110 protein-coding genes, 1 tRNA gene and 6 pseudogenes (1 of these 117 only partly in view) are annotated in these 113,514 nt (G+C 66.7%); 62 read left to right on the top strand and 55 right to left on the bottom strand.

The annotated features are described in order from the left end of the window. From G6N13_RS03515 to G6N13_RS03500, 5 genes are all read left to right on the top strand, one after another. Positions 1 to 988, top strand: partial view of an NAD(P)/FAD-dependent oxidoreductase gene (locus G6N13_RS03515; protein WP_163694828.1) — the 3' portion only. It extends 29 nt beyond the left edge of the window; only the last 988 of its 1,017 coding nucleotides appear in the window; the start codon falls outside the window, past its left edge; it ends in the stop codon at positions 986 to 988. A 20-nt stretch (positions 989 to 1,008) separates the two neighbouring features. Next, positions 1,009 to 1,218 (top strand): hypothetical protein, encoded by a 210-nt coding sequence (locus G6N13_RS24810; protein ID WP_235678138.1) that lies wholly within the window; start codon positions 1,009 to 1,011, stop codon positions 1,216 to 1,218. After that, positions 1,158 to 1,640: an SDR family NAD(P)-dependent oxidoreductase gene (locus G6N13_RS03510; RefSeq protein ID WP_235678031.1), complete on the top strand. Its 483-nt coding sequence runs from the start codon at positions 1,158 to 1,160 to the stop codon at positions 1,638 to 1,640. The genes G6N13_RS24810 and G6N13_RS03510 overlap by 61 nt, the downstream gene beginning before the upstream one ends. Before the next feature lie 98 nt (positions 1,641 to 1,738). Next, entirely contained in the window at positions 1,739 to 2,782 is a 1,044-nt protein-coding gene (locus G6N13_RS03505; RefSeq protein WP_163694827.1) for an acetyltransferase Pat, read from the top strand. 1 nt (position 2,783) lies between these two features. Then, complete coding sequence (locus G6N13_RS03500) at positions 2,784 to 3,605, top strand: shikimate 5-dehydrogenase (protein ID WP_163694826.1); 822 nt, start codon at positions 2,784 to 2,786, stop codon at positions 3,603 to 3,605. Here the strand turns inward: G6N13_RS03500 and G6N13_RS03495 are convergent. The 3 genes from G6N13_RS03495 to lpqN all read right to left on the bottom strand — a co-directional run bounded on the left by G6N13_RS03495 (position 3,602) and on the right by lpqN (position 6,296). Next, positions 3,602 to 4,918: an HNH endonuclease signature motif containing protein gene (locus G6N13_RS03495; RefSeq protein ID WP_163694825.1), complete on the bottom strand. Its 1,317-nt coding sequence runs from the start codon at positions 4,916 to 4,918 to the stop codon at positions 3,602 to 3,604. The genes G6N13_RS03500 and G6N13_RS03495 overlap by 4 nt on opposite strands. Before the next feature lie 107 nt (positions 4,919 to 5,025). Beyond that, a complete protein-coding gene (locus tag G6N13_RS03490) occupies positions 5,026 to 5,280 on the bottom strand; it encodes a hypothetical protein (protein WP_163694824.1) in 255 nt (84 codons plus the stop codon). Positions 5,281 to 5,417: 137 nt separating this feature from the next. After that, positions 5,418 to 6,296, bottom strand: a complete 879-nt coding sequence (gene lpqN, locus G6N13_RS03485; RefSeq protein ID WP_407663864.1) for an envelope biogenesis lipoprotein LpqN — start codon at positions 6,294 to 6,296, stop codon at positions 5,418 to 5,420. Positions 6,297 to 6,742: 446 nt separating this feature from the next. On the opposite strand from lpqN, the gene G6N13_RS03480 reads away from it, so the two are divergent. Then, positions 6,743 to 6,919, top strand: coding sequence for a PE-PPE domain-containing protein (locus G6N13_RS03480; protein WP_322789297.1), 177 nt, complete (start codon positions 6,743 to 6,745; stop codon positions 6,917 to 6,919). Positions 6,920 to 6,990: 71 nt separating this feature from the next. After that, the gene (locus tag G6N13_RS03475) at positions 6,991 to 7,467 is read left to right on the top strand and encodes a TspO/MBR family protein (RefSeq protein ID WP_163694822.1); all 477 of its coding nucleotides are present in this window, start codon (positions 6,991 to 6,993) and stop codon (positions 7,465 to 7,467) included. Positions 7,468 to 7,478: 11 nt separating this feature from the next. Here the strand turns inward: G6N13_RS03475 and G6N13_RS03470 are convergent, their stop codons facing one another. Together G6N13_RS03470 and G6N13_RS24805 are read right to left on the bottom strand one after the other, a co-directional pair. Continuing rightward, the gene (locus G6N13_RS03470) at positions 7,479 to 7,763 is read right to left on the bottom strand and encodes a hypothetical protein (protein ID WP_235678137.1); all 285 of its coding nucleotides are present in this window, start codon (positions 7,761 to 7,763) and stop codon (positions 7,479 to 7,481) included. Further along, positions 7,669 to 7,866, bottom strand: a complete 198-nt coding sequence (locus G6N13_RS24805; RefSeq protein ID WP_235677913.1) for a hypothetical protein — start codon at positions 7,864 to 7,866, stop codon at positions 7,669 to 7,671. Before G6N13_RS24805 ends, G6N13_RS03470 begins: the two co-directional genes overlap by 95 nt. Positions 7,867 to 7,940: 74 nt before the next feature. Here G6N13_RS24805 and G6N13_RS03465 point away from each other — a divergent pair, with 74 nt between their 5' ends. Together G6N13_RS03465 and G6N13_RS03460 are read left to right on the top strand one after the other, a co-directional pair. Further along, complete coding sequence (locus G6N13_RS03465; RefSeq protein ID WP_170310430.1) at positions 7,941 to 8,606, top strand: DUF5642 family protein; 666 nt, start codon at positions 7,941 to 7,943, stop codon at positions 8,604 to 8,606. Positions 8,607 to 8,634: 28 nt separating this feature from the next. After that, positions 8,635 to 9,288, top strand: a complete 654-nt coding sequence (locus G6N13_RS03460) for a DUF5642 family protein (protein ID WP_163694821.1) — start codon at positions 8,635 to 8,637, stop codon at positions 9,286 to 9,288. A gap of 2 nt (positions 9,289 to 9,290) precedes the next feature. Here G6N13_RS03460 and G6N13_RS03455 read toward each other — a convergent pair whose 3' ends face one another. Beyond that, positions 9,291 to 9,887 (bottom strand): alpha-ketoglutarate-dependent dioxygenase AlkB, encoded by a 597-nt coding sequence (locus tag G6N13_RS03455; protein ID WP_179965070.1) that lies wholly within the window; start codon positions 9,885 to 9,887, stop codon positions 9,291 to 9,293. 30 nt (positions 9,888 to 9,917) lie between these two features. Next, positions 9,918 to 10,082, bottom strand: a pseudogene (locus tag G6N13_RS24800) (redox-sensitive transcriptional activator SoxR); the annotation flags it as partial. 85 nt (positions 10,083 to 10,167) lie between these two features. On the opposite strand from G6N13_RS24800, the gene arcA reads away from it, so the two are divergent. Further along, the gene (gene arcA / locus G6N13_RS03445) at positions 10,168 to 11,376 is read left to right on the top strand and encodes an arginine deiminase (RefSeq protein ID WP_163694819.1); all 1,209 of its coding nucleotides are present in this window, start codon (positions 10,168 to 10,170) and stop codon (positions 11,374 to 11,376) included. Positions 11,377 to 11,391: 15 nt separating this feature from the next. Then, positions 11,392 to 11,697 carry a hypothetical protein gene (locus G6N13_RS03440; protein ID WP_163694818.1) on the top strand — a complete coding sequence of 102 codons (306 nt, stop codon included), beginning with the start codon at positions 11,392 to 11,394 and terminating at the stop codon, positions 11,695 to 11,697. Positions 11,698 to 11,794: 97 nt separating this feature from the next. On the opposite strand, the gene G6N13_RS03435 is transcribed toward G6N13_RS03440, so the two are convergent. Both G6N13_RS03435 and G6N13_RS03430 read right to left on the bottom strand, forming a co-directional pair. Then, on the bottom strand, positions 11,795 to 14,083 hold the full coding sequence (locus G6N13_RS03435) for a CaiB/BaiF CoA-transferase family protein (RefSeq protein WP_163694817.1): 2,289 nt from the start codon (positions 14,081 to 14,083) through the stop codon (positions 11,795 to 11,797). A gap of 5 nt (positions 14,084 to 14,088) precedes the next feature. Next, positions 14,089 to 14,637: pseudogene (locus tag G6N13_RS03430) on the bottom strand (hypothetical protein). 91 nt (positions 14,638 to 14,728) lie between these two features. Here G6N13_RS03430 and G6N13_RS03425 point away from each other — a divergent pair. Then, the gene (locus tag G6N13_RS03425; RefSeq protein ID WP_163694816.1) at positions 14,729 to 15,655 is read left to right on the top strand and encodes an LLM class F420-dependent oxidoreductase; all 927 of its coding nucleotides are present in this window, start codon (positions 14,729 to 14,731) and stop codon (positions 15,653 to 15,655) included. Here the strand turns inward: G6N13_RS03425 and G6N13_RS03420 are convergent. After that, positions 15,652 to 17,202 (bottom strand): dolichyl-phosphate-mannose--protein mannosyltransferase, encoded by a 1,551-nt coding sequence (locus G6N13_RS03420; RefSeq protein ID WP_163694815.1) that lies wholly within the window; start codon positions 17,200 to 17,202, stop codon positions 15,652 to 15,654. The genes G6N13_RS03425 and G6N13_RS03420 overlap by 4 nt on opposite strands. A gap of 25 nt (positions 17,203 to 17,227) precedes the next feature. On the opposite strand from G6N13_RS03420, the gene rsmI reads away from it, so the two are divergent. Beyond that, complete coding sequence (rsmI, locus tag G6N13_RS03415; protein WP_163694814.1) at positions 17,228 to 18,067, top strand: 16S rRNA (cytidine(1402)-2'-O)-methyltransferase; 840 nt, start codon at positions 17,228 to 17,230, stop codon at positions 18,065 to 18,067. On the opposite strand, the gene G6N13_RS03410 is transcribed toward rsmI, so the two are convergent. The 4 genes from G6N13_RS03410 to metG all read right to left on the bottom strand — a co-directional run bounded on the left by G6N13_RS03410 (position 18,034) and on the right by metG (position 23,008). Beyond that, entirely contained in the window at positions 18,034 to 19,269 is a 1,236-nt protein-coding gene (locus G6N13_RS03410) for an aminodeoxychorismate synthase component I (protein ID WP_163694813.1), read from the bottom strand. The genes rsmI and G6N13_RS03410 overlap by 34 nt on opposite strands. 40 nt (positions 19,270 to 19,309) lie before the next feature. Next, positions 19,310 to 20,203: an RNA polymerase sigma-70 factor gene (locus G6N13_RS03405; protein WP_163694812.1), complete on the bottom strand. Its 894-nt coding sequence runs from the start codon at positions 20,201 to 20,203 to the stop codon at positions 19,310 to 19,312. Then, positions 20,200 to 21,372, bottom strand: coding sequence for an NAD(P)/FAD-dependent oxidoreductase (locus G6N13_RS03400; protein ID WP_163694811.1), 1,173 nt, complete (start codon positions 21,370 to 21,372; stop codon positions 20,200 to 20,202). Before G6N13_RS03400 ends, G6N13_RS03405 begins: the two co-directional genes overlap by 4 nt. Positions 21,373 to 21,454: 82 nt before the next feature. After that, positions 21,455 to 23,008, bottom strand: coding sequence for a methionine--tRNA ligase (gene metG / locus G6N13_RS03395; RefSeq protein ID WP_163694810.1), 1,554 nt, complete (start codon positions 23,006 to 23,008; stop codon positions 21,455 to 21,457). A 27-nt stretch (positions 23,009 to 23,035) separates the two neighbouring features. Here metG and G6N13_RS03390 point away from each other — a divergent pair, with 27 nt between their 5' ends. The 3 genes from G6N13_RS03390 (at position 23,036) to rsmA (ending at position 26,029) form a co-directional block, all read left to right on the top strand. Continuing rightward, positions 23,036 to 23,872 (top strand): TatD family hydrolase, encoded by an 837-nt coding sequence (locus G6N13_RS03390; protein WP_163694809.1) that lies wholly within the window; start codon positions 23,036 to 23,038, stop codon positions 23,870 to 23,872. Positions 23,873 to 23,996: 124 nt separating this feature from the next. Next, positions 23,997 to 25,118, top strand: coding sequence for a resuscitation-promoting factor (locus tag G6N13_RS03385; protein WP_163694808.1), 1,122 nt, complete (start codon positions 23,997 to 23,999; stop codon positions 25,116 to 25,118). Then, positions 25,115 to 26,029: a 16S rRNA (adenine(1518)-N(6)/adenine(1519)-N(6))-dimethyltransferase RsmA gene (rsmA, locus tag G6N13_RS03380; protein WP_163694807.1), complete on the top strand. Its 915-nt coding sequence runs from the start codon at positions 25,115 to 25,117 to the stop codon at positions 26,027 to 26,029. The genes G6N13_RS03385 and rsmA overlap by 4 nt, the downstream gene beginning before the upstream one ends. On the opposite strand, the gene G6N13_RS03375 is transcribed toward rsmA, so the two are convergent. After that, positions 26,017 to 26,301 (bottom strand): hypothetical protein, encoded by a 285-nt coding sequence (locus G6N13_RS03375; RefSeq protein WP_163694806.1) that lies wholly within the window; start codon positions 26,299 to 26,301, stop codon positions 26,017 to 26,019. The genes rsmA and G6N13_RS03375 overlap by 13 nt on opposite strands. A 3-nt stretch (positions 26,302 to 26,304) precedes the next feature. Between G6N13_RS03375 and G6N13_RS03370 the strand changes: the two genes are divergently transcribed. From G6N13_RS03370 to G6N13_RS03360, 3 genes are all read left to right on the top strand, one after another. Next, positions 26,305 to 26,511 carry a hypothetical protein gene (locus G6N13_RS03370; protein WP_163694805.1) on the top strand — a complete coding sequence of 69 codons (207 nt, stop codon included), beginning with the start codon at positions 26,305 to 26,307 and terminating at the stop codon, positions 26,509 to 26,511. A gap of 9 nt (positions 26,512 to 26,520) precedes the next feature. Continuing rightward, positions 26,521 to 27,465: a 4-(cytidine 5'-diphospho)-2-C-methyl-D-erythritol kinase gene (locus G6N13_RS03365; RefSeq protein WP_163694804.1), complete on the top strand. Its 945-nt coding sequence runs from the start codon at positions 26,521 to 26,523 to the stop codon at positions 27,463 to 27,465. A 302-nt stretch (positions 27,466 to 27,767) separates the two neighbouring features. Continuing rightward, positions 27,768 to 29,402, top strand: a complete 1,635-nt coding sequence (locus G6N13_RS03360; RefSeq protein ID WP_163694803.1) for a fatty acyl-AMP ligase — start codon at positions 27,768 to 27,770, stop codon at positions 29,400 to 29,402. On the opposite strand, the gene G6N13_RS03355 is transcribed toward G6N13_RS03360, so the two are convergent. Further along, positions 29,399 to 31,381 (bottom strand): universal stress protein, encoded by a 1,983-nt coding sequence (locus tag G6N13_RS03355; RefSeq protein WP_163694802.1) that lies wholly within the window; start codon positions 31,379 to 31,381, stop codon positions 29,399 to 29,401. The genes G6N13_RS03360 and G6N13_RS03355 overlap by 4 nt on opposite strands. 111 nt (positions 31,382 to 31,492) lie before the next feature. Between G6N13_RS03355 and G6N13_RS03350 the strand changes: the two genes are divergently transcribed. Further along, a complete protein-coding gene (locus G6N13_RS03350; protein ID WP_163694801.1) occupies positions 31,493 to 32,524 on the top strand; it encodes an epoxyqueuosine reductase in 1,032 nt (343 codons plus the stop codon). On the opposite strand, the gene G6N13_RS03345 is transcribed toward G6N13_RS03350, so the two are convergent. From G6N13_RS03345 to G6N13_RS03305, 9 genes are all read right to left on the bottom strand, one after another. Beyond that, the gene (locus tag G6N13_RS03345; RefSeq protein ID WP_163694800.1) at positions 32,521 to 33,219 is read right to left on the bottom strand and encodes a DUF6611 family protein; all 699 of its coding nucleotides are present in this window, start codon (positions 33,217 to 33,219) and stop codon (positions 32,521 to 32,523) included. The two genes, G6N13_RS03350 and G6N13_RS03345, sit on opposite strands and share 4 nt — an antisense overlap. Before the next feature lie 86 nt (positions 33,220 to 33,305). After that, on the bottom strand, positions 33,306 to 33,881 hold the full coding sequence (gene pth, locus G6N13_RS03340) for an aminoacyl-tRNA hydrolase (RefSeq protein ID WP_163694799.1): 576 nt from the start codon (positions 33,879 to 33,881) through the stop codon (positions 33,306 to 33,308). Between the two features lie 6 nt (positions 33,882 to 33,887). Continuing rightward, positions 33,888 to 34,541: a 50S ribosomal protein L25/general stress protein Ctc gene (locus G6N13_RS03335; RefSeq protein ID WP_163694798.1), complete on the bottom strand. Its 654-nt coding sequence runs from the start codon at positions 34,539 to 34,541 to the stop codon at positions 33,888 to 33,890. A gap of 135 nt (positions 34,542 to 34,676) precedes the next feature. Beyond that, complete coding sequence (locus G6N13_RS03330) at positions 34,677 to 35,543, bottom strand: oxidoreductase (protein WP_163694797.1); 867 nt, start codon at positions 35,541 to 35,543, stop codon at positions 34,677 to 34,679. A 17-nt stretch (positions 35,544 to 35,560) separates the two neighbouring features. Beyond that, complete coding sequence (locus tag G6N13_RS03325; RefSeq protein ID WP_163694796.1) at positions 35,561 to 36,172, bottom strand: LpqN/LpqT family lipoprotein; 612 nt, start codon at positions 36,170 to 36,172, stop codon at positions 35,561 to 35,563. A gap of 35 nt (positions 36,173 to 36,207) precedes the next feature. Further along, positions 36,208 to 36,549: an arsenate reductase (glutaredoxin) gene (gene arsC / locus G6N13_RS03320; protein WP_163694795.1), complete on the bottom strand. Its 342-nt coding sequence runs from the start codon at positions 36,547 to 36,549 to the stop codon at positions 36,208 to 36,210. Next, positions 36,550 to 37,530: a ribose-phosphate diphosphokinase gene (locus G6N13_RS03315; protein WP_133690815.1), complete on the bottom strand. Its 981-nt coding sequence runs from the start codon at positions 37,528 to 37,530 to the stop codon at positions 36,550 to 36,552. A gap of 94 nt (positions 37,531 to 37,624) precedes the next feature. Beyond that, positions 37,625 to 39,025: a bifunctional UDP-N-acetylglucosamine diphosphorylase/glucosamine-1-phosphate N-acetyltransferase GlmU gene (gene glmU, locus G6N13_RS03310; protein WP_235678029.1), complete on the bottom strand. Its 1,401-nt coding sequence runs from the start codon at positions 39,023 to 39,025 to the stop codon at positions 37,625 to 37,627. Positions 39,026 to 39,098: 73 nt separating this feature from the next. Next, positions 39,099 to 39,170: transfer RNA gene (locus G6N13_RS03305), tRNA-Gln, on the bottom strand. 131 nt (positions 39,171 to 39,301) lie between these two features. Between G6N13_RS03305 and G6N13_RS03300 the strand changes: the two genes are divergently transcribed. From G6N13_RS03300 to G6N13_RS03290, 3 genes are all read left to right on the top strand, one after another. Next, entirely contained in the window at positions 39,302 to 39,895 is a 594-nt protein-coding gene (locus G6N13_RS03300) for a TetR/AcrR family transcriptional regulator (RefSeq protein ID WP_235678028.1), read from the top strand. Positions 39,896 to 40,133: 238 nt separating this feature from the next. After that, positions 40,134 to 43,796 carry a transcription-repair coupling factor gene (mfd, locus tag G6N13_RS03295; RefSeq protein WP_163694792.1) on the top strand — a complete coding sequence of 1,221 codons (3,663 nt, stop codon included), beginning with the start codon at positions 40,134 to 40,136 and terminating at the stop codon, positions 43,794 to 43,796. Then, complete coding sequence (locus G6N13_RS03290) at positions 43,793 to 44,920, top strand: nucleoside triphosphate pyrophosphohydrolase (protein ID WP_163694791.1); 1,128 nt, start codon at positions 43,793 to 43,795, stop codon at positions 44,918 to 44,920. Before mfd ends, G6N13_RS03290 begins: the two co-directional genes overlap by 4 nt. Here the strand turns inward: G6N13_RS03290 and efeB are convergent. The 3 genes from efeB to efeU form a co-directional block, all read right to left on the bottom strand. Beyond that, positions 44,893 to 46,206, bottom strand: coding sequence for an iron uptake transporter deferrochelatase/peroxidase subunit (gene efeB / locus G6N13_RS03285; protein WP_163694790.1), 1,314 nt, complete (start codon positions 46,204 to 46,206; stop codon positions 44,893 to 44,895). The two genes, G6N13_RS03290 and efeB, sit on opposite strands and share 28 nt — an antisense overlap. Next, the gene (gene efeO, locus G6N13_RS03280; RefSeq protein WP_407663903.1) at positions 46,187 to 47,287 is read right to left on the bottom strand and encodes an iron uptake system protein EfeO; all 1,101 of its coding nucleotides are present in this window, start codon (positions 47,285 to 47,287) and stop codon (positions 46,187 to 46,189) included. The genes efeB and efeO overlap by 20 nt, the downstream gene beginning before the upstream one ends. A gap of 62 nt (positions 47,288 to 47,349) precedes the next feature. Next, on the bottom strand, positions 47,350 to 48,318 hold the full coding sequence (efeU, locus tag G6N13_RS03275) for an iron uptake transporter permease EfeU (RefSeq protein WP_163694788.1): 969 nt from the start codon (positions 48,316 to 48,318) through the stop codon (positions 47,350 to 47,352). A 178-nt stretch (positions 48,319 to 48,496) separates the two neighbouring features. On the opposite strand from efeU, the gene G6N13_RS03270 reads away from it, so the two are divergent. The 5 genes from G6N13_RS03270 to G6N13_RS03250 all read left to right on the top strand — a co-directional run bounded on the left by G6N13_RS03270 (position 48,497) and on the right by G6N13_RS03250 (position 52,724). Further along, positions 48,497 to 49,228, top strand: coding sequence for a lytic transglycosylase domain-containing protein (locus G6N13_RS03270; protein ID WP_163694787.1), 732 nt, complete (start codon positions 48,497 to 48,499; stop codon positions 49,226 to 49,228). Between the two features lie 102 nt (positions 49,229 to 49,330). Beyond that, entirely contained in the window at positions 49,331 to 50,617 is a 1,287-nt protein-coding gene (gene eno / locus G6N13_RS03265) for a phosphopyruvate hydratase (protein ID WP_163694786.1), read from the top strand. 13 nt (positions 50,618 to 50,630) lie between these two features. Continuing rightward, complete coding sequence (locus G6N13_RS03260) at positions 50,631 to 51,290, top strand: septum formation initiator family protein (protein WP_163694785.1); 660 nt, start codon at positions 50,631 to 50,633, stop codon at positions 51,288 to 51,290. Then, the gene (locus G6N13_RS03255) at positions 51,283 to 51,780 is read left to right on the top strand and encodes a DUF501 domain-containing protein (protein ID WP_163694784.1); all 498 of its coding nucleotides are present in this window, start codon (positions 51,283 to 51,285) and stop codon (positions 51,778 to 51,780) included. Before G6N13_RS03260 ends, G6N13_RS03255 begins: the two co-directional genes overlap by 8 nt. A gap of 62 nt (positions 51,781 to 51,842) precedes the next feature. Next, the gene (locus tag G6N13_RS03250; RefSeq protein WP_163701639.1) at positions 51,843 to 52,724 is read left to right on the top strand and encodes a Ppx/GppA phosphatase family protein; all 882 of its coding nucleotides are present in this window, start codon (positions 51,843 to 51,845) and stop codon (positions 52,722 to 52,724) included. A gap of 256 nt (positions 52,725 to 52,980) precedes the next feature. On the opposite strand, the gene G6N13_RS03245 is transcribed toward G6N13_RS03250, so the two are convergent. The 6 genes from G6N13_RS03245 to G6N13_RS24795 form a co-directional block, all read right to left on the bottom strand. Next, positions 52,981 to 53,658: a response regulator gene (locus G6N13_RS03245; protein WP_170310473.1), complete on the bottom strand. Its 678-nt coding sequence runs from the start codon at positions 53,656 to 53,658 to the stop codon at positions 52,981 to 52,983. Positions 53,659 to 53,667: 9 nt separating this feature from the next. Further along, complete coding sequence (locus tag G6N13_RS03240; protein ID WP_163701636.1) at positions 53,668 to 56,157, bottom strand: DUF4118 domain-containing protein; 2,490 nt, start codon at positions 56,155 to 56,157, stop codon at positions 53,668 to 53,670. 136 nt (positions 56,158 to 56,293) lie between these two features. Next, on the bottom strand, positions 56,294 to 57,199 hold the full coding sequence (locus G6N13_RS03235) for a potassium-transporting ATPase subunit C (RefSeq protein ID WP_163694782.1): 906 nt from the start codon (positions 57,197 to 57,199) through the stop codon (positions 56,294 to 56,296). Position 57,200: 1 nt separating this feature from the next. Further along, on the bottom strand, positions 57,201 to 59,354 hold the full coding sequence (gene kdpB, locus G6N13_RS03230) for a potassium-transporting ATPase subunit KdpB (protein ID WP_163694781.1): 2,154 nt from the start codon (positions 59,352 to 59,354) through the stop codon (positions 57,201 to 57,203). 3 nt (positions 59,355 to 59,357) lie between these two features. Continuing rightward, complete coding sequence (gene kdpA, locus G6N13_RS03225) at positions 59,358 to 61,028, bottom strand: potassium-transporting ATPase subunit KdpA (RefSeq protein ID WP_163694780.1); 1,671 nt, start codon at positions 61,026 to 61,028, stop codon at positions 59,358 to 59,360. Then, a complete protein-coding gene (locus tag G6N13_RS24795; protein WP_163694779.1) occupies positions 61,028 to 61,117 on the bottom strand; it encodes a potassium-transporting ATPase subunit F in 90 nt (29 codons plus the stop codon). The genes kdpA and G6N13_RS24795 overlap by 1 nt, the downstream gene beginning before the upstream one ends. A 372-nt stretch (positions 61,118 to 61,489) precedes the next feature. Between G6N13_RS24795 and G6N13_RS03210 the strand changes: the two genes are divergently transcribed. Then, entirely contained in the window at positions 61,490 to 62,701 is a 1,212-nt protein-coding gene (locus tag G6N13_RS03210) for a potassium-transporting ATPase subunit KdpA (protein WP_163694778.1), read from the top strand. Between the two features lie 145 nt (positions 62,702 to 62,846). Beyond that, positions 62,847 to 63,635 carry a type III PLP-dependent enzyme domain-containing protein gene (locus G6N13_RS03205; protein WP_163694777.1) on the top strand — a complete coding sequence of 263 codons (789 nt, stop codon included), beginning with the start codon at positions 62,847 to 62,849 and terminating at the stop codon, positions 63,633 to 63,635. Between the two features lie 325 nt (positions 63,636 to 63,960). Here G6N13_RS03205 and G6N13_RS03200 read toward each other — a convergent pair. The 8 genes and pseudogenes from G6N13_RS03200 to G6N13_RS26060 all read right to left on the bottom strand — a co-directional run. Beyond that, positions 63,961 to 64,176 (bottom strand): annotated as a pseudogene (locus G6N13_RS03200) (NAD-dependent epimerase/dehydratase family protein); the annotation flags it as partial. 29 nt (positions 64,177 to 64,205) lie between these two features. Beyond that, positions 64,206 to 65,063, bottom strand: a complete 858-nt coding sequence (locus G6N13_RS03195; RefSeq protein ID WP_163694776.1) for an LLM class F420-dependent oxidoreductase — start codon at positions 65,061 to 65,063, stop codon at positions 64,206 to 64,208. Between the two features lie 33 nt (positions 65,064 to 65,096). After that, positions 65,097 to 65,930 carry an LLM class F420-dependent oxidoreductase gene (locus G6N13_RS03190; RefSeq protein ID WP_163694775.1) on the bottom strand — a complete coding sequence of 278 codons (834 nt, stop codon included), beginning with the start codon at positions 65,928 to 65,930 and terminating at the stop codon, positions 65,097 to 65,099. Between the two features lie 29 nt (positions 65,931 to 65,959). After that, a complete protein-coding gene (locus G6N13_RS03185) occupies positions 65,960 to 67,444 on the bottom strand; it encodes an ATP-binding protein (protein ID WP_163694774.1) in 1,485 nt (494 codons plus the stop codon). Between the two features lie 17 nt (positions 67,445 to 67,461). After that, on the bottom strand, positions 67,462 to 69,162 hold the full coding sequence (locus tag G6N13_RS03180; RefSeq protein WP_163694773.1) for an NAD(P)/FAD-dependent oxidoreductase: 1,701 nt from the start codon (positions 69,160 to 69,162) through the stop codon (positions 67,462 to 67,464). 31 nt (positions 69,163 to 69,193) lie between these two features. Next, positions 69,194 to 69,502 carry a hypothetical protein gene (locus tag G6N13_RS24790; protein WP_235678136.1) on the bottom strand — a complete coding sequence of 103 codons (309 nt, stop codon included), beginning with the start codon at positions 69,500 to 69,502 and terminating at the stop codon, positions 69,194 to 69,196. 83 nt (positions 69,503 to 69,585) lie between these two features. Then, positions 69,586 to 69,759: pseudogene (locus tag G6N13_RS24785) on the bottom strand (SAM-dependent DNA methyltransferase); the annotation flags it as partial. 275 nt (positions 69,760 to 70,034) lie between these two features. Beyond that, positions 70,035 to 70,169: pseudogene (locus G6N13_RS26060) on the bottom strand (hypothetical protein); the annotation flags it as partial. Positions 70,170 to 70,525: 356 nt separating this feature from the next. Between G6N13_RS26060 and infA the strand changes: the two are divergent. The 8 genes from infA to truA all read left to right on the top strand — a co-directional run bounded on the left by infA (position 70,526) and on the right by truA (position 75,194). After that, positions 70,526 to 70,747 carry a translation initiation factor IF-1 gene (infA, locus tag G6N13_RS03165; RefSeq protein WP_005140011.1) on the top strand — a complete coding sequence of 74 codons (222 nt, stop codon included), beginning with the start codon at positions 70,526 to 70,528 and terminating at the stop codon, positions 70,745 to 70,747. A 102-nt stretch (positions 70,748 to 70,849) separates the two neighbouring features. Further along, entirely contained in the window at positions 70,850 to 70,963 is a 114-nt protein-coding gene (rpmJ, locus tag G6N13_RS03160; protein WP_003879483.1) for a 50S ribosomal protein L36, read from the top strand. 167 nt (positions 70,964 to 71,130) lie between these two features. Continuing rightward, complete coding sequence (rpsM, locus tag G6N13_RS03155) at positions 71,131 to 71,505, top strand: 30S ribosomal protein S13 (protein ID WP_163694771.1); 375 nt, start codon at positions 71,131 to 71,133, stop codon at positions 71,503 to 71,505. A 6-nt stretch (positions 71,506 to 71,511) separates the two neighbouring features. Next, on the top strand, positions 71,512 to 71,928 hold the full coding sequence (rpsK, locus tag G6N13_RS03150) for a 30S ribosomal protein S11 (protein ID WP_005140014.1): 417 nt from the start codon (positions 71,512 to 71,514) through the stop codon (positions 71,926 to 71,928). A gap of 13 nt (positions 71,929 to 71,941) precedes the next feature. Beyond that, entirely contained in the window at positions 71,942 to 72,547 is a 606-nt protein-coding gene (gene rpsD / locus G6N13_RS03145; protein ID WP_163694770.1) for a 30S ribosomal protein S4, read from the top strand. Positions 72,548 to 72,628: 81 nt separating this feature from the next. Continuing rightward, positions 72,629 to 73,681 (top strand): DNA-directed RNA polymerase subunit alpha, encoded by a 1,053-nt coding sequence (locus tag G6N13_RS03140; RefSeq protein ID WP_163694769.1) that lies wholly within the window; start codon positions 72,629 to 72,631, stop codon positions 73,679 to 73,681. A 60-nt stretch (positions 73,682 to 73,741) separates the two neighbouring features. Beyond that, complete coding sequence (rplQ, locus tag G6N13_RS03135; RefSeq protein WP_163694768.1) at positions 73,742 to 74,308, top strand: 50S ribosomal protein L17; 567 nt, start codon at positions 73,742 to 73,744, stop codon at positions 74,306 to 74,308. After that, positions 74,289 to 75,194 (top strand): tRNA pseudouridine(38-40) synthase TruA, encoded by a 906-nt coding sequence (gene truA, locus G6N13_RS03130; protein ID WP_407663902.1) that lies wholly within the window; start codon positions 74,289 to 74,291, stop codon positions 75,192 to 75,194. Before rplQ ends, truA begins: the two co-directional genes overlap by 20 nt. Here the strand turns inward: truA and G6N13_RS03125 are convergent. The 5 genes from G6N13_RS03125 to G6N13_RS03105 form a co-directional block, all read right to left on the bottom strand. Next, positions 75,191 to 75,805, bottom strand: a complete 615-nt coding sequence (locus tag G6N13_RS03125) for a cutinase family protein (RefSeq protein ID WP_235678025.1) — start codon at positions 75,803 to 75,805, stop codon at positions 75,191 to 75,193. The genes truA and G6N13_RS03125 overlap by 4 nt on opposite strands. 56 nt (positions 75,806 to 75,861) lie before the next feature. After that, positions 75,862 to 76,518, bottom strand: coding sequence for a cutinase family protein (locus G6N13_RS03120; protein ID WP_163694766.1), 657 nt, complete (start codon positions 76,516 to 76,518; stop codon positions 75,862 to 75,864). Positions 76,519 to 76,570: 52 nt separating this feature from the next. Continuing rightward, complete coding sequence (locus G6N13_RS03115; protein WP_163701630.1) at positions 76,571 to 77,239, bottom strand: cutinase family protein; 669 nt, start codon at positions 77,237 to 77,239, stop codon at positions 76,571 to 76,573. 92 nt (positions 77,240 to 77,331) lie between these two features. Beyond that, the gene (locus G6N13_RS03110; protein ID WP_163701627.1) at positions 77,332 to 77,925 is read right to left on the bottom strand and encodes a cutinase family protein; all 594 of its coding nucleotides are present in this window, start codon (positions 77,923 to 77,925) and stop codon (positions 77,332 to 77,334) included. Between the two features lie 122 nt (positions 77,926 to 78,047). After that, positions 78,048 to 79,049, bottom strand: a complete 1,002-nt coding sequence (locus G6N13_RS03105; RefSeq protein ID WP_163694765.1) for an EamA family transporter — start codon at positions 79,047 to 79,049, stop codon at positions 78,048 to 78,050. A gap of 73 nt (positions 79,050 to 79,122) precedes the next feature. On the opposite strand from G6N13_RS03105, the gene G6N13_RS03100 reads away from it, so the two are divergent. After that, positions 79,123 to 79,677, top strand: a complete 555-nt coding sequence (locus G6N13_RS03100) for a CGNR zinc finger domain-containing protein (protein ID WP_163701624.1) — start codon at positions 79,123 to 79,125, stop codon at positions 79,675 to 79,677. 95 nt (positions 79,678 to 79,772) lie between these two features. Here the strand turns inward: G6N13_RS03100 and G6N13_RS03095 are convergent, their stop codons facing one another. Further along, on the bottom strand, positions 79,773 to 80,093 hold the full coding sequence (locus G6N13_RS03095; RefSeq protein ID WP_163694764.1) for a hypothetical protein: 321 nt from the start codon (positions 80,091 to 80,093) through the stop codon (positions 79,773 to 79,775). 369 nt (positions 80,094 to 80,462) lie between these two features. Here G6N13_RS03095 and eccB point away from each other — a divergent pair, with 369 nt between their 5' ends. Next, positions 80,463 to 81,818, top strand: a complete 1,356-nt coding sequence (eccB, locus tag G6N13_RS03090) for a type VII secretion protein EccB (protein WP_163694763.1) — start codon at positions 80,463 to 80,465, stop codon at positions 81,816 to 81,818. Here eccB and mycP read toward each other — a convergent pair. Beyond that, complete coding sequence (gene mycP / locus G6N13_RS03085; RefSeq protein ID WP_163694762.1) at positions 81,783 to 83,099, bottom strand: type VII secretion-associated serine protease mycosin; 1,317 nt, start codon at positions 83,097 to 83,099, stop codon at positions 81,783 to 81,785. The two genes, eccB and mycP, sit on opposite strands and share 36 nt — an antisense overlap. Continuing rightward, the gene (eccD, locus tag G6N13_RS03080) at positions 83,096 to 84,409 is read right to left on the bottom strand and encodes a type VII secretion integral membrane protein EccD (RefSeq protein ID WP_163694761.1); all 1,314 of its coding nucleotides are present in this window, start codon (positions 84,407 to 84,409) and stop codon (positions 83,096 to 83,098) included. Before eccD ends, mycP begins: the two co-directional genes overlap by 4 nt. 92 nt (positions 84,410 to 84,501) lie before the next feature. On the opposite strand from eccD, the pseudogene eccCb reads away from it, so the two are divergent. The 9 genes and pseudogenes from eccCb to G6N13_RS03035 all read left to right on the top strand — a co-directional run bounded on the left by eccCb (position 84,502) and on the right by G6N13_RS03035 (position 94,504). Further along, positions 84,502 to 88,050: pseudogene (gene eccCb / locus G6N13_RS26055) on the top strand (type VII secretion protein EccCb). Next, complete coding sequence (locus tag G6N13_RS03070) at positions 88,038 to 89,201, top strand: type VII secretion-associated protein (RefSeq protein ID WP_163694760.1); 1,164 nt, start codon at positions 88,038 to 88,040, stop codon at positions 89,199 to 89,201. The pseudogene eccCb and the gene G6N13_RS03070 overlap by 13 nt, the downstream one beginning before the upstream one ends. 78 nt (positions 89,202 to 89,279) lie before the next feature. Next, positions 89,280 to 89,558: a WXG100 family type VII secretion target gene (locus tag G6N13_RS03065; RefSeq protein WP_235678024.1), complete on the top strand. Its 279-nt coding sequence runs from the start codon at positions 89,280 to 89,282 to the stop codon at positions 89,556 to 89,558. Positions 89,559 to 89,573: 15 nt separating this feature from the next. Continuing rightward, complete coding sequence (locus G6N13_RS03060) at positions 89,574 to 89,867, top strand: WXG100 family type VII secretion target (protein ID WP_163694758.1); 294 nt, start codon at positions 89,574 to 89,576, stop codon at positions 89,865 to 89,867. A 471-nt stretch (positions 89,868 to 90,338) separates the two neighbouring features. Continuing rightward, a complete protein-coding gene (rplM, locus tag G6N13_RS03055; RefSeq protein ID WP_163694757.1) occupies positions 90,339 to 90,782 on the top strand; it encodes a 50S ribosomal protein L13 in 444 nt (147 codons plus the stop codon). A gap of 38 nt (positions 90,783 to 90,820) precedes the next feature. After that, positions 90,821 to 91,285: a 30S ribosomal protein S9 gene (gene rpsI / locus G6N13_RS03050; protein WP_163701622.1), complete on the top strand. Its 465-nt coding sequence runs from the start codon at positions 90,821 to 90,823 to the stop codon at positions 91,283 to 91,285. A 266-nt stretch (positions 91,286 to 91,551) separates the two neighbouring features. Next, the gene (gene glmM, locus G6N13_RS03045; protein WP_163694756.1) at positions 91,552 to 92,889 is read left to right on the top strand and encodes a phosphoglucosamine mutase; all 1,338 of its coding nucleotides are present in this window, start codon (positions 91,552 to 91,554) and stop codon (positions 92,887 to 92,889) included. Positions 92,890 to 92,939: 50 nt separating this feature from the next. After that, the gene (locus tag G6N13_RS03040; RefSeq protein WP_163694755.1) at positions 92,940 to 93,221 is read left to right on the top strand and encodes a type VII secretion target; all 282 of its coding nucleotides are present in this window, start codon (positions 92,940 to 92,942) and stop codon (positions 93,219 to 93,221) included. Further along, a complete protein-coding gene (locus G6N13_RS03035) occupies positions 93,218 to 94,504 on the top strand; it encodes a hypothetical protein (protein WP_163694754.1) in 1,287 nt (428 codons plus the stop codon). The genes G6N13_RS03040 and G6N13_RS03035 overlap by 4 nt, the downstream gene beginning before the upstream one ends. Before the next feature lie 90 nt (positions 94,505 to 94,594). Here G6N13_RS03035 and G6N13_RS03030 read toward each other — a convergent pair whose 3' ends face one another. Further along, positions 94,595 to 95,635, bottom strand: a complete 1,041-nt coding sequence (locus tag G6N13_RS03030; RefSeq protein WP_163694753.1) for an LLM class F420-dependent oxidoreductase — start codon at positions 95,633 to 95,635, stop codon at positions 94,595 to 94,597. A gap of 43 nt (positions 95,636 to 95,678) precedes the next feature. Beyond that, positions 95,679 to 96,530, bottom strand: coding sequence for a dienelactone hydrolase family protein (locus G6N13_RS03025; protein WP_163694752.1), 852 nt, complete (start codon positions 96,528 to 96,530; stop codon positions 95,679 to 95,681). Between the two features lie 54 nt (positions 96,531 to 96,584). Between G6N13_RS03025 and glmS the strand changes: the two genes are divergently transcribed. Genes glmS through G6N13_RS03010 form a run of 3 tightly spaced genes read left to right on the top strand, consistent with a single transcriptional unit; the run spans position 96,585 to position 101,289 of the window. Next, positions 96,585 to 98,453 (top strand): glutamine--fructose-6-phosphate transaminase (isomerizing), encoded by a 1,869-nt coding sequence (gene glmS / locus G6N13_RS03020; protein ID WP_163694751.1) that lies wholly within the window; start codon positions 96,585 to 96,587, stop codon positions 98,451 to 98,453. Between the two features lie 23 nt (positions 98,454 to 98,476). Next, positions 98,477 to 99,898: an NAD(P)H-hydrate dehydratase gene (locus tag G6N13_RS03015; protein ID WP_163694750.1), complete on the top strand. Its 1,422-nt coding sequence runs from the start codon at positions 98,477 to 98,479 to the stop codon at positions 99,896 to 99,898. An 11-nt stretch (positions 99,899 to 99,909) separates the two neighbouring features. Next, positions 99,910 to 101,289: a glutamate decarboxylase gene (locus tag G6N13_RS03010; protein ID WP_163694749.1), complete on the top strand. Its 1,380-nt coding sequence runs from the start codon at positions 99,910 to 99,912 to the stop codon at positions 101,287 to 101,289. Between the two features lie 191 nt (positions 101,290 to 101,480). Here the strand turns inward: G6N13_RS03010 and G6N13_RS03005 are convergent, their stop codons facing one another. Both G6N13_RS03005 and G6N13_RS03000 read right to left on the bottom strand, forming a co-directional pair. Next, positions 101,481 to 103,937 (bottom strand): GcvT family protein, encoded by a 2,457-nt coding sequence (locus G6N13_RS03005; protein ID WP_163694748.1) that lies wholly within the window; start codon positions 103,935 to 103,937, stop codon positions 101,481 to 101,483. A gap of 16 nt (positions 103,938 to 103,953) precedes the next feature. Continuing rightward, a complete protein-coding gene (locus G6N13_RS03000; protein WP_163694747.1) occupies positions 103,954 to 104,874 on the bottom strand; it encodes a phosphotransferase in 921 nt (306 codons plus the stop codon). Positions 104,875 to 104,935: 61 nt separating this feature from the next. Between G6N13_RS03000 and G6N13_RS02995 the strand changes: the two genes are divergently transcribed. Next, the gene (locus G6N13_RS02995; protein ID WP_163701619.1) at positions 104,936 to 105,637 is read left to right on the top strand and encodes an HAD family hydrolase; all 702 of its coding nucleotides are present in this window, start codon (positions 104,936 to 104,938) and stop codon (positions 105,635 to 105,637) included. Here the strand turns inward: G6N13_RS02995 and G6N13_RS02990 are convergent. Next, the gene (locus G6N13_RS02990) at positions 105,634 to 106,479 is read right to left on the bottom strand and encodes a GntR family transcriptional regulator (protein WP_235677910.1); all 846 of its coding nucleotides are present in this window, start codon (positions 106,477 to 106,479) and stop codon (positions 105,634 to 105,636) included. The genes G6N13_RS02995 and G6N13_RS02990 overlap by 4 nt on opposite strands. 66 nt (positions 106,480 to 106,545) lie before the next feature. Here G6N13_RS02990 and alr point away from each other — a divergent pair, with 66 nt between their 5' ends. The 9 genes from alr to G6N13_RS26345 all read left to right on the top strand — a co-directional run bounded on the left by alr (position 106,546) and on the right by G6N13_RS26345 (position 113,423). Then, positions 106,546 to 107,733, top strand: a complete 1,188-nt coding sequence (gene alr, locus G6N13_RS02985; protein WP_163694746.1) for an alanine racemase — start codon at positions 106,546 to 106,548, stop codon at positions 107,731 to 107,733. Between the two features lie 133 nt (positions 107,734 to 107,866). After that, positions 107,867 to 108,919 (top strand): alpha/beta fold hydrolase, encoded by a 1,053-nt coding sequence (locus tag G6N13_RS02980; RefSeq protein WP_163701611.1) that lies wholly within the window; start codon positions 107,867 to 107,869, stop codon positions 108,917 to 108,919. Beyond that, a complete protein-coding gene (tsaE, locus tag G6N13_RS02975) occupies positions 108,912 to 109,385 on the top strand; it encodes a tRNA (adenosine(37)-N6)-threonylcarbamoyltransferase complex ATPase subunit type 1 TsaE (protein WP_163694745.1) in 474 nt (157 codons plus the stop codon). The genes G6N13_RS02980 and tsaE overlap by 8 nt, the downstream gene beginning before the upstream one ends. After that, positions 109,382 to 110,020, top strand: a complete 639-nt coding sequence (gene tsaB, locus G6N13_RS02970) for a tRNA (adenosine(37)-N6)-threonylcarbamoyltransferase complex dimerization subunit type 1 TsaB (RefSeq protein WP_163701614.1) — start codon at positions 109,382 to 109,384, stop codon at positions 110,018 to 110,020. Before tsaE ends, tsaB begins: the two co-directional genes overlap by 4 nt. Beyond that, positions 110,017 to 110,472: a ribosomal protein S18-alanine N-acetyltransferase gene (gene rimI, locus G6N13_RS02965; protein ID WP_163694744.1), complete on the top strand. Its 456-nt coding sequence runs from the start codon at positions 110,017 to 110,019 to the stop codon at positions 110,470 to 110,472. The genes tsaB and rimI overlap by 4 nt, the downstream gene beginning before the upstream one ends. Continuing rightward, the gene (gene tsaD, locus G6N13_RS02960; RefSeq protein WP_163694743.1) at positions 110,469 to 111,491 is read left to right on the top strand and encodes a tRNA (adenosine(37)-N6)-threonylcarbamoyltransferase complex transferase subunit TsaD; all 1,023 of its coding nucleotides are present in this window, start codon (positions 110,469 to 110,471) and stop codon (positions 111,489 to 111,491) included. Before rimI ends, tsaD begins: the two co-directional genes overlap by 4 nt. 336 nt (positions 111,492 to 111,827) lie before the next feature. Beyond that, positions 111,828 to 112,139 carry a hypothetical protein gene (locus tag G6N13_RS26050; protein ID WP_163694742.1) on the top strand — a complete coding sequence of 104 codons (312 nt, stop codon included), beginning with the start codon at positions 111,828 to 111,830 and terminating at the stop codon, positions 112,137 to 112,139. 283 nt (positions 112,140 to 112,422) lie between these two features. After that, positions 112,423 to 113,175, top strand: coding sequence for a hypothetical protein (locus G6N13_RS02950; RefSeq protein ID WP_163694741.1), 753 nt, complete (start codon positions 112,423 to 112,425; stop codon positions 113,173 to 113,175). A gap of 29 nt (positions 113,176 to 113,204) precedes the next feature. After that, positions 113,205 to 113,423, top strand: coding sequence for a hypothetical protein (locus G6N13_RS26345; protein WP_268949074.1), 219 nt, complete (start codon positions 113,205 to 113,207; stop codon positions 113,421 to 113,423). Positions 113,424 to 113,514: the final 91 nt, after the last annotated feature.

Here is a 113,514-nt window from a genome sequence, read left to right as displayed (position 1 = left end):
GCCGGCCGGCCTGGTCACCGCGCTGCACGCCGCGCGGGCCGGACTGTCGGTGACCGTCGTCGAGCGGCGTCGCCCGCCGGTCGACAAGGCCTGCGGCGAGGGCATGATGCCTTATACCGTGCGGCAACTGGAGGCACTCGGAATCACCCCGCCCGGCAAGCCCTTTCGTGGAATAACCTACCTCGATTCGAGGCGCCGCGTGGATGCGCCGTTCCGCGCCGACGCGGGTCTGGGCGTGCGCCGCACGGCACTGCACAGCGTGTTGACCGATGCGGCGTCGGCGGCGGGTGTCGACTTGGTCACCGCCCATGTCGGATCGATCAGTCAGGACTCGGATTCGGTTGAATGCGCCGGATTTCGGGCGCGCTACCTGGCTGCCGCCGACGGTTTGCACTCACCCATTCGCCGGTCGCTCGGCCTGGCCCTGCCCAGCCGAGGGTCGCGCCGGTGGGGGCTGCGCCGCCACATTCACACCGCACCCTGGAGTGAGCGGGTCGAGGTCTACTGGGGCGATAGTGCCGAGGCCTATGTCACACCCGTGGCCGACGATTGCGTCGGCATTGCGATCCTGACCGGACGGCAGGGTTCATTTGAGAGCCGCCTCGCCGAATTCGGTGCCCTCAGTGAACGCGTCAACGGGCATCCGCACGGACCCGAACGGGCCGCAGGCCCACTGCGGCAGCGGGTGGCGAACCGCACCGCAGGGCGGGTCATGCTGGTGGGTGATGCCGCCGGCTACGTCGACGCGCTGACGGGTGAGGGGCTGGGTATCGCCTTCGGCGGTGCCGAGCTATTGGTGAGATGTGTTCTGGCCGGTCGGCCGGGTGACTACGACAGGCAGTGGCGGCAGATGTCACGGCGCTACCGGCTGCTGACGGCCGGGCTGCTGCGGGCCGTCGAGTTCGGTCCGACACGGTCGCGGATCATGCCGGCGGCGGCGGCGCTCCCCGGTGGATTCACCAAGATTGTCAATCTGCTGGCGTACTGACCGGCGTAGGCTGCGCCGCTATGACCAACGGCCCCCTCGATGTCGATGTCGCCCGTCGGTCCGACGTGGTCATGGGCCACTACGGCCGGGTGGACGTCGTGGTCAACAATATCGGGGACTACCGCCCGATGGTGGCGTTGAGGAATCGACGCCGCAGAGTTGGCAGCGGATATGCGACATCAATCTTCGCCACGTCTTCGCGGTCACCCGGGCGTTCGTCCCGGCGATGATCAGGGCGGGCAGCGGCAACATCGTCAACGTCCACTCCGTGGAAGGCATGCGCGGCTTTCCGCGTGACCCGGTCTACGGCGCCATGAAAGCCGCGGTCGCGCATTTCACGACGTGCCTGGCCGTGGACCTGGGGCGGCACGGCATCCGGGTCAACGGCATCGAAACGGATCTCACCCAGACCCCGCAGGTGGACTACCTCACCGGTCACGAGGATGCCGAGCACCTGTGGCAGTCCTGGGTGCCAGTGGGTCGGGCCGGCTGGCCTCAGGATCAGGCGCGGGTTGCGCTGTTCCTGGCCTCCGAGTTGTCCGGATTCGTCACCGGACATAACATCGCGGTCGACGGGGGAACGAAAGCCGTTGGTGGCTGGCTGTTTTCACCGCGTGCCGGCAGGTTCGTCAACCGGTCCAAGCATCTCTAGCAGTTGTGTCGTCAACGGTTGACTGAGTTCGTCCGACGAATCGGCCCGAGGTGTTCTCACCCGTCGGTAGCCTCGAAGTTGATGACGATGGAGGTCGGATGACGGCAGACGGCGGCGACCGCGGTCTGGCGTCGGCTTTGGGCGCGACGCCGGAGTTGATCGCCGTGCGCGCCGACGGGTTGGCGCATATGGAGGTCTTCGCGGGGTTGGCACCGGAGTTGCTGCTGCCGCTGGCCGCGCATCTGAAGCCGTTGCAGGCGCCAGTCGGCCAGGTTCTCACACGTCAGGGTGAGCGAGCGGTGTCGTTCCTGCTCATCCAGTCCGGTCGGGCCGAGGTGCGCCACGTTGGTGACGATGACGAGGTCATCCTCGGCGAGGTCTGCGCCGGCATGATCGTCGGGGAGATCGCGTTGTTGCGGGACAAACCCCGCACTGCCACGGTCACGGTCACCGAACCGCTGACGGCCTACATCGGCGACCATGCGGCGTTTGAAATCCTGGCCGACCTGCCCGGGATGAGCGAGCGAATGGTGCGCACGGCCCGGCAGCGGCTGGCCGCGTTCGTCACCCCGATCCCGGTGGTGCTCAAGGACGGCACAGAGCTGATGTTGCGCCCGGCGCTGCCCGGTGACAGCGCACGCACGTCCAACGGGCCGATCGAGTTCTCCACCGAGACGCTGTACCGCCGGTTCATGTCGATGCGCGCGCCCAGCATGGCGCTGATGAACTATCTGTTCCAGGTGGACTACATCCATCATTTTGTCTGGGTACTGGTGGATGAGGCGGACCTTGTCGTCGCCGACGTGCGGTTCGTTCGCGATGAGTCGGATCCCTCGGTCGCTGAGATCGCGTTCATCGTTGGTGATGCCTATCAGGGCCGCGGTATCGGCAACTTCATGATGGACGCACTGGTCATCGCGGCGGAGGTCGGGGGAGTGAAGCGGTTCTCGGGGAGGGTATTGAGTGACAATATGCCGATGCGCAGCATTCTCGACCGCTTCGGCGCGAAATGGGAGCGTGAGGAACCAGGAGTCGTGATCACCGAATTCGACGTACCGAAAACCGATGCGCTGCAGATTGATCCGGCCTTGGCGGCCGAGATCCGCGCATCTGTGGGGCAAGTGCTCCGGGCGATCGGCTGAGATGGCCAGGCCCGCGCTCAACAAAGACACCAAGGTGTGCATATCGCTGGCCGCCAGGCCCAGCAATATCGGTACCCGTTTCCACAACTACCTCTATGAGCAGCTCGGCCTGGATTTCCTCTACAAGGCTTTCACCACAACCGATATCGCCGCCGCGATGAGCGGAGTGCGAGCGTTGGGCATTCGCGGGTGTTCGGTGTCGATGCCGTTCAAACAGGATGTCCTGACACTGGTGGACCATGTCGAGAAGTCGGCGCGCGCGATCAACGCCGTCAACACGATCGTAAACGACCACGGTGAGCTGACCGCGGCCAACACCGATTACACTGCCGTGCAACGGCTGATCGCCGAGCACGGGTTGGATCCGCAGGCGGCGGTGGTGATCCGCGGTAGCGGTGGAATGGCGAGTGCGGTGGCAACGGCGTTTCGGGACAGCGGATTCGGTAACGGCACGATCGTGGCACGCAACACCGACAGTGGGCTCGACCTCGCAGAGCGTCTGGGCTACGCATGGCGCAGTGAGGTGGGCGATCTTCGTGCGCCGGTGATCGTCAACGTGACGCCGCTCGGGATGGCCGACGGACCTGAGGAGCATGAAAAGGCTTATGGTGACGACGTGATCGCTGCTGCGCATGCGGTTTTCGACGTGGTCGCGGTGCCGTCGGAGACGCCGTTGATCGTCGCCGCCCGTGCCGCCGGTAAACGGGTGATCACCGGCGCGGAAGTAATCGCCCTGCAGGCGGCCGAACAATTCGAGCGCTACACCGGGGTGCGGCCGAGCGTGCAGCAGGTGGCCGACGCCTCGGCGTTCTCGCGGGATTAGTCGTTGAGTAGTCGTTCTGGGTGGTGGAAGTCGTTGGTGCCGGCTGTCAGTGTTAGCTGGGGTGGTGGTATCCATTCGGTGTCGCCGTTGGCGAGTTTTCGGGTTTTCCAGCCTTGTTCGAGGAGTCGGTGATCGGGTGGGCAGGCCAGGGTGAGTGTGTCGATGTTGGTCAGCCCGCCTTTGGCCCATTCGTCGACGTGGTGGACTTCGCAGCGATAGCCGGGTGCATCGCAGCCCGGGCGGGTGCAACCACGGTCCTTGGCGTAGAGCATGATTCGCTGATCCGGTGAGGCGATGCGTTTGGTGCGGCCCAGCCACAACGGTTGTCCGTTCACGCCGTTGAACAGCGCTAGGTAGTGGTAGGCGTGGGTGGCCATGCGGATGACGTCGGGGACGGGGAGCAGTGTTCCGCTGGCGGTGACGGCGTGGCCGGTCTTGGCTTGGAGATCCTGCAGGGTGGCGGTCACGATGACCGTGACGGGTAACCCGTTGTGCTGGCCTAGTTTCGGATCGCCGAGTTGCCCGCGTACCAAGGCTGTCAAGGCGTCGTGCTGGCGTTGACCGTGACTACGCCCATCTCGTTGGGCGACGTCTTCGGTCGGGGTGGTGGTGGGGGTTTGGTCGGCGGGGTTGCACATGCCGGGGGCGGCGAATTTGGCGAACCAGGCATCCAGCATGGATCGTAGTTCGGGGTCGGCGACCAGCCGGCCGACGCTCATCCCGTCGACCTGTTGACCCCCACACCAGAGGAAGCCGCGTTTGCGGGCGCGGTCCTCATCGGAAAACGTGCCATCGGGATTGAGATGCAGTGCGAGCCGGTGGGCGAGTTTCTCCAGCTGATCCGGGCGCAAATTCACCGCATGCTGGGCTAAGGACTGCTCGGCCTTCTCGACCTCGACTGGCGGGACATGGTCGGGCAGATCACGGAAGAACTTCTGAATCACCCGCAGGTGCTCGCCATCAAGTAGTCCGTCGTGCCACGCCGTCGCAGTCTTGGGCAGCACCGGCGGCAACAGTTCCCCCGTCAACGTGGTCCGCGGCGCGAGTTGTTCAGCGTTGCGGATCCGCCGGTTGGCCTCCTTGCGGCTGATCCGCAGCACGTCGGCCAGCATGATCGGTATAGGTGGGCAGCCCTCAAACCGCTCCAACCGGGCCACCCCGGCATGGGACACCGCCGTCAGCCGACGCTGAGCCGTTTCCATCCGCTCCAACACCGCGAACCGCTCCGGAGCGGCCAGCTCCTCGATGTCAGCGGCACTCACAAGTTCGACTGCGGTGTCGAGCGCATCCAGCGCCGCCAGAACCGAACTCATGTCTCGAACACTAGTGCGAGCTACCGACAAAAACCGCACCCACCAGCAAGCTGTGGATGTACCCGAATCTGGGGATAACTTCAATCCGGAGAAGCGAATTCAGCCCGTCAGATCTGTTTATTCTGGCTTGCCGCGTACTCGTCGGGCCGATTCTTCTTCATCCACAACCGCATTGGGGCTAATAGCACCCACAGCACCCACAGCACGCCGTAGACGGCGTAGTAGATCGCCAGCCCGAACAGCAGCCCGACTACCCAGGCGGGGTAGACGATGATCAAGCAGAATTGCACAAACCACTTGACCACCACCGGATACGGGTCGGCCATCGCCCACACCGAGCGGGGGCTCAGCGACTTCACCATCCGCGCGCCCGCCGAGATCTCAGGGATCTCAGGTTTTCCGGCGGCAAGGGTTGATCGGATGTCACGAAGCCTCCTCGGCAGAACGGGACGCGGCTGCCGGCGCGCATACAGACGCCGGCGGCCGCGCGATTCACCAATCAGGGGGTGATGGCCGTCTTCTCGCCGATGATGTTGGTTGCCTCCATCAACGTGCCTTCCTGGCCATCCAGTCCGTCGGCGTTCATCTGCAGGACGTACAGGCCGTCCTTGCCGGGAATCACCACCGTCTTCTGGGCGATGATTCGCTTCTTACCGTCCTTGACGTAGTTGCCGCGGAGTTGAACGGCGTCGAAACCGCTTAGCGTGCTCTGGTTGGCATCACCGAGCGGCACCCACTGTGGCAGGTTCGCCAATTCGCCCGGGGCCAACTCGAGGATCTTCTTCGGATCGACGTTGCCGGTCAGCTTAGAGACGATCGCGATGATGCTCGGCGGGTCGGCTTTGTCCTGGGGGTTGTCCAAGACGATGGCTGCGTACGCCCAATCCGGTGTCTGCCCGCCGGCATCCGACCAGCCCGGCGGCATGGCGAGGTCGATGTTGGGTGCGCCGGGAGCGCCGCGCTTGATGGGGGTCTCCTGGATGTTGTTCGTCTTCAGGTAGTCCTGAATCGTCTGGTTCGTTCCGGCCGCCGGTGACGGGCTCGCGGATGTCTCAGCGCTTTTCGACGTAGAAGTCGCGGTGGATGTCGATGTCGAAGTCGAGGTGGACGCCTTGGTGTCGGTCTTGCTGTCCGAGCCACAGCCCACCAACGCGAAACTCAATGAAACGGCGGCCAGCCCCGCCGTCGCTGCGGCCGTCATCTTGTTCATCGAACGAGTTCTCCTTCTATAGTGGCGCACCGTTTGTAGTGGCGCACCGTCCCCTGCGGCCGACCCAATTCGATTGAGCAGCTTAATGCGCTTGACAGCGAATTTGAACGTTTGTGAACGTGCGCCGCACCAGAGGTGCACCGTGGCTGCTAGGTCGCGTAAGTGCAACGGCGCAACGTGGTCGCGACGGTGGATCGGGCGAAGCCACCCATCGGCGTTGCGCTTGGCGTTCGGGGCGCCATGGCCAGCTGTCAGCGCTTGCTGTGTCTGGCGGCGCTCGCAGTCTTGTGCCCGGTCGTTTTCGGATCCGCCGGCTCGCTGACCGCCGGCATTGAGCTAATCGTCACTACGGCGTTGATCATGGGCGGGGCCGGGCATCCGCTGGTCGGGGAATCGTCGGACTTCGTCGGCGAGCTCGTCCAGGGCGCGCTCGATCTCTACATCGCACCCACCGGGCTGGCTCGGGCCGAATCGACTGATCCCGGTGCCTACCACCTGGTCGCCGTGCACACCCCCAAGCACTTCTGGCCGGCAATCTGGACAACTGCCCACAGGGGCGGACATCCTGCGAGGCAGACCATTTCGGTGACCATACGGCTGCGCCGTCCGATTGTGTGGTGTTCGGGTACTCGCAGAGCGCCAGGATTGCGACCATCGTCAAACGAGACCTCATCGCGCAATCCGACGGCGCGGAGCCAAGTGCGTCCTTCGTTCTGATCGACAATCCGAACCGGCCGAACGGCGGGATCATGGAGCGCTTCAGCGGACTTCACATTCCCGTCTGGGGGTGACCGTCGACGGCACCAATTGCTTTTCCCGGTGACCAACATCGCCCGCCCGTCGCACGGGTACGGTGGCGTTCATGGGCAAGTCGATCATCGCAACGTCGTTGACCACCGCAGCAGCGGCCGTAGTTGGTAGCGTCGCCACCCGCCAGGGTGTCGAGACGTGGTACCCGACCCTGCGCAAGCCGCGATACGTGCCGCCCAACGCGGTGTTCCCGGTGGCATGGACAGCGCTCTACGCCGATATCGCCGTCACGTCCGCCGCGGCGATCGAGAAGTTCCGCGCCGCCGGTGACGACGACAAGGCTCGCGCCTACAGCGCCGCGCTGGGTGCCAATCTGGTGCTCAACGCCAGCTGGAGTTGGCTGTTCTTCAAATCGCACCGGCTCGGCACGTCGGCGGTCGTGGCCGGCGCGCTAGCGGTCAGCAGCGCCGATCTGGCCCGCCGCGCCGCCGCCGCGGATCCGAAGTACGGCGCCGCACTGGCGCCGTACCCGTTGTGGTGCTCGTTCGCGACGCTGATGTCCACCGATATCTGGCGTCTCAACCGCTAGTACGGCAGGCGTTAGATCGGCAGATCGTGCGGTGCGAAGCGGTCGGTGATATCGCCGACGAGTGATTCGTCATAGGGTTCGACCGCGACGGGCCCGCCCTCGCGCTTCAACCGATCCATCTCGACCCAGATGACACTGGGGCTGGCGGTCAGCTCGAAGAAGTACATCCGGTTGGTCAGGTCGGTGACGGTTCGGTTGGCGTCATTCCCGCGGGCCGAGATCTTCAGCACCTGGATGTCGTCCATCAGCGGCAGCGCTTCGGCGACGGTGGCCGCCTGGTCCAGTGGGTACTGCAACCACAGCCCCCTGGGGGAAGCCGACGACCAGCGGCTGGTTCGACTCCGGCCAGTCCATCGTGCGACCGGTGAGAACGGCTACGTCGTTGCTGTTCCACAGCACTCGAGTACAGATGGCTGCCAAGTTAGCCCGCGAGGCGCGCGCATCAGGCCAATAAACAGTGGTATCAAGACCCGGTGCAGCGGCTCATCGTCTGCCTGATGGCGCTCTGGCTGGCCGCGTGCGCGGCCCAGCCCAACACGGCGCCGTCACCGTCATCGCCGAGCGCGTCGGCGAGTGCGTCCGGTCCGATCAATCCGGCCAATATCAAACGGATCCGGCCGGCATTGCCCGCGGGCTACGAGATCGCCGACGTCATCGGACCATTGAGCGCGGCGGGGCTGTGGGGCTTCGGATCCGGGTGGACGGCGACGCCTCCGCAATGCGCCGCGCTGGCCGACCCGGCCCCCGACGAACCGGGCACCCGCGGGTACTCGGCCTCCGGACCGGGCGGAACGGTCTACGTCGTCGTCGCGGTGCCAGGCCAGGGCTTGCCGGACGCCGGAGTGCGGGGCGACTGTGCGCACTGGAGAATGAGGTTCGCCCACACTTCCGGTGACATCGCACTCGCTGAGGCGCCCCGCATCGACGGTGCCGACACTATCGCGATGACGGTCGCCACCCGGATGATCGTCGAATCCGGCACCGAGACCGACAGCAACGCCGTCACCGCGCAGGCCTACGTCGATGGCCATATCGCCTACGTCACCTTGGTCACCGATCCGGGATCGCCGCATCCGCCGCTGGATTCCCACTTCGTCAGCGATCTGTTGGTCGCGACGGTGTCCGCCCTGCGCGGGTGAGTACCGGCGCGTTGGTACATTGGCCACGATGTGGAAACCCGGCGCGGCCATGGCAGTGCTGGGTGCCGGTCTGTTGGTTGCCTGCGGTTCGGGTGACGCGACGCAGGCCGATATCGCGAAGGTGACAACGCTCAAAGCCACCTTCGGCCCCGGGTTCACCGTGTCCGAGACCGCCAAAACCGGGATCGACCCCCAACTGCTGGCCGGCCAGAAGCTGCCCGACAGACTGACATTCGACCCGCCCGCCTGCGCGAAATTCGCGGCCGGACAACTCGTTCCGACGGGAACGGAGGGTAATATGGCCGCCGTTTCCGCTCAAGGCGAGGGCAACCGCTTCATCGTCATCGCGGTCGAAACCAACTCGCCGATTCCGGTCGCCGAACCCGGACCCGACTGCCAGAAGGTCACTTTCACCGGTTCCGGGCTGCGCGGCCTGGTCGAAATCGTCGACACCCCGAAGATCGACGGCACCCAGACCCTCGGCGTGCACCGAGTCCTGCAGGCTGCGGTCGATAATCAGCTGCGCACCGGGGAGACCTACAACTACTCCGCGCACTTCGGCGTCTATCAGGTGATCGTCAGCGCCAACCCGGTGGTGGCACCCGACAAACCGATCGCGCCGGTGAACACTGGCCGCGCCCGCGATCTTCTGGTCGCCGGCGTTAACGCCATTCGCCGCTGAGCTCAGCGCACATCGCGCGGGCGGAACTGGATGCTGATCCGTGGACCTCTCGGCCGCGCGGTTTTGGGCACCGCGTGTTCCCAGGTGCGTTGGCACGAACCGCCCATCACCAGAAGGTCGCCGTGATGTTGTGGCAGCCGCAGTGAGGGTCCGCCGCCGCGAGGGCGCAGCGCGAACACCCGGGTCGCGCCGAGGCTGACGATCGCGACCATGGTGTCCTCGGTGCTGCTGCGGCCGATCGTGTCGCCGTGCCAGGCGACGCTGTCGGCGCCGTCGCGGTATAGACACAGGCCCGCGGTGGTGAAGGGTTCGCCGAGTTCGCCGGCGTAGATGTCGTTGAGGCGACGCCGCACCTTGGTGATGGCGGGATGCGGCGGCTGCTCGGTATTCAGGTCGTGGAAGCAGACCAGTCGGGGGACGTCGAGGACGCGGTCGTACATCTGCCGCCGTTCGGCCCGCCACGGGGTATCGCCGAGTAAGCCCTCGAACAGCGCGTCGGCATCCTCGGCCCACGCCGAACGCAGCTCGATCCACGCACCGGCGCCGAGCTCGCGGCGCTCACTGTGCTCGAACAGCGCGCCCTGAACCGACACAGACACGCGGTCGAGGATATCGCACATCTGTTCGATCTATCGTCGAAACACTCCGGGACCTTGGCCGGCCAGCGCGTCTTCGGGATTGGACAGGGCACAGCTGCGCAGGCTCAGGCAACCGCAGCCGATGCAGTCGGCGAGATTGTCGCGCAACCGCTGTATCTGCACAATCCGCTCGCCGAGATCGCCACCCCGGCCCGCTGGGCCAGGTCGCCGGGCACCAGTTCCTGCTCGCTCACACCTCAACGATAGTTAAGGTGGCGGACCAGTTGTTACGGTGCTATCTGTGACTGCCACCGTGCTGGGCTCCAACTCCGAGGTCGGGACGCTGCGGGTCGTCATCTTGCACCGGCCCGGCGCTGAATTACAACGGCTGACGCCGCGTAACAACGACAAGCTGCTCTTCGATGGACTGCCCTGGGTGGCACGGGCACAGGAAGAACACGATGCGTTCGCCGATCTGCTGCGGTCGCGGGGCGTGGAAGTACTGCTGATGTCCGAGCTCCTGACCGAGGCGCTGAACAGCGGTGCGGCCCGGATGCAGGGGATCGCCGCGGCGGTAGATGCGCGTCGTCTGGGAATGCCACTGGCGCAGGAACTTTCGGCTCATTTGCGCGGTCTGGAGCCGGCCGCGCTGGCGCACGTCCTGACGGGGGGTATGACCTTCACCGAACTGCCCTCGGGGGCCAAGAGTGACACGTCGCTGGTGCGGCGCATGCATCACGGCGGCGATTTCGTCATCGAGCCGCTGCCCAATCTGTTGTTCACCCGCGACTCGTCGTTCTGGATAGGCCCGCGGGTGGCGATTACCTCGCTGGCGCTGCCGGCCCGGATCCGTGAAACTTCGCTGACCGATCTGATCTACGCCCACCACCCGCGTTTCCTCGGGGTGCGGCGCGCCTACGAATCGCAGATAGCGCCGGTCGAAGGCGGCGATGTTCTGCTGCTCTCGCCCGGAGTGGTGGCCGTCGGGGTAGGGGAGCGCACCACCCCGGCAGGCGCGGAAGCGCTGGCGCGCAGCCTATTCGACGACGGCCTGGCCCATACGGTGCTCGCCGTCCCGATCGCCCAGGAGCGCGCGCAGATGCACCTGGACACCGTCTGCACGATGGTCGACGTCGACGCGGTGGTGATGTATCCGGCGATCAGCGATTCGCTGTCAGCGTTCACCATCAAGCGCACCTCTGACGGGATCACGATCGCCGACGAGGCACCGTTCGTGAGGGCTGCGGCCGAGGCGATGGGAATCGAACGGCTGCGCGTCATCGACACCGGTCTGGATCCGGTGACCGCCGAACGTGAGCAATGGGATGACGGTAACAACACGCTGGCGTTGGCGCCCGGTGTCGTCGTTGCCTACGAGCGGAACTCCGAAACCAATGCCCGACTGCAGGATTCGGGTATCGAGGTGCTGCCTATCGGCGCCTCCGAGCTGGGTACCGGGCGCGGCGGCCCACGGTGCATGTCCTGTCCGGTGGCGCGGGATCCGCTGTGACCGAACTGCCCATCGATGGATGCCTGGCCGCCGGCGGCGCGGTCGGCTTTCGACGACAGTGACTGGTCGCGGGACGTGGCGCGGCGCGCGATCACGGTCGCCGAGGTGGGCGCTGCGGTCACTGGCACGCATGCCTCGCACCTGCAGGGCCCGATCAACGATCGCGCGTTGCCGGCCGACAGCGCTGAGACATATCCGTGGACAACCGATCTCGGTGAGGCGGCGCCGATGGGGATCGCCACCCGGCGGGAGCTGATACGCGAACCCTACGCCGCCCGAGGCCCCGTGGTGTGCCGCCAATATCGCTCGAATCATCGCTGAGCGCACTGACTTTCCGCCCGCTGTGATCAACAGCGTCACCTCGAGTATGAGCGGTGCACCTGGCGGGTGCGGCCCCGTGATTGGATCCACCGGTAAGTCAGAGGCCCAGCGGCCAGGTTCCGATGATGGTGCCCTCCTCAAGGCGAACCAGGTCTTGAGCCGTCAATCCCAATGACCGGCCGAGGATTTCGGTGTTGTCCTGGCCCAGCAGTGGGGCGGCGCTAGTCACGAAGTGGCCGGTGACCGGCGGCCGCGGGTAGGGCAGCGGGCCGCACAGCGGGTGGGTGACCGTCTGGAAGAAGCCCCGGGCCTGCAGCGCGGGATTGTCGATCACCTCGGGTGGTTGGACTACCGGCGCGGCGGGGATGCCCGCGGCGAGCAGCGTGGCGACGGCGGCGTCACGGGCCTGGGCCGCGAACCAGTCGGTAAGGTGACTGTCGATGGAGTCGGCGGCGTCCTCGCCGTAGACGAGGCTGTGGGCCCATACCGGTTGGCCGAGAACCTCTTTGAGGGCTTTCCAGTCGCGGTGGTGGCGAATGCTGACCGCGATCCACTGGTCGTCGCCCGCGCAGGCGTAGACGTTCTGTACGGCGAACTCGTGCCCACGATTACCCCGTCGCCTGAGTAGCACACCAGAGACATCACGCTCGATCACCTGCAGGGCGCTGGCGTTGAGCACCACGTCGATCATCGGCAGTTCGATCAGCTGGCCCTGCCCGGTCCGGCGCCGGTGTTCCAGCGCAGCGAGTGTGAGGAACGCGGCGTGCACCCCGGCCAGCGGGTCACACGCGCCGCGTGGCGCGGTGGGTAGTCCGTCGGGATACCCGGTGAGCCAGGCCAGTCCGGCGAGCTGTTCCATCGTCATCGCGAAGCCGACCCGGTCGCGCCACGGGCCGTCGAGCCCGAACCCGGGCATGCGGACCTCGATGATCTGCTCGTTGAGTTCGCGCAGCTGCTCGTAGCTCAGGCCGAAATTCTCCATCACCCGGGGGGTGAAGTTCTCGACCACCACATCGGCTCCCGCGACCATCCGGCCGAAAAGTCTTCTGCCTTCTTCGGATCCGAGATCCAGCGTGATCGAGCGCTTACCGGAGTTCACCCCGTGGAACACCCAGCTGTATTCCCACCACCGTTCGACGTCCTCGCGGAACCCGCCGGCGAAGCGCATCCCATCTGGGCGTTGCACCGATTCGATCTTCACCACCTCGGCGCCGAGCATTGCCAGCAGATGCGTCGCGGTCGGGCCCGCCCAGAACGCGGTCAGGTCCACGATACGGACGCCCGCGAGTGGCAGGCCCGTGCGCTGAGCCTTGGAATCACGCGGCTGCCAGGGGGACTCGGTGTCACCGAGAACCGGCGGCAGGGCCGGGGGCAGTGGGGGAGTGGCGCTCATCCGCCAGGGCGCGCGGGGCGCCCGGAAGCCGGCGGGATGGTCATCGAACGACTGCCTGTCGATGAAGTGATCCATGCCGTAAAGGGTTTCGCCGTTGCCGATCGCCGTCATCGGGATGCGGAACAGCGCCGCCAACTCGACGATCTCGTCGACGGTGTGTGTGGCGAAGAACTCCGCGGTGCGGGACCGGATGAGATCGCGCTGTTCCCAACGTCCGACCTGGAAGCGCAGCTCGGGGATGTCGGCCAGGTCGGCACAGCCGACCATCGCGCAGAAGTCCTGCCACTGCTGTCCGGTGGCCATCGAGATGCCGACATAACCGTCTTTGGCGCGTTCGACTGACGGCACTTCGGTGGAACGCCCGAGGACCTCCAGCAGCATCAATTCCTTGCGCAGCCAGGAGAACACCTGCATCGAGGTGGTCATGGCTTCCAGTACCGACAGGTCGAACGGCCCGCCGCCACGGTGGGCGGCGAGTGCGAAGAAGGCCCCGTAACTGCCGGCGATGAACTCGCCGAGGTCGCCGCCGACGGCGATCGGCGCACGATCCGGCTCGCCGCGCGACCCGGTGGATCCGCACCATCCCTGCAGGGTGAACTCGGTGGCGGGCATCTCGGCCCAAGGGCCGGTCCAGCCGAAGTCCGAGACCGTGATTACCTCAGTGCGCCCCGATATGTGGTCTCGATCCAGGCCAAGTGCGGCCGCTTCGTCGGGTGAGGCCCCGAGGATCACGATATCGGCCGCGTCGAGTAGGCCGCGGGGAACCGTCGCGCTGGTGATGCTGCGCTTACCGCCGGCCAGGAACGCAAAGAACGGGGCGTCACCTTCAGCGGCTGCGACACCGGCGGGGCGATAGTGCCGCAGCCGATGCCCAGCCGGCGGCTCCAGCATCACCACGTCCGCGCCGGCGTCGCGCAGGAGCTTGCCACAGTAGGCGGTGGCGATCCGGTCGCCGATTTCGAGCACCCGCATACCCGACAGCGGAGAAGCCATGGGGATCAAGCGATCTCGAAGTCGATCACGCCGCGGACCAGCTCACCACTTCGCAGGTCGTCGAACGCGGTGTTGATATCGCCGAGCCGGTGGCGGCAGGTGATCATCTCGTCCAGGTGCACTGGCAGCGCACCGGCCGGCGCCATGCCGGTCAGCACGCAGGTGCCGCCCTTACGGGTCAGATCCCGGACCAGAGCCACAGCGTCGGCGGCCCACACCGCGGTGTGCGCGGCACCGAATGCTGTCGCCGATTTGCGTTTGACCGACGAGCCGTAGCCGGTCGGGATCGCGCACGCCAGCAGCGCGGCGGGCACTAACGGGATGTCCGAATCGATCTTCACCAGCGGCAGTGCCCGCACACCGCGACGAACGACGTCACCACCTGGTCGCCGGGTCGCGCCATGACATTGTTCGGGATGTGGTCGTCGCAGTGGCAGGGCCCCGCGGCAGCCATCGGGATCAGCCACTTCGCCGGCGCGCGGCGGATCAAGCTCGAAGTCTTCACTAGACCAGGCGCCGCCCACCTCGCGGGCGAGGGCGGCGCGGCTTTTCATGGCCCTGACCTTACGGGGCGCCGGTATTCCCAGGTTCGCCGAGAGAGAAACGGGGCGCGCGCCCCGGTTAGTCGGGGTTACGTTTGCATGCGTGGCAATCAAACTTGGACTTCAGATCCCGAACTTCTCCTACGGCACCGGTGTCTCGGAGCTGTTCCCCACCGTGATCGCGCAGGCGCAGGAGGCCGAGGCGGCGGGCTTCGATTCCGTCTTCGTGATGGACCACTTCTATCAACTCCCCGGCCTGGGTGCCCCCGAGGAACCGATGCTGGAGGCCTATACGGCCCTGGGCGCGCTGGCCACGGCTACGCAGCGGGTGCAGCTGGGCACGCTGGTCACCGGTAACAGCTACCGCAACCCGACGCTGCTGGCCAAGGCGATCACCACCCTTGACGTCATCAGCCAGGGCCGCGCGATCCTGGGCATCGGCACCGGCTGGTTCCAGCTCGAGCACGACTCGCTGGGCTATGAATTCGGGACGTTCACCGACCGGTTCAAGAAGCTCGACGAGTCGCTGGAGATCATCCTGCCCATGCTCAAGGGCGAGCGCGTGACCGTGGACGGCCAGTACTACACAACCCATGAGGCATTCGCCAATCCCCGCTTCCGCGAACACATTCCACTGATGATCGGCGGCAGCGGGGAGAAAAAGACCATCCCGTTGGCCGCGAAGTACTTCGACCACCTCAACATCATCGCCGGTTTCGACGAGTTGCCCCGCAAGGTCCAGGTGGTCAAGGAGGCATGCGAGAAGATCGACCGCGACCCGGCGACCCTGGAAACCAGCGTGCTCGCGATCGCGATCATCGACGAGAACATCACGCCCGACATGATCCCGGACGAGTTCAAGCAGCAGGCCGTCTTCGGCAGCCCGGAGCAGATCGCCGACCAGATCAAGACCAAGGTGCTCGACGCCGGCGTCAGCGGTGTGATCCTCAGTGCGGCCACGATCAACGGCTACAAGCCCGGTGGTGTCACCGAGGTCGCCGAGCGGCTCAAGCCGATACTGGGCCTCTAGCGCCAGCTGGGCAGCCAGATCTCCATATTCCATGTCGACTGTGAGATCGGTAAACCGGTGAGCACCGGATACAGCCACGCGAAGTTGGTGATCACCAGCGCGACATAGGCACTCACCACGATGAGCCCGAGCGTTCGCCGTTCGGCGTTCTGGTTGGGCGCGTGCAGGATGTCGCCGAGGATCAGCGCGATCGCCATCACCAGGAACGGCGCCATCGGCACGGCATAGAAGAAGTACATCTGCCGGTCGATATCGGCGAACCAGGGCAGGAATCCCGCACCGTAGCCGGTGAGCACGACGGCGTACCGCCAGTCGCGGCGAATGAACGCCCGCCACAGCGCGTAGACCAACACCGGTACGGCCAGCCACCACATCGCCGGTGTGCCGACCAGCATCACGGCCTTCACACACGAGGCCCCGCCGCAGCCGGCCACGTTCTGGTTGTCGATGGCGTACAGCACCGGTCGCAGCGACATCGGCCACGTCCACGGCTTGGAGTCCCACGGATGGTGGTTGCCAGCAGAGTTCGTCAGCGTCGAGTGAAAGTGATACGCCTTGTAGGTGTAGTGCCACAGCGACCGGATCGCGTCCGGCGGCTGGAACCACTCCCGCTCACCGATCGACTGCCCGACCTCGTAGCGGTTGACGGCGGTCTCCGAGGAGAACCACGGCCCATACGAGGCCAGGTACACCGCGAACGGGATCAGCAGGAACACATACGCGGTCGGCCCGAGGTCGCGCCGGATCGCCCCGAACCACGGCCTGGGCACCCGGTAGGCACGCCGCGCGGCGATATCGAACGCCAGCGACATCGCACCGAAGAACACGATGTAGTACAGCCCCGACCATTTCGTCGCCAGCGCCAGGCCGAGGAGCACGCCGGCGCCGAAACGCCACCAGCGCACGCCGAGGCGCGGCCCCCACGGTGTCTCGGCGATGCGCCCGTCCAAGAGCACGTTGTGCATTCGCTCGCGCATCTGATCGCGGTCGACGATCAAGGCGCCGAACGCCGCGACCACGAACACCGTCAGGAAGCCGTCCAGTAAGGACGTGCGCGCCGCGACGAAGCTCACCCCGTCGGCGATCAGCAGCAGTCCGGCGATCGCGCCGATCAGCGTCGAGCGGGTGATCCGGCGGACGATGCGCACCACCAGCAGGACAAGCACCACACCGAACACCGCGCTGGTGAACCGCCAGCCCACGCCGCTGTAGCCGAACAGGGCCTCACCGAACGCGATGAGCTGCTTGCCCATCGGCGGGTGCACGACCAGCCCGAAGCCAGGATTGTCCTCGACGCCGTAGTTATGCAGCACCTGCCAGGCCTGCGGTGCGTAGTGCTTCTCGTCGAAGATCGGCGTGCCGGCGTCGGTCGGCGAGCCGAGGTTCATCAACCTGGTCAGCGCGGCCAGCGCGGTGATGATCGCGGTCGCCACCCAGCCCTCGATGCGGTCCAGCGGGCCGAAGTCAGCGACCGGCACCAGTGGGCCGGGGCTGATGACGGGCGAGTGACGCTGATGCGAATCCAGGTCGTCGGCGGTCGTGGTCATCGCTAGCGATCGTATTCTGTCCTGCATGGGCACCGGACGTCTGCTGCTCGGCGCCACGCCGTTGGGGCAGCCGGGCGACGCCTCGAAACGGCTGCTCGACGCCCTTGCCACCGCTGATGTGGTGGCCGCCGAGGACACCCGGCGGGTACGCACCCTGGCCCAGTCGCTGGGCGTGCGGATCGGCGGGCGGGTGGTCAGCCTGTTCGATCAGAATGAGGCGGCCCGAGTGCCCGCGCTCGTCGACGACATCAAAGCGGGCGCGACGGTCCTGATGGTCAGCGATGCGGGGATGCCGTTGATCAACGATCCCGGTTATCGGATGGTGGGAGCGTGCATCGAGGCGGACCTGCCGGTCTCCTGCCTGCCCGGGCCGTCTGCGGTGACCACCGCATTGGCGGTGTCCGGGCTGGCGTCCGACCGGTTCTGCTTCGAGGGGTTCGCGCCGCGCAAACAGTCCGCGCGGCGGGCCTGGCTGGCCGCGTTGGCCGCCGAACCCCGCACGTGGGTGTTCTTCGAATCGCCGCGGCGGCTGGCCGAGTGCCTGCACGACGCCATCGACGAGCTCGGGGGCGAGCGCCGTGCGGTGGTGTGCCGGGAGCTGACGAAGGTGCACGAGGAGATCCTGCGTGGCACGCTGGCCGAACTCGCGCAGTGGGCTGACCAGAAAGTGCTCGGCGAGATCACCGTGGTGCTCGCGGGCGCGGTGCCGACCACCGATCTGCCGACGCTGGTCGGTGAGGTCGAGGCGTTGGTGGCCGACGGGATGCGGGTCAAGGACGCCTGCGGTCAGGTGGTCGAGGCCCACCCGGGTGCGCCGTCGCGGCGGGACCTCTACGAGGCGGTGCTGCGGGCGCGCGAACTGTGAATCACGGCGGCGGCCTTGTGCAGGCACTCCTGCCATTCGGCTTGCGCGTCGGAGTCTGCGGTGATCCCGCCGCCGACACCGAGCACGGCCGCACCGTCGGCATCGAACTCCACGGTGCGGATCGCGACGTTCAGCTCGGTGCCCGCGATCGGGGACGCCATCCCGACCGTCCCGCAGTACACCCCGCGCCGCCGCGCCTCCCACTGTGAAAGCAGTTGACGGGCAGAGCCTTTCGGCGTACCGGTCACCGAAGCCGGTGGGAATGCCGCGGCCAGCACTGCCGCGTTGGGAATATCGCGGCGCACCGTGGCCGCTACCGTCGACACTAGATGCCACACGCCCGGTGCGGCGCGGACCGCCAGGAGTTCGGGGACGGTGACGGTTCCGGTGTCGGCCACCTGACCCAGATCGTTGCGCACCAGATCGACGATCATGATGTTTTCGGCGACATCCTTGGCCGAGGTCAGTAGTTCGGTAGGTGGGCGATGCAGCGGCAACGTGCCCTTGATCGGGCTGGACGTGACGTTATCGCCGACGCGGCGGATGAACAGCTCCGGTGACAGTGACGCCACCGCACCCCAGTCGCCGGCCAGATAGGCGGCCCGAGCCGGCGTGGTCCTGGCCACCGCATCGGCGAAGAACGCCAGTGTCGAACCACGCAGGATGCCGGCGAACTGGGTGCACACGCAAGCCTGGTAGACCTCACCGGCGCCGATCGCGGCCAGGCACTCCGCGACACCGGACTGGTGCCGTGCGAAATCGGGCTGTTGCCAATCGATTTCGTAGTCGTCGTAGGGCGGGGGATCTGACAGGGCGGCGCTCACCCACGCGGCTATCGGTGCGGCGGAGAGGCTTTCGTGCCACCAGCAGCCGTCGCGGTCCAGTCGGAGCACGCTGTCGGTCCACCCGCCTGCCGCCTCGGGGATTCGCGGTGGTGCACCGTCGGACGCCGCATCCGGGTAGGACAGATAACCGATCCAGCCGCCGCCGATCGCATCGCCGCGATCGCCAGGCGGTACCGCGAACGCCGCAGCGGGGGAGACCGCCGCCACCGGGACGGTGGGGGCGATCACCGCCGCTGAGCCAAACCAGTCGCCGGCCAGCGCGGCCGGAGGCGGCAGCCGGCGCGCAGCGGCGGCGCCGGCTACGGCGCGCAGCACTTCGGCGGCGGTGCCGAGGTCGCCGAGCCGGTCGATGCGCATCGCCATAGCCTGACGCCTGCGGCCAGCAGACGCAAAGGGGTCAGCGGCTGATCTCCCTGCGCACGGTGACGGCGGCGAGCTTCTCCGGATTGCGCATCGCGTAGAAGTTGGTGATCGTCCCGTCGGTGATCTCGATCGTCATCACCGATTCGGGCACCTCGCCGCGGTAGACCACCAGTGCCGGTGCGCCGTTGTAGTTCGCGGCCTCGATCCGGTATTCCGGTGTGGCCTGGCGAAACAGCCCGATGATGAACCTGGCGACCTTGTCGGGGCCAAGGACCGGGCGGCGGGCGGAGCTGGCCTTACCGTCGCTGTCGGAGGTGAACACCACGTCAGGTGCCAGCATGCCCATCAGGCCGTCCACATCACCGGTCGCGGCCGCCAGCAGGAACTGCATGGTGATCTGCTCGGACTGCTGCGGATCGAGCGGCTCGAACCGGCGCCGCCGCGCGTGCACGTGTTCGCGGGCGCGATGCGAGATCTGGCGTACCGCGGCCGTGGATTTGCCTACCGCGGCAGCGATCTCGTCGTGGCTGAAGCCGAACACCTCCCGCAGCACGAACACCGCGCGTTCGTCGGGCGTCAGCGTCTCCAGCACCACCAGCATGGCCATCGACACCGATTCGGCGAGCACCACGTCGGTGGCGGCATCGCGTTCGTCGAGCAGTAGTGGTTCGGGCAGCCACGGGCCGACGTAGTCCTCCCTGCGGCGGGCCTGCGAGCGCAGCGTGTTCAGCGCCTGACGGGTGACCAGCTGGGCCAGATAAGCCTTGGTATCCCGAACCTCATCCAAATCGACTGTCGCCCAGCGCAAATACCCGTCCTGCAAGACATCGTCGGCTTCGGTTGCCGAGCCGAGGATCTCATAGGCGATGGTGAACAGCAGTGGCCGCAGCAGGGTGAACCGTTCGGCGTGTTCATCTGCTGTGGTCACGGTGTCTGCGCCGCCGCGGGCACCGGCCGCTTGCCGCCGACCTTGATCCAGAAGTAGGACCCTGGCTTGCGCGCCTCTTTCCGCAGGAAACTGATCGTGCCTTTGCAGACCGCCTCTTTGATCGTCGCCGCGGTGCGCCCGCCGATGTACAGCGGTAGTGGGACGTCGTTGGTGCGGGCGATCTGGATGGTGGCGCTGGCGCGGCCCAGGCTGATGCACTGCCCGGTGAACGCCTGGCTGATCACGGCGGGCTGCTCGCCGGCGATACGGGCCAGCACGGTGTTGGCGGCTTGCGCACCCAGCGGCATCGCGGCCTGGCAGCTCATCCGCAGCGGCTGGTCCGAGGGTGCTGCGGCATCCCCGGCAGCCACAACTCGATCGTCGTCGGCGCTGGTCAGCGTCTCGTCGGTGAGCAGCCGGCCCACCGCATCGGTACGCAGCCCGGAGCGGGTCGCCAGATCGGGCACCCCGAATCCGGCGGTCCAGATCGTCACCGCGCTTGCCAGCCGGCGTCCATCCTCGAGCGTCACCGCGTCGGCGGCCACCGCGGTCGCCTTCGCCTGCGGCCCGTCGACGATCTCGACCCCGAGCTTGCGCAGCCGCTTGGCCACCGACCGGCGCCCCGGCGTGCTGAGGTACGGGCCGAGGACGGCGCCACACACCAGCGTGACGTTGCGGCCCAGCTCGGCCAGCTCGGCGGCGGTCTCGATACCGGTCGGGCCGGCGCCGACCACGCATACCGGCGCGTCGTTGTGCAGGTCGGCCAGTGCCGCGGTCAACCGCTGAGCCTCCTCGAGATCGGCGATGGGATAAGCGAATTCGTCGGCGCCGGGAACGGTTGGCTGAGCCGAACCGCTGCCGACGGCGTAGATGAGGTAGTCATACGGCAGCGGCTGGCCGCTGAACAGCTCCACTCGGCGCGCCTCGGCGTCGATGCGGGTGGCCGCGTCGACCACCAGCCTGATGCCGTCGCCGAGGATGTCGGCATAGGACACGGTGGCGTCGTCGGATCCGGTGATCAGCTGGTGCAACCGGATCCGTTCGACGAACTCGCGGCGGGGGTTGACCAGGGTTATGTCCACTCCCGCACGCAGCCGCAGATGGTTGGCGGCGATCACGCCGGCGTAGCCACCGCCGATCACCACAACCTGGGTTCGTTGCTCGGTCATCACATCTCTCCTTTGAGGTCGCTTGAGCGTGCTGACCTCGAGACACCAGCGCCGGTGTGGATGTGACGCCACGTGACGCAGTTCACTCGGGCGGCTGATACCTCGGGAACACCCCCGCCGGCGCCGGCAGCGCGGTGCCGGGGGCAATGCGCACCGCCACAGCGCCGAAATCGCGTGCGTCCGAGGGCTGCCCCAGCAGATTGAGCAGCGTGGCCGCGGACGTCGGCATCACCGGCTGCACAAGCAGCGCCGCGACCCGGACGACCTCCAGCGTCACGTAGAGCACCGTGCGGAAGCGCTCCTGATCGGCCGCCGCCTCGGACTTGCGCAGCACCCACGGTTCGTGCGCGGAGAAGTATCGGTTGGCCGCACCGAGCATCGCCCAGATAGCCTCGAGCCCAAGATGCATGGCGGGCACGTCGAAATACGCACGCACCCTGGGCAATAACGCGTCGGCGAGCGTCAGCAGCTCGCGATCGGCGTCGGTGAACTCACCCGGCTCGGGCACCGAAGCGTCGAGGTTCTTGTTGACCATCGACAGCGAGCGCTGTGCCAGGTTCCCGAACTCGTTGGCCAGATCGGCGTTGATCCGGCCGATGATCGCGTCCTCGCTATAGCTGCCGTCCTGCCCGAACGGCACCTCGCGCAGCAGGAAGTAGCGCACCTGGTCGAGCCCGAACGCATCGATCAGCGCGAAGGGGTCCACCACATTGCCGACCGACTTGCTCATCTTCTCGCCGCTGTTGAGCAGGAAGCCGTGCACGAAAACCCGTCGCGGTAGCTCGATGCCCGCCGACATCAGGAACGCGGGCCAGTACACGGTGTGGAACCTGATGATGTCCTTGCCGATCATGTGCAGATCGGCCGGCCAGTACTTGCGGAACGACTCGGAGTCGGTATCCGGGAAGCCGGCACCGGTGAGGTAGTTCGTCAGCGCGTCCACCCACACGTACATGACATGGTCGGGGTGCCCCGGTACGGGCACACCCCAGTCGAATGTGGTGCGCGAGATCGACAGGTCGCGAAGGCCGCCGGAGACGAAGCTGACGACCTCATTGCGGCGCACCTCGGGGGCGATGAATTCCGGGTGCGCCGAATAATGCGCGAGCAGGCGTTCGCCGTAGGCCGACAGCCGGAAGAAGTAGGTCTGCTCCTCGGTCCACGTCACGGGCGTGCCGGTTTCGATCGAGTACTTGTTGCCGTCGGTGCGCGTCTCGAGTTCGTCCTCGGTGAAGAAGCGCTCATCGCGTACCGAGTACCAGCCCGAGTAGGAGTCGAGATAGATGTCACCGGCGGCGTCCATCCGCTTCCAGATCTCGATCGACGCGTCGATGTGGTCGGCGTCGGTGGTCCGGATGAAACGGTCGAACGATGCCCCGAGCTTCTCCTGCATCGCCTGGAACGCATCGGAGTTCCGCCGCGCCAGGTCGGCGGTGGGAATGCCCTGCGCGGCGGCGGTTTGGGCCATCTTCAACCCGTGCTCGTCAGTCCCGGTCAGGTAGCGCACGTCGAAACCGTCGAGGCGTTTGAAGCGGGCGATCGCATCGGTCGCGATGTACTCGTACGCGTGCCCGATGTGCGGCGCACCGTTGGGGTACGCGATCGCGGTGGTGAGGTAGTACGGGGGCTTGGTCATATCGGTTTTCACCCTAAGGTGTAGGGCATGAGTGGCCGCGGGAAGAGGGGGGAGCCACCCCCACCACCTCCTGCGCTGACGCCGTTGATCGACGCTCACACGCACCTGGATGCCTGCGGCGCCCGCGACGCCGATGACGTGCACGCGATTCTCGACCGGGCGCAGACCGTCGGGGTGGTGGCCGCGGTGACCATCGCCGACGACCTCGACGCCGCCCGCTGGGCCGCGCAGGCCGCCACCTGGGACCCGCGGGTCTACGCCGCGGTCGCATTGCACCCGACCCGCGCCGACGCACTGACCGACGATGCTCGCGCCGAACTGGAACGGCTGGCCGGGCAGCCCCGGGTGGTGGCGATCGGGGAGACCGGAATGGACCTGTACTGGCCGGGCAAGCTCGACGGGTGCGCCGTGCCTTCGGCTCAGCGGGAATCCTTCGCCTGGCATATCGACCTGGCCAAGCGCACCGGTAAACCGCTGATGATCCACAACCGCGACGCCGACGCCGAGGTGCTCGACGTGCTGCGTGCCGAGGGCGCTCCAGAGACCGTCATCTTTCACTGTTTCTCCTCCGGCCCGGAGATGGCACGCGCCTGCGTAGACGCCGGCTGGGTGCTGAGTCTGTCCGGCACGGTCAGCTTCAAGAACGCCCGTGAGCTGCGGGAGGCGGCGACATTGATTCCGCCGGATCAGCTCCTGGTGGAGACCGACGCCCCATTTCTGACCCCGCACCCCTATCGTGGGGAGCCCAATGAGCCGTACTGCCTGCCCTACACTGTGCGGGCGCTTGCAGAGGTCGTCGATCGGCCGGCAGAGTTGCTGGCAGCGCAGTCATCGGCGACTGCGCGACGGGTCTACGGTCTCTAAGGGTCTGTTGAGAGCCTTGGGCCCGGGTTGCTCCGGCCCCGCCTGGTTCGTTACCTTCTTGTGATCAAAGGGGGCCAAAGCGGGCCCCTCGTTTCATGTAGTGCCTAGGCGGGACCGAGAACTTTTGAATGCGTTGACCAAGCTCCACCAGTCGCCATCACCGATCCTTCGTCTCCTCGTCGCTGCCGTTCTGCTCACGCTGGCCGGCGCGGGTGTGTTCGCGGTGATCTCCGAGAAGACCGTCACGCTGAACGTCGACGGCGCCCAGCTGAAGGTCAGCACGATGAAGTCGCGCGTGATCGACGTCATCGAGGAGAACGGCTACTCCGTCGGCGATCGTGACGACCTCTTCCCGGGTGCCAACCAGTCGGTGAACGACGCCGAGACGATCGTGCTGCGGCGCAGTCGCCCGCTGCAGATCTCGCTGGACGGCAAGGATTCCAAGCAGGTGTGGACCACCGCGTCGACCGTGGACGAGGCCCTGGCCCAGTTGCGGATGACCGACACCGCACCGGCCGCGGCCTCGCGCGGCAGCCGGCTGCCCCTGGAGGGCATGGCCCTTCCCGTGGTCAGCGCCAAAACGGTGCAGATCAACGACGGCGGCATGGTGAGCACGGTCCACCTGGCCGCCCCGAACGTCGCCGGTCTGCTGGCCGCCGCAGGCGTGCCGCTGGAGCAGGCCGATTCGGTGGTGCCCGCGGCGTCCTCGCCGGTGATCGCCGGGATGCAGATCCAGGTGACCCGGACTCGGGTCGAGAAGGTCACCCAACAGGTGCCTCTGATCCCGGTGGCCCAGCGGATCGAGGACCCGACCATGAATATGAGCCGTCAGGTCGTTCAAGATCCCGGTACACCCGGACTGCAAGACGTGACTTTTGCTGTTGCGACGGTCAACGGAGTGGAAACCGGACGACTACCCGTTGCTAGTACCGTCATCGTCCCGGCACGTGATTCGGTTCTGCGGGTAGGCGCCAAGCCGGGCACTGAGGTACCTCAGGTGCTGAACGGGCCCATTTGGGATGCCATTTCCAGGTGCGAAGCAGGTGGGAACTGGGCGATCAACACCGGCAACGGCTACTACGGCGGTGTGCAATTTGATCAACACACCTGGGAAAGAAACGGCGGGCTGCGCTATGCTAGCCGCGCCGATCTGGCGACAAGAGAAGAACAGATCGCAATTGCTGAAGTAACGCGTTCGCGACAAGGCTGGGGAGCGTGGCCCGTGTGCGGTAGAGGTTCATCGTGACAATTCGTCTATTGGGACGTACCGAGATCAGAAATCTTGCGAAAGAGCTCGATTTCAAGCCGCGTAAATCTCTCGGTCAGAATTTTGTGCACGACGCCAATACGGTGCGCCGTATTGTCTCGGCGTCTGGCATTAACAAGCATGACCACGTGTTGGAAGTGGGGCCGGGTCTGGGCTCGCTGACGTTGGCGTTGCTGGATCGTGGCGCCACCGTGAGCGCCATCGAGATCGATCCTGTGCTGGCCGCGCGTCTGCCTAAGACGGTTGCCGAGCACTCGCACAGCGAGATCCACCGGCTGACCGTGCTCAACCGGGACATCCTGGGCATCGAGCGCGACGATATGGCTGAGCAGCCCACCGCGGTGGTGGCCAACCTGCCGTACAACATCGCCGTGCCCGCGCTGCTGCACCTGCTGGCCGAGTTCCCGTCGATCCGGACCGTGATGGTGATGGTCCAGGCCGAGGTGGCCGAGCGGCTGACGGCTGAGCCCGGTGGCAAGGACTATGGCGTGCCCAGCGTCAAGGTGCGGTTCTTCGGCAAGGTCCGCCGCTACGGCATGGTGTCGCCGACGGTGTTCTGGCCCATTCCGCGGGTGTACTCGGGACTGGTCCGAATCGATCGGCACGAGGTATCGCCGTGGCCGGAGGACGAAGGCTTCCGCGAGAAGGTGTTCGAGCTGATCGATATCGCCTTCGCGCAGCGTCGGAAAACCGCCCGCAATGCATTCCTGGAATGGGCCGGCACAGGTAACGAGTCCGCCGAGCGCCTGCTGGCCGCCAGCATCGATCCCGCCCGTCGTGGGGAGACGCTGACGGTGGCCGATTTCGTCCGGCTGCTGCAGCGCTCGGCCGACTTCCCGAGCTCGGCCGATTCCTACGATGGCCAGTCGCGGCCCGCTCAGGTGTTCTGAGCGCTCCAGCGCACCACGTCGGTGAGTTGACGCACCCGCTCGGTGCATGACGGATACCTGCGGTCCGGGTCTTTCGCGATTGCCCTGGCTATGACCATGTCGAATAATCTTGGCAGCCAGGCGATCTGGCGTGAGACCTCCGGTGGCGGCAGGTGCAGGTGTGCATCGATAAGCGCCAGTGGATCGTCAGCGGTGAATGGCGTTGCGCCGGTGATTAATTCGAATGCCGGCAATCGGGTCGCGTTGCCGCCGTCGACATACTGCATCGTCATCCAGTGCTCACCGTGGTCCTAGATCGCGACGATATGGCGGTGCCGCGGGCGATCTGTGATCCGGAATTCCCTGGCCAGTCTCACGGTGCCTACGTGATCGCGGTGCTGGGAGTCGAGCACCTTGAGCGCGACCAGGCGATGCGGCTGATCCGCATTGACCCTAGGTTCGTGGGACTGCGACGGGCGGGGGAATCGCTGGCGGCGCGATAGTCTCGTCGGGTGCCCCCATCCAACGGCTCCGCCGCGTCCGAATGGGTGGCGACCGGGTCGGTGACCGTACGCGTACCGGGCAAGGTCAACCTGTACCTGGAGGTCGGCGATCGCCGAGCCGACGGCTATCACGAAGTGGCCACTGTCTTTCACGCCGTATCGCTGGTCGACGAGGTGACGGTGCGTAATGCCGACGTCCTGTCGCTGCGGGTGGTGGGGGAGGGCGCCGAGGATCTGCCTGTCGACGAGCGCAACATCGCCTGGCAGGCGGCCTACCTGATGGCTGAGCACGTCGGGCACGCACCCGATGTCGAGATCACCATCGAGAAGTCGATCCCGGTGGCCGGCGGAATGGCCGGCGGCAGCGCCGACGCCGCGGCCGTGCTGGTGGCCATGAACAACCTGTGGGAGCTGGGCGTGCCGCGCCGCGACCTTCACGGCCTGGCCGCGAAGCTGGGCAGCGATGTCCCGTTCGCACTGCACGGCGGCACGGCCTTGGGCACCGGACGCGGGGAAGAGCTGGCGACGGTTCTGGCCCGCAGCACGTTTCACTGGGTGCTGGCCTTCGGTCAGGGCGGATTGTCGACGGCGGCGGTCTACACAGAGATCGACCGGCTGCGTGAGACCGGGGATCCGCCCCGGCTCACCGACCCCGAGCCACTTCTGGGCGCACTGGCCGGCGGTAATCCCCGCGAGCTGGCCGCGCTGCTGGGTAACGATCTGCAGGCAGCCGCATTGAGCCTCAATCCGGGGCTGCGCCGGACCCTGCGGGCCGGCGCGGAGGCGGGGGCGCTGGCTGGCATCGTGTCCGGATCGGGCCCGACGTGCGCGTTCCTATGCGAATCGGCGGCTGCCGCGGTGGATGTCGGTACCGAACTGGCGGGTGCCGATGTATGCCGCACCGTGCGAGTGGCCAGTGGCCCGGTCCACGGCGCCCGCATCGTCTCCAGCTGATGCCGTGCTTCACACTGTGACGCGCTTCTCATTACCGCCGAGGACTTGGCAGTAACTTAAGGGGAGTTTAAGATGGTCCGCGGTGATGACTAGCGGCCTAGCACTGCATACGTGCTTCTCGCCCACCCCGGTTCGGGGCGGGCGATGGTCCGGCGGTACCGCTGTTGTTCCGTTCCATCACCATTTTGAGACCGAACCGCTCCCCAGTCGTACTGGCGCGCCGTCTATGCAGCGCGTTGCGGCAGGTGGAGCATGAATTTGACGTCGCTGATCAGCCAGCTCCGGATGCCGAGGAGGTCGTCGTGAGCCGTTTCACCGACAAGATGTTCCACAGTGCCTTGACCAGCAGCAAGGGCATGGTCACTGGGGAACCGAACGAGCCGGTGCGGCACACCTGGTGGGAAGTGCACGAACGTGCGCGTCGCATTGCGGGTGGCCTGGAAGCCGCGGGTATCGGCCTCGGTGACGCCGTCGGCGTGCTGGCCGGTGCTCCGGTGGAGATCGCGCCGACCGCTCAGGCGCTGTGGATGCGTGGCGCGAGCCTGACGATGCTGCACCAGCCCACCCCGCGCACCGATCTCGAGCAGTGGGCCAAGGACACCGCCACCGTCATCGACATGATCGAGGCCAAGGCCGTCGTCGTCTCCGACCCTTTCCTGGTCGCGGTACCGGTGCTCGAGGAGCGCGGCGTGAAGGTGCTCACGGTGGAGGCACTGCTGGCCGCCGAGCCCATCGACCCGATCGAGACCTCCGAAGACGATGTCGCGCTGATGCAGCTGACGTCGGGGTCGACCGGGTCGCCCAAGGCCGTGATCATCACCCACCGCAACATCCACTCCAACGCGGAGGCGATGTTCATCGGCGCCAAGTACGACATCGAAAACGATGTCATGGTCAGCTGGCTGCCCTGCTTCCATGACATGGGCATGGTCGGCTTCCTCACCATCCCGATGTACTTCGGTGCCGAGCTGGTCAAGGTCACCCCGATGGACTTCCTACGCGACACACTGCTGTGGGCCAAGCTCATCGACAAGTACAAGGGCACCATGACCGCGGCGCCGAACTTCGCGTATGCGTTGTTCGCCAAGCGGTTGCGCCGCCAGGCCAAGCCCGGCGAGTTCGATCTGTCCACCCTGCGGTTTGCCCTGTCCGGGGCCGAGCCGGTCGAGCCCGCCGATGTCGAGGACCTGCTCGACGCCGGTAAGCCGTTCGGGCTGCGGGATTCAGCGATCCTGCCCGCCTACGGCATGGCAGAGACCACCCTGGCGGTGTCATTCTCCGAATGCGACGCCGGCCTGGTGGTCGATGAGGTCGACGCCGATCTGCTGGCCGCCCTGCGGCGCGCGGTGCCCGCCGCCAAGGGCAACACCCGCCGCCTGGCCACGCTGGGACCGCTCCTGACCGACCTCGAGGCGCGCATCGTCGACGAGGACGGCAACGTGTTGCCGGCTCGCGGCGTGGGCATCATCGAGCTGCGCGGTGAGTCGCTGACCCCGGGCTACATCACGATGGGCGGCTTCGTGCCCGCCCAGGACGAGCACGGCTGGTACGACACCGGCGATCTCGGCTACCTGCTGGAGAACGGCCACGTCGTGGTGTGCGGCCGGGTCAAGGACGTCATCATCATGGCCGGCCGCAATATCTACCCGACCGATATCGAGCGGGCCGCCAGCCGCGTCGAAGGGGTGCGCCCCGGGTGTGCGGTCGCGGTGCGCCTCGATGCCGGCCACTCCCGCGAGACGTTCGCGGTGGCGGTCGAATCCAACGCGTGGCAGGACCCCGCCGCGGTGCGACGTATCGAGCATGAGGTGGCCCACGAGGTGGTCGCCGAGGTTGACGTTCGGCCGCGCAATGTCGTGGTTCTCGGGCCGGGCACCATCCCGAAGACCCCGTCGGGCAAGCTGCGTCGGGCCAACTCGGTCGCGCTAGTCACCTAAGCGCGGCAGCTGGTCTCCATGGCGCACGTGCCCGACGCCTCGGGGATGAGCAGAACCGGGGTGCTCGTGTGGGCCACGACGGCCGCGGCGACACTGCCCTGAAGGTGGCCGAGCACCCCGTTGCGGCGATGCGGGCCGAGCACGATCATGCTCGCCCCGTGCGCGTCGGCGGCTTCGACGATGCCCTTCCAGGTGGGCGACGCCTCGATCGCCACGCTGCACGACCGGAAGCCGGCCTCGTCGGCCAGCGCCGCCCCGTGCGCGGCCGTCCGCTCGGCGGCCAGGCGCACCTGGCTGGCCCGGTCGGCGTCGAACGGTGCGTTGTCGCGCGGGGTGAAGCCCACGTCGACGGGCTGCCATACGCAGGCGACGACGACGTCACGAGGTGAAAGTTGTTCCGCGGCTTTGGTTATCGCATGATCCGCCAGCGCCGACCCGTCATAGGCGAACAGGATGGGGCCGGTCGCGGCGAGCGGGTGGCCATGCGGTGCCGGTGCGGTGCGTGGTGTGCCGACCGGCGATGCCGACGGCAGCCCGCGCAGCCGCGCCAACAGTGGCGGCGAGTACCAGGCGGGGGAGTCACCGTCGAGGAACTCGTCGAGATCCGGAGTCTGAGGCCGCGCCCCGCTCAGCGCGTAGACCGCGACGCCGAACACCGCACCGGCAATGGCGAGTGCGAACCCGACCCAGAGTGCGACACCGGTGCCTTCCAGAAGGTCGCCGGAATAATGGGTCGCCAGATGGGCGAAGATCGGGGCCACCATGAAAGCTGCAACCGCTCGCAGCAATTCGATGATCGCGAACACCCGCTGCAGACTGTTGGACTGCAGCGAGAACCCGGCGACGAACAATGCCGGCGCGACGGTGGCGCCCAGCGCCAGACCCGTCAGGGCCGAACCGAGAAGCGCCAGCGGCACATTCGCGGGAAGCGACGCCCGGAACACCGCGATGCCGGCCGCCAGCAGGATCATGCCGACCAGCGGTAGGTAGTGCATGGCACGGCGCGAGATGACGATGCCGAACACCACCGCCATGACGAGCGCGCCGCCCAGCTCGGGCAGGTACAACAGGCCGACCTCGACGGCGCTGAAGTGCTGCATGAAGACGGCCGCGGTCAAGACGGTCGCCGCCACCGAGGCGGCCGCCGCGAACAGGGCCACCCCGACGCCGGCGACCGGGATCGCGCTCGTCATCATCGTGCGGATCGTGAGCAGCGGCCGTCGTGCCCGGAACTGGTAGACGACCAGTGCCACGATCAGGGCCAGGCCGCCGAACATCGGTCCGGTCACTGCCACATCGGAGATCTCGTGGCTGGTCAGTTGCGCGGCGCCGACGAATGCGGCCGTACAACCCACGGCGGCCAATGCGATCGCTGTCAGATCCCACGGGGCGTCGCGATCGGCAGGCGGGGCATCGTCGAACGTCAGCGCGGCGAGGATGAGCGCGAGCACGGCGATCGCCGCGACGATCCAGAACAACGGCCGCCAGGCGTGTGCTGAAGCCTGCACACCGCCGACGAACGGCCCGAGGGCCACCGCCCCGAACACGCACATGTTCATGATCACCGCGGTGTTGCGGAGCTTGTCTCGCGGGAATCCGATCGTGAGCGGCGGTGCGGCGGCGATCAACAGCATGCTCGTCGCCAAGCCTTGCAGGACGTGGCCGGCGATGAACGTCGGTGCATTGGGCGCGGCGGCTGCGGTCACCGACCCGATCACGAGCACGACCGCGTACCCGAGCAGCATGCGTCGCTGGGGCAGGTGCTGGGCGAACTGCACTGCGAGCACCGTGCCAACGGCGTAGGCCGCGTTGCCCAGCCCGGAGCTCAGGGCCATGGTCTGGGTGGTCATGTGCAGCTGCGCGGAGATGATCGGCACCAGCGGATCGATCGCGGCCGAGAGCGCAAGGTAAGGAATGAGGGCGAGAGTGACCATCGCGGCCACCGCCGGGTAGCGCCCTGCCAGTGGGCCTTGGCGCATCAGCGTTGTCCTCTAAGCATGGTCGCAAATAACGTTACATAGGTAACCAATATTCCGCGCGTCGAGGTGTTATGTGTCACGGTATCTGAGTATGGTGTACTATACTCAGATATGAACCTGCCGCCTCGCTTGACCGACCATCCGACAGTGCAGGCGGTACGTGCCCGCCGTCGCCAGGAACCGGCTGGGGTGATCGACGCAGACTGGTTGCGTGAGCTGTGCCTGACCGCCGGTGCCGATGATGTGGCTTTCGCCAGCGCGGACAATCCCGAGCTGGCAAGTGAACGTGAGCATGCCGATGCGGCACTTCCCGGGACCCGCAGCTACATCAGCCTGGTTGTGCGGATGAACCGCGACAACGTGCGGTCGGTCGCGCGCAGCGTGGCCAACCAGGAATTTCACCGAACCGGCGAGCTGATCAACGAGGCTGCCCACCGAATCGCCCGCGCCTTACAGGACGCGGGTCACCGCGTGCTCAACCCCTCGGCGACCTTTCCGATGGAGATGGACCGCTACCCGGGCCGGATCTGGGTGATCGCACACAAGCCCGTCGCGGTGGCCGCCGGGCTGGGCGTGATGGGCATCCACCGCAACGTCATCCACCCGAAGTTCGGCAATTTCATCCTGCTAGCCACCATTCTCGTCGACGCGCCGGTCAGCAGTTACGGTGCACCGCTGGACTATTCGCCGTGTCTGGAATGCAAGCTGTGCGTCGCCGCCTGCCCTGTCGGCGCCATCAAGAAGGACGGCGAGTTCGACTTCGTCGCCTGCTCCGTGCACAACTATCGCGAGTTCATGGGTGGGTTCACCGATTACGTGCAGACCATCGCCGACAGCGAAGATGCCGACGACTTCCGTTCCCGCGTCACCGATTCGGAGAATGCCTCGATGTGGCAGAGCCTCTCGTTCAAACCCAACTACAAAGCCGCCTACTGCCTGGCGGTCTGCCCGGCCGGCGAAGATGTCATCGAGCCGTACCTGCAGGACCGTAAGGGGTTCATGGACCTCGTACTGCGGCCGCTCCAGGAGAAATCTGAAACCCTTTATGTGCTGCCGAATTCAGCCGCGAAGGCGCACGCGGAGCGGCGCTACCCGCACAAGCCGGTCAAGGTTGTCGACAGTGGGGTGCGCGGCCGCGCCTAATCTGGGCCGATGGTGCGCCTGCTCGGTTGGATGGGGGTAACGGGTGCGGTCGGGGCGATGACCCTCGTCCTCACCCTTGACGCCACGATCGGCGGACAGCCGTCCCGGCGTGGGCAACTGCGCGTCTCGACCGTCTCCGAATACGTATATCCCTCCGGGAGTTGGGCTTTCGAGGTGGCCGCGCTGATCGCGCTGGGAGTGTGGCTGGTGCGAGATAGCGGTGCGGAACTCGCCATCGAGTCGAGAACGTCGTAGACCCGCCACCAGCGGGCCTCATGCTCGAGCGGGGTGATCCGCTCCTGCACCAGGTCGAGGTCAGCCTGTTCCAGGGCGCGAGCCATCACCCGCAGCATCGAATACCGGCGATCGGCGTCACCGTGGCCGGCCATCGTCATGGCGCAAAGGGTGCGCACTCGCATCCGCGTCTCGCCCGCCAGCGCGAAGGTCAACGCACCGACGGCGATGTAGACCATGGTCCCGGCGATCAGCGCGGTCTCCGGCATACCGGCCAGCTCGCCGCCGATCTGCAAGCCCACCCATAGCGCCGCGCCCCACAGCGGCCAGCCCCGCCACAACCGCAACAGTCGCCGCTCGGTGTCGGTCATACCGGGCGGGAACACCACCAGGCGGTAGCGGGCCACCCCATAGCGGGCCGGATAGCCATCATAGGAACCCCAAACACGGCAAATACTCACGCATTCAGATCTACGCCGGAGCAGGCGCCGGGGCGGCGATCTCTACGGAATCCTGATGCCCGCCTGGTGAATCCTTACGCTGTTGGTCACCACGCGTGTACCTGATTCTGGGCGGTCTCCAGGCCAGCCTCGATCAGCAACTCGGTCGCGTCGGCGGCCTGCTCGCAGATCGCCGGCACCTCCGGACGTTCGGCCGCGCTGAAGGTCTCCAGCACATACGCCGCCGGATCCTTCCGGCCCGGCGGGCGGCCGATCCCGATGCGTACCCGCTGGAAGTTCTTAGTGCCCATCGAATTGGCTATCGACCGCAATCCGTTGTGGCCGCCCTCGCCGCCACCGAGCTTCAGCCTGATCCGGCCGAAGTCGATGTCGAGCTCGTCATGGATGACGATGACGTCGGCCGGCATCACCGAATAGAACGTCGCCAACGGGCCGACCTGGCGTCCCGACTCGTTCATGAAGGTGCGCGGCTTGGCCAGCACCACGGGGCGATGGCCAAGCCGACCGGTCACGATCTCTGCGCCAGAACGCTTGTGCACCTTGAACTGTGCGCCCATGCGACCGGCCAACAGATCGGCGACCATAAAGCCGAGGTTGTGCCGGGTTTTGGCGTACTGCGGACCAGGATTGCCGAGGCCGACAACCAGCAGGGGATCGGCCATTCGGGCTTACTCAGCCTTTGCGCCCTCGGCAGCCTCGGCCGCCTCAGCAGCGTCGGCGGCCTGCTCCTCGACCGACTCGCCGCCGCCCTCGGCCTCAAGCTCCTGAGCCGACGGCGCGGTGACGATGTTGACCAGCAGCAGTTCAGGATCGCTGACCAGGGTGACACCCTTGGGCAGCTCGACCTGACCGGCGGTGATCTGGGTGCCTTCTTCGGCGCCTTCGATCGATACGGTGAGGTGCTCCGGGATCGACAGCGCCTCGGCCTCGATCTCGATGGAGGTGGCGTCCTGGGTGACCAGGGTGCCGGAGGCTGCCTCCCCCTCGAGATGGACGTTCACCTCGACGGTCACCTTCTCGCCGCGACGGACGACCACCAGGTCGGCGTGCTGGATGGTGCGGCGGATCGGGTGCACGGACAGGGCCTTGGTCAGCGCCAGCTGTTCCTTGCCGTTGATGTCCAGGGCCAGCACGGCGTTGGTGCCGGAGTGGCGCAGGACGGCGGCGAAGTCACGGGCGTTGAGCTCGAGGTGCTGGGGCTCGGCGCCGTGGCCGTACAGGACTGCGGGAACCTTGCCGTCGCGGCGGGCCTGGCGCGAGGCGCCCTTGCCGGTCTTGTCCCGCACGCCGGCGGTGAGCTTGCTGGTGTTGTCTTTAGCCATTTCGGTGCTCCTGAGTTACCTTTTCCGGGGTCTTCCGCACGGAGAAGGCAGGCACCAAACAGAGGAAGCCTCGTCGATAACGGTGGCTGGACCACCCTCGCCGTGACGCGGGCCCCAGGGTAGCCGACAAGGGCCTCAGAGCGGAAATTCGGTGGCAGTGAGCTGCTCAGATAGCCGCCACAGTGCGTTCGCGGTGCGCTGGTTACTGGCCAGCGGGCTGCGCGGTGACTGGCCCGTCGGCCCCCGCATCACGAACTTGGGGCCGATGAAGCTGTTGCCGGGCAGGTGCTGGCTGGCCGCGTACAGCGTCTGGCGGGCGCCGAAGTCGGCGCTGGTGGCCAGCAGTGCGGTGGCGGTGTCCCAGACCCTGGTGCCCAGCCGGTTGCCGGTGTGGCCCTGCAGGTTGGTCGCGGAGTAGCCGGGGTGCGCGGCGTGGGACTTCACCGTCGAGCCTGCCGCGTCCAGACGCCGCTGCAGTTCGCTGGTGAACTGCAGGTTGGCCAGCTTGGACTGACCGTAGGCCAGCCACGCCGAGTACGGCCGGGCCTTCCAGTTCAGATCCTTGAGGCTGATCTTGCCGAGCAGGTGCATGAACGACGACACCGTGACCACGCGATCGGTGACCTTGGGCAGCAGCAGGTTGGTCAGCGCGAAGTGGCCGAGGTGGTTGGTGCCGATCTGGCTCTCGAACCCGTCCTTGGTCACTGCGTAGGGGACGGCCATGATGCCGGCATTGTTGATCAGGACATCGACGCTGCCCACGCCATCGGCGAATTCCTCGATCGAGGCCAGGTCCTGCAGATCGAGGCTACGCACTTCGGCATTGCCGGAGATCTCGGCTGCCGCGGCGGCGGCCTTCTCGGCGTTGCGACACGCGAGGATGACGTGTGCGCCCACGCGGGCGAGTTCGCGAGCGGTGACCAGACCCAACCCGCTGTTGGCTCCGGTGACGATGACGGTGCGTCCGGCGAACGACGGCAAATCTTGCGCGGTCCAACTCATGGCGACCACCCTAGGTTCTACTTCAGCGCGACGGTGAAGCCCTTGATGATCGACTCGACGTCATCGGATGCGGCGGCGGCCTGGTCGGCCAGCGTGGTCACGGTCAGCTGCACCAGGTAGCGCTGGAAGGTAGGCGCCGCCGTTACGGGGATGACCACCCGGTTGTAGGAATGCAGACGCTTGCCGTTGAGGTCGTAGCTGCCCTCGATCATCGAGGACGGGAACCCACCAAAGTCGGCGTTGGATGAATTCAGCTTCGTGAAATTCTTCGACACCTCGGCATCGGCGCTGGCGTGCTGGAGCGCCTCGCCCACGTCGAAGTTGCCGCTGAGCTTGAACACGATCACCATCGCCGTCGGGTAGGTGTCGTTCTTGGCGATCACTTCGGTGCCGGGGGAGAAGTTCGAGTTGGAGTACGTGGTCCAGCCCGGCGGCCGCGGCAGCGTCACGGCGATATCGGTGAGCTTGTCCAGCGGAATCTGCTCGCCCGAAACCCCCACGCTGTACAGGTATTCGGCGATCGGCTGTGGCTTGCCCGACGTGGTCGGCGCCGGCGCTGTCGTCGTCGCCGGCGTGGTCCACACCGAGGAGTAGTCCGGCGGCTTCGACCCGCACGCTGCCACGGTCATGGCCAGCGTGAGAAGCAGGGCTGCGCTCCGCGCTCTCACAGAATTTCGTTCACCGATTCGATCGGCCGGGCCAGGCGGGTCCCCTTGGGCGTGACCACGAACGGTCGCTCGATGAGGATCGGGTTGGCCGCCATGGCGTCGAGCAGCTCGTCATCGCTGGCCTCGGCGAGATTCAGCTCGTTGTAGAGCGATTCGCGCGTGCGGACCCCCGCGCGCACATCGATACCTGCATCAGCGATCAGCGTGGCGATCTCGACCCGCGAAGGCGGTGTCTTGAGATATTCAACGACGTTGGGCTCAATGCCGTTGCTGCGCAACAGGTCCAGGGTCTTGCGGGACGTGCTGCAGCGCGGGTTGTGATAAACGGTGCTGGACAATTACGCGTCCCCGTCGAAAAGGCCTGTCACTGAACCGTTTTCGAAGACCGCGCGAATCGTGCGGGCCAGCAGGGGTGCGATGGATAGCACGGTCAGCTGTGGGAACCGCTTGGCGTCGTCGATCGGAAGCGTGTTGGTGACGATCACTTCGCGCGCACCGCTGTCGGCGAGCCGCTCGCGAGCCGGATCGGACAGCACGCCATGGGTGGCGGCGATGATGACGTCCTTGGCGCCGTCGTCGTGCAGCAGCTTGACCGCGCCGGCGATCGTGCCGCCGGTGTCGATCATGTCGTCGGTCAGCACGCAGGTCTTGCCCGCCACGTCTCCGACGACCCGGTTGGACTTCACCTGGTTGGGCACCTTCGGGTCGCGGGTCTTGTGGATGAACGCCAGCGGTGTGCCGCCCAGCGCATCGGCCCACTTCTCGGCAACGCGCACCCGGCCGGAGTCCGGCGAGACCACGACGACGTTCTCGCAGTTGTAGTTGTCCCTGATGTAGCCGGTCAGCAGGGGCTGAGCCCGCATATGGTCGACGGGGCCATCGAAGAAACCCTGGATCTGGTCGGTGTGCAGGTCGACGGTCACAATGCGGTCGGCACCCGCGGTCTTGTAGAGATCGGCGACCAGGCGGGCCGAGATGGGCTCGCGGCCGCGGTGCTTCTTGTCCTGGCGGGCATACGGGTAGAACGGCAGGATCGCGGTGATCCGCTTGGCGCTGCCCCGCTTGAGCGCGTCGATCATGATCAGCTGTTCCATCAGCCACTTGTTCAGCGGCGCGGGATGGGACTGCAGGACGAAGGCGTCGCAGCCGCGCACCGATTCGTCGAAGCGGACGAAGATCTCACCATTGGCGAAGTCTCGTGCGGTCTGCGCGGTGACCTCGATGTCGAGCTCTTTGGCGACCTGTTCGGCCAGCTCCGGGTGCGCGCGGCCCGAGAAGAGCATCAGATTTTTGCGGTTGTCGGTCCAGTCCGTGCCCACTGTGTGCTGCCCTTGCCGGTCGGAGGTCGATACGGGCCAATCGTACGGTGCTACGTCGCTGGGTTACCAAAAAGGCAACATCTGGCGACGTTGATCACTCGTCCGCGTCACCCGATGCGGACTGTTTGGCCTTCTCAGCGGCCTGCGCAGACGCACTGCCGGGACGCTTGCGCAGCACCCAGTCCTCGATGGTGCGCTGCGGTCCAGCCGACACGGCCAGCGCACCCGGGGGAACGTCGTCACGCACGACAGTCCCCGCACCCGTGTAGGCGCCGTCACCGATGGTGACCGGGGCGACGAACGTGGTGTCCGAGCCGGTTCGTACGTGTGAGCCGATGGTGGTGCGGCTCTTGTTCTCGCCGTCGTAGTTGACGAACACGCTGGACGCGCCGATATTGCTGTGCTCGCCGATATCGGCGTCGCCCACATACGTCAGGTGCGGCACCTTGGTGCCGGCCCCTATCACGGCGTTCTTGGTCTCGACGAAGGCGCCGAGCTTGCCGTCCGCCCCGAGTTGCGTGCCCGGACGCAGATAGGTGAACGGGCCGACGGTGGCCCGATCGCCGATCACCGACAGTTCTCCGTGGGTGCGGATCACCGAGGCGTCGTTGCCGATTTCCATCGAGGTGAGTGTGCTGTCCGGGCCGATGGTGCACCCCGAGCCGATCGAGGTGACACCGAGCAGCTGGGTGCCGGGGGCGATGACGGTGTCGGGTCCGATCTCGACGTCGACGTCGATCCAGGTGGTGGCTGGGTCGGTGACGGTGACGCCGGCACGCTGGTGGCGTTGGATGGTCCGCCGGTTCAGCTCGGCCCCCAGCGCAGCCAGTTGCACGCGGTCGTTGACGCCGCAGACCAGCGTGGTGTCGGCGATGTGCTGGGCCCGCACCGGCAGTCCATCAGCGCGGATCAGGGCGATCGCGTCGGTGAGATAGAGCTCGCGCTGGACGTTGTCGGTGCGCAGCCGCGATAGTGCCGAGCGCAGCGCTGCGGCATCGAATGCATACAGCCCGGAGTTGATTTCGGCGACCGTGCGCTGCTCCTCGTCGGCATCGGCATGCTCGACGATCGAGATGACCGCGCCCTCTTCGTCGCGGATGATGCGGCCGTAGCCGGTGGGATCGGGCAGGGTCGTGGTCGCGATGGTCACGCCCGCGTTCCCGGCATGGGATTTCGACAGGGCGGCCAATGTCTCGCCGTTGAGAAGCGGTACATCGGCGGTGGTAACGATGACGGTGCCGGCGAAATCGTCGGGCAGCCCGGAGAGTCCGACGCTGACAGCGTGCCCGGTGCCGAGCTGTTCTTCCTGCACGACGGTGGCGACGTGGCTGCTGTCGCCGGCGACCCGGCGCACTTCGGCACTGACCTGCTCGCGGCCGTGCCCGACCACCACCACGATGTGGCTGGGTGTCAGCGCGGCTACCGCGTGCAGGGTATGGGCGAGCATGCTGCGCCCGCCGACGGTGTGCAGAACCTTGGGGGTCTTCGAGCGCATCCGGGTCCCCGACCCGGCCGCCAGAATCAGGACGGCGGCGTCGGTATGTGTGGTCACCCGAACCTCCTATGTGCTCCGTCGCCAGGACTCGAACCTGAACTATCTGAACCAAAATCAGAGGTGCTGCCGATTACACCACGACGGACTGGCTGAAATGTCCGCCTGAGACTCTAGTGCAAACCAGCAGTCTCGCCGCCGGGCAGGAGCGCAGCGACTCGGGGATAAGCTCTTAGCGTGGCAGCACCGGAGAAGGAGCCCAAGGCGCCGCGCGCCCGGATGACCGGGACCGAGCGCCGCCGTCAGCTCATCGACGTAGCCCGCACCCTGTTCGCCGAACGCGGTTACGAAGGCACCTCCATTGAGGAGATCGCCCAGCGCGCCAACGTCTCCAAGCCCGTCGTCTACGAGCATTTCGGGGGCAAAGAAGGCCTGTACGCGGTGGTCGTCGACCGTGAGATGTCGGCCCTGCTCGACGGCATCACGTCGTCGTTGACCAACAACCGCTCCCGGGTGCGGGTCGAGCGGGTGGCGCTGGCCCTGCTGACCTACGTCGAGGAGCGCACCGACGGTTTCCGCATCCTGATCCGCGACTCGCCCGCCGCGATCAGCACCGGCACCTACTCCAGCCTGCTCAACGACGCGGTCGGCCAGGTGTCCTCGATCCTGGCCGGCGATTTCGCCCGCCGTGGCCTCGACCCGGCATTGGCCCCGCTCTACGGGCAGGCCCTGGTCGGCTCGGTGTCGATGACCGCGCAGTGGTGGCTGGACACCCGAGAACCCAAGAAAGAAGTGGTGGCCGCGCACCTGGTGAACCTGACATGGAACGGGCTGACCCATCTGGAAGCCGATCCGCAGTTAGAGGGTGCATAGCAGCCCACGCTGCGATAATTGGGTACTCACGTCGCACAAACACACTGTCGGGGGATGGCAGGAGGGGGACGGCGCTGTGGTCGGCAACGGGGAGGTTCTCGACCAGGTCACGGCTCGGCTCGGCTCAGCTCAGCTCAGCTGAGCGGCGACTAGACCCGACGCGACCTGGGTCACAGCAGACGACTGAATCGCGGCCCGCTGCAACGTCTTCGGTGGTCTTGCCTAGGATGGGGGGATCATGACCGCACCGGGGCACCCGCATGTCCAGACCCCGATCGCGGGGCTGGTTGATTTGGCGCTCACCGCGCCGGCGTTCGTCGAACTGGCGCAGCGCGCCACCGAGCGTCCCGAAGAACTCACTCTGGTCGGGCCGTCCAGCGCCCAGTTGTATGCGGCCTGCGCGCTGGCCCGTGGCGGTCCACTGCTCGTGGTGACCGCAACCGGGCGCGAAGCCGACGACCTGACCGCCGAGCTGCGCGGTGTGTTCGGCGATGCGGCCGTGATGTTCCCGTCCTGGGAGACGCTGCCGCACGAGCGGCTCTCGCCCGGTGTCGACACCGTCGGCGCGCGCCTGATGGTGTTGTACCGGCTGGGCCACCCCGACGACGCCCGGCTGGGGCCGCCGCTGCGCGTCGTGGTGACGACGGTGCGCTCACTGCTGCAGCCGATGGCCCCCGATTTGGCCGATATCGAGCCGGTGACGCTGCGTGTCGGCGCGGAATTCGACTTCGATCAGCTGGTCACCCGGCTCGTTGAGCTGGCCTACAACCGCGTCGACATGGTCGGCAAGCGCGGTGAGTTCGCTGTTCGTGGCGGCATCCTCGACGTCTTCCCGCCGACAGCGGAACACCCGGTCCGGGTCGAATTCTGGGGTGACGAGGTCAGCGAGATCCGGATGTTCGCGGTCGCCGACCAACGCTCGATCACCGAGATCGACGTCGACACCGTGGTCGCGGTGCCCTGCCGCGAGCTCCTGCTGACCGAGACGGTGCGGGCCCGGGCCGCCGCGCTGATCGCGTCGCGCCCGCCCGACGACCACCACATCACCGGCAGCGTCGGCGAGATGCTGGTCAAGATCGCCGAAGGCATCCCGGTCGACGGGATGGAGGCGCTGCAGCCGGTATTGCGGCCCGATGAGCTCGCACTGCTCATCGATCACCTGCCCGCTGACACCCCGCTGCTGGTGTGCGACCCGGAGAAGGTGCGCACCCGGGCCGCCGACCTGATCAAGACCGGGCGGGAGTTCCTCGAGGCGTCGTGGTCGGTCGCCGCCATCGGCGGTGACGCTCCGATCGACGTCGAGCAGCTCGGGGGCTCCGGCTTCCGCGAGCTCGACGACGTCCGTGACGCGGCCCGTGCGAGCAACCGCCCGTGGTGGACGTTGAGCCAGCTTGCCGCCGAGGATGCCGTCGAACTCGACGTCCGTGCCGCCCCATCGGCGCGCGGGCAGCAGAGCAACGTCGATGAGATCTTCGCGATGCTGCGGGCCCACGTCCTGACCGGTGGCTATGCCGTCGTCGTCGCGCCGGGCACCGGCACCGCTCACCGGGTCGTCGAACAACTCGGTGAGCGTGACACCCCCGCGGGAATGCTCGAGCCGGGCCAGGCACCCAAAGAAGGGGTGGTCGGTGTTCTGCGGGGTCCGCTGCACGACGGCATTATCGTTGCGGGCGCCAACCTCGTGGTCATCACCGAAACCGATCTGACCGGCAACCGGGCCACCGCCCCCGAGGGCAAGCGGCTGGCTGCCAAGCGGCGCAACACCGTTGACCCGCTGGCGCTGACCGCCGGTGATCTGGTGGTGCATGACCAGCATGGGATCGGGCGTTTCGTCGAGATGGTCGAGCGGACCGTCGGCGGCGCGCGGCGCGAATACCTGGTGCTGGAGTACGCGTCCAGCAAGCGCGGCCAGGCGGCCGACAAGCTGTTTGTGCCGATGGACTCCCTGGACCAGTTGTCACGCTATGTCGGCGGCCAGGAGCCTGGTCTGAGCCGGCTCGGCGGTAGCGACTGGACCAACACAAAAACCAAGGCGCGCAAGGCAGTTCGCGAAATCGCCAGCGAGCTGGTGTCGCTCTACGCCAAGCGGCAGGCCGCGCCCGGGCACGCCTTCGGCCCGGACACCCCGTGGCAGGCCGAGATGGAGGACGCGTTCGGGTTCACCGAGACCGTCGACCAGCTGACCGCCATCCACGAGGTCAAGAGCGATATGGAGAAGCCGGTCCCGATGGACCGGGTCATCTGCGGTGACGTCGGGTACGGCAAGACCGAGATCGCGGTGCGTGCGGCGTTCAAGGCCGTGCAAGACGGCAAGCAGGTCGCGGTGCTGGTGCCCACCACTTTGCTGGCCGATCAGCATCTACAGACGTTCACCGCGCGGATGGCCGGTTTCCCGGTGACCGTGAAAGGCCTGTCGCGCTTCACCGATCCCGCGGAATCGCGCACGGTCATCGACGGGATGGCCGACGGGAGCGTGGACATCGTGATCGGCACGCACCGGCTGCTGCAGACCGCGGTGCGCTGGAAAGACCTTGGCCTGGTGATCGTCGACGAGGAACAGCGCTTCGGTGTGGAACACAAGGAGCACATCAAGAGCCTGCGCACGCATGTGGACGTACTGACCATGAGTGCCACCCCGATTCCGCGGACCCTGGAGATGAGCCTGGCCGGCATCCGGGAGATGTCCACCATCCTCACCCCGCCCGAAGAGCGCTACCCGGTGCTGACCTACGTGGGCGCGCACGACGACAAGCAGGTCGCGGCCGCGCTGCGCCGGGAGCTGCTGCGCGACGGGCAGGCCTTCTACATCCACAACCGGGTCAGCAGCATCGACGCCGCCGCGGCCCGGGTGCAGCAGTTGGTGCCCGAGGCGCGGGTGGTGGTCGCCCACGGCCAGATGCCGGAAGAGCTGTTGGAGCGCACCGTCGAAGGTTTCTGGAACCGCGAATTCGACATCCTGGTCTGCACCACCATCGTCGAGACCGGACTGGACATCTCGAACGCCAACACCCTGATCGTGGAACGTGCCGATACGTTCGGCCTGTCCCAGCTGCACCAGCTGCGCGGGCGGGTGGGCCGCAGCCGCGAGCGCGGGTACGCCTACTTCCTGTACCCGAAGGAGGCGCCCCTCACCGAGACCGCCTATGACCGGCTTGCCACCATCGCGCAGAACAACGAGCTCGGCGCGGGTATGGCAGTGGCGTTGAAGGACTTGGAGATTCGCGGCGCCGGCAATGTGCTCGGGGTCGAGCAGTCCGGTCACGTCGCCGGGGTCGGTTTCGACCTGTACGTCCGGCTGGTGGGCGAGGCGGTCGAAGCGTATCGGGCGGTTGCCGACGGCAAGACGGTCACCACCGCAGAGGAACCCAAGGATGTGCGGATCGATTTGCCGGTCGACGCCAATCTGCCGCCGGACTACATCGGCAGTGACCGGTTGCGGCTGGAGGCTTATCGCCGGCTCGCCGCCGCCGGCGACGATGCGGGCATCGTCGCGGTGGTGGAGGAGCTGACCGACCGTTACGGGCCGCTGCCCGAGCCGGCCCAGCGGTTGCTGGCGGTGGCGCGCCTGCGCCTGCTGTGCCGCAACTACGGGGTGACCGAAGTCGCTGCCACCGGAAGTGGTTCTGCGACAACGCTTCGCGTATCGCCGTTGACGCTGCCCGACTCCGCGCAGCTGCGGCTCAAGCGGGTGTACCCCGGTGCGGGCTACCGGGCGACCACGTCGACGGTGCAGGTTCCGATCCCACGGGCGGGCAGTGGGGTCGGCGCGCCCCGGATCCGGGATCTGGAACTGGTGCAGATGGTGGCCGATCTGCTTCTCGCACTTGACGGGAAACCGGCCGGCGAGCTTGATATAACGACGTTCACACCGGCCGGCGCGCAGAAGGGAGAGCGGCGGTGACCGTCATTCTCGTCGACCCGCGCCGTCCCGCGCTGGTGCCCGTCGACGCCGTCGAACTCCTGACCGGCGATGTGCAGTACACCGAGGAGATGCCGGTCATGGTGCCGTGGTCGCTGCCGTCGGCGCGCCCGGTGTACAGCGGTGCGGATGCGCCGGTGCTGCTGTCCTCCGACCGCCAGCACCCGCAGGTGCGGGCCAGGTTGGCCGCCGGCGAACGGCTGATCGCCGCGCCCGCCTCCCAGCCCGGTGAGCGGCTGGTCGACGCCGTGGCGATCATGGACAAGCTGCGCACCGCCGGGCCGTGGGAGAGCGAACAGACCCACGACTCACTGCGGCGCTACCTCCTGGAGGAGACCTACGAGCTCTTCGACGCGGTGCGCGGCGGCAATCTCAACGAGCTGCGCGACGAACTCGGAGATGTGTTACTGCAGGTGCTTTTTCACGCCCGGATCGCCGAGGAGGCGACGCAGCACGCATTCACCATCGACGATGTCGCCGACGCGCTGGTACGTAAGCTCGGTAACCGGGTGCCCGCGGTGCTGGCCGGGGAATCGATCTCGCTGCAAGACCAGCTGGCCCAGTGGGAGGAGCGCAAGGCAGCTGAAAAGATGCGCAACGGCGGCCGTTTTTCCTGCGTCGACGATGTGCCGACTTCTCAGCCGGCGTTGGCGTTGGCGCAGAAGGTGATTGCCCGGGTTTTGAGCGCTGGAGTGCCGGCACAGCTGATTCCGGCGTCGATCGTGACGGTCACGGTGGCGGCCGACAAGGATGCCGAAAACGAGCTGCGCACTGAGGTTCTGGAGTTCATGGACACCGTGCGCGCGGTCGAACGCGCGATCGCGGCGAACCGCCGCGATGCTGATGTGTCCAACCAGCTCGATGGCGCCGCGCCGCTGGGCGTGGTGAGCGCCGACGAGTGGCGCCGGCATTGGCCCGTGGTCGTCGATGAGCCCCTGGATGATCCGCTGGCGCCCGAACTGGTCTCCGGCGACGACGATCTGCTCGACGAGGTCGACGCCGTGTTCATCGACTCCGACGATGAGGAATTCGGCGTACCCGAACTGGCGGTCGAGGATGTCGATCTGGCTGAGCCGGATCAGCCGAGCAGCGTCGAACCCCAGTAGTCGCCATCGCGCAGTCCTGGCGGGATGGCGAAGATCGCGCTGCCGTTGTGGGTGATGTACTCGTTGAGCGCGTCCCGGCGGGCCAGCTCCATCTGCATCGGGATGAACTGCGTCACCGGATTACGGACGAACGCGATGAAGAACAGCCCGGCGTCCAGGTGGCCGAATCCGTCGGAGCCGTCGGTGAAATTGTAGCCACGGCGCAGAATCCGGATCCCGTTGAGATGCTGGTGCGATGCCAGCCGCACGTGGGCGTTGACATCGATCAACGGGGTGTTCTTGTTGTCGACGAGATCGAGGTTGAGCTCCTCGAATTCCTGCTTCAGCCCGTTGGGTGCACCGCTGCCCTTCTGTCGCCCGATCACCCTCTCCTGCTCTAGAAGCGTTGTGCGGTCCCATGATTCGATGCGCATCCGGATCCGGCGGCTGATCATGTAGCTGCCGCCGGTCATCCACTCCGGTCCGTCGCCCTTTGCCACCCACACCTGCTGGGCCAGGGCGTCGGTTTCGTCGGACTTGATATTGTTCGTTCCGTCCTTGAACCCGAACAGGTTTCGTGGGGTGGCCTGCTCGCGAGTGGTCGACGAGGTGCGGCCGAACCCGAGCTGGGAGTAGCGCACCGCCACCGTCCCGAAGCCGACCCGGGCCAGGTTGCGGATCGCATGCACCGCCACCTGCGGGTCGTTGGCGCACGCCTGCACGACGATATCGCCGCCGCAGCGGGCCGGGTCCATGGTCTCGTTGGGGAACTTCGGCAGGTTCTCCAGCAGTTGCGGCTTGAGGCCGGCGATACCGAACCGGTCCTTGCCGTCCTTGAGGAAGAACGTCGGGCCGAACCCGATGGTCAGCGTCAGCTGCGAAGGCGGCAGGCCCAACGCCTCACCGGTATCCGACGGCGGCGCATAGGGATTGAGCCCGATGGCACCGTCGTGGACGGCTTCTTCGCCGGCGGTCATCCGCTCGGCCATGCCCGTCCACTCCTTGAGCATGGCGACGACATCGGCTTTGGAGTCGGTCGTGACGTCGAATGTGGCGAAGTGCATCCGGTCCTGTGCGGGGGTGACGATCCCGGCCTGGTGTTCGCCGCGGAACGGCACCGGTTTGTCCAGTCCGCTGATGTGCGCGTCGGCCGCGGACGCCCGCCCGGCCAGCGCCCCGGCACCGGCCGCGCCGACCACCGCGGCTGTTACACCGGCGGCACCGAAGAGTTTGCGTCGGGACAGGCCCGCCGAAGGCGGCCGAGCCGGATTCGTCTGGTCGTCGGGGTTACTGGGGAGCGATGACACCTTGCACCTGGCTGACGTTCTTCCCGAGCGCGTCGATCGCGCGCGAGAGTTCTTGACGCTGGGGCTCGGTCACCGTGTCGTACGGCACGAAACCGTCACCCGTGCGGTATTTGGCCAGCAGCGCCTCGACGTCGGCGAAGCCCTTGTCGACCTGCTTGCCCAACTCGGCGTTACGGCTGTCGAGGATCGGGCGAATCGACGCGACCGCGGTCTGCGAACCGTCCACGTTGGCCTGGAAATCCCACAGGTCGGTGTGGCTGAAGATGTCCTCTTCGCCGCTGATCTTGCTAGCCGCGATCTCGTCGAGCAGACCCTGTGCGCCACCGGCGATCTGGGTGGAGTCGATGGTCCACCCCGGTGCTTTGACGCCGTCGTTCAGCTCCTTGACGTCGGCGACCAGCTGGTCGGCCAGCGCGTTCGCGTCCGGCTGCAGGCCGGTGACCCACAGCTGCTTCTCCAGCGCGTGGAAGCCGGTCCACTTCTGGCCGGGCTCCAGGTCAGCCTCGCGAAGGTCGATACGCGGGTCGAGGTCGTTGGGGAACGACTCGGCGACCGGCTCGATGCGCTCGTAGTAGGTGCGTGCGATCGGGTACTGCGCCTTGGCCGCCGCGACGTCACCCTTCTTGATGGCGTCGACGAACAGCTGAGTGGCCGGCACCAGCGCGTCGGTCTGGCTGTTCACGTAGCGCTTGTAGCTGTCGGCGGCTTCCTTGAACTCACCCTTCTCGTCGACCGCGACGGAGTTGCCAGTCACGGTGAAGTCGCCACGAATGCCGTCGCCGATCATGCCCGGTTTGCATGCGGTCTGATACTTGCCCGGCTCGCCAAGCTGCACGACCAGCTTGCGCTGCAGACCCGGGGAGATGTTCTCGACCTCACCCATCACTCGCTCGCCTTCGCCGTACACGTAGAACTCGGTGACCTTAGTGCCGTTGTTGGTGATCACGAAGGTGCTCGGTCCGGTCGCGGCCTGCGTGCCCGACAGCGTGCACTCGGTGTCGGAGGCGCTCACGGTGATCTCGGAGGGCGCCTTCGTGCTCGAATCCGCGGACTTGGTCTCTTTGGCCGTGCAGGCGGCCATGGAAACACTGGCCAGAATTGCCGCCGCAGCGGCAGTACCGGTCTTGATGCCGTGGGTGAACGTCACTGAGGAGACCTTTCGGAGAGAGGGGAGTCCTCCGAGTCCTCGGAGGCATTGGTGTTCTCGGTGGAGATTTCCTCGGCCGGCATCTGCTGCTTGGCCGTGGGACGGGTGGGCCGCAGGAAGAGGGCCAGCACGATGACGATGTAGGCCAGCCAACAGATCAGCTGCAGCACCGTCGGGGTCGGGGTGACGTTGAAGACGCCCTGGATGATCGCGCCGTACCAGGCCGACCAGTCGAATGCGGAGCTGACGTCAAAGGCCTTGGAGGCCAGTCCGGGAAGCCAGCCCACGGTCTGCAGCGCGCCGATGCCGTACGACAGGACACCCGCGGCGACCAGGATCAGGAAGACGCCGGTGTAGGAGAAGAACTTGGCCAGGTTGATCCGCACCGCGCCGGCGTACAGGCCCCAGGCGATCGCGGCCGCGGCCAGCACACCGATCAGCAGGCCGAGCAGCGGCCACGCCGTCTCGGCCTCGGCGAACCCGACCATGAACAGCGCGGTCTCGACACCTTCGCGGCCCACGGCCAGGAACGCCAGCGCGAAGACGGCGAACGCGCCGGTCTCGAGTGCCTTCGACATCCCGGCCCGCAGCTCACCGGATATGGTGGCCGACGCCTTGCGCATCCACAGCACCATCGAGGTGACGATCACGACGGCCACCAGCGACGCGATGCCGGCGATGGCTTCGGCGCCCAGTCCCGACACCGTGTACGTGCCGTATTGGACGGTGAGGAACACGCCGACCGTCATCAGGACCGCGGCGCCGACGCCCAGCCAGACCCACTTGAGGGCGTCCCGGCGATCCGATTTCACCAGGAAGGCGATCAGGACCATGACGATGATCCCGGCCTCAAGGCCTTCCCGCAGGCCGATCAGTCCGCTGCCGAAGAGCTGGGCGGTGATAGTGGGGGCGGCCGCGCTGAATGTCGTGTGGATGCCGGTCGCGATGTCCGCCACGTCAGTCATTCGGGGAGTCCTAACTAACTTGGATAGTCCCAGGTAAGCAAGGCTTACCAAAGCAAGGATGGCCTCACCTTAACAGACGCGGGGCCTCGAGTTCATCGCCTCGTTGGCGTCATCGGTGGGGACCAATGACCCCGAATGCATGGGACGATAAGAGGGTTGATTGGGTTCGAGGAGTGCTGTGTCGTCAACGCGTTGGCTGCGGGCCGTCGCCGTCGTTGCGGCGGCCGCCATGCTGCTGGCTTCGAGTTGTTCCTGGCAGCTCGGCACACCGATTCCCGACGGTGTGCCGCCCCCGCCGGGTGATCCGGTGCCTGCGGTCGACACTCATGCCAAGGGCCGGCCAGCCGACCAATTGCGTGACTGGGCAGCACAACGCGCACCAGCACTCGGCATTCCGATCATCGCGCTGGAGGCCTACGCCTATGCCGCGCGGGTGGCCGAGGTGGAGAACCCGGGCTGCCATCTGGCCTGGACCACGCTGGCCGGGATCGGAATGGTCGAGAGCCACCACGGCACCTACCGCGGTGCCGTCATCGCACCCAATGGCGACGTCAGCCCGCCGATCCGCGGGGTGCACCTCGACGGCACCAACGGCAATCTCGAGATCATCGACAGCGAGCAGTCCCTCGACAGTGATGTGCCGGTCTACGCGCGGGCGATGGGTCCCATGCAGTTCATCCCCGAGACCTGGCGGCTCTACGGCGTCGACGCCAACAACGACGGGGTAATCAGCCCGGACAACATCGACGACGCCGCGCTATCGGCAGCGGGGTATCTGTGTTTCCGCGGTAAGGATCTGGCATCCCCGCGCGGCTGGATGAATGCGCTGCACGCCTACAACCACTCTGACCAGTACGCCCGCGCCGTTCGGGACTGGGCGACGGCGTATGCGCAAGGCCATGCGCTCTGACACCAGCTCGACGGCGCTGCCGCGACGGAATCCATTAAGCGCCTCCACGCCCGGGACCATCTAGGCTGTGAGCGTCCACCACGACGCTAAGGAGACAGCCAAGTGCCCATCATCGAGCAGGTCGCGGCCCGAGAGATTCTCGACTCCCGCGGCAACCCGACCGTCGAGGTCGAGGTGGCCCTGATTGACGGCACCTTCGCCCGCGCGGCCGTCCCGTCCGGCGCGTCGACCGGCGAGCACGAGGCGGTCGAATTGCGCGACGGCGCCGCCCGCTACGGCGGCAAGGGTGTGGAGAAAGCTGTCGAGGCGGTGCTCGACGAGATCGCTCCGGCGGTCATCGGGCTCTCCGCCGACGATCAGCGGCTCATCGATCAGGCGCTGCTCGACCTGGACGGCACCCCCGACAAATCGCGGCTGGGCGCCAACGCGATCCTCGGCGTCTCGCTGGCAGTCGCCAAGGCCGCCGCGGATTCGGCCGGGCTACCTCTCTTCCGGTACCTGGGCGGCCCGAATGCCCACATCCTGCCGGTGCCGATGATGAACATCATCAACGGTGGCGCCCACGCCGACACCGGCGTCGACGTCCAGGAGTTCATGATCGCCCCGATCGGTGCGCCGAGCTTCAAGGAGGCGCTGCGCTGGGGTGCGGAGGTTTACCACTCGCTGAAGTCGGTGCTCAAGAAGCAGGGCCTGTCCACCGGTTTGGGTGACGAGGGCGGCTTCGCCCCTGACCTGCCCGGCACCAAGGCGGCACTGGATTTGATCGGCACCGCCATCGAGGGTGCCGGCCTCAAGGTGGGCTCCGATGTCGCGCTGGCTCTTGACGTCGCGGCGACCGAGTTCTACACGCAGGGTTCGGGTTACGCCTTCGAGAAGGAGACCCGCACCGCCGCGCAGATGGCGCAGTTCTACGCCGGGCTGCTGGATTCCTACTCGCTGGTGTCGATCGAGGATCCGCTGTCCGAGGACGACTGGGACGGCTGGGTCGAGCTGACCACCGCGATCGGTGACCGCGTGCAGCTGGTCGGTGACGACCTGTTCGTCACCAACCCCGAACGCCTCGAGGAAGGTATCGAGCGCGGGGCGGCCAACGCACTTCTGGTGAAGGTCAACCAGATTGGCACGCTGACCGAGACGCTCGACGCCGTCGTCCTGGCCCATAACAGCGGGTACCGCACGATGATGAGCCACCGCAGCGGCGAGACCGAGGACACCACGATCGCCGATCTGGCGGTGGCGGTCGGCAGCGGTCAGATCAAGACCGGCGCGCCGGCCCGCAGCGAGCGGGTGGCCAAGTACAACCAGCTGCTGCGCATCGAAGAGGCGCTCGGCGACGCCGCGCGTTACGCCGGCGACTTGGCCTTCCCTCGGTTCGTGGTCGGCGAATAGGCTCCAAGTCACTGTGGCGGAGAGTAAGCGGCCCGACCCGAAGCGACGTTCCCCGGCCTCCCGGCCGGGTGCGTCGGGTCGGATCCGTCCGCGCACTTCGCCTACGGCCAAACCTCGGGCCGCTGAGACGCGCGCGGCCACAGAGCCGGTAAGCGTCACCGAGCCGATCCGCCGGGCGATTGCGGCCTCGGTGGCACAACAGAGTGAACAGCGGCTGGGTTTCACCGCGCGCCGCGCGGCGATCCTGGCGGCGCTGGTCTGTGTGCTGACGCTGACCATCGCTGGACCGGTGCGCACCTATTTCGCCCAGCGCACCGAGATGAAGCAACTGGCCGCGTCGGAGGCGGCGCTGCGTCAGCAGATCGCCGACCTCGAGTCGCAGAAGACCAAACTGGGGGATCCGGTGTACATCGCCGCGCAGGCTCGCGAACGGCTCGGTTTCGTGATGCCCGGTGATATTCCCTATCAGGTGCAACTGCCGCAAGGGGCGGCCACCGCCCCTGACACCAGCCCGCAGTCTGTACCGGTGCGCAACACCGATCCGTGGTACACGTCGTTGTGGCACACCATCGCTGATACGCCGCACGGCCCGCCGATGCCTGTTGCCGTGGATCCCGCCCGGCCCGCGCCACCACCAGATCCTGGTGCACCTCCACCGGCGCCCGGTGGTTGATCCCGCCGATCTCGACGCGGTGGCGCGGCAGTTGGGGCGCGAGCCGCGCGGCGTACTGGAGATCGCATATCGCTGCCCCAATGGTGAACCGGCCGTGGTCAAGACCGCGCCCCGGCTGCCCGACGGCACGCCGTTCCCCACCCTGTTCTACCTGACCCATCCGGTGTTGACGGCCGCGGCGAGCCGGCTGGAGTCCGACGGGCTGATGCGGCAGATGAGCGAACGGCTGCAACAGGATCCGGACCTGGCCGCGGCCTACCGCCGCGCGCACGAGTCCTACCTGGCCGAGCGGGACGCGATCGAGTCGCTGGGTACGACGTTCACCGGCGGGGGCATGCCGGACCGGATCAAGTGCCTGCATGTGCTGATCGCGCACTCGCTGGCAAAAGGCCGCAGCGTCAACCCGTTCGGCGATGAGGCGCTGGCGGTCCTTGCCGCCGAGCCGGGGATGGCGGGAATCCTGGACAACGAGGAGTGGACATCAACGTAGACACCAACCGGGTTGCGGCTATCGACTGTGGCACCAACTCGATCCGGCTGCTGATCGCCGATATGGCGTCCGGGCGGCTGCACGATCTCCACCGGGAGATGCGCATCGTGCGGTTGGGTCAAGGTGTTGATGCCACAGGGCAATTCGCGCCCGATGCGCTGGCTCGCACCCAAGCCGCGCTGAGCGACTATGCCGCGCTGCTGAAGCGTTTCGATGTGCCCAAGGTGCGCATGGTCGCGACATCGGCGACCCGCGACGCCGTCAACCGTGACGTGTTCTTCGCGATGACCGCCGAGGTGCTGGATCCCGCGGTCCCCGGCGCGATCGCCGAGGTGATCAGCGGCCAGGAGGAGGCCGAGCTGTCCTTCAACGGTGCGGTCGGTGAACTCAACAGTGCCGCAGCGCCATTCGTGGTGGTCGATCTGGGTGGCGGCTCGACAGAGGTGGTGATCGGCGACGGCAGCGGAGTGCAGGCCAGCTTCTCCGCCGATATCGGTTGCGTGCGGCTCACCGAGCGTTGCCTGCATTCCGACCCGCCGACGGCTGCCGAGGTGGCCGCGGCTCGTGAGGTGGTGGCGCAGCGTCTCGGCGAGGCGCTGCGCGTGGTCCCGGTCGGTCAGGCCAAGACCTGGGTCGGTGTGGCAGGCACCTTCACCACGCTCGCGGCGCTGGCCCAACACATGACCACCTACGATGCCGATGCGATTCATCTATCCCGGGTCGGGTTCGCCGACCTGCTGGCCGTATGCGATCAGCTGATCGGGATGACCCGCAAACAACGTGCCGCGCTCGGACCCATGCACGAGGGGCGTGTCGACGTCATCGGCGGGGGTTCGATCGTGGTCCAAGAGCTGGCCCGTGCGCTGGGCCAGCAGGCCGGCATCGACGAACTCGTCGTCAGCGAGCACGACATCCTCGACGGGATCGCGCTGTCAATCGCCTGACGCGCGTCACTCGCTGGAGTGATCAGCGGCTCGCCGTCAGAGACGCCTCTCGACTAGAGCTTGACCTTACAACCGCTGCCGATGTTGTGACAGTGGTGGCCGCCGTCGCAGGCGTTACAGCGACAACTGCAATCACCGGTGTGTTTGGGCTCGACCCCGGCATTCTTAACCTGACGGTTCATGGGACAGATCATCTCCTTCGCCCGGATGATGCTCACGATAGATCGCGGACCAGGCGTGCGTCAGCGGTTTTCCATCACTGCTCGAAGCGGTAGCCCATGCCCGCTTCGGTCAACAGATGGCGCGGATGTGACGGGTCGTCCTCGAGCTTGCGGCGCAGCTGCGCCAGATACACCCGCAGATAGTGGGTTTCCTTGGCGTAGGCCGGGCCCCACACCTCTTTGAGCAACTCCTCACGGCCCACCAGCTTGCCGCGATTACGCACCAGCATCTCCAGCATGCCCCACTCGGTGGGGGTCAGGTGTACTTCGACGCCGCCCTTGAGGACCTTCTTGGCGGCCAGATCGACTGTGAAAGAAGCGGTTTCGACCACCGGCTCGTCGATTTCCGATGCCGCCGCGGCGCGTCGCACCGCCGCGCGCAGCCGGGCCAGGAACTCGTCCATGCCGAAGGGCTTGGTCACGTAGTCGTCGGCACCCGCGTCCAGCGCGTCGACCTTCTCGGCTGAGTCGGTGCGGGCCGACAACACGATCACCGGTGCGTTCAGCCAGCCGCGCAGCCCGCCGAGCACCTCGATACCGTCCATATCGGGCAGCCCGAGGTCCAACACGACCACGTCGGGCCGGTGCTCGGCGGCGACCTTCAGCGCCCCGGCGCCGGTGGCGGCGGTGATCACCTCGTAGCCGCGCACGCTCAGATTGATCCGCAACGCCCGTAGGATCTGCGGCTCGTCGTCGATCACCAGCACCTTGATCTTGCTCACTCACCGGCCTCCCGGCGGCGCGGCGAGGTCGACGATCACCGTCAGTCCACCGCCAGGGGTGTCGGTGGCCGAGATCGTCCCGCCCATCGCCTCGACGAAGCCGCTGGCCACCGAGAGGCCCAGTCCGACACCATATTTGTTATTCCGGTCGCCGAGACGCTGGAACGGTTCGAACAACTGCTCCTCGGTGCCGCGGGGCACGCCCGGGCCTTCATCGATGACGTTGATCAGTATCCGCTCGCCGATCCGGCCGGCGTTGACCCGAACGATGGATTCCGGGGCGTAGCGAAGCGCGTTGTCGATCAGGTTGGCCAGCACCCGTTCCAGCAGGCCGGCATCGGCCAGCGCCACCGCATCCCCGACGTCGACCTTCACCCGATCGAGTCCCTTGGCGCCGAACCCGGTGCCCCGATTGATGCTCAGTAGTGCGCGCTGAACCACCTCCTCGAGATACACCCGTTTCAGTTCGGGACGCACCACCCCGGCCGCGAGCCGCGACGAATCCAGCAGGTTGTCCACCAGAGCGCTCAGCTGGTCGACGGACTCCTCGACAGTGGCCAGCAGCTCGGCGGTGTCTTCCTCGGAGAACCCGATGTCCTCGGACCGCAGGCTCGACACTGCCGCCTTGGCTCCGGCCAGCGGTGTGCGCAGGTCATGACTGACCGCCGACAGCAGCGAACGGCGCAGTTCGTCGGCCTTCTCGATGGCCTCGGCCTTGCTGGCCTCCGCGGCCAGTTCCCGCTGCCGCACCAGTCCGGCGGCCTGTTTGGCGACGGCGGTCAGCACCCGCCGGTCGCGCGCGGGCAGGCTGCGCCCCGACATCAGCATCCAGAACTCGTCGTCACCGACCTCGATGGCGGTGTCGGCGGAATCCACTGTCGCACAGGGATCTTCGCCGACACACGCGACGATCGTCTCGTCGTGCCCGCGCACGCGCAGCACGCTGACCGTACGCTGCGAATAGGTCTCCCGAACCCGCTCCAGCAGCGTCTCCAAGTCCGCGCCGCGCAGCACCGAGCCGGCGAACAGGGTCAGCAGCTCGGCTTCCTGGGAGGCGTGCCTGGCTTCGCGTTGCCGGCTGGCCGCCCGGTCGACCAGTACCGCGACCGCGACCGCCAGCATCAGCAGCACGAGCTCGGTGATGGCGGCGTCGGGTTCGGCGATGGTGAACGTGTAACGCGGTTCGGTCAGGAAATAGTTGAGCAGCAGACCCGACAGCATCGCCGACAGGACCGCCGGCGCCACGCCGCCGAGCAGCGCGACGACCAGAACGCCCACCACGAACAGGGCGCTCTCGCCGCCGATGGTGAGATATCTGTCCAGGAACAGCGCGGTCAGCGCGCAGATGACCGAGGGCACGATGACGGCGGCCAACCAGGAGATCACCCGGCGTTCTCGCGGCGAGACCGCCCGCAGCGTGAGCCCCCGCTTGGCCTCCTCATGGGTCACCATGTGCACGTCGATCTTGCCGGAGTGCTGGACGATCGCGGCCCCGATGCCCTCGTCGAAGACGCGGGCCCACCGGGACCGGCGCGACGTTCCGATCACCAGCTGCGTCGCGTTCATCTCACGGGCGAAGTCCAGCAACGATTTTCCGACGTCGTCGCCGACGACGGTATGCACCGTGGCGCCGAGGCTGGCGGCGAGTTCGCGGACCTTGCCCATCTGCGGCGCCGACACCCCGGACAGCCCGTCGCCCCGCACCACGTGCACAATCATCAGCTCGGCGCTGGATTTCGAGGCGATCCGGGAGGCGCGTCGCACCAGCGTCTCCGACTCGGCGCCGCCGGTGACGGCGACGACGACACGTTCGCGGGCCTCCCAGGTGGCGGTGATCTTGTTGTCGGCACGGTACTTCGACAGCGCGGCATCGACCTGGTCGGCCAGCCACAGCAGCGCCAGCTCCCGCAGTGCGGTCAGGTTCCCGCGACGGAAGTAGTTCGACAGCGCGGCGTCTACCTTCTCGGGCGCGTAGACGTTGCCGTGAGAAAGCCTGCGCCGCAATGCCTCCGGAGTGATATCGACCAGCTCGATCTGCGAGGCGCTGCGGACGATCTCGTCGGGCACGGTCTCTTGTTGTTCGATCCCGGTGATCTGCGCGACGACGTCGTTGAGGCTTTCCAGGTGCTGGACGTTGACGGTCGAGAGCACCGTGATGCCAGCGTCGAGCAGCTCTTCGACATCCATCCACCGCTTCGGGTTCTTGCTGCCAGGGGTGTTGGTGTGCGCAAGTTCGTCGACCAGGACCACCTGCGGCTTGCGGGCCAGCACGGCGGGGACGTCGAGCTCGGGGAAGCGACTGCCGCGGTAGTCGATGTAGTGGGGCGGGATGGTCTGGATCCCGGTGAGCAGTCCTGCTGTCTTCGTCCGACCGTGCGTCTCGACCACGGCGGCCACCAGGTCTGTACCCCGCTCGAGCCGCCGGTGGGCCTCGCCGAGCATCGCGAACGTCTTTCCGACGCCTGGGGCGGCGCCAAGGTAGATGCGCAGCTCGCCCCGACGCGGCTTGGGGCCGGTGGGCGCGGGCTGCGCATCGTCCTCGGATGAGACGTCAGGCGGCGGTTCGCCGCCTGACGTCACGCGTGGCGGTTGAACGGTGTCCACCCGCTTATCATCCACGGTCGAATCAGCTCTTCACCGGAAACTTCTCGTCCAGCGCAATATTGAGCTCGACGACATTGACCCGCGGCTCGCCGAGGACGCCGAGGGTGCGGCCGTCGGTGTGGTCGGCGAGAAGCGGCCGGATCTGATCGGCGCTGACACCCCGGGCCTTGGCCACCCGCGCGATCTGCAGGTCTGCGTAGGCGGGGGAGATGTTCGGATCCAGGCCGCTAGCGCTGGCCGTGACCGCATCGGCGGGCACCGCAGGGTCGGACGCGGCACCCTTGATCGGAACGACCTGTCCGGCTGAGTAGTCCTCGCCGAACGTGGCGCATTGCACCCGGATGCCTTCGTAGGTGTCCAGGAACGGCTGCTTGGTCGTGTCACACGGTTCGTTGACGCTGACCACCTGGGTGGGGTTCACGACATTGCCGCGAGCATCGCGCGGACCGATGACCGACAACACCGCGCCCACGCCGCCGCCGGTGCAGAACGGACGCTTACCGTCGATGCCCTCGAGGTCGCCCACCGCCTTGCTACGCGAGCACACCAGGCTTAGCAGGCTGGCCTTGTAGCCATTCCCGTCGGCCGGCAGCGACGGATCGCCCGGGGTGTCGACGATGCTTTCCGGACCCAGGTTCGACGCGCTGGTGGCCAGCGGGTTGTATCCGGCGCCCGCGGCCGAGGGCCGGCTCTGGAAGTACTGCGGTAGTGCGTTGCCCTTGTCGTCGGTGAACAGTTGCCCGATCAAGCTGGAGCCCAACGGCTTTCCGTTCACCTCGATGATCGAGCCGTCGGCCTTGTCCTTGAGCCCCGGAATCTGAGCTACCAGCCAGATGAATAGCGGATAGCCGATCCCGACGATGACGGTGAGCACCAGCAGCGCCCGCAGCGCTGCCCAGTGTTGACGAACGAGACTGGAGAAGTTCATGTCACATCCCTGGCAAGAATTGGATGACGAGGTCAATCACCTTGATCCCGATGAACGGGGCGATGATCCCGCCTAGGCCGTATATGTAGAGGTTGCGGCTCAGCAGCTTCGAAGCGCTGCTCGGGGTGTAGCGAACACCTCTGAGCGACAACGGAATCAGCGCGATGATGACGAGCGCGTTGAAGATGACCGCGGACAGGATCGCCGACTGCGGGCTGTGCAGCCGCATGATGTTCAGCAGATCGAGGCCGGGGAACAGCGCCACGAACATCGCCGGAATGATGGCGAAGTACTTGGCGATGTCGTTGGCGATCGAGAACGTGGTCAGCGCACCGCGGGTGATCAACAACTGCTTGCCGATCTCGACGATCTCGATGAGCTTGGTCGGGTCGGAGTCCAAGTCGACCATGTTGCCGGCCTCTTTGGCCGCCGAGGTGCCGGTGTTCATCGCCACACCCACGTCGGCCTGCGCCAGCGCGGGTGCGTCGTTGGTGCCGTCACCGGTCATCGCGACCAGCTTGCCGCCCGCCTGCTCCTGCTTGATCAGCGCGAGCTTGTCCTCGGGCGTGGCCTCGGCGAGGAAGTCGTCGACACCGGCTTCGTCGGCAATTGCCTTGGCGGTCAACGGGTTGTCACCGGTGATCATCACCGTGCGGATGCCCATCTTGCGCATCTCGTCGAAGCGTTCGCGCATGCCCTGCTTGACGACGTCCTTGAGGTGAATGACGCCAAGAACTTCGGCTTTGCCGTCGACCTGCTGGCCGACCACCAATGGTGTGCCGCCCCCTGCGGAGATCCCGTCGACGATATCGCCGAGTTGTGTCGGCACGGTACCGCCCGCCGTCCGTACCCATTCCGCGACCGTACTGGCCGCGCCCTTGCGCAGCAGGTGACCGTTCTCCATGTCGACACCGGACATCCTGGTGGCGGCGGAGAACTCCACCCAGTGCGCATTGACCAGCTCACCCGGGGTGCGGGCGCGCAGGCCGAAGTTGGACTTGGCGAACACCACGATCGAGCGGCCCTCGGGGGTTTCGTCGGCCAGGCTGGACAGCTGCGCGGCATCGGCGAGCTGCTCGGGGGTGACCCCCGTCAGCGGGACGAAGTCCGACGCCTGTCGGTTGCCCAGGGTGATGGTGCCGGTCTTGTCCAGCAGCAGCGTGTTGACGTCACCGGCGGCCTCGACCGCGCGGCCCGACATGGCCAAGACGTTGCGCTGCACCAACCGGTCCATTCCGGCGATGCCGATCGCGGACAGCAGTGCGCCGATGGTCGTCGGGATCAGACACACCAGCAGCGAGACCATCACGATGCCGGTGATGCCGTCGCCGGCGAGCGCCAACGTGTCCGGTACCCCGGGGTTGTTGGTCTTCGAGAAGATGGCCAGCGGCTGCAGGGTCGCGACGGCGAAGATGAAGATGATCGTCAGCGCGGCCAGCAGGATGTTCAGCGCGATCTCGTTCGGAGTCTTCTGCCGGTTGGCGCCCTCGACGAGGGCGATCATCCGGTCGATGAAACTCTCACCGGGCTTCTGGGTGATCTTCACGACGATGCGGTCCGACAGCACCGTGGTGCCACCGGTCACCGCCGAGCGATCGCCGCCGGACTCCCGGATCACCGGAGCTGATTCGCCGGTGATGGCCGACTCGTCTACCGACGCAATGCCTTCCAGCACGTCACCGTCGCCGGGGATGACCTGGCCGGCCTCGACGACCACGAAGTCGCCCTGACTCAGCAGTGGCGCCGCGACTTCTTCCTCGCGACCTGGCTTGCCGGGCTCCCAACCAACGAGCCGGCGAGCCATGGTGTCGGCCTTGGTCTTTCGCAGCGATTCGGCCTGCGCCTTACCTCGGCCTTCGGCCACGGCCTCGGCGAGGTTGGCGAACACTACCGTCAACCACAGCCAGAAGACCGTTAGCCAGGCGAACCAGCTCGGGCTGATGATCGCCAGGATGGTGCTCCACCCGGCGCCGATCTCGACGATGAACATGACCGGGTTGCGCCAGAGGGTGCGCGGGTCGAGCTTGACCAGTGCATCCGGTAGGGCCTTCCACAGCATCTTGGGGTCGAGCAGACCACCCTGGACCTGCTTCTTCTTACCGCTGTCGGGTTGGTGTGTCGACTCTGCAGCGGAGTCGAGCGTTGTAGCTGCCATGGGTTAGTGAATTCCTTCGGCGAGTGGCCCGAGCGCGAGCATGGGCAGGAAGGTGAGGGCCACCAGGATGAGGGTCACGCCGGCGACCATGCCGACGAACTGGGGGCGGTGGGTGGGCAGGGTGCCGATCGACTCCGGCGTGTGGCCTTGTTTGGCCAGCGCACCGGCCAGGGCGAGTACCAGCACGATTGGCAGGAACCGGCCGAACACCATCGCCAGGCCTAATGCGGTGTTGTACCAGTCGGTGTTCACGGTGATGCCGGCGAACGCCGAGCCGTTGTTGTTGGCCGCCGAGGTGAATGCGTAGAGCACCTCGGACAGCCCGTGCGGCCCGCCGTTGAGCATGCCCGCGCGTTGTCCGGGCATCGCCATCGCGATAGCGGTTCCGGTCAGCACGATCAACGGGGTCACTAGGAAATAGCTTGCGGCCAGCTTGATTTCGCGCGGGGTGATCTTCTTACCCAGGTACTCCGGGGTGCGGCCGACCATCAGGCCGGCGACGAACACCGTGATCACCGCGAGGATCAGCATGCCGTAGAGGCCCGACCCGGTGCCGCCGGGTGCCACCTCACCGAGCTGCATGTTGAACATCGTCATCATGCCGCCGAGGCTGGTGTAGGAGTCGTGGGACGAGTCCACCGCGCCGGTCGACGTCAAGGTGGTGGCGTCGGCGAAGATCGCCGAGTCGGCAACGCCGAAGCGTTGTTCGACGCCCTCCATGGCCGATCCGACGGCGGTGGGCACGGTGCCGTGCGCCTGCAGCTGGAACTTCAGCATCAGCGTCACGCTGATCAGTGCCAGCACGCTCATCACGGCCGCGATCGCGTAGCCCTGCTTCTTGCTGTCGACCATGCGCCCGAAGGTGCGCGGCAGCGAGAAGCTGATCACCAGCAGCAGGAAGATCTCCACCCAGTTGGTCCACGTGGTGGGGTTCTCGAACGGGTGCGCCGAGTTGGCGTTGTAGAAGCCGCCGCCGTTGGTGCCGAGTTCCTTGATCGCCTCCTGGCTGGCAACCGGACCGCCGGTGATGGTCTGCTGCGCGCCGGCCAGGGTGTTGACGATCTGGTCGTGCAGATGGAAGTTCTGGATCACCCCGCCGGCAAGCAGAACGATCGCCGCCAGCACCGAGATCGGCAGCAGGATGCGCAGCGTGCCACGCACCAGATCGACCCAGAAATTGCCGAGCTCGGTCGCGTTGCGGCGGGCGAAGCCGCGCACCAAGGCGACGGCGACAGCCATGCCGACCGCGGCCGAGGTGAAGTTCTGCACCGACAACCCGGCCATCTGGACCAGGTGGCCTTGAGTCGATTCGCCAGAGTAGGCCTGCCAGTTGGTGTTGGTCACGAAGCTGACCGCGGTGTTCCAGGCCAGCGCCGGAGTCATCGGGGTTGCCGGATCGTTGAGGTGCAGCGGCAGCTTGCCCTGAACCAGCTGGAAGATGAACAGAACCAGGATGCTGATCGCGGAGAAGGCCAGCACGCTGCGCGCGTAGGCGCCCCAGGTCTGCTCCGACTTGGGGTCGGCGCCGATCAGCCGATAGATGAACCGTTCCGCGCGGTTGTTTTTGTCCGAGTTGTAGACCCGGTACATGTAGTCGCCCAGCGGCATGTGCACGGCCGCGAGCGCAACGATCAAGAGGACGAGAAACACGATCCCCGCCGATGTCGTAGTCACTAGAACCTCTCCGGAAACAGCAGTGCGGCGGCAAGGAACAGCGCCACCAGCACCGACAGGATCAGCCCGACGATGTTCTCGTAGCTCACAGTCGCTCGACCAGCTTCTGCACGAGGCCGAGCAGGGCGAAGATCGCCACTGTCAGCACGATGTAAATGACGACACCCATGTCTCTCCGTTCACGACCAAATCGATGAGTCCTCGTCGCTTCGGCCCGCCCACCAATGCTTGAGCCTCGACGTGGAGGACCACCACGAACGCTAGATCGCGCAACCACCGGCGCTGCCGGCGTTGACGGTTTCTTTACGCCGCAGCGCGGCGCCTTAACGGACTTCGTATGGATCGCGTAACCGTCTGCGCTGCGGCCGGATCGCCTTCCTAGTTTGGGGTCGACCCAGCACTCAACGACGAAGGAGGCTGCCGTTATCAGCGGTATAACGCAGTGGGGGACACCGGCGTTAATGCAGTTCGTCGTCGTTGTCGTGCTGGTTGTCCTGTTGCATGTTCCGCTTGGCGACTACATGGCGCGGGTCTACTCCGATGCCAAGCACTGGCGGATCGAGCAGGTGATCTACCGTCTGATCGGCTCAGAGCCCGATGGCCAACAACGGTGGACGAAGTACGGGTACTCGCTGCTGGCCTTCTCCGTGGTCAGCGTGCTGTTCCTCTACGGATTGCTGCTGATCCAGACGAAGCTGCCCGAGCCGTGGGGCCACGCCGGGATGAATCCAGCCCTGGCCTTCAACACCGCGATCTCGTTCGTCACCAACACCAGTTGGCAGAGCTACGCCGGCGAAGCCACGCTGGGGCATGTCGGCCTCGTCGCCGGGCTGGGGGTGCAGGCCTTCGCCAGTTGCGCGGTTGGCATGTGTGTTGGCGTTGCGTTGGTTCGAGGCCTCGCGCAGTACCAGAACGAGCAGCTCGGCAACTTCTGGACCGACTTGGTGCGCTCGATCGTCCGAATCCTGCTTCCACCGTCCATCATCGTCACGCTGGTATTACTGGCGTTGGGTGTGGTGAACAATTTCCATGGCGGGCAAGAGGTTTCGACTCTGGCTGGCGGCAACCAGACGATTCTCGGCGGGCCGGTGGCCACCTGGGAGTCGATCAAGCTGATGTCCGGCGACGGCGGTGGAGCCTTCAACGTCAATAGTGCGCACCCGTTCGAGAACCCGACGCCGTTGACGAACGCGGTGGAAATCGTTGCGATGCTGGTGATTCCGGTTGGATTTTTGCGGACCTTCGGTGCCATGGTCGGTGACCGCGAGCAGGGTTGGGCGCTGTTCACGGCAGCCGCGGTGCTTTTCGTGGTCGCAACGGTAGCGATCGTCGTGGCGACCGCGGTGTCGCACGGTTTGTCGGAGGTGCTGTCCGCGTTCACCAGCTCGGCGGCCAACAACGGCAGCGCATTCGCGGAAATCAGCGCCAACACCACCTGGTACAACACCGCGCTCGCGTTCGCAATGGTGATCGGGAGGTTCATTCCGATCATCGCCGTGTTGGCGATTGCGGGCACTTTTGCGGCTCAGAAGCCTGGCGTCATCACCGCGGGAACGCTGAGAACTCATTCGCCCACGTTCATCGTTCTGATAGTTGGTGCCACGCTGCTTGTCGTCGGGCTGGAGTACCTGCCGGCGTTGGCGCTCGGTCCGCCGGCCGACGGACTCAGGTAGCCCACAGCACGATCAGAGCCTCGCCAAGGTTTGGGCGGGCAACGTCACGAGATCGCAAGGATTCGCTATCTCGTGCTGTCGGCGCGCGATTGTGGAATGGGTCGCCCGTGGCAGGAGGCCGGGGCGTTTCGGTGAAGAGGTTTCGGTGACATTGTCGACTAGCTTTCGGTCAATCGTTCGGGGACGTCAACTGCCACAGGTTGATCAGGCGGAGATACGCCGGCTGATCAGCTATCGGGATTCGTGCGCGCCCGCTGAGGTGTCGTTCCCGGCGACCGTCCTGCACGACGCTGGCGTGGCCCGGTGGCTGCGCGATCAACGTTTCGCAATCGACGTACGCACTCTGCCCGAGTTGTATTCAGCGATAGCGGCCGGTATCCATCCGGTCCTGATGACGGTTCACGTCGAGCAGTTCGACAGGCAGGACATTCGCCGGGTGGGTGCCACCGGGGCGGCTCGGGTTGTGCTCAGCTGTTCAGAACACATCGCGTCACTAGGGGCAGAGAAAGCAGGACGCACACAGAATGTGTTGTTGCGCATGGCCGATGCTGCGACCGGCGACCGGCAGCAGTTCATTTTCGACTCCAAAGAGGCCGATGGCGCCGTGGACGCGGTAATGGCCCGGCGTTCTGCAGCCCTGATCGGGCTGCACTGCGACGTCGGCACGGCTGTCGAGGACTTCATCAGTTATCCGGCCGCGATCGGCAACATGATCGCGCAGATGGACCACATCCGCCGTCGTCACGGTGTCGTGCTGACCCGGCTCATCCTCGGTGGCGGAAAAGCCCTGACCGATTCTGACAGTTCCGCCGTCCGACGCGATCTTGCCGAGGAGATTGACCGTGCGGTCGACGACGCATGCGCCACATTGCGGTTCCCGCGGCCGGTGATCGTGATGTCGGCCGGCGGTCCCGACCCATCGGTCCCCTTCTGAGTGACACTGTGGCGCTGCGCTGTTGTACGGAGTACCGCAGGGCACGAATCCGCGGTGTCGCGTGCCACGGTGGTCGGCGTTGGTCGCTTCGTCGTGAACGCTCGATGGCAGTTGGACGCGTTGGCAGGGATGTCGACTCCACGTCGCCGAGTCCTGATCGACGTGACAGATCAGGACGCCGACGAACTGGTCGCCGCGACAAACTCTTGCGCGGGCTTGAACATGATTGGTGTGCATCGCAGTCTGCCGCTTTCCCAGCCCCGCGGTCAACATTGCGCTGTCGCACACGGAACTGATCGCCACTAGGCTCACACGGCCCACGCGGGTCGGACTCGGCGACGAGGGGGTCGACCAACGGTTCGTCGGTCACGTCACCTCCGACCAGCCGGATGTGGTCCTCGACGGGACGAAGTGATTCGCGGCATCCGGCGTAGGTCAGCGCCTCGAGCACCGTCACCGAAACGCCGGGCCGTTCGCGCACGGTGCGGTGAACGAAGTTAGCACCGATGAATCCGGGGCCGCCCGTCACCAACCGCCGCACGGCGCCCACCGTAACGGGCACCCGCGACGTCACCCGGCCGCGGTCAGCCCCAGCGGCCCGGCCAACTCGGTCAGTGTGGGCAGCAGTGTGTCGGGCCCGCCCAGCACCTGGATGGTCACGTGATCGGCCCCGGCATCGAGGTGTTCGGTCAGCCGCGCGGCAATCGCCTCGACCGTGCCGTAGGCGATCACCGAGTCGATCAACTTGTCACTGCCCGGCTGCTCGACGTCGGCATCGCTAAAGCCCAGCCGCTTCCAGTTGTTGACGTAGTTGCTCAACCCCAGGTAGAAGCCGACGCTGTCCCGGCCGAGCCTTCTGGCCTCTTCGACGTCAGTGGTGAGGACCACCTTGTGTTCGGGCGCCAGGAACGCCGACGCACCCACCAGGTCGCGCGCCTGCGCGGTGTGCTCGGGGGTGGTCAGGTAGGGGTGCGCGCCGGCGCTGCGATGCGCGGCAAGCTGCAGCACCTTGGGCCCGAGCGCGGCGATCACCCGACGGCTGGTCGGCACGCACTTGTCGTCGAGCTTGTCGAGATAGCTCACCAGCGCCTCGTAGGGCTTCTGGTAATCCTGCGTGTGCTCGGGGTGACCTACGCCCACACCGAGCAAAAACCTTCCGGGATAAGCATTTTCGATGCGCTCAAAGGACGCTGCGACCTCGTCTGGCGGCGCGTTCCAGATATTGACGATCCCGGTGGCGACGGTCAGATTCTCGGTACGCTCGAGGATCGGCTCGACGAACGCAAGCTCGGCAGCCGGCGATGCGCCGACCCATATCGCGCCGTAGCCCAGGCGCTCGATCTCGACCGCCCGGTCCGGTGACACCGGGCCGGCGGTCCACACTCCGAAGCGGCCGAGATCGGGTTTGAGCAGCGACGGATTGGTCACGAGTACCTCTCGTTAGGTTGTTTGAGACTCAAGTTATTTGAGACCCAGCGGGCCGGCCAGTGCAGCCAGCGCATCCACCAGCTTGTCAGAAGATGTCAACACCTGGACAGGCACGTGGTCGGCCCCGGCGTCGAGATGGGCGGTGAGCCGGGCCGCGATCTCCTCGGGTGTGCCGTAGGCCACGACGGCGTCGACCAGCCGGTCGCTGCCGGGCTTGGCCACGTCTTCGTCGTTGAAGCCCAACCGTTTCCAGCTGTTGAGGTAGTTCTGCAAGTTGAGGTAGATGTCCAGCGCACCCCTGCCGACCTGCCGCGCCTTCTCAGCGTCCGTGGTGAGGATCGCCTTGTGTTCGGGTGCCAGGAACGCATGCGGGCCCAGCAGCTCGCGCGCCTGCGCGGTGTGCTCGGGCGTGGTCAGGTACGGGTGCGCCCCGGCGCTGCGCGCGGCCGACAGTTTGAGAACCTGCGGTCCGAGTGCGGCGATCACCCGCCGGTTCTTGGGCACACCGTACTCGTCGAGCTTGTCGAGGTAGCCGCGCAGCGCGTCGATCGGTTTCTGGTATTCCTCGGTGGCTTCGGGATGGCCGACGCCGATGCCGAGCAGGAACCGGCCGGGGTAGGCCGCTTCGATGCGGTGGAACGACTCGGCCACCGGGCCGGGCGCCGCGGTCCAGATGTTGACTATGCCGGTGGCCACCTTCAACGTGGTGGTGTTGGCCAAAATTGGTTCCACCCAATCCAATTCGGCCGGCGGCGAACCGCCCACCCAGACTGCGCCGTACCCCAGCGCCTCGATCTCCTTGGCTTGCTGCGGGGTGACCCCGCGACCGAATGATGCGAACCTGCCGAGATCGGGCTTGGCGCTCATGGGGGCTACAACCCGCGGTCCGGCGCAGCCTATTCCGCAGTGGCGGAAAGTTCACCTGGCGATGGCGCAATCGGTCCCGGCGCCGTCAGCGGCAAGCGGATGATGAAGCGGGTATTGCCCGGTTCGGACGCCACCTGAATATCGCCCTGATGCTTTTCGACGATGATGCGGCGCGCGAGGTCCAGGCCGAGGCCGTCGCCCTCGCCGAACGGTTTCGTGGTGAAGAACGCGGTGAAGATCCGATCGATGATCTCGTCGGGGATACCGGGGCCGTCGTCACCGATCTCGACCCGGATCATGTCCTCGCCCTGACGGGCGGTGCGGATTGTCAGCGTGCCGCGACCCTTCATCGCCTGGATGGCGTTGTTGATGATGACATCCCATACCTCGTTCAAACCGCCTGGGTAGCAGCCGATTTCGGGGAGTGTCTTATCCCAGTCCTTGACCAGCTTGATGGGTTTGTCCGGGCCTACCTTGTGGCCGAAGAGCGTCTTCAGCGTGCTGTGCAGCAACTCGTGCACATTGGCGACCTGGTACTCGGCCCGGTCCATCTGGGAGTACTTCTTGGCCCCGGCGAGCAGACCGGAGATACGTTCGGAGGCGTCGGCGATCTCGTTCATCCGCAATTCGGTGTCGATGGTGTACTTCAGCCAGCCGATGGCGCTCTGCAAGGTCGCCGAGCAGTCGACCGAATCGATGGAGGCCTCGACGCGTTCCAGCCAATCGACATCCAGGCCCGCCTCCACGAATGTCGGCGCATAATCCCACGCCCCGGCGATGCCGTGGTTTTCCAGCCAATCGCCGACCTGGTCCTCGCGATCGGAGGTCTCCAGCGCGGTCAGTTCCTGTGCCTTGGATTTGGCGACCATTTCGGCGACTTCGTCCTGAATGCGTACCAGCATGCGCAGCGCCTCAGGGGTGAACTTGCCGTCGGCCAGCATCGACAGCTTGTAGCGCATCTTGCCGACCCCCTCGCGCAGATCGGCGACTGCTCTGGCGGTAGCAGCGGCGGGGTTGTTGAGCTGGTGGGTGAGCCCCGCGGTGATCGTGCCGAGCGCCAGCAGCTTTTGGCGCTGTCCGATGATCTGGCTCTGTCGCCGGCCGCCGACCATGTGGCCCTCGAGTAGGTGCACGGCCATGGGGAATTCGGTCTGCATGAATTTCGCGAACGCGCTTGCGTCGAGCACGAAGAACCGCGACGGCCGCGTGACGCGCACCGACGCCTGGTAGAGCTGTTCCTCGTCGGGGATGTAGGCCGACCAGGCTCCGCAATACACGCCCCGCTGCGAGGTGCGATTGGTCTCGACGTCGACCCCGCCGGAGCGTTTGGACATCACCAACTCACCGTCGAGCAGAACGTAGAAGCAGGTGGCCGGCTCGCCCTCCACGACGACGGGGCCGGTCTCGAAGACGCGGATATGCCCGTTCGCGCACAGCGTCTGCAACTGTTCGTCGGTCAGCGCCTCGAACAGGAACAGGGTCCGCAGTTCGTCGGGTAGGCATTTCTCGCCCATCGTCTTCTCCTTGCTGGTTACGCCTCGGCCAGGTAGCGGTGCACCAACATCACCGCCATCGACCCTTCGCCGACAGCCGCGGCCACCCTTTTGGCGGACTCGGCGCGCACGTCTCCTGCAACAAACACACCCGGCACGCTTGTTTCCAGGTGGTGCGGCGGCCGGTCCAGACCCCACCCGGCCACATTGGCCAGGTCGGGTCCGGCCAGGACGAAACCGTGGTCGTCGACGGCGACGACCTCTTTGAGCCAGTTGGTGCGGGGCTCGGCGCCGATGAAGCAGCACATCCGGGTGGATTCGACGGTTTCCCGCTGACCGGTCTGCCTGTCCTCCAGCACCAGGCCGGTCAGGTGATCATCGTCGCCGAGGGTGTCCACCACCTCGGTGCAGGTCCGGACGGAGATGTTGGGATTCTTCTCGATCTGCTGGATCAGGTAGTGCGACATCGACGCTTCCAGCGAGGGGCCGCGCACCAGCATGGTGACCGAGTTGGCTTCGCGGGACATGTACATCGCGGCCTGCCCGGCCGAGTTGGCCCCGCCGACGATGTAGACGTCCTCACCCTTGCATTCGGAGGCGTCCGACACCGAGGCGCCGTAGTAGACGCCGCGTCCGACGTAGTTGCTGGCGGGGTCGTCGGGGTTGTCCCAGCATCCGGTGACCTGCAGCTGGCGGTAGGAGACACCGGTGGCCAGGATGACCGCCCGCGCGGCGATGCTGCCGCCGTCCTCGAAGGTGATGGTGCGAGCGGTTCCTGCCTCGCCGGCCTCCAGCCGGACTGCCTTGCGGGTGGTGATGACCTCGGCGCCGAAACGCTCGGCCTGCCGGCGCGCCGACGTCGTCAGCTCGGCCCCGGAGACGCCGGTGGGGAAGCCGAGGTAGTTCTCGATCCGCGAGCTGCGCCCGGCCTGGCCGCCGGTCGTCGTCTCCTCGATCAGGACCGTCCTGAGCCCTTCGGACGCGCCGTACACGCCGGCCGCGAGTCCCGCCGGCCCGCCGCCGATGACGGCGAGGTCATACATCTCGAGCAAGGGGTTGGTCGATAACCCCAGCATTTCGGCAAGCGCGGCGTTGGTCGGGTCGACCAGGATCTCGCCCTTCTCGGTGATGACGACCGGCAGCTCCAACCCATCCAGGCTGGCGGCGTCGAGCAGTTGCTTGCCCTTGGGCTCGTCGGCGTTGAACGCCCGGAACGTGTGCTGGTTGCGGGCCAGGAACTGGCGGACCTCCCAGGACCGCTCACTCCACCGGTGCCCGATCACCTTGGTGTGGGGGATGGCGCGATCGCCGGTGGCGTGCCAGGCCTCCAGTAGCGCGTCGATCACCGGGTAGAGCTTTTCCTCCGGCGGATCCCACGGCTTGAGCAGGTAGTGGTCCAGATCGACGACGTTGATGGCGTCGATCGCGGCGTGGGTGTCGGCATAGGCCGTCAGTAGAACGCGCCGGGCCATCGGGTAGACGTCCATCGCCTCTTCGAGGAACTGGATGCCGCTCATCTGAGGCATCCGGTAGTCGGCGACGAACACCGCGACGGTCTCGCCGCGCAGCTTGAGTTCGTTGATCGTTTCCAGCGCGTCCGGCCCGGATTCTGCCCGCACGATCCGGTATCGATCGCCGTAGTGGCGGCGAAGGTCGCGAGCAACAGCGCGCGACACGGCCGGGTCGTCGTCAACGGTGAGAATGACGGGTTTGCGGGGCTGGGGAGCGGGTCCGGTCATCGCTTGTCATTATGCGTCGGATGTCCAGTGCTCATGCGGGTGAGCGTGGCACGGTCGACGTTCCGGCCGCGCGTGCCGCGAGGGCATCGGCCACCGCGCTGAACTCGACAAGTGCGGCGGTGAGGTCGTCGACGATCTCCTGCGCGATGACCTCGGGCGGCACGCCGTCGTCGAGGTCGGTTGCCGAGGAGTCCTTCAGCCAAGTGATGTCGAGGTTCACCTTGTCCCGTGCGGCGAGTTCGTCGTGCGGGTACTGACGGAACCGTTCGGACTCGATGCGGGCGCTGCGATTCTCTGCGTTGAACACCTCGACGAACGGTGCCAGGTCCGCCTCGCGCATGGGGCGCTGCTTGAGCGTGAAATGCGAGCTGTCTCACCGGCTCCGCCTTCGAAGAAAACATTGTCGGGGACGACGACCGCGGCGCAGCCGTCGATCTTCAACGAGGTGGCAATGTGCTGCACGAAATTGAGTTGCTTGTGTGTGGTGGTGACCCAGAAATCAGGCCGGCTGTAGGCGATGTCCTCGCGTTCGGCCCGGCCATCCTCGCCGACGACGGTGACCGAGGACTTCCGTCCAAATGGAGGATTGGCGAGCACCCCGACGCTTCATAGCAGAACGGCACTGGTTCGTCGCGTCGCCAGGCGGCCAATTTGTGTTCGGGGCGCGGGCCGTCGGCATACCTGCGGGTCTGCCGCGGCGACGAAGGCTCGGGCGCTATAAAGCTTCGTGGGGTGCGATCCCCTGAAACCGCGATCCGGAGCAGGTTGCCCAGCTGCCAACACTGCTCCAGTGCGCTCAACGCGGCGTGCACATCGAACAGATGAGTGTGGGTGGCGGCGTTGCCGATCTTTCTGATCTCGTGAAGAGCGCCAGCGGTCTGGCGGGTGAGAACACCCGCGCGCTCCAGGGCGATGATTCGGTCGACCTGCCGATCGCCGGCGCACTGAGTCCGAGTACGGATCACCAGCTGCTCGGCCAAGACTTCACCGAACTGCCGACACTTCACCAACGCACCGTTGGGGTCGACGTAGATCGCTTTCGGTCTCTACCCATCTGTGCGGTTAGCCGCCAGCTTTTACCGGACGCGAACGTCAAATCGCCCGGCTAACGGGCCTCAACTCAGGTCGGCAGCGCTTTGCGGCCGAGAGGTCCGCGGTGAACGAGGGGCGAACGTGCCATCGCAGCTGCTCTGTGCGGATTTTGGGTACGGCCCCGGAGCGGGTATCGTAGACCGGCGGTGCGGTATCCGCGCCGACTCTTGCGTGCCTCGTCCTGGAATTTGTGGAATTTCCCGATCCCGGCTCACGTTTTGCAGTCGGGGCGAGCGCTGCCCCGAACCGAGAAAGCAGGATCTGAGAGGTTATGGCCAAGAAAGACGGTGCCATCGAGGTCGAGGGCCGCGTGGTCGAGCCCCTGCCCAATGCGATGTTTCGTATTGAGCTGGAGAACGGACACAAGGTGCTCGCTCACATCAGCGGCAAGATGCGGCAGCACTACATCCGCATCCTCCCCGAGGACCGGGTGGTAGTGGAGTTGTCTCCCTACGACCTGACCCGGGGTCGCATTGTGTACCGGTACAAGTAGCGACGAGCGCAGCGAGTCGCTACGAAATATCTAACGTGCCCGACCGACCCCGAACCAGCGCACGACCGATAAACCGACGAGAACTAGAAGGATCGAACAGCCGTGAAGGTGAACCCGAGCGTCAAGCCGATCTGCGACAAGTGCAGGGTGATCCGCCGGCATGGGCGGGTCATGGTGATCTGCTCTGATCCGCGCCACAAGCAGCGGCAGGGCTAACCGGCCCACCGCTTGCATCGGCGAGCATCACAACAACTCAATGATGACCTCCCAGTATCACTGAATGGATTGGCCATTTAGCTGCGCCCGGAACGGAGGCCGGGCCCCGACGCAGTCGGGAACGAACTGGGAACAGACCTCCGCATAGAAGAAGGAATCAAAGCCCTGTGGCACGTCTAGTGGGCGTGGATCTCCCGCGCGATAAGCGCATGGAGATCGCGCTGACCTACATCTACGGCATCGGCCGTACCCGTTCTCAGGAAATCCTCGACGCGACCGGTATCGACCGGGATCTGCGTACCAAGGACCTGACCGACGATCAGCTCACGCAATTGCGTGACTACATCGAAGCCTCCCTCAAGGTTGAGGGTGACCTGCGCCGTGAGGTGCAGGCCGACATCCGTCGCAAGATCGAGATCGGCTGCTACCAGGGCCTGCGGCACCGTCGCGGTCTGCCGGTGCGTGGCCAGCGAACCAAGACCAATGCGCGTACCCGTAAGGGCCCGAAGCGCACCATCGCCGGCAAGAAGAAGGCCAGGTAACCCCGGATGGCACAAGCAAAGAAGGGCGGCGCTGCACCCAAGAAGGGGCAGAAGACCCGTCGCCGGGAAAAGAAGAACGTCCCGCACGGTGCCGCGCATATCAAGAGCACCTTCAACAACACGATCGTCTCGATCACCGATCCGCAGGGCAATGTCATTGCCTGGGCGTCGTCGGGTCACGTCGGCTTCAAGGGATCGCGTAAGTCGACCCCGTTCGCCGCTCAGCTGGCTGCCGAGAACGCTGCCCGCAAGGCGCAGGAGCACGGCGTCAAGAAGGTCGACGTGTTCGTCAAGGGCCCGGGTTCGGGCCGTGAGACCGCCATCCGTTCGCTCCAGGCCGCTGGCCTCGAGGTTGGCGCGATTTCCGATGTCACACCGCAGCCGCACAACGGCTGCCGTCCGCCCAAGCGGCGCCGGGTCTAGGGAGGACTAGAAAATGGCTCGTTATACCGGACCCGCAACCCGCAAGTCGCGCCGTCTTGGCGTCGACCTGGTTGGCGGCGATCAGTCGTTCGAGAAGCGCCCCTACCCGCCCGGCCAGCACGGCCGCGCGCGGATCAAGGAGAGCGAATACCGCCAGCAGCTGCAGGAGAAGCAGAAGGCTCGCTTCACCTACGGCGTGCTGGAGAAGCAGTTCCGCAGGTACTACGAAGAGGCGAACCGTTCCTCGGGCAAGACTGGCGAGAACCTGCTGCAGATCCTGGAGACCCGCCTGGACAACGTCGTGTACCGCGCCGGTTTGGCGCGTACCCGCCGGGCAGCTCGCCAGCTCGTCAGCCACGGCCACTTCACCGTCAACGGTGTCAAGGTGAACATCCCGAGCTACCGGGTGTCGCAGTACGACATCATCGACATCAAAGAGAGGTCGCTGAACACCTTCCCGTTCGAGCTGTCCCGGCAGACCGCCGGTGACCGCCCGATCCCGTCCTGGTTGCAGGTCGTGGGAGAGCGTCAGCGGATCCTCGTGCACCAGCTGCCCGAGCGCGCGCAGATCCAGGTGCCGCTGGCCGAGCAGCTCATCGTCGAGTTCTACTCGAAGTAAGAAGACGTCCGCGGAGCAACCGTTGCGCGGATCACTTGACGGCATCAAATAGCGGGTGCCGAGAAGGAGATACGAAAAACCATGCTGATTTCTCAGCGCCCCACGCTCAGCGAAGAGGTCATCGCCGAGAACCGGTCCCAGTTCGTCATCGAGCCGCTGGAGCCGGGATTCGGTTACACCCTTGGCAATTCGCTGCGGCGTACGCTGCTGTCGTCGATCCCCGGCGCGGCCGTGACGAGCATCCGCATCGATGGTGTGCTGCACGAGTTCACCACCGTGCCCGGTGTGAAGGAAGACGTCACCGACATCATCCTGAACCTCAAGAGCCTGGTCGTCGCTTCCGAGGAGGACGAGCCGGTCACCATGTACCTGCGCAAGCAGGGCCCGGGTGTGGTCACTGCCGGTGACATCGTTCCGCCTGCCGGCGTGACGGTGCACAATCCCGACATGCACATCGCGACCCTCAACGACAAGGGCAAGCTCGAGGTCGAGCTCGTTGTCGAGCGTGGCCGCGGTTACGTGCCGGCCGTGCAGAACAAGGCGTCGGGCGCCGAGATCGGCCGTATCCCGGTCGATTCCATCTACTCGCCGGTGCTGAAGGTCACCTACAAGGTGGAGGCCACCCGCGTCGAGCAGCGCACCGACTTCGACAAGCTGATCCTGGACGTCGAGACCAAGAACTCTATCGGCCCGCGTGACGCCCTCGCGTCGGCCGGCAAGACCCTGGTCGAATTGTTCGGTCTGGCACGGGAACTCAACGTCGAGGCCGAGGGCATCGAGATCGGCCCGTCGCCGGCCGAGGCCGATCACATCGCGGCGTTCGCGCTGCCGATCGACGATCTGGATCTGACGGTCCGCTCGTACAACTGCCTCAAGCGCGAAGGTGTGCACACCGTCGGCGAGCTGGTCGCCCGCACGGAGTCCGATCTGCTGGACATCCGTAACTTCGGCCAGAAGTCGATCGACGAGGTCAAGATCAAGCTGCACCAGCTGGGTCTGTCGCTCAAGGACAGCCCGGCCAGCTTCGACCCTTCCGAGGTCGCCGGCTACGACGTCGCCACCGGCACCTGGAACAGCGATGCAGGCTATGACCTGGACGCCGACCAGGACTACGCCGAAACCGAACAGCTCTAAGAACAACCCGTCCCGGCCCTACCTGATACGGGGGTCGGCCCCATTTAGGAGATAGTCGCAATGCCCAAACCCACTAAGGGTGCCCGCCTCGGCGGTTCGTCCTCCCACCAGAAGGCGATTCTGGCCAACCTGGCCACGTCGCTGTTCGAGCACGGCCGCATCAAGACGACCGAGCCGAAGGCACGGGCGCTGCGTCCGTACGCCGAGAAGCTGATCACCCATGCCAAAAAGGGTGAACTGCACAATCGGCGTGAGGTCATGAAGAAGATCCGTGACAAGGACATCGTGCATGCCTTGTTCGCCGAGATCGGACCGTTCTTCGCCGATCGCGAGGGCGGCTACACCCGCATCATCAAGGTCGAGGCGCGTAAGGGCGACAACGCCCCGATGGCGGTCATCGAGCTGGTGCGGGAGAAGACCGTGACCTCGGAAGCCAACCGCGCTCGCAAGAGCTCGGCTGCCAAGGCCGCTCCGGCACCCGCCGTGGTCGAAGAGGCTCCGGCTGAAGAGCCGATCGCCGAGGCCGAGGACGCCGGAATCGCGGACGCCCAGACCGCCGAGGCTGCCGAAGAGGTCGCCGAGGAGAAGGCCGAAGAATCCGCCGAGGATTCGGACGCTGACAAGTAAAGCTGTGAATACGAACCTGCCCGTCACCGATTCCGGTGGCGGGCAGGTTCGTCTTCGGCTCGATATCGCTTACGACGGAACCGAATTCACCGGTTGGGCGGCGCAGGAGGGGTTCCGCACCGTCGCGGGTGTTCTCGAGGAGTCCTTGTCCACGGTGTTCCGGACGCCGGTGCGGGTGTACGGCGCCGGACGAACCGACACCGGTGTGCACGCCACTGGCCAAGTCGCCCACCTCGACATCCCGGCCGATGCCCTGGTCCACGCCTACCCTCGGTACGCCCGCTCTGGCGAACCCGAATTCCTCCCGCTGGTGCGTCGACTGGCCCGCTTCTTGCCCGAGGATGTCCGGGTGCGTGAGATCGTCCGTGCGCCGGACGGGTTCGATGCCCGATTCTCGGCGCTGCGCCGGCACTACGCGTACCGGCTTTCGCTGGCGCCCTGCGGCGTCGAGCCTCAGCTCGCGCGCTATGTGACACCGTGGGCCAAGCCGCTGGACGTTGACGCCATGGTCGAGGGATCTCGGCACTTGTTGGGGCTGAACGATTTTGCCGCGTTCTGCCGGCATCGGCCCGGTGCGACGACAATTCGCGATCTTCAGTGCCTGGAGTGGGTACGCGAGGACGATCTGGTGACCGCGTACGTCAGCGCGGATGCATTCTGCTGGTCGATGGTGCGCTCGCTGGTCGGCGCGTTGTTGGCGGTGGGAGAGGGGCGGCGCGAACCATCTTGGTGCGCAACGTTGTTGAGTGCGCAGGCGCGCTCCAGTGATTTCGCCGCCGCACCGGCCCGCGGCCTGACGCTGACCGGCGTGGACTATCCGCCCGACGACCAGTTGGCCGCGCGCATCGGTGTCACCCGCGACCTGCGGACGCTACCCAAAACTTAGAGCTTGGTTGCCACGAAATCGGCCGCCTGATTGATCATCCCGGCCTTCTGGTAGGCGGCAGCGAGGTGATCGGGCCAGTTGGCCTCCCAGGTGTCCGGGTCGGCTGGGTTGCAGATCGGATCGGCGCCGTGGCACAGCTCGATAGTTCGGTCCTGGAATGCGGGACTGAAATTCGTGATCGGCCCCAGCCACTGGGTTCCGTTGCCGAACAGGGCAACTGCCGCGATATGGCTGTCGGCGCCGGCGGGCATCGGATTCTTGAAGCCCATGATCGGGATGGGCACTGCCAGCACCATATCGGTGGCCGCCGCGCCGAGCGAGTAACCGCCAAGGACCAGACGGGTATTCGGGCAGTTGGTCATGTTGTAGGCGATGCGGTTACTGATGTCATTGGCGCCGATGTCCACCTGGTTGTCGGCGGGATAGTTCACCGCGTAGACGCCGATGTTCTGGTGCACCCGTGAGCGCAGTGCGCTGACGAAGGCCTGGCCGATGACGCCGGTGCCGGGGGATTCGAGGCGCCCGCGCGCAAAAATGACTTCGATCGCGGGACACGGCGCGGCACTCGCTGTCGGCACCGCATCCGGCAGCGCGAAGGGAGTGACCCACATCGCAAGTGCCGCAACGATTGTGGCGACCGTGCTGGCGGCCGTCTTTGGGATGTGCGTCATTGGAGCCTGTCCGCAGTGAATTGGGCGGCCTGATCGACCAGGCCGGAATCGATGTAGGCGTCCTGCAGATGCGAGGACCAGTTGCCCACGAAGGTGCTGGGATCGATGCCGTTGCAGATGGGGTCGTCTACGTTGCACTGGTCGATCGTCTTGGGGCCGTAGAGCGGGTTATTGGTCGCCGACACCGGCCCGAAGATGCTGCGGGTGCCGTTGCCGAAAACCGCCACCGCCGCGACATGTGGGGCGACCGAAGCGGGCAGCGGGTTGGTGAAGCCGAATTGGGATTCGGTGGCACCCAAAACGACATCGGTCACTGCGGCACCCAGTGAATACCCACCGGGCACCAGCCGGGTGTTCGGGCAGTTGGACGCCAGGTACTGCAGGTGCCTGCTCATGTCGTTGGCGCCCGCCGCGATATCCCAGTCAGCGATGTAGTTGACCCCATAGACCCCGACGCTTCTGGGGGTTTTGGCGCGTAGCGCACCGACGTACGCATCTCCGATCCGGCCGATGCCCGGGGGTTCGAAACGGCCGCGGGCGAAGATCACCTCGACGTCCGGGCAGTCCGCGGCGGTCGCCACCGCCGTCGGCCCGATGGACGCGGCCACGGACAGGATCGCTGCCACACTGCTTAGCACCGCTGTGACGCGCATGCCAGCCATGGTAGACGAGGCTGTGAGGGCGCTGGCAGCAAATAAACGTGGGCTAGAGGATGCCCGCGAGGAACCCGGCGGCCTGCGCGGGCCCGGGACCGGTCTCGTAATCGGTGTGCGCGAACGGATTGCGGCCAGGTGAGCAGATCGGGTCACCGTCATTGCACAGGTCGATGCCCTTACCGGCGTACGCCCCGCCGGCCGAGGTGATCGGGATGCTGAACTTGGTGGACGGGTTCCCGAACACAGCGAGCCCGGCGACCTTGTTGGCCAGGTTCCCCGGCAGCGGCGGGGCGGAGCCGACCTCGCCCACCTTGTTGCCCAACGGCGGTATCCCGACCAGCATGTCGACCACCGCGGCACCCTGCGAGTAACCGCCGAGGACGAAACGCGTCGACGGGCACGCGGCGGCGGTGGCCGCGATGTGGTTGGTGGCGTCGGTGGCGCCGTCGGCGGCGCCGAGGAAGTCGTAGCTGGCCGGGTAGTTCACCGCGTAGGCGCCGACCGTGCGGCCACCGAGCTGGGCCTGCAGGTTGTCAACGAGAGCCTGGCCGACGCGACCGATGCCGGCCGGCTCACTGGTGCCGCGAGCAAATACGACCTCGACGTCGGGGCACCGCTCGGCATCGGCAGCGGGAGCCGCGGTCGTCGGGGTCAGGAGCGCAAGTGTCGCAGTGACGACAGCTGCGGCGGCAACTCCGAAAATACGGGCCGGTGTCATGGCCGGGGTGACCATGGCGTTGAAGACTTCCTTGGTCGCGAGCACAGGCCAATAGTCACATACGGGCCTGACATGCCCAAACCGTCGCGAACCTACAGCAGGCCCGCGACGAACGATGCCGCCTGATTCGCGGACCCGTCACTGCCGTACGCACGGTGGGCCGCGACATCGTCGCCGCTGGTGCAGACTGGGTCACCGACGTTGCACAGATCGATGGACCGGCCGCCGTACACGGTGCTGGTGGTCAGCGGCAGGCCGACCTTGGCGGTCGGGTTACCGAAGACCGCGATCGCTGCGACGTGGTCGGGGACATTGGGCGGCATCGGGTTGTTGAACCCGATCGCGGGGAAGGGGACCGCGGCGATGATGTCGATGACGGCCGCGCCCTGCGAGTAGCCGCCGAGCACCAGTCTGGTGTTGGGGCAATCGTTGACCACGCCCTGGATGAACGCGCTGGCGTCGTTGGCGCCATCGGCGGCGGCCAGGAAGTCATAGCTTGCCGGGTAGTCCACGGCGTATACGCCCAGCGAGCGGTTGCCGATCTTGGGGCGCAGGGCGTTGACGAACGCCTGCCCGACCCGGCCGATGCCCGGCGGCTCGTCGGTGCCCCGGGCGAACACCACCTGGATGTCGTTGCAGGCGGCTGCTGCGGTCGGCAGCGTGGCGGGGCTGACCAGCATGGTCATGCCGGCAAGGACGGCGGCCGCTAAGGCCAGCAGAAAACGCTGCGACGCAGAGGTGGAAGTCACATAGGGATGTTACCGATGGGAGGCGTGTTGAACTCCCGACGTTTGCTCCGCGTGGCGCGTCACGCCCGGGCGGGGCTGGTGGCTTCCTCTAGTGGTCCGGCGTCGGGCCAGGTCGCGGCCGTAACCGCGGCGCTGCGATCGCCCTGGCGGGCCAGGGCCAGCCCGAGCAGGACCACGACGCCGCCGACCGCTTGAGTGACGGTGACCGCCTCGCCAAGCAGGACCCACGCCGCCAGTACCGCGAAGAGCACCTCGCCGAGGCCGACCAGGGACGCGAAGCTCGGCCGCAGCCGCGCCACCCCGCTGATGCCCAGCGTGTAGGCGATCGCGGTGGCCACCACGCCCAGAACCAGCACCGGACCCCACCACGGCACGGTCAGTCCTGCGACGTGGGCGTTATTGGCGGTGAAGGTCAGCGGCATCACGCCGGTCAGGCCCAGCAGTCCGACGGCGATCGCGCCGACCACCAGGCCACCGGCGGCCAGGGTGACCGAGTTCAGGCCGCTGCCGTCGGCGCTCACCTCGTCGGACATCATGAAGTAGCAGGCCGCGCAGATCGCCGCGGCCAGACCCCAGACCACGCCGACCGCGTTGATATGAGCACCGGCAAAAACATTGAGCACCAACATGATTCCGGCCACCGCGAGTGCGACGCCGGCCAGTGTCATGGTGCGCGGACGACACCGGGTGGTGCCCCAGATCCAGCCGACGACCAGGATCGGTGCGGTGTATTCGAGCAATAGCGCGACGCCGATCGACAGATGTGAGACGGCGTTGTAGTAGCAGAGCTGCGCGCCGGCGATGGGGACGAGCCCGTAGGCGATCACCGTGCGGGCGTGGGCGCGGGCTTCGCGAACCCAGTCGGGCTTGACGATGGTGGCGAACACCGCCATCACCAGTGCGCCGCCGGCCAGCCGCGCGGTGACGGCGGCGGTCGGGGACCAGCCGGCCTCCATCAGCGACTTGGCGAACGGGCCCGACATCCCGAACGTGAAGGCCGACCCGACGGCGAACAGCAGACCAAGGCGAAAGTGGTCTTGGCTACGAACGGTCGTCGACATGGGGGCACCTCGTGTGTAATGAGTAAAATGAAGATTGGTCATGACACTAGGTCCCGAGGGGGTCATGAGTCAAATGCTTTTCGTTCATGACACGGAGCTCACGTTGCGGGCTGCGTGTGCACTGGTCAACAGTGATCGCGTCGACGGTGAACAGCTGGCCGACCAGCCTGCTCTGGACGCCTACCTGAACAGCTACGGCTGGACGGGGCGCCGCGATCACGATGACGCCGAAGTGGCGGCCGTGCACGCGCTGCGCGGGCGGCTGGGCCGCATCTGGGCCGCCGCCGAGGACGAGGCCCGCGTCGTCGGGCAGATCAACGCGCTGCTGTCTGACACGCGCGCGTCACCCTGGCTGACCCGTCACCCTGAGATGCCCGAGTGGCACCTGCACTTGGCGTCCATCCACGATCCGCTGGCTCAGCGGATGGGCGCCGAGATGGCGATGTCGCTGGCCGATCTGGTGCGCGCCGGCGAGCTGCGCAGGCTCAAGATCTGCGCGGCCGCGGACTGTGGTGCGGTGCTCATCGATCTGTCGCGCAATCGTTCGCGGATGTTCTGCGACACCGGAAATTGCGGTAATCGTCAGCACGTCGCCGCTTATCGGGAGCGCCGCTCGAAAGAGGGGTAGCGTTTCGGGGCATGCGCGCACGGGGGCGTGACATCGACATCATGGTCTTCGGAGCCACTGGCTATGGTGTCGGGCTCGCCGACAGGGTGAGATCCTTACCGCTTGCCGCGCTGAGGAATTCGGCGAAATCTAACGCGAAGGCGTTCTCGTAGCGTCCGGGCACGAGCGAGCTCGGGCCAGTCCTCGTCGGCGCCGATCTTGCTCAACGCCTCCTCCAACGCGGTCCGCGCTGGTTCGCCCACGAGCGTGAAAGTGTCAGCAGCGTAGCGTAATTCGAACACCACCGCCCGCTGTTCACGGGACACCTCGATAGCGTTCTGCAGCCCGGCGTACCGTGCTTCGGGATCGTGGTAGGTGTGCGCAAGGGCCCGCAGTAGCTCGGCCTTGTTGGTGGCAACGCCGGTGTCCTCGACCATCGCCAAGGCGTCTGTCGCGCATTGCCTGGTCGCCCTGGATGAACCGGACGAATCCGAGCTCGGCATACAAGCCCGAAATGCGGTCGCTCGGTGTACCAGGTCTGAGTGATCTGAGGCACGCGGTGTCGGCGTCACGGTCCAGGTTGCCACGAAGGCCAAACCCGGGATATGTCGCGGCACCGTGCTGGTCGAGGATCGTCCGGAGTTGTGGCTGCCGGTGACGGCGATGCCCAACAGGGCCCGGACCTGGACTTCCTGCGCTCCCTGGTGCCGTATGTGTGGGAACCGTCGCGGTAGCCGCCATCGGTCGAGAGCTACGGCTGTTGATGAGCGGAATCGCTTGGTCGCCAATTGATCTAGCGTCACGGGATGGCTGGTCACCCGTCGCTTCGAGCTCAGCTGAGTGCACAGCGGTTCTGGCAGCGGCGGCTGGAATATGCGGTCTTGCGCCGGCCGGTACCGCTTCGGCATGACCCTCTGCGCGCGCAGAACCTCTCGCTGCTGGCAGGCTGCGCCGTGGCGATCGGGATGCTGGCTCTCGACGCGATCCTCGGCTCATCGCGGCCCGCAGTGATACCCGACGCCACCGCCCTGGTGATGTCGCGGCAGTCCGGTGCGCTGTACGTTCGCGTCGATGGCCGGCTGCGCCCGGTGGCGAACCTTGCCTCGGCTCACCTGATCCTGGGATCGCCGGCGACACCGGACGTGCTTGACGAAGCCGCACTGGCGAGTCTGCCCGATGGTCCGATGATGGGCATTCCCGGGGCGCCGAGGACGTTGGCGACGACGGCGGCGTCCTCGGACCTGCGGTGGGCGGTCTGCGACGGGTCGGGCGGGCGGACCGCCGTGGCCGTCGGCGACGGCTCGGCGCCCGCCGCACTCGACCCGCAGGCCGCCGCCGTCGTCAGCGTGACTGGTGGGGACGGGGCCGTCTACCTCCTCTACGACGGTAAGCGCGCGATGATCGACCCCGGTGATCCCGCCACGGCACGGGCGTTGAACCTGGACGGCAGCGGTGCGGTGCGGCGAATCTCTGCGACCGTTCTCAATGCGATTCCCGAAGTGCCGGCAATCGGTCCGCCCCGCATCGAAGGGAGGGGACAACCATCGGGAGTTGCCGGTTTCCGGGTCGGGACAGTCGTACGGGTCGCCCGAACCGAGGCGTCCGAGTACTACGTCGTGCTTACCGACGGCCTTCAGCGGGTCGGCCGGCTGACGGTAGACCTGCTCCGATTCGCTGATCCCGATGCTGCCGGCGGGATACGCGACGTGCCCCCAGAGCTGATCACGCGGAGCCCACTCGTCGACGTCCTGCCGGTGGCGACGTACCCAGCCGAGCCACCGGCGTTTCTCGCAGCGGGCGAAGAGATTTGTGCGACCTGGCAATCCGGCCGCAGTGGCATTGCCGTTGGTCCGTCAGCTGGGGACAGTCAGGAGGCGCTCACCCCGGCCGGATCCGACGGCGACGGGCCCGGCATTGACAGCGTGCGGCTGCCCCCTGGGCGCACCCTGGACGTCATCGATCCCAGCACGGGAACCCGGTTCGTCGTCACCGACGCCGGAGTGCGCTTCCCCGTGCACGATTCGGCAGCCGCAGCCGCGTTGGGCTTGACCGGGACGCCGACAGCCGCGCCCTGGCCGATCCTCCGTGCGCTGCCCGCAGGCCCCGAACTCGCACGAGAGGCCGCGTTAGTCCGCCGGGACATCCTCGGGCCGGCGCCGTAACCGCACCGAGGCGGCCGCGATCAATCCGGCCACGCACAGCGCCGCGCTCGTCGCGGCAATCCCGTGGGGACGGTCCCGGACAGGATCGGCCGGCACGGCTGGCCCGCGTGGCTGCGGCTCGAGAGGGGACGGTGACACGGTGTGGTCGCTCAAGGCTGCGAGCGGATCGACGACACCAGCGCCGACCGCAGTATTCCATCCGCCGGCGGGGTGGTGTGCGGAGGTCTCGATGCGGGCCATCACCTGCCGCGCCGACAGCCGTGGAAACCTGGCGCGGATCAGGGCCGCGAGGCCGCTCACCAAGGGTGCGGCGTAGCTGGTCCCCGCTATCGACGCCGTGCCGATCGGGGTCGGCATCGTGTCGATGACACCGTCGCCGTCGGGATCAAGGGAGACGACGTGTTCACCGGGCGCCGCGGCGTCGACCCATGGGCCATGAAGGCTGAACTCCGAGGGCGCACCGGCCGAGTCGATCGAGGCGACGGTCAGCACGTAGTCGTCGTACCAGGCTGGGCTGGCGATCACGGTGGGCTGTGTGGCGGTGTTCTGACGGGGGCACTGACCGTCCCCGCCGACATTGCCGGCCGCGGCCACCACGACGGCGTCCTTCACGTCGACCGCGTAGGACAGCGCGGCTCCCAGCGTGCGGTCGTCCAGTGTCGTTTCCGCGCAGGCAATCGAGGAGATGTTGATCACCGAAGCGCCCATATCGGCGGCGGTACGTACTGCCATGGCCAGGGTCGCGACATCGCCGAAGCCGCGGCTGGACGGATCGGCCAACGGCCCGAATTTGTTGCTGGACTGCCGGATTGCGATCAATGCCGCCTCGGGTGCTATTCCCGTGAAGCCAGTGGTATCGGTCGGGTCCGGAGCCGCGGCGATGATACCGGCGACGATGGTTCCGTGCCCGTCGCAGTCCCGGGTGCCCTCGCCGGCGGAGACGTAGTCACCACCGGCGATCACGTTGGACAATCGGCGGTGCGCCGCGATCCCGGTGTCGATCACCGCCACCCGCTGTCCCGCGCCGCGGGTGAGCCGCCAGATCGCCGGCATATCGAAACCTGCCAATTGTGTTGCCGATAATGCGGTTTGGCTGCCCACCGGCACTGCGCACACCTCACGCTGTTCGGTCGGCTGGGGCGGGGCAGGGGGCGCCGGCGGCGGCAGCAGCGAGTTGTCGATCGCCGGCGGGGTAACCGCGAACGCCGGTGGTGCCCAGTGTGGCGACGCGAGCAGCACCACCGCGGCCACTGTCGCCAGCCGTAGGCCGACGTTCGTCATGGGTGTCCGATCCCCGGCAGTGTCGCGAATACCCCAGCCGCACCGGCCGCGGTCGGAACGACCGCCGCGCCGACCGCCAGATCAAGGATTGCGATCGCGCGCCGCGCCGCCGGCGATAATCGCCACCGCGTGCCTCGCCCGAACCAGACCGCCGCGATCCCCACCGCCATCAGGGCGCCGCACAGCCAGGGCGTGCTGGCCGGCGTCGTCGCTGCGCACAAGAGGATCAACGATGTCATCACCACGCCGGCGGAAAGAAGCAGTGCAACAACGTGATACGGGTCAGTGCGGCGGCGAGTATTGAGCAGTAACGCAGCCCCGACGACGATGAGCAAACCCGCTGCGGCGATGGGCCGGGCTGCCGTCGCCGCGGTGATCACAACGCCCAGCGCCGCGCCCGCGGCTGCGGTCACGGTGAGCACTGTCAGTCGATGATGAGCGGTGCGCGTCGTTGCGTCGAGCTCGGAAGCGGACAGGCCCGGCGTCGACAATCCGGTACTTCGGACAGACAGCCGGGTAGACAGCGCCAGGATGGTCAGGGACGCCGTTGCCAGCATCGGGCCTGCCGCCGTCAGTGCCCACCAGCCGGCCACCGCCCCGACCGTCGCTGCGGCGGTCGCCATCGTCGTGGCGCCGAGCGGAAGGAAAACCGAAGGTGCACAATCCAATATGCGCCACATCAACAGTGCGGTAGCGGAGCACGCCGACATCGCCAGCAGAAAGCCCGCAATCCCGGGGTGGCCCGGTGACGCCAGCGTCGCGGTCAGACCGGCGAAGACGGCGGCCAGCACGCCGAGTGTTGCGCACTGAATCCGATCCTGGCGCACCGCGACCGCACCGGCCACCGCCAGTAGCGCCGCTGTTGCGCCGATCGCGATATGGCGGGTGGCACCAGGGCCGAGCGTCGGGCACCCGAGCACGGCCAGAAGCTGCGCCGCCGCCCAGCACAGCACGATCGACCGCGCCACGCGACCGGCAGCCGGCCACGGCGGGCGCGTCAGGTCCGCCACCGCGTCGGTGACGGCGGTGCTCACGTCGAACCGGGGCGGCGGCATCGGTCGGGCCGCCGCCGACGTCAGGATCAGGAGATCGCCGTCGGTAATCGCGCCGTGCGCCAGTGTCTCCGCGGTGTCGAGCACTTCCCCGCCCACTCGGGTCAGGCACGGTTCGCCGGCGAAGCCACCCCCGCCGACGAGGTCCAGCAGTGCGGGCATCAGCTCCGCGATCGGAACATGAGCGGGCAACGTGACGTCGACCTCGTGGTCGCTGGTGCAGATCGAGACACGGCACATCTCATCGGTGGCTGTCATGACAGCGGACGCTAACGAGCCCGCGGGGCCGCCGAACTCCGTTGTCCACAGGTGAATTGCCGGGCGGGGGAACCAGTGCCTACCGTGCCTGCATGAATCGGCCCGCCCGGCTGGCACCGCAATTCGCGACTGACGATGTGGTCATCGAGATGCTGCCGTGCACCCCGTCGCCCGGCGGGCTGTCGCGACTCGGCCCGGTGCTGAGTCTGGGTGCCGTGGTGGGTGTCGGCGCGTGGGTGTGGGGGTCGGGGATGGTCGCGCGCGGCCCGTCCGCTGTGCTGTTGCCGGCCATGATGCTCGTGTCGGCGCTTGCGATGGCAATGCACGCGGGCTCTCGGCGGTCTGGGGGCAGCCTGGACCAGCAACGCAGGCGATATCTAGAGGGTTTGGTGCGGCACTCTGCGCAGCTATGCGATGCCGCGCAACGGCAGCGTGAGTCGCTGGTGTGGGTACATCCGGAACCGTTGTCGCTGTGGACGCTGATCGGCGGGCAGCGCATGTGGGAACGCGGGCGCGAGGATTCGGATTTCTGCCACATCCGGGTGGGGCTTGGCCGCCAGCGGCTGGCGCGCCGCATCGTGGTCCCGCCGGTCGGCCCCGTCGACGAGTTGGACCCGGTCACCGCGGATGCGTTGCGGAGCTTCGTGCGCTGCCACGCCGCTCTCGATGACGTGCCCATCGCCGTCGCTCTGGCTGGGGTGGGGGTGCTCGTGGTCGACGGTGATCTCACGGGCGCGCGCGCCCTGATCCGTGCGATGGTGTGTCAGCTGGCGGTGTTGCATGGTCCCGATAGCGTCATGGTGGCCGCGGTGGTCGGACCGGGCCGCCGGTGGCACTGGGATTGGCTGAAATGGTTGCCGCACAATGTGTGTCCCGACCGGGGCGGACCCATGGTGTACGAATCAGTCGACGGTGTCCAGGTCCAGCGGCACCATCTCGTGGTGATCGTCGACGGGCCTGACCGTCGTGGCTTGGCCCGTGAGGGTGTGACTGTCATCGTCGTGGGCGCCGCCGGCGATGATGATGCGGGTGCCCTGTGCCTGCACCTTGACGGCGATCGGCTCGCACTGCGCAGCGGTGAATGCATCGAGGAGTTCGCGACCGCCGACGGTGTGACGAGCGCCCAGGCGCGGATCTGTGCACGCCGTCTGGCGCGGTATCGCAGCCCCGACCCCGTGCGCGACGACCTGCAACGCTGGGTTACCGCACTGGACATGAACGATCCCGCTCCGCTACGGGTTGCGCTCGGCACCGCGATGAACGGTGAACTTGTCCACCTCGATATCAAGGAGGCGGCCGACGCCGGGCACGGTCCACACGGACTGTGCGTCGGGGCGACGGGGTCTGGCAAGTCAGAACTACTGCGCACGATTGTCGCCGGCATGATCGCCCGCCATCCGCCCGACGATCTCAACCTGGTGCTCATCGACTTCAAGGGCGGCGCGACTTTCCTTGGTCTGGATGGCCTGCCGCACGTCGCCGCGGTCATCACCAACCTCACTGACGAGGCGCACCTGGTGGCACGGGCTAAAGAGGCGCTCAGTGGTGAGATTCACCGTCGCCAAACGCTGTTACGCCACGCCGGCAATGCCGTCAATCTCGCTGCTTATCAACGCCATCGAGGATTCGACACCGCGCTGCCGGCGCTGCCGACGCTGTTCCTCGTGGTCGACGAGTTCGCTGAACTGGTCACTCACCAGCCGGACTTCACGGAGTTGTTCACCATGATCGGCCGAGTAGGTCGGTCGCTGGGCGTGCATCTGCTCCTGGCCAGCCAGCGTCTGGACGAGGGACGGCTGCGCGGCCTCGAATCGCACCTGTCCTAGCGCATCTGCCTGAAGACGTCGACGGCCGCGGAGTCCCGCGCGGTACTTGGCGTCGCCGACGCTGCCGAACTCCCCAACACCCCGGGCGCGGCATTTCTCCGGACCGGCGACGGTCGTCTGGTCCGCTTCCAGGCCACCTACCTGGGAGCTCAGGCGCCCAGACAGAACGCCCCCGGGTTGTCGAATCGTGCTGTGCGACTGTTCACCTCGGTACCCACCAGACCCGTGATCGCCGATCACGGGTCCGGCCCTACGGCGTGGGACGTGATCGTCGAATCGCGCCGGGGCGGTGGCACCTCGGCTCATCGCGTGTGGTTGCCGCCACTGACGCAGTCTCCGCGCCTCGCCGAACTGGACGTCGATGGGGGAGAACTGACCGCAGCGATCGGTCTGGTGGATCTGCCGTTTGAGCAGCGCCGCGCCCCATACGTCGTCGATCTCGGCGGCGCGGGTGGCAACGTCGCGGTGGCGGGGGCGCCGCAGAGCGGGAAGTCGACCGCGTTGCGCACCATGATCACCGCACTCGCCGCGCGTCACGATCCGCGGCGAATCCAGTTTTATTGCCTGGACTTTGGCGGCGGCACACTTGAGGGGCTGCGGCTGTTGCCGCACGTGGGAGCGGTGGCCTGCCGCCGGGAAAGGGAACTGGTACGGCGGGTTGTCAGCCACATCGGGTCGATCCTGTCCGGCCGCGAATCCCGTCGTGATGCTGACGGATACGGTGACGTTTTCCTGGTCGTGGACGGCTGGCCGGTGCTGCGCGAGGAGTTCCCGGATCTTGAGGCGACGATCACCAGCCACGCTGCCCGGGGCTTGTCGTTCGGTATCCATCTGATCCTCACCGCGGCACGGTGGGCCGATATCCGGCCGGGTCTCAAAGATCAGATCGGGACCAGAATCGAACTGCGACTAGGTGATCCGATCGATTCCGAGACGGACCGTAAGCAGGCCGCGCTGGTCCCTATCGATCGGCCCGGGCGCGGTATCACCCGAGCGGGTCAGCACTTCGTGGTGGCGACACCGGACGGCGTCGACGTCGATCGTGGCGGATCGTGGCAGGCCCCACCCGTTCGGTTGTTGCCCCTCCTGGTCGAGTATTCCGCGGTCCTTGATTGTGCTGCCGATCAGGGCCGGGTGCTGCTCGGTATCGGCGAAAACCGTCTGGAACCGGTAGCTGTCGACTTCGGTTGGCAGCAGCACGTGCTGATTCTCGGCGACTCGGGCTGCGGGAAGACTGCGGCACTGCGAATGCTGTGCGCCGAGATCGCGCGAGGGGCGATGACGCGGCCGGCATCGGTGTTCGTCGTCGACTACCGTCGTGGCCTTCTCGGCGTCGCTGAATCGGGCCACGTAGTGGGTTATGCGTTCTCGCCAAGCAGCCTCGCTGATCGGCTACCCGGGTTGATTGCGTTATTGCAGCGCCGATTACCAGCGGCGGAGACCTCGATGGAACAGCTCAAGTCCCGGTCGTGGTGGTCCGGGCCGGAGGTTTTCGTCGTGGTCGACGATTACGACGTCGTCTCGGCCACCTCGCCGGATGCGCTGAGCGCGCTGCTAGCGCTGCTGCCGCATGCGATGGATATCGGGCTGCACCTCATGGTGGCCCGTCGGTGCGCGGGGTCCGCGCGGGCGATGTTCGAACCGCTTCTTGCGCAGTTGCGTGACAGCGGCTGTGTCGGTCTGCTGATGAGTGGAAGTCCTGATGAGGGCACTCTTATCGGCCACCACCGTGCAGCCGACCAACCGCCCGGGCGCGGGGTGTTGGTGACGCGTTCAGCGGCTGAGCTCGTCCAGGTCAGCTGGTGCCCGCCGTGATCAGCACCGTCCTGGAGATCGGCCCAGCCGCGGTGCTCCCGCTGCCAACGTCGATCTCGACAGCGCTGGTCGACGCGGCATTGGCCGGTATCGACGACACCACGGTGCTGCTGCAGGAGCGGCCGGTTGCCGTGTCTGACTTGTGGCAGAGCGTGATCGCGGCGAGCGTCGAGCCAGACTGTGAATCCCTGACCGTCGTGCATCCCTCGTGGTGGGCGCCGCATCGGGTGCAGCGGGTTGTTGCCGCGGGGGCGACCGTCGCCAACGAAGTTCACCCGCTGTCTCGGTCGGCAGCGCTAGGGGTCAGGGTCCCGGCCGTCGTTGTCGAGATCGCTGACGAGGTCGTGGCCATCAGCCCGCCAGCCGGTCCGCCGGTGGTGGTGGCTCGTCCCGACGATCCCGGTGAGGTAGCTCAGGACATCGAGATCGAACACGGCACCGGGGTTCTCATCGACGCACCCCCACGTGTTGCGGGCGCGGCCGATTATGCCCGCGCATTACAGGGTGCGCTGCGCCGGCGCGGCGCGGTGGTCCGGCTGGCCGATATCGGTGATGAGTGGCCAGCGCACCCCAACGTCGAACCCCGACCCGAAGTGGCGCCGCGGCGTCGACGGGCTCCGGTGCTGGCTGCAACATCGATGGCGCTGGCATTCTGCGCCATTGGCGTCGTCGCCAGCCGGACGCCGACTCCCGCACCGGCTCTCGATGCGGTCGACATCGTCGAAGGGCGTGTCACTCTGCGGATCCCGGCCCACTGGAGACTGACCCGGATCACCGCGGGGCCTGGGTCACGGCGCATCCAGGCCAGCTCGCCGACTGATTCGAGCGTCGCGCTACATATGACTCAATCCTATTCTCCTGGAGAGACATTGAGTAGAGTGGCCCAGGTGCTGCGGCAGGCCGTCGATGAGCAGCCCGACAGTGTGTTCGTCGACTTCAATCCCGCCGATCGCCGCGGTGGGCGCCCCGCCATCACCTACCGTGAGGTCCGGATCGGCCGGGATATCCGCTGGGCGGTGGTACTCGACGGCTCGACGCGTATCAGCATCGGTTGCCAGAGTGCTCCCGGTCGCGACGCTAGCGTTGCGCCGGTGTGCGACAGGGCGATCGAATCCGCTCGCGAATTGGTGGGAACCAACACGGGCTCGTGAACGTCGAATCAATTGTCCGCGTGTATAACTCAACTGAAAGGATGGACCGTGACCACTCTGAGTGCCGACTTCGATCTCATGCGCACCGCTGCCGCGGCCGCCGATAACCGCAACGATGAGATCCGGGTTCTGCTGCAGGGCTTCATTACCCGGATGGAATCGGTGCCGCCGACAGTGTGGGGCGGCCTGGCGGCCGCCAGGTTCAAGACCGTTGTCGCGCACTGGAACAACGAGTCCACCAGGCTGTCCAATGCGCTGGCCGGGATCGCTGACACGATCCGCAACAACGAATACGAATTGCGCGAGGCTGCGCAGCTGCATGCGCAGCGCATCGTTGCCGCGACCGCAGATCTCTAGCCAAGGAGCCCGAGTATGGATCCCGTCCTTTCCTACAATTTCGCCGAGATCGACGCCGCGGTGCTCGCCGATATCCAGGGCACGTCGGCCCGGCTCGGTGCCGCGCTCGACGACCTCAGTCGGCAGATCGCGCCGCTGCGGGAGGTGTGGACGGCCGATGCCGCGGCTGCCTACCAAGCCGAGCAGGCGAGTTGGCAACACGCCGCGTCTGCGTTGCGCGACATCCTTGTGCGCCTCGGCGCTGCGGTGCGCGACGGAGCGGCCGACGTTGCCGACGCCGATCGTCGCGCTGCCGGAATGTGGGGCTGATCGCCCACCGAACTCTGTGCGGCCCCTGCGGAGGAGAGCCGTGGGGCCGCACAGTCAGCCAGCCCCGGCGTCATGGCAACCCCCACCATGACGCCGGGGCGGTCGAGACGATGGTCGCGCGAGGAGTTGATCGCCGATGGGCACATTCAGAACACCGCGAACCGGCGCCGCTGGCCCGACTGCTCAGCCGCGAAGCTCTGGTCAAGCTGGAAACGTCGGGGGGTGTGTCACACCGATCTGCATGCAGACGCAGTGCATGGCGTCGGATCGAGCGGGCAACGGCGTTTTGACCTGCCCGTATCGTCGCAGGTAAGCTGCCACATCGGCGTGCGGTACGTCGCGGTTTCACACCGCGGGGTAAGCCGGGTTCTCGGGTCAGTGTTGGTCGCCGAGGAGCAATCCCCACCGTCGCGTCCCGATCGACACCCGGGTCACACCGGGACAAACCCGAGAAGAAAAGAAGGTAGTGCTGTGCCTACGTACACGCCGAAGGCAGGTGACACCACACGTTCGTGGTACGTCATCGACGCCACCGACGTGGTGCTCGGCCGGCTCGCCGTTGAAGCAGCAAAGCTGCTGCGCGGCAAGCACAAGCCGACATTCACGCCCAATGTCGACGGTGGCGATTTCGTCATCGTCATCAACGCTGACAAGGTCGCTATCAGCGGCGACAAGCTCAGCAAGAAGTTCCTCTACCGCCACTCTGGTTTCCCCGGTGGTCTGCGCGCCCGCGCGCTCGGTGACGAGCTGGCCAAGCACGCCGATCGCGTCGTCGAGAACGCCATCGTCGGGATGCTGCCGCACAACAAGCTGAGCCGCCAGGTGCAGAAGAAGCTCAAGGTCTACGCAGGCCCTGATCATCCGCACACCGCGCAGCAGCCGATTCCGTTCGAGATCAAGCAGGTGGCCCAGTGAGCGAAACGACAGAAGACACGACTGAGGTTGTCGAGGTCATCGAGACCCCCGAGGCCACTGAGGTCATCGAAGCAGAGGTCGCCGTCGAGGCCGCCCCGCGTGCCCCGATCATCATCGATCGCCCCATCCAGACCGTCGGCCGACGCAAGGAGGCTGTGGTGCGCGTCCGGCTGGTGCCGGGTACCGGCCAGTTCAACCTGGACGGCCGCACCCTGGAGGCCTACTTCCCGAACAAGGTGCACCAGCAGCTGATCAAGGCCCCGCTGGTGACCGTGGACCGGGTCGACGCTTTTGACATCTTCGCCCACCTCGACGGTGGTGGCCCCTCCGGTCAGGCCGGCGCGCTTCGCCTCGCGATCGCCCGTGCACTGATCCTGGTGCAGCCCGAGGACCGCCCGGCGCTGAAGAAGGCCGGCTTCCTCACGCGTGACCCGCGTGCCATCGAGCGCAAGAAGTACGGCCTCAAGAAGGCCCGCAAGGCGCCGCAGTACAGCAAGCGCTGATCTGGCGCGTATCCCAACGCAACGGCTCGCCGGGCGTCATCTGGTTCCGACTGGAGACGCCCGGCGTTTCGTTTGTGGCCTGAGTCACATCGCAGCTGGCCTGGTCGGCCGCTGAGCGGTACACCCCGTAGCGCACGCTGCCCGCGCCCTGGTGCGGGCAGCGTTGTGCTGTGCCGGCGTCTCGATGTGATGCCGGTTTTGTGGCGACACGGCGATTAGCCTCCACGGTTGTGTCTTGAGCCGGGAGTTATGAGAGGTTGGTCCCCATGGGCCGACTGTTCGGGACCGACGGTGTCCGCGGCGTCGCTAACCGAGAACTGACCGCTGAGCTGGGTCTGGCGCTGGGGGCGGCCGCGGCTCGGCGGCTTGCTGTGACGAGAAGTTCGGGACGGCGGGTGGCGGTTATCGGCCGTGATCCGCGCGCCAGTGGCGAGATGCTCGAGGCGGCGGTGATCGCCGGCGTCACGAGCGAGGGTGTGGACGCACTTCGAGTCGGTGTGTTGCCCACCCCGGCGGTGGCCCACCTGACGGCCGCCTACGGTGCCGACTTCGGCGTGATGATCTCTGCCTCGCACAACCCGATGCCCGATAACGGCATCAAGATCTTCGGCCCCGGCGGACACAAGCTCGACGATGACACCGAGGACCGCATTGAGGAACTCGTCGCGCAGGGGCCCGGTCTGCGACCGATCGGCGCCGAGATCGGCCGCGTGGTCGATGCGAGCGACGCTTTGGAGCGCTACCTGCACCACGTCCGTGCGGCGGCGCCGATCCGGCTGGACGGGCTGACGGTTGTCGTCGATTGCGCCCATGGCGCCGCGTTCCAAGCCGCGCCGCGTGCCTACTACGCCGCGGGTGCGCGGGTGATCGCGATCAATGCCGAACCCGACGGACTGAACATCAACGACGGTTGCGGCTCGACGCATCTGGAGCAGTTACAGGCTGCGGTGGTAGCCCACCGGGCCGATATCGGCCTGGCGCACGACGGTGACGCCGACCGCTGCCTGGCGGTGGATGCGACCGGCCAGGTTGTGGACGGTGACGCCATCATGGTGGTTTTGGCGGTGGGGATGCGCGAAGCCGGTGAGTTGGCGTCGGAGACGCTGGTGGCCACCGTGATGAGCAACCTCGGTCTGCATATCGCTATGCGCGAGGTGGGAATCACAGTGCGTACCACCGGAGTTGGCGACCGCTACGTCTTGGAGGAATTGCGGGCCGGTGAATTCACGTTGGGTGGTGAGCAGTCGGGTCACATCGTGATGCCCGCGCTGGGGACTACCGGTGACGGGATCGCCACCGGCCTGCGGTTGATGGCGCGCATGGCGCAGACCCGGCTGTCGCTGGCCGAGCTGGCGGCGCCGATGCAGACCATGCCGCAGGTCCTGATCAATGTCGCAGTGGCCGATAAGGCGACCGTCGCCGAAGCGCCCGCGGTGCAGAGTGCGGTCCGTGCCGCCGAGGCCGAACTCGGGGACACCGGCCGAATTCTTTTGCGGCCCTCGGGAACCGAGCAGATGGTGCGGGTCATGGTGGAGGCCGCCGACGAGGACACCGCCCGGCAGCTCGCGGTCCGCATCGCCGAATCTGTCAGCGCCGAGGGCTGATCTTCGCGCCACATGGAACCAGCCACCGGGCTGGTGCGTCATACCCAGTCATGGGTAACACTCGTGTGGACACCGCGGCAGTGCGCGCCGCCGCGCAACGCTTTGACACCGTCGCCGGCCTACTCGGCGGCGCATCCCTGAATCGATTGCAGTTCGACGCCCACGGCGCCGGGCGTGTCCATGCCGCCCACGGTGATGCGGTGCGCTCGGCGTTGGACCTGCTGGCGGCCGGGGTTACGCACTGGTCGCGTGCCGCCGAGGAGACCGCCGCGGCGCTGCGCGTCACCGCCGAGCGCTACGGCGACGCCGAGCTGCGTGCGGCGGTCCGGTGACTATCGACGTCGCCGCCCGGCTGGCGGCGGGGCGGGCCTCGGCGATCGATACACAGACCTATGTGTCGGCGTGCCATGTCGTGGGTTACACGCATCCGGACCTCACTGCCCACGGGGCTCAGATCCTGGAATGGTACGGCGGCGAGGACGGTTTGGACCTACGCGCTCTCGACGCGGACTGCGCGCTGTTGCGGGCCGCCGCGGCCACCGCCGATGAGGCATTACGTGTGGCGCAGGACGGCAGCGCTGTGCTGTCGTCGGCGTGGCAGGGCGATTCCGCTTCGGCAGCATCGGAATTCGTCGATCGGCACTGCACAGCCGGAGCGGCGGTGGCCCGTGCGTTGCATACGGCCGCCGATGCCTGCGAGGTCTTACGCGACACGCTGGGTCGGATCGTCGACGAGAAAGTCGATGCGGCGGTATCGATCAACGACCGGCGCGCCGCGCAGCGGCCGGCATGGCTGGCCGCGGCGGCTGGTGTGACGGGCGGGGGAGCGGCACGTGATGAGGCCGTCGGCATGGTCACCCAACAGATCGCGCCCTACGTCGACGCCGATATCCGTACCGAATGGCTGCCAGCGATGCGCTCGGCGACGCAGTCCGTGACGGGGGCCTACGAGGATGCATTACGGCGGTTGAATGACGTTCCCGCAACGTATTTCGAGGTGCCGGGGCAGCTCGGCGCACCGTCTGTGTCGGTGCCGTCGTCCACCCCTGTTTACTCGGCGGCCGAGCCCGCCACCGTAACTGTGCCCGCCGCCGCTGCGTCGGCTCCTGTCGCGGAAGCCGTCCCCGTGTCATCGCCGCCACTACCGGATGCTCTACCCGCTCAACCGCTTCCGTCTCCAGCGCTCGCGGAGCCGCCGGGGGCACTCGGCGCTGGCGCACCCGTGGGAGCGCCGGGCGTGCCGGATGTCAGCGGTGGCATGTCGGGTCTGATGGGTCAGATCGCGGATGCGCTGGGCGGGCTGTTCGACGAGATACCCGAACCGGCCATCGATGATGACCGACCCGAACTCGAGGGCGCCGTCGAACCGGGTGAGGAGAACGACGAGACCGGCGACGTCGTCGGAGCTGACACCGAAGACCCAGTGCCCGAAGAGAATCCGGTCACCGAGGACGTCGTCACCGACGAACCGCAGCCGGTCGACGACCCGGCTGTCACCGCGCCGGCCCCACCGCCACCCGAGCCGCCTGCCGCTGAACCGCTGGCAGCTGAGCAACCCGATGAGCAGACACCGTGTGAGATCGCCGCCGATGAACTAGCCCAGGTGGGCCAGTGACCACCGAGCGCGATCGGCCCGTCGTGCCCGCGTCGCAGCGTCGTCTGCTGCGCCCGGCTGACGAGCAACGCGCTGCGCGTCCACCGGTGATCAGGGCAGCAGCTGTTGCAATTCCTCGACCCACCTGAGGTATTCGCCCGTGTCGGTGGTAGTCGGTGTGGCCAGCAGCGTGGTGACTCCGGCCTCGGTGAAGGCAGCGATCCGTTCTTTGACGAAGCCGCGCGGGCCGATCAGGTTGACGTTGCGCACCAATTCGTCGGGCACCGCGGCGATCGCCTCGGCCTTGCGGCCGGACAGGAACAGATCCTGGATGTGGTCGGCCACTTCGCCGTACCCGTACCGGGTTGCCAGCTTGTGGTAGAAGTTCTGGCCCTTGGCGCCCATGCCGCCGATATAGAGCGCCAGATGCGGCTTAGCCCAGTTCAGCCGCTCCTCGACATCGTCGCCGATGGCCAGCGACACCCCGACCATCACATCGAGTTCGCCGAGTTGGCTGTCGCGCTTGGCTTTTCCGGCCCGCAGCGCATCGCCCCAGACATCGTCGGCCTTCTCCGGGTAGAAGAACACCGGCTGCCACCCTTCGGCGATCTCGGCGGTCAGCTCGACGTTCTTGGGGCCCAATGCGGCGATGGTGATCGGAATCCGTTCCCGCACCGGATGATTGATCAGTTGCAGTGGCTTTCCCAGGCCGGTGCCGCGGTCGGCCGGCAGTGGGATCTGGTAGCTGCGGCCCTGGTGCTGGACACGTTCGCGGCGCCAGACCTGTCGGCAGATGTCGACGACCTCACGAGTGCGGCCCAGTGGCGCGTCGAACGGCACCCCGTGGAAGCCCTCCACCACCTGCGGGCCCGATGTGCCGATGCCGAGACTAAAGCGGCCGTCGGAGACGAAGTCCAGGCCGGCGGCCGTCATCGCCAGCAGGGTCGGGGTCCGGGTGTAGATGGGGAAGACGCCGGACCCCAGCTCGATCGTCGACGTTCTTGCCGCCAGGTAGCCCAACTGGCTGACGGCGTCGTAGGAGTAGGCCTCGGCGACCAGGGCGATGTCCACCCCGGCCTTCTCCAACACCACGATGTGCTCGACGGCCTCGCGGAAGCCGCCCGAGTAGTCCAGAAAGATCCCGGTACGCATGAGGAGGTTATATCACCAACTGGTTGGTTGGGCCTCGATCGCCCTACCTGAGCAGAGCGATGATCTGTTCCTCTGGCGTGACCGGCACCGCCTCGGGGTCGAGCGCTTCCGTCTTGGGCAGCACCGCCTCGGGGTCGGCGAATTCGCGGTAGTCCTTGTCGCCGGTGAGGTGATACAGCAGGAAGCCGGTCAACAGCGCGCGCGTCGTCTTCTGGGTCTTCCGATCCGAGCCCGGCAAGCCCAGCGCCCCCGCGAAGCGTCGCTTCTCAGCCAATCCGGCGGATTCTGCCTTGCTCACGACACGCAGCACCGAGCCTGTCCACGCGGTGGCCAGGTTCTGAGCGTCGGTGCGCAGCGAGATCGCGTCATCGGGTGCGCTGAGCACCAGACCGGGCACCTTCAGCGCCGCGGCGGGCTGTGCAGCGGGAGGTTTGGTCACCGCCGGGAACAACGCCGCGACGGCCTTGGGTGCGCCGGTACCCGCCCCGGACAGACCTGCCGCGGCGAACACCGCGGCCGAACCGCCCAACCCATGCCCGACCAACCCGAGTTTGGTGGGATGCACGCTGATCTCACCGGGGCCTAGCCGCACCCCGGTGATGATGTCGAGGGTGGTGCCCATATCGAAGGCCAGATTCAGGACCGACGGGGCCAGGCCGCGCTCGGTGTTCGGCGCCGCGGCCACGATGCCCCACGAGGCGAGGTGTTCCAGCGTTGTGACGTAGTGATCGGCGTCTGTGAGCCAATCGTGGCCGAAGGCCACCCCGGGCAAATTGAAGCCTGCGGCTGGCGTGTAGACGATGCCGGGAAGCCCGGCAAAGGCCAGGTCACCGCGCAGAACCTGATGACGACCGCGGCGAGTCAGTGCCGCGAAGAGCTTCCGTGTCCGGGCCACCCCACGAACCTAGTCCACCGGGTCGCGCGCGCTACTGCACTACCCTGGAACACCATGTGCGGAATCGTGGCCTACGTCGGGCATCGCCCTGCCCAGGGCGTTGTCGTCGATGCGCTACGGCGGATGGAGTACCGCGGTTACGACTCGTCTGGCATCGCCCTGCTCGACGGTGAGGGCGGCCTTATCGTGCGCCGCCGCGCCGGCCGCCTGACGAACCTCGAGGAAGCACTGGCCGAGACGGATCCCGCCGCACTCGCCGGCACCGCGGGTATGGGCCACACCCGGTGGGCCACCCACGGTCGGCCCACAGACCGCAACGCCCACCCGCATCGCGACGCGGCGGGCACGTTCGCCGTCGTCCACAATGGCATCATCGAGAACTTCGCGACGCTGCGCCAAGAGCTGGAAGCCGACGGTGTGGAGTTCGCCAGCGACACCGATACCGAAGTGGCCGTTCACCTGGTCGCGCACGCGTACGGCCACGGCCCGACCGCCGGCGACTTCGAGGGCTCGGTACTCGCGGTCCTGCGCCGCCTGGAAGGGCACTTCACGCTGGTCTTCACCCACGCCGACGACCCCGGCACCATCATCGCTGCCCGGCGCTCCACCCCCCTCGTGGTGGGCATCGGCGATGGTGAGATGTTCCTCGGCTCCGATGTCGCGGCCTTCATCGAATTCACCCGCGAAGCCGTCGAGCTGGGTCAGGACCAGGCGGTGATCATCACGGCCGACGGCTACCGGATCACCGACTTCAACGGCGTCGATGACACCGCGAGTGCCCGCGAGTTTCATATCGACTGGGACCTGTCCGCCGCCGAAAAGGGCGGCTACGAGTACTTCATGCTCAAGGAGATCGCCGAGCAGCCGGCGGCGGTCGCCGACACCCTGCTCGGCCATTTCGTCGACGGCCGCATCGTGCTCGACGAGCAGCGCCTGTCCGATCAGGAGCTGCGTGAGATCGACAAGGTCTTCATCGTCGCCTGCGGCACCGCGTTCCATTCCGGGCTGCTGGCCAAGTACGCGATCGAGCATTGGACGCGGCTGCCGGTAGAGGTCGAGCTGGCCAGCGAGTTCCGTTACCGCGATCCGGTTCTGGATCGCGGCACCCTGGTGATCGCGATCTCCCAGTCCGGCGAGACCGCCGACACCTTGGAAGCTGTCCGCCACGCCAAGAGCCAGAAAGCCAAAGTGCTGGCGATCTGCAACACCAACGGCAGCCAGATCCCGCGCGAAGCCGACGCAGTCCTGTACACCCGAGCTGGTCCCGAGATCGGGGTGGCGGCAACCAAGACGTTCCTGGCCCAGATCGCCGCCAACTACCTCGTCGGGCTGGCGCTGGCCCAGGCCCGCGGCACCAAATACCCCGACGAGGTCGAGCGGGAGTACCAGGAGCTGGAGTCCATGCCGGATCTTGTCGCGCGGACTCTGGACCACATGGGACCCATCACCGCGCTGGCACAGCAGTTCGCGACCTCACCCACGGTGTTGTTCCTGGGCCGTCACGTCGGCTACCCGGTGGCACTCGAGGGTGCGCTCAAGCTCAAGGAACTGGCGTACATGCACGCCGAGGGTTTCGCCGCCGGTGAGCTCAAGCACGGCCCGATCGCGCTGATCGAGGACGGACTGCCCGTCATCGTGGTGATGCCGTCGCCCAAGAATGCGGCGACGTTGCACGCCAAGCTGTTGAGTAATATCCGCGAGATCCAGGCCCGTGGAGCGATCACGATCGTGATCGCGGAGGAGGGTGACGATACGGTGCGCCCGTACGCCGATCACATCTTCGAAATACCCGCGGTATCAACGCTTTTCCAGCCGTTGTTGTCGACGGTCCCCCTGCAGGTGTTCGCCGCGGCGGTAGCTCGGGCTCGCGGTTACGACGTCGACAAGCCGCGCAACCTGGCCAAGTCCGTCACGGTCGAATAGACCGGCACGTAACCTTGGTGCCGATGCGGCACTACTACACCGCCGACGCGATCCGCGCCGCCGAGGCGCCCTTGTTGGCCAGCCTGCCCGACGGCGTGCTGATGCGTCGTGCCGCCTATGGATTGGCGACCGCGGTTGCGGCGGAGCTGCGGGATCGCACCGGTGGGTTGGTCGGGCGCCACGTGTGCGCGGTCGTCGGGTCGGGTGACAACGGCGGCGACGCGCTGTGGGCGGCGACCTTTTTGCGGCGCCGTGGGGTGGCGGCGTCCGCGGTGTTGCTGAACCCCGATCGCACCCACGCCAAGGCGTTGGCGGCGTTTCGTTCCGCTGGCGGCCGGTTGGCGCCCGCCGTGCCGCCATCGGCGGATCTGGTGCTCGACGGCGTCGTCGGCATCTCCGGCACGGGTCCGCTGCGCGAGGCTGCCGCCGAGGTGTTTGCCGTGGTCGAGGCTGCCGGGATTTCGGTGGTGGCCGTCGACATTCCCAGCGGTATCGATGTGCAGACCGGTGCAATCGCCGGGCCCGCGGTTCGGGCGGTGCTGACCGTGACCTTCGGCGGGCTCAAACCCGTTCATGCCCTGGCTGATTGTGGCCGAGTCGAACTCATCGACATCGGGCTGGACCTGCCCGACACCGACCTGCTGAGCGTGCAGGCCGCTGACGTCAAGGCGCGCTGGCCGCTGCCCGGCGTGCACGACGACAAGTACAGCCAGGGTGTCACCGGCATCATGGCGGGCTCGTCCACCTATCCCGGTGCGGCGATCCTGTGCACCGGGGCCGCGGTGGCTGCGACATCGGGAATGAAGCGCTATGCCGGCTCCGCGGCGGCCGAGGTGGTGTCCCACTGGCCCGAGGTGGTGGCCGCCCCGAACCCGCACGCGGCCGGACGGGTGCAGGCCTGGGTCGTCGGACCCGGGCTCGGCACTGACGAAAAGGCTCTTAGTGCGTTGACTTTCGCGCTCGGCAGCGCTGTGCCGGTGGTGGTCGACGCCGACGCCCTGACGCTGCTGGCCGCTCAACCGGAGCTGGTGGCTGGCCGCACGGCACCGACGGTGCTGACCCCGCACGCCGGCGAGTTCGCCCGTTTGAACGGCTCGCCGCCGGGGGAGGACCGGGTGGCGGCCACCCGCAGACTGGCCGACGCGCTCGGCGCGACCGTGCTGCTGAAGGGCAATGTCACCGTCATCGCCGATCCATCTGGTCACGTCTACCTCAATCGAGCCGGCGGGTCGTGGGCGGCGACCGCCGGTTCCGGTGACGTGCTGTCCGGAATCATCGGGGCGCTGCTCGCCGCGGGCCTCCCGCCGGCAGAAGCGGCCGCTGCGGCGGCATTCGTGCACGCTCGCGCCGCCAACGTCTCGGCTGCTGATCCCGGTCCGACATCGGTGCCCGCATCGGCGTCGCGCATCCTCGCCCACATCCGTCAAGCCATCGCAGAACTGTAGAAAGGACCCCTGTGCCCCACGTCAAGTACCGCTCCCCGTCGATTGCACCGGCCTATACCGGGCGGTTGTCCACCGATCCCATCCCGTCGCTGCGGCTACCCGCCGAGGCCATGGAACCCTCCGCGGCATACCGGTTCATCCACGACGAGCTGATGCTCGACGGCAGCTCCCGGCTCAACCTCGCGACATTCGTCACCACATGGATGGACCCCGAGGCCGAGAAGCTGATGGCCGAGACGTTCGACAAGAACATGATCGACAAAGACGAGTACCCGGCTACCGCGGCCATCGAGTCGCGTTGTGTGGCAATGGTCGCCGACCTGTTCCATGCCGAGGACCTGCGCGATGACGACGCGGCCACCGCGGTTGGGGTGTCCACGATCGGTTCATCGGAGGCGGTGATGCTCGGCGGGCTGGCCCTGAAGTGGCGCTGGAAGGAGCGCGTCGGGGACGAGCGGAAGGGCCGGACCCCCAACCTGGTGATGGGCTCCAATGTGCAGGTGGTGTGGGAGAAGTTCTGCCGCTACTTCGAAGTCGAGCCGCGTTACATCCCGATGGCAGAGGACCGCTACGTCATCACCGCCGAACAGGTTCTCGACTACGTCGATGAGGACACCATCGGTGTGGTGGGAATCCTCGGCACCACCTACACCGGCGAACTGGAACCGATCGCCGAGATCTGTGCGGTATTGGACAAACTGCAGCAGGACAAGGGACTTGATATCCCGGTGCACGTCGATGCGGCCAGCGGCGGGTTTGTGGTGCCGTTTCTGCACCCGGACGTCAAGTGGGACTTCCGGCTCCCGCGGGTGGCCTCGATCAACGTCAGCGGCCACAAGTATGGGCTGACCTATCCGGGCATCGGATTCGTGGTGTGGCGCAACGCCGGTGCGCTTCCCGAGGATTTGGTGTTCCGGGTGAACTACCTCGGCGGTGACATGCCGACGTTCACGCTGAACTTCTCGAAGGCCGGCAACCAGGTGGTCGGTCAGTACTACAACTTCCTGCGACTCGGCCGCGCCGGCTATACCCATGTGATGCAATGCCTGTCGGCGACGGCGCGCTGGCTGTCCGACCAGTTGGAGGGCTGCCAGCACTTCGAGGTGATCTCCGACGGGTCGGCGATCCCGGTGGTGGCGTTCCGGCTCAAAGGCGGCTTCGAATACAACGAGTTCGATGTATCGGCGGCGCTGCGCTCCTACGGTTGGCAGGTGCCCGCCTACACCATGCCCGAAGGCGCCGAGAACATTTCGGTGCTGCGGGTGGTGGTGCGTGAGGGCTTCTCCGCCGATCTGGCCCGCTCGCTATGGGCGGATCTGAATGCCGTGCTGACGCACCTCGATGCGATCAAGCCCGGCGGGTACTTCACCCAGGAGCATTTCTCGCACTAGGCACCATCAGCTGCTCGGCGCGGGGACAGTGCCGAGCAGCGCATTGAACGCTTCGGTCATCGACGGGTGCGTGTAGATCGCATCGCCAGGGCCACGGCGTTGATGACTTCATGGGAGTCGTAGCTGAGAAGTGCTGCGCCAAAGACTTTGTCGATACCGATGTCCCGCAGGCATGCCGAGATGTCGGAGCCCTAGCGCACCCGCTCATTGGCCGGGTCGTAAATCGCCGTGAGTGACACGGTGATCGGGTAGGTTTCGCCGCCGACATTGACAGCGTAGGAACCTGCCCGCACCCAGTCGGGCGTGACAACCCCGTCGTCGGTGGAGCGCACGTAGCCGAGGCCGACGCAAGCCCCGGTGGTGGCACCCCACGCCGCCGAACTGACCTGTCCGGCAACGGCGCCGTCGCGCAGGATCAGCTCGCCGCCCCACAGCATCGGCTCGGACGAGTCGACGGCGAAGCTGACCAGCCGCCGGCAGGGGCCCTGCGCCTTGGCCTTCTCCACCGCTGCACGGCCGAGAAAGTCGATATCGGACGAAAGCTTGCAGGCGAAGAGCAGGCCGGCCTCGACGGGACTGTCGCCCGGGGTCAGCTCCCGGCCGAAGGCCCGGTACCCCTTCTCCAGGCGCATCGACTCGATGGCGTAATAGCCGCCCTGCACGATGCCGAATCGCTCACCGGCCAAGAGTAGGTCCTCGTAGACACCCACCGCGAGTTCAGTGGGAACATAGATTTCCCAACCTAATTCGCCGACATAGGTGATCCGGGTGGCCCGCACCGTTGCATGGCCCAACGAGATCAGCGCACTGGTGGCGAAGGGGAACGCGGCGTCGGACAGGTCGGCGTCGGTGAGACTGCTCAGCAGCTCGCGTGACTTCGGGCCCATAACGCCGAACACCGCCATCGAGGACGTGACGTCCACCAGCTCGGCGTGTGCGCCGGCCGGCAGGTTTCTGCGGATGTGGTCCTTGTCCCGTTCGGTGGTGGCCGCACTGCTGACGATCAGGAATTCCTGTGCGCCGGTGCGGGTGACGGTGACGTCGGACTCGTAGGTGCCGCGCTCGTTGAGCAGGCCGGTATACACCGATTTGCCGACTGGCACAGCGACATCGGCGGTGCAGAGCCACTGCAGTGCGGCCTCGGCTCCAGGCCCGGTGAGCACATACTTGGAGAACGAGGTCTGGTCGAAGACCGTGACCGCCGTGCGGGTGTTCACCTGTTCGTTGGCCGACCACGGCAGCCAGTTCTGTTTTCCCCACGAGTATTCGATGACCGGCTTACTGCCCGGCGGGGCGAAGAAGTTGGCTCGCTCCCAGCCCATCCTGCTGCCGAAGTTGGCGTTTGCTGCGACCAGCAGGTGGTGCACCGGTGAACGCCGGAATGGTCGCGCTGTCGCCAGTTCGCGGTTGGGCCAAGGGATCTCGTAATGTACGCCGAGAATCTCGGCGACCCGGTCATGCAGCCAGGCCACGTTACCGTTGAACGGTGCGAAGCGGCGGATGTCGACGCTGGTGAGATCGGTGGTGGGGGAGCCGTTGACGATCCACTCCGCGAGTGCGCGCCCGGCCCCGCCCGCCGAGGCGATGCCCACCGAGTTGAAGCCCGCGCCGACGAAGAAGTTGGTGCACTCGGGTGCCTCACCGAGGATGAACTGGTTGTCCGGGGTGAAACTCTCGGGCCCGTTGTAGAGCTTCTTGCACCCGGTGTGCTCCAGATCGGGAATCCGCAACACAGCGTTGTCCATCAGGATTTCGAAGTGCTCCCAGTCCTCTTCGAGGAGCTGGAACTCGAACGGGTAGGGGATCTTGTCCGGTGCCACCCACGGTTTGGCCTCCGGCTCGAAGCCGCCGATGACCAGCCCGCCGACCTCCTCCTTGAAGTAGGTGTAGCCGTCGGGATCGCGCAGGATCGGCAGGTCGGGGTGCACACCGGCGATCGTTTCGGTGACGACGTAGAAGTGTTCGGCGGAGTACAGCGGCACATTGACTCCGGCCATCGCACCGATCGCCTTGGCCCATTGCCCCGCGCAATTGACCACGATCTCGGCCTCGATATCGCCGGCGTCGGTGCGCACGCCGGTCGCTCGTCCCCCGTCGGTGAGCACATCGAGCACCCGGACGTGTTCGAACACCGTGGCGCCGCGCTGCCGCGCACCCTTGGCCAGTGCCATCGTCAGGTCCGTCGGATTCGCCTTGCCGTCGGCCGGCAGCCAGATGGCGCCGACCAGATCGTCGGTCCGCATCACCGGGTAGTGCTCGTAAGCCTCGTCGGGGCTGAGCAGTTCGCAGTCGAGTTGATAAGCCGCCGCATTGGCCGCGGTGCGGCGCAGCTGCGTCATCCGATCCTCGGTGCGCGCCACGGTCACGCCGCCGCACTTCTTGTACCCGGCGCTCAACCCTGTCTCGGCCTCCAGTTGCGCGTAGAGCTGCGTCGAGTACTGCACCAGCCGGGTGCCGCTCTCCGAAGCGCGCAACTGCCCCACCAGACCGGCGGCGTGCCAGGTCGTTCCGCACGAGAGTTGACCCTGCTCGATCAGCACGACGTCGGCCCGGCCGAGCTTGGTGAGGTGATAGGCGACGCTGGTGCCGATAACGCCGCCACCGATGATGACGATCTGGGCGCGGCCGGGCAACTCTTGCGTGGGCATGGATTCCTATCGATCGTCAGTCGGATGCTTGCGCGTCGGCGAGCAGGTGGGGGAAGTCGGGCCCACGGAATTCGGCGACGGCGGACTCGTAGCGCTCCATCGCCCATTCCCAGAAGTCGAAATCCAAGGTGCTGGAACCATTCTGGATACATCCCCACAGCGTCCAGCCGTACTTGCCGACTATTCCCTGCAGGCGCGCCCGCGCTGTTTTGTGCCGTTGCCGGCGACCGTAGTACAGCGTGACCAGTTCGTCGAGCTGATCGGTGGACAGCCCGCATTCGGCCCAGATATTGCCCAGCTCGAAACAGGGGTCGTTGTTGCCGGAGTATTCGTAGTCGATAAGCCAGACCTTCTCGCCGTCGTCGACGAAGTTGCCTGCCAGTAGATCGTTGTTGCACGGCACGGTGGTGTGCTCCGCGGGCCCGAGAATCCTTCTCACTGCCTGGAATTCGCGGGTGTAGTACAGGTAGTCGGTCGGTATCCGGAAGCCGCGCTCCTGCACCACCTTCAGATAGGCGGGCTGGCGCTCGAACATATTGAACCGGTCGCGGAAGCGTGGGCCGGCATGCAGTGCCCGACAACCGGCGGCTACCCGTGCCAGCACATCGGGGCGTTGCATATCGGCGTTGGTCAATGTGGTGCCTTCGAGGAAGCCCACCAGGAGAACGCCCAGATCGGGGCGGTAGTCGATCACCGGCGCGCCGACACCGGCCTGCTCGGCGGCCCTGCTGTTGACGTACTCGTTGTCGCGGTCGATGCCGAGGAGTCCGGTGCTGTTGACACTGCACCGCGCGACGTAGATCGCCCTGGGCGTGGTGACCTTGATGTTTCGGTTGGTCAGGCCGCCGGAGAGTTCCTCCAGCTGGCGTGGTTGTCCGGCCAGTACCGGGAGTTGGTCCAGCAATGCATCCAGTTCCGGATCAGACAGGAACGGCATACCAATATCCTCCGCCGGAAAGGGCATCGCGTCTAAAAGACTAGACTATTGGCTTGTGTCGATGCCAACGCTTGCCCGTGAGGTGATATCGGCCTGGGCTCGCGCCCGGCGCCCTGCGGTGATCTTCGACTTCAACGGGACCCTGTCCGATGACGAGCCGATCCTGTTCCGCATCTTCGGCGAGCTGTTCGACGAGCACCTGGGCTGGGCGATGGCCCAGCAGGACTACGACAGCCAGCTACTGGGCCACAGCGACCGCGAGATCGTCGAGAGGGCGCTGCAGATCACCGGCCACCACGATCGCGACGTCGACGCGCTGCTTGCCGTGCGCAAACGGCGCTACCGCGAACTGGTCGCCGACGACAACCCGATCCAGCCCGACACCGTGCACCTGGTGCAGCTGCTGGCCGAGCATGGGGTGCCGCTGGCCATCGTCACCGGCGCCCAACGTGACGATGTCCGTGCCGTGCTGGAAAGCAGCCCGGTCGGTGACCTGATCCGCATCGTCGTCGCCGAAGAGGATGTCACTCGCGGCAAACCAGATCCGGAAGGCTTCCTCGCCGGTGCCGCCCAACTGAATTGTGCACCAACCGATATCGTGGTATTCGAAGATTCAGTGCCCGGGATTCGGGGCGCTCTGGCAGCCGGTATGCGGTGCATCGCCGTGGGCACCGCGCCCAGTGACGAGCTGCTGGCGGCGGCGCCGGCGTTGATCCCTAGGTTGTCGGCGGACGTCGTCGAACACGTGCTGTCCGACCTTTAGGACGCCGGCGAGGTTTCCACTTGGGCGTCAGGCCCGCCGTCGACGCGCGAGCGCACCCGGATGCGGGTGCGATCGGAGCGGAAGTAGTCGTGGGAGAACTCCACCGGGACATTGTTGCGGTCGTATGCGGTTCGCGTGACCAGCAAGAGGGGGTCGCCGACGGCCACGCCGAGCAGCCCGGCCGACGACTCGGATGCCGGGGTGGCCTCGATGTGCTCGTCAGCCGAGAGCAACGGGGTGTCGAAGTGGTCGGCCATCAGCGCGTACACCGAGCCGGTGAGGTCGGCGGAGAGCAGGCGGGGAAACCGGGCGGTCGGCAGGTAGGTCTCTTCCAGCAGTACGGGCGTGTTGTTGGCAGACCGGATGCGGATGATCTCGTGCACGTACGCGCCGCTTGTGAGCTGCAATGCCTGGCGCACCACGGCAGGCGCGAGTCGGGTGGTAGCCCGGATCACCCGCGCGCCGGCGGACATGTCCAGCCTGCGCAGCTGCTCGGTGAAACCCGGCATCCCAGTGTGGTCGAACTCCAGGCGCGGCGTCTCGACGAAATTGCCCCCAAACCGCCCCCGGCTGCGCCGGATCAGCCCCTTGGCTTCGATGGCCGCCAGCGCTTGCCGCAGCGTCATCCGGCTCACGCCCAGCGCACCGGCGATCTCGACCTCGCAGGGCAGCTTGTCGCCCGGCGTCAACCGGCCGGTGACGATGAGTTTCTCCAGCCAGACAGCAATCCGGGAATGGGCGGGATGTTCGGATGGGCCGCCGAGGTCCGGCCGTTGAGCCAGAACGGCGTCGTCCATCGACAGCACCCGCATTCCGACGACTTTACCGCCCGCGGTGGCCACGAAATAACAGGTCAGTGCCCTATGCGAGCTTCTGGGTCAGCTTCTGGGACAATTGGCGGCGGTGACATGAACATGCACACGACTTCGTTGACCCCGTCGACGCACACCCAGGTTTCCGGTCCAGGCGCTGAAGCGCTCATCGATCTCGGGGCGATCGCCCACAACGTGCGCACTTTGCGTGAGCACGCGGGGTCCGCCCAGGTGATGGCGGTTGTCAAGGCCGACGGCTACGGCCACGGCGCAGTACAGGCCGGTCGGACCGCGGTCGCCGCCGGGGCGGCGGCGCTCGGTGTCGCGACCATCGATGAGGCGGTGGCGCTGCGCACCGGCGGCATCACCGCGCCGGTGCTGGCCTGGCTGCATCCACCCGGCACCGATTTCGCCCCAGCCCTGGCCGCCGATGTCGAGGTCGCGGTGTCCTCGGCGCGTCAGGTCGCCGAACTGCTTGACGCGGTCGCGCGCACGGGACGCACCGCCGACGTCACCGTCAAGGTGGACACCGGACTGAACCGCAACGGTGTCAGCATCGCCGACTACCCGACAGTCCTGACCGAACTGCAGCGCGCCGCTGCCGCCGACGCGATCCGGCTGCGCGGCATCATGTCGCATCTGGCCAACGGTGACGCCCCCGATGATCCACTCAACGACATCCAGGCGCAACGTTTCACCGATGCGATCACTGAAGCGCGTAGGCGTGGAATCGAATTCGAGGTTGCCCATCTGTCGAACTCGCCGTCGGCGATGACGCGACCGGACCTGGGTTTCGACATGGTTCGCCCCGGTATCGCGGTCTACGGACTGAGCCCGATCCCCGAACACGGCGACATGGGATTGCGCCCGGCGATGACGCTGAAATGCGCTGTCACGATGGTCAAACCGGTCAAGGCCGGTGCCGGAGTGTCGTATGGGCACACCTGGATCGCGCAGCGAGACACCACTCTGGCGCTGCTCCCGATCGGCTACGCTGACGGGCTGTACCGCCCGCTCGGCGGCCGGATCGATGTGCTGATCAACGGTCGGCGGAGACCGAGCGTCGGCCGGGTCTGCATGGACCAGTTCGTCGTCGATCTCGGCCCCGGTGCGCCTGACGTGGCCGAGGGCGATGAGGCAATCCTGTTCGGGCCGGGAACATCCGGCGAGCCGATGGCCCAGGACTGGGCGGATCTGCTCGGTACCATTCACTACGAGGTGGTCACCAGCCCACGCGGACGGGTGGTGCGCACGTATCGAGAGGCCGACACCGGTGGGCACTGACGACGAGGCGAACTCCAAGCGCGGGATCGATGACCGGTTGGCGCGCCGCGCGGCCAAGAGTGCCGAGCGGCTGGCCCACAAGGCCGATCACCCCGGTCTGGGTGCCGGCAAGAAGGCCGGGCTGCTGGCCGGGATGGCCGGGTTGAGCGCAGTCGGCACGGTGGCCGGGGTGTCAGCGGCCCGCGCCCTCGGGCACCGCTCGGCGGCCGAAGATCTCTATCAGCGTGAGGATTTCGGGCTCCTAAATGCTGACCGGGGATGTGTCGTCACCACGCCGGACGGTATCCCGCTGGTGGTGCGTGAAGTCGGTCCGACCACCGCGCCGCTGACTGTGGTGTTCGCCCACGGGTTCTGCCTGCAGATGGGATCGTTTCACTTCCAGCGTGCGGCCCTGGCCGCCCGCTGGGGTGATCAGGTCCGGATGGTGTTCTACGACCAGCGTGGTCACGGCCAGTCCAGTCCCGCGCCGGTCGAGACGTACACCGTGACCCAGCTCGGTCAGGATCTGGAAACCATTCTGCAAGTGATGGTTCCGCGCGGACCGATCGTGCTCGTCGGGCATTCGATGGGCGGTATGACGGTGCTCTCGCATGCCCGCCAGTTCCCCAAGCAGTACGGCAGCCGCATCGTCGGGGCTGCGCTCATCTCCTCGGCGTCGGAGGGACTATCCCGCTCGCCATTGGGCGAGATCCTGCAGAACCCCGCGCTGGAGGCGGTGCGCTTCGCCGCGCGTTATGCGCCCAAGTTCGTGCACCGGACCCGCGGCGCGGCCCGGTCTGTGGTTCGCCCGATCCTGCGCGCCGCCTCCTACGGTGACGATCACATGAGCCCGCGCGTTGTGGCTTTCTCTGAGGAGATGATTCACGACACTCCGATCGCGACCCTGGTCGAATTCCTGCATGCCCTGGAAGTTCACGACGAGAGCGCGGCGCTGCCTGTGTTGGCCAGGATCCCCACGTTGATCGCCTGCGGCGACCACGATGTGCTCACCCCGGTCGTGTACTCCGAAGAGATGGCCGATGCGTTGCCTGATAGCGATCTGCTGATCGTCGGCGGCGCAGGGCATCTGGTACAGCTCGAGCAGCCCGAGCTGATCAATGACGCGCTGGTTGAGTTGGTCGAGCGCGCCACACCGTCGAGACTGATCGCCTTGTCCCGCCGGCTCAAGGACCGCGCCCGTGGATAGGACGCAGGCGGACAGCGGTACGGCAGAGCTGCCCACCGTCGAGGACACCATCGCACTGGGCGAACAGCTCGGCCGGCAGCTCCGCGCCGGCGATGTGGTGGTGCTATCCGGGCCTCTGGGGGCGGGAAAGACCGCTTTCACCAAGGGGATTGCGCTCGGCATGGATGTCGAGGGGCCGGTGACCTCGCCGACGTTCGTCCTGGCCCGGGTGTATCGAGCACGACGGGCCGGACAACCCGAACTGGTGCATGTCGATGTCTACCGCTTGCTCGAGCACATCGGTGCCGATCTACTGGCCGAACTGGATTCTCTGGATCTGGACGCCGATCTCGATGACTCCGTCGTCGTAGTCGAGTGGGGCGAAGGACTGGCCGAGCGACTTTCCGCGAATCATCTCGACATCACGCTGGCGCGCGGCGCCGACGGTGAGGTGCGCACGGTGACCTGGCAATGGAATCACGAATGATCCGCAACGTTCTTGTCATCGACACCGCCACTCCAGCCGTCACCGCCGCGGTGGTGATCCGTGGTGAGGGTCTTGTCGTCGCCGGCGAGCGCATCACCCTCGACGCGCGCGCTCACGCTGAGACGCTAACCCCCAATGTGGTTGCGGCCGTGGCGGACGCGGGGATGACGATGTCCGACCTGGACGCCGTCGTCATCGGTTGCGGCCCAGGTCCGTTCACCGGTCTGCGCGTCGGGATGGCCACCGCCGCCGCCTACGGACACGCCCTGAACCTGCCTGTGCGCGGCGTGTGCAGCCTGGACGCCGTCGGCATCGAGACTACCGGCGAGGTGCTGGTGGTCACTGATGCTCGCCGGCGCGAGATGTACTGGGCGCGGTATCGCGATGGGCAGCGCATCGACGGCCCCGACGTGGCCGCACCCACTGATGTGCCGGTCGGTGATGCCGAAGCCGTGGCGGGATCGCCTGAGCACGCCGGTTTGTTCGCGCTGCCTGTCGTTGGCCCGGCCTACCCGACGGCGACGGGTTTGGTTGCCGCCGTGACCGATTGGACGGGCGAGCCCGCCCCGCTGGTGCCGCTGTATCTGCGCCGCCCAGACGCCAAGACCCTGGCCGAACGCGGGGTGCTGCGGTGAACGTCCTGTACGGCCCGCTGGCCAAGGGCGACGCCGCGCGCTGCGAGGAGCTGGAGAACCAGCTGTTCGACGGCGACGACCCGTGGCCGGAACTCGCGTTCATCCGTGAGCTGGCCGCCCCGCACAACCGCTATGTCGCCGCGCGGGTTGACGACAAGCTCGTCGGTTACGCCGGCATCTCCCGGCTGGGCCGAGCCGAACCGTTCGAGTACGAAATCCACACCATCGGTGTCGATCCCGCATATCAGGGACACGGCATCGGGCGGCAGATGATGATCGATCTGCTCGGCGCGGTGGGCCCGGAGTCGCTGGTATACCTCGAAGTCCGCACCGACAACGAGCCGGCGATCGCGCTGTACACCAGTCTCGGCTTCAGATGCGTCGGCGTGCGTAAGCGCTACTACCGGGTCAGCGGCGCTGATGCCTACACCATGCGACGGGACCCGGCATGATCATTCTGGCCATCGAAAGCTCCTGTGACGAAACCGGAGTCGGCATTGCCCGGCTCGACGAGGACGGCACGATCACACTGCTGGCCGACGAGGTGGCCTCCAGCGTCGACGAACACGCCCGGTTCGGCGGGGTGGTCCCCGAGATCGCCTCGCGCGCGCATCTGGAAGCGCTCGGGCCGACCATGCGCCGGGCGCTGCAGACCGCCGGCATCGGCAAGCCCGACGTCGTCGCGGCCACCATCGGACCCGGTTTGGCCGGGGCCCTGCTGGTCGGTGTGGCCGCCGCCAAGGCCTACGCCGCGGCGTGGGGGGTGCCGTTCTATGCCGTCAACCACCTCGGTGGGCATCTGGCCGCCGATGTCTACGACCACGGTCCGCTACCGGAATGTGTTGGCCTACTGGTGTCGGGCGGGCACACCCACCTGCTGCACGTGCGCTCCCTCGGTGAGCCGATCGTCGAACTCGGCAGCACCGTCGACGACGCGGCAGGGGAGGCCTACGACAAGGTGGCCCGGCTGCTAGGCCTGGGCTATCCGGGCGGACGACCGCTCGATGAGCTCGCCCGCACCGGCGATCCCGGCACGATCGTCTTCCCGCGCGGCATGACCGGCCCGCGCGATGAGCCCTTCGCGTTCTCGTTCAGCGGCCTCAAAACCGCTGTCGCCCGCTACGTCGAAAGCCACCCCGACGCACCGACCGCCGACGTCGCCGCCGGGTTCCAGGAGGCCGTCGCCGATGTGTTGACCGCCAAGGCGGTGCGGGCGGCCGGCGAGCTGGGGGTGTCGACGCTACTGATCGCCGGCGGGGTGGCGGCCAATTCGCGATTGCGAGAACTGGCCGAGGAGCGTTGCGCAGCAGCAGGTTTGACGTTACGGGTGCCGCGGCCGCGGTTGTGCACCGACAATGGGGCGATGATCGCCTCGTTTGCCGCGCACCTGATCGCCGCTGGAGCCGCACCATCGCGGCTAGATGTGCCCAGTGACCCTGGTCTGCCGGTGTTGACCGGCCACGTGGCATGACCCTTTCGCCGGGTGAGGCTGTGGCCGCGTCGATCTCGGCAAAGTTGTTCGATAGCGACGGGCTCGCGCGGCCGGTGCGTACATCGGGTCGTCGATGACGTGGGGTCACTTCTAGGACCTGCGCGACGCATTCGACTTCTTCGGCCGGTTCCCCTCCCGCTTCGCCCAGCTTGCACCGGTGTCGAACGCCAACCCCAGCCGACTTTTATCAAACTAGTGCGCATGTTGGTCGTGCATCTTGGCGAGGATTGCGGCGAGGTCAGCCGTGTTTGGACATCCGGTGCGTCCGTTCGGGTGTTCTGCTTGTCGGTGAGCTGATCGGCTCTGGTGTGTCGGGTGCGGCGGCAGGTGTGGAGCGGATCGGTGCTGCGGTTGCGGTGTCGGCAGGTGGCCGACTGCATGCGGCGCGGGCAGTCGTCGGGGGCGTTGCTGGCCCGCCTGGCCACGGGGCAGGGGTCCAGCACTGGGGCCGCTGCGCGGCCGGTCGGTGAACGCCTTGTGGGAGCGGTCGGCGACGCTGTCGAGCGGCCGGGCCGGGCCGGTCTTATCGCGCACCGGGGGGTGGGGTTGATGATGACGGTGACGTGCTTGTCGCCGCGGTGGGTGTGCCGCCCGATGTGCTCATCGACCCCGATCACCGCCACCTGAGCGGCTCGTGGGTCAATGTGCGGGTGGTTGCTGTCAGGCGGGCTGCTCTGTTTCCCGCAATGCCGGCACTATCGATCTTCGTGGGCGATCCGGCGGGCTAGCACGGCGCGATCAGTGCTGCGTTGCTGGCCGGTGATCGCCAATCCACGCTTGTTGAGGCGGGAGTAACTCGTGGGCTGCGAATGAGCCCAGCGATTCCTGACGCTTGTGTTAGTTTTTTCGCGGCATTGTCGTGGTGACTTTTGCCGTACCGGGGCATTTTTTGCGGCGAGAGGCTGGGGCAATGACCGAGGGCAGTGGTGTGGAGTTGAATTCGTTGTCGGCGTCGGTGTGGGCGGCGGTGGTCAATGACATGGGCCTCGATGACAGTGGTCCGGCTCATCGGCGTGAGAAGCCGCGTGGCGCGGGCCGGCGGATCACTGCCTATGGCTGGTTGGGTGCGGGTGCGATGACCCTGGGTGTGGGTGCCGCTTTGGTGGGTGGTTCGGGGGTGGCTCATGCCGATACCGGCGAGGGTTCTGGCTCGTCGGCGGCCAGTAGCAGAGCTGACGCCCCGGCCAAGACTGTGAAGACGGGTGTGGTTTCCAGTCGGCCGTCGACGGCGCCTTCTTCGGCGTCTTCTCAGGCGGCGTCTTCTTCGGCGTCGTCTTCTGTGGCGTCGCGGGGTGCGATGTCGGGTCAGCGGTCGTCGGCTGGTGCGGGTGCGGCCCGTGGTGGTGCGCCCGCGGGGAGCGGTAGCGCGTCGTCGGTGGTGGTGCGCTCGGCTGTCTCCTCCGAGGGTTTCCTCGTCGACCGCGACCGCGACCGGGACCGGGGCCGGGTCGGGTGTTCTGGTGAACGGTCCTGCCTCCGCGAAGTCGGCGTCTGCGTCTGCGTCGGTGTCGGTGTCGGTGTTACCGGTGCCGAACAGTTTGATCACGGCGGCACTGTCGAATCCGGCGTTGCCGTCGAGTTGGACTCGCTTTATCGCGATCTTCGTGTCCAATGGCACCGCGGCTCATCCCAATGCTGGCCTGTTACTCGGCAACGGCTATAGCTACACCCGTCGACCTGCACGGGGGCGCGGTGTGCAACGGCGGTCGCGGCGGTGGCCTGTTGGGCAACGGCGGTAACGGCTACAACGGTGGTAACGGCGGCAGTGCGGGCCTGATGGGTAACGGTGGGGCCGGTGGGGCGGGCTCGAGTGGTCAAGCCGGCGGTGCGGCGGCTCGGGTGGCCTGCTCTACGGTAACGGCGGGACCGGCGGGTCCGGCGGGGCTGGTGGGGCTGGCGGCAGGGCGGTGACGCCGGGATGCTGTCGCTCTACGGTAACGGCGGTCGTGGCGGTGCTGGCGGGTCTGGTGGGTCCGGTGGGGACGGCGGGGCGAGTGGGTTC

It is taken from the genome of Mycolicibacterium sarraceniae, from assembly GCF_010731875.1.
Classification (GTDB): Bacteria; Actinomycetota; Actinomycetes; order Mycobacteriales; family Mycobacteriaceae; genus Mycobacterium; species Mycobacterium sarraceniae.
This window is presented reverse-complemented; position numbering and strand designations above follow the sequence as displayed.

What these genes read in the sequence shown, in the direction of transcription:
- G6N13_RS03180 (WP_163694773.1), bottom strand. Translation starts at nt 69,162, where the DNA reads ATGACCGGACCCGCTCCCCAGCCCCGCAAACCCGTCATTCTCACCGTT.
- metG (WP_163694810.1), bottom strand. Translation starts at nt 23,008, where the DNA reads ATGACCAAGCCCCCGTACTACCTCACCACCGCGATCGCGTACCCCAAC.
- G6N13_RS03335 (WP_163694798.1), bottom strand. Translation starts at nt 34,541, where the DNA reads ATGGCTAAAGACAACACCAGCAAGCTCACCGCCGGCGTGCGGGACAAG.
- G6N13_RS03040 (WP_163694755.1), top strand. Translation starts at nt 92,940, where the DNA reads ATGGGTAACACTCGTGTGGACACCGCGGCAGTGCGCGCCGCCGCGCAA.
- G6N13_RS02950 (WP_163694741.1), top strand. Translation starts at nt 112,423, where the DNA reads ATGACCGAGGGCAGTGGTGTGGAGTTGAATTCGTTGTCGGCGTCGGTG.
- G6N13_RS03350 (WP_163694801.1), top strand. Translation starts at nt 31,493, where the DNA reads ATGAACCTGCCGCCTCGCTTGACCGACCATCCGACAGTGCAGGCGGTA.
- G6N13_RS03505 (WP_163694827.1), top strand. Translation starts at nt 1,739, where the DNA reads ATGACGGCAGACGGCGGCGACCGCGGTCTGGCGTCGGCTTTGGGCGCG.
- mfd (WP_163694792.1), top strand. Translation starts at nt 40,134, where the DNA reads ATGACCGCACCGGGGCACCCGCATGTCCAGACCCCGATCGCGGGGCTG.
- G6N13_RS03375 (WP_163694806.1), bottom strand. Translation starts at nt 26,301, where the DNA reads ATGACGATGCAGTATGTCGACGGCGGCAACGCGACCCGATTGCCGGCA.
- rpsK (WP_005140014.1), top strand. Translation starts at nt 71,512, where the DNA reads ATGGCACAAGCAAAGAAGGGCGGCGCTGCACCCAAGAAGGGGCAGAAG.
- efeU (WP_163694788.1), bottom strand. Translation starts at nt 48,318, where the DNA reads ATGACTGACGTGGCGGACATCGCGACCGGCATCCACACGACATTCAGC.
- G6N13_RS24810 (WP_235678138.1), top strand. Translation starts at nt 1,009, where the DNA reads ATGACCAACGGCCCCCTCGATGTCGATGTCGCCCGTCGGTCCGACGTG.
- G6N13_RS03015 (WP_163694750.1), top strand. Translation starts at nt 98,477, where the DNA reads ATGCGGCACTACTACACCGCCGACGCGATCCGCGCCGCCGAGGCGCCC.
- G6N13_RS03110 (WP_163701627.1), bottom strand. Translation starts at nt 77,925, where the DNA reads ATGACCATGCTGGTCAGCCCCGCCACGCTGCCGACCGCAGCAGCCGCC.
- eccB (WP_163694763.1), top strand. Translation starts at nt 80,463, where the DNA reads ATGGCTGGTCACCCGTCGCTTCGAGCTCAGCTGAGTGCACAGCGGTTC.
- glmM (WP_163694756.1), top strand. Translation starts at nt 91,552, where the DNA reads ATGGGCCGACTGTTCGGGACCGACGGTGTCCGCGGCGTCGCTAACCGA.
- G6N13_RS03235 (WP_163694782.1), bottom strand. Translation starts at nt 57,199, where the DNA reads ATGAACTTCTCCAGTCTCGTTCGTCAACACTGGGCAGCGCTGCGGGCG.
- G6N13_RS03005 (WP_163694748.1), bottom strand. Translation starts at nt 103,937, where the DNA reads ATGCCCACGCAAGAGTTGCCCGGCCGCGCCCAGATCGTCATCATCGGT.
- rplQ (WP_163694768.1), top strand. Translation starts at nt 73,742, where the DNA reads ATGCCCAAACCCACTAAGGGTGCCCGCCTCGGCGGTTCGTCCTCCCAC.
- G6N13_RS03095 (WP_163694764.1), bottom strand. Translation starts at nt 80,093, where the DNA reads ATGGTCGAGGACACCGGCGTTGCCACCAACAAGGCCGAGCTACTGCGG.
- G6N13_RS03440 (WP_163694818.1), top strand. Translation starts at nt 11,392, where the DNA reads ATGGATGCCTGGCCGCCGGCGGCGCGGTCGGCTTTCGACGACAGTGAC.
- G6N13_RS03420 (WP_163694815.1), bottom strand. Translation starts at nt 17,202, where the DNA reads ATGACCACGACCGCCGACGACCTGGATTCGCATCAGCGTCACTCGCCC.
- G6N13_RS03185 (WP_163694774.1), bottom strand. Translation starts at nt 67,444, where the DNA reads ATGGGCGAGAAATGCCTACCCGACGAACTGCGGACCCTGTTCCTGTTC.
- glmS (WP_163694751.1), top strand. Translation starts at nt 96,585, where the DNA reads ATGTGCGGAATCGTGGCCTACGTCGGGCATCGCCCTGCCCAGGGCGTT.
- G6N13_RS03140 (WP_163694769.1), top strand. Translation starts at nt 72,629, where the DNA reads ATGCTGATTTCTCAGCGCCCCACGCTCAGCGAAGAGGTCATCGCCGAG.
- mycP (WP_163694762.1), bottom strand. Translation starts at nt 83,099, where the DNA reads ATGACGAACGTCGGCCTACGGCTGGCGACAGTGGCCGCGGTGGTGCTG.
- pth (WP_163694799.1), bottom strand. Translation starts at nt 33,881, where the DNA reads ATGGCCGATCCCCTGCTGGTTGTCGGCCTCGGCAATCCTGGTCCGCAG.
- kdpB (WP_163694781.1), bottom strand. Translation starts at nt 59,354, where the DNA reads ATGGCAGCTACAACGCTCGACTCCGCTGCAGAGTCGACACACCAACCC.
- G6N13_RS03000 (WP_163694747.1), bottom strand. Translation starts at nt 104,874, where the DNA reads ATGCCGTTCCTGTCTGATCCGGAACTGGATGCATTGCTGGACCAACTC.
- glmU (WP_235678029.1), bottom strand. Translation starts at nt 39,025, where the DNA reads ATGCGCTCGAAGACCCCCAAGGTTCTGCACACCGTCGGCGGGCGCAGC.
- G6N13_RS03210 (WP_163694778.1), top strand. Translation starts at nt 61,490, where the DNA reads ATGCAGTTCGTCGTCGTTGTCGTGCTGGTTGTCCTGTTGCATGTTCCG.
- G6N13_RS02980 (WP_163701611.1), top strand. Translation starts at nt 107,867, where the DNA reads ATGGCCGGGTTGAGCGCAGTCGGCACGGTGGCCGGGGTGTCAGCGGCC.
- G6N13_RS03330 (WP_163694797.1), bottom strand. Translation starts at nt 35,543, where the DNA reads ATGAGTTGGACCGCGCAAGATTTGCCGTCGTTCGCCGGACGCACCGTC.
- rsmI (WP_163694814.1), top strand. Translation starts at nt 17,228, where the DNA reads ATGGGCACCGGACGTCTGCTGCTCGGCGCCACGCCGTTGGGGCAGCCG.
- rpsD (WP_163694770.1), top strand. Translation starts at nt 71,942, where the DNA reads ATGGCTCGTTATACCGGACCCGCAACCCGCAAGTCGCGCCGTCTTGGC.
- G6N13_RS03190 (WP_163694775.1), bottom strand. Translation starts at nt 65,930, where the DNA reads ATGAGCGCCAAGCCCGATCTCGGCAGGTTCGCATCATTCGGTCGCGGG.
- G6N13_RS03495 (WP_163694825.1), bottom strand. Translation starts at nt 4,918, where the DNA reads ATGAGTTCGGTTCTGGCGGCGCTGGATGCGCTCGACACCGCAGTCGAA.
- G6N13_RS03125 (WP_235678025.1), bottom strand. Translation starts at nt 75,805, where the DNA reads ATGTGGGTCACTCCCTTCGCGCTGCCGGATGCGGTGCCGACAGCGAGT.
- G6N13_RS03500 (WP_163694826.1), top strand. Translation starts at nt 2,784, where the DNA reads ATGGCCAGGCCCGCGCTCAACAAAGACACCAAGGTGTGCATATCGCTG.
- infA (WP_005140011.1), top strand. Translation starts at nt 70,526, where the DNA reads ATGGCCAAGAAAGACGGTGCCATCGAGGTCGAGGGCCGCGTGGTCGAG.
- alr (WP_163694746.1), top strand. Translation starts at nt 106,546, where the DNA reads ATGAACATGCACACGACTTCGTTGACCCCGTCGACGCACACCCAGGTT.
- tsaD (WP_163694743.1), top strand. Translation starts at nt 110,469, where the DNA reads ATGATCATTCTGGCCATCGAAAGCTCCTGTGACGAAACCGGAGTCGGC.
- G6N13_RS03065 (WP_235678024.1), top strand. Translation starts at nt 89,280, where the DNA reads ATGCGCACCGCTGCCGCGGCCGCCGATAACCGCAACGATGAGATCCGG.
- eccD (WP_163694761.1), bottom strand. Translation starts at nt 84,409, where the DNA reads ATGACAGCCACCGATGAGATGTGCCGTGTCTCGATCTGCACCAGCGAC.
- G6N13_RS02995 (WP_163701619.1), top strand. Translation starts at nt 104,936, where the DNA reads ATGCCAACGCTTGCCCGTGAGGTGATATCGGCCTGGGCTCGCGCCCGG.
- G6N13_RS03325 (WP_163694796.1), bottom strand. Translation starts at nt 36,172, where the DNA reads ATGACCGTGGCAGCGTGCGGGTCGAAGCCGCCGGACTACTCCTCGGTG.
- G6N13_RS24790 (WP_235678136.1), bottom strand. Translation starts at nt 69,502, where the DNA reads ATGCGCGAGGCGGACCTGGCACCGTTCGTCGAGGTGTTCAACGCAGAG.
- G6N13_RS03475 (WP_163694822.1), top strand. Translation starts at nt 6,991, where the DNA reads ATGGGCAAGTCGATCATCGCAACGTCGTTGACCACCGCAGCAGCGGCC.
- G6N13_RS03060 (WP_163694758.1), top strand. Translation starts at nt 89,574, where the DNA reads ATGGATCCCGTCCTTTCCTACAATTTCGCCGAGATCGACGCCGCGGTG.
- G6N13_RS03100 (WP_163701624.1), top strand. Translation starts at nt 79,123, where the DNA reads ATGCTTTTCGTTCATGACACGGAGCTCACGTTGCGGGCTGCGTGTGCA.
- G6N13_RS03105 (WP_163694765.1), bottom strand. Translation starts at nt 79,049, where the DNA reads ATGTCGACGACCGTTCGTAGCCAAGACCACTTTCGCCTTGGTCTGCTG.
- G6N13_RS03250 (WP_163701639.1), top strand. Translation starts at nt 51,843, where the DNA reads ATGGCGTCCGGGCGGCTGCACGATCTCCACCGGGAGATGCGCATCGTG.
- G6N13_RS03115 (WP_163701630.1), bottom strand. Translation starts at nt 77,239, where the DNA reads ATGACACCGGCCCGTATTTTCGGAGTTGCCGCCGCAGCTGTCGTCACT.
- G6N13_RS03030 (WP_163694753.1), bottom strand. Translation starts at nt 95,635, where the DNA reads ATGCGTACCGGGATCTTTCTGGACTACTCGGGCGGCTTCCGCGAGGCC.
- G6N13_RS03490 (WP_163694824.1), bottom strand. Translation starts at nt 5,280, where the DNA reads ATGGTGAAGTCGCTGAGCCCCCGCTCGGTGTGGGCGATGGCCGACCCG.
- G6N13_RS03400 (WP_163694811.1), bottom strand. Translation starts at nt 21,372, where the DNA reads ATGACCGAGCAACGAACCCAGGTTGTGGTGATCGGCGGTGGCTACGCC.
- G6N13_RS03300 (WP_235678028.1), top strand. Translation starts at nt 39,302, where the DNA reads ATGACCGGGACCGAGCGCCGCCGTCAGCTCATCGACGTAGCCCGCACC.
- tsaB (WP_163701614.1), top strand. Translation starts at nt 109,382, where the DNA reads ATGATCCGCAACGTTCTTGTCATCGACACCGCCACTCCAGCCGTCACC.
- G6N13_RS03460 (WP_163694821.1), top strand. Translation starts at nt 8,635, where the DNA reads ATGTGGAAACCCGGCGCGGCCATGGCAGTGCTGGGTGCCGGTCTGTTG.
- G6N13_RS03390 (WP_163694809.1), top strand. Translation starts at nt 23,036, where the DNA reads ATGAGTGGCCGCGGGAAGAGGGGGGAGCCACCCCCACCACCTCCTGCG.
- efeO (WP_407663903.1), bottom strand. Translation starts at nt 47,287, where the DNA reads ATGGCCGCCTGCACGGCCAAAGAGACCAAGTCCGCGGATTCGAGCACG.
- G6N13_RS03435 (WP_163694817.1), bottom strand. Translation starts at nt 14,083, where the DNA reads ATGGCTTCTCCGCTGTCGGGTATGCGGGTGCTCGAAATCGGCGACCGG.
- G6N13_RS03355 (WP_163694802.1), bottom strand. Translation starts at nt 31,381, where the DNA reads ATGCGCCAAGGCCCACTGGCAGGGCGCTACCCGGCGGTGGCCGCGATG.
- G6N13_RS03410 (WP_163694813.1), bottom strand. Translation starts at nt 19,269, where the DNA reads ATGCGCATCGACCGGCTCGGCGACCTCGGCACCGCCGCCGAAGTGCTG.
- G6N13_RS03120 (WP_163694766.1), bottom strand. Translation starts at nt 76,518, where the DNA reads ATGCGCGTCACAGCGGTGCTAAGCAGTGTGGCAGCGATCCTGTCCGTG.